At 39.4% G+C, this 115,343-nt stretch carries 80 protein-coding genes, 15 rRNA genes, 2 pseudogenes and 5 riboswitches (2 of these 102 cut by a window edge); of the genes and pseudogenes, 67 read left to right on the top strand and 30 right to left on the bottom strand.

What is annotated here, in order from left to right:
* A protein-coding gene (gene tsaD / locus MKX66_RS18375; protein WP_341086884.1) for a tRNA (adenosine(37)-N6)-threonylcarbamoyltransferase complex transferase subunit TsaD crosses the window boundary here: on the top strand, window positions 1-431 show its 3' end. The gene continues 586 nt to the left of window position 1, outside the view; 431 of the gene's 1,017 nt are visible here — the last part of the coding sequence; its start codon lies beyond the left edge, outside the window; its stop codon occupies window positions 429-431.
* A gap of 412 nt (window positions 432-843) precedes the next feature.
* On the opposite strand, the gene MKX66_RS18370 is transcribed toward tsaD, so the two are convergent.
* A complete protein-coding gene (locus MKX66_RS18370) occupies window positions 844-2,766 on the bottom strand; it encodes an ABC-F family ATP-binding cassette domain-containing protein (RefSeq protein WP_098169066.1) in 1,923 nt (640 codons plus the stop codon).
* A gap of 187 nt (window positions 2,767-2,953) precedes the next feature.
* On the opposite strand from MKX66_RS18370, the gene MKX66_RS18365 reads away from it, so the two are divergent.
* Window positions 2,954-3,583 carry a redox-sensing transcriptional repressor Rex gene (locus MKX66_RS18365; RefSeq protein ID WP_000372704.1) on the top strand — a complete coding sequence of 210 codons (630 nt, stop codon included), beginning with the start codon at window positions 2,954-2,956 and terminating at the stop codon, window positions 3,581-3,583.
* Window positions 3,584-3,612: 29 nt separating this feature from the next.
* Here MKX66_RS18365 and MKX66_RS18360 read toward each other — a convergent pair whose 3' ends face one another.
* Complete coding sequence (locus MKX66_RS18360; RefSeq protein WP_001246201.1) at window positions 3,613-3,804, bottom strand: YdiK family protein; 192 nt, start codon at window positions 3,802-3,804, stop codon at window positions 3,613-3,615.
* Window positions 3,801-4,550, bottom strand: coding sequence for a CPBP family intramembrane glutamic endopeptidase (locus MKX66_RS18355; protein WP_002063533.1), 750 nt, complete (start codon window positions 4,548-4,550; stop codon window positions 3,801-3,803). Before MKX66_RS18355 ends, MKX66_RS18360 begins: the two co-directional genes overlap by 4 nt.
* Window positions 4,551-4,952: 402 nt before the next feature.
* Between MKX66_RS18355 and groES the strand changes: the two genes are divergently transcribed.
* The 14 genes from groES to rrf (MKX66_RS18285) all read left to right on the top strand — a co-directional run bounded on the left by groES (window position 4,953) and on the right by rrf (MKX66_RS18285) (window position 25,241).
* Window positions 4,953-5,237: a co-chaperone GroES gene (gene groES / locus MKX66_RS18350; RefSeq protein WP_002009985.1), complete on the top strand. Its 285-nt coding sequence runs from the start codon at window positions 4,953-4,955 to the stop codon at window positions 5,235-5,237.
* Window positions 5,238-5,274: 37 nt separating this feature from the next.
* The gene (groL, locus tag MKX66_RS18345; protein WP_002029451.1) at window positions 5,275-6,909 is read left to right on the top strand and encodes a chaperonin GroEL; all 1,635 of its coding nucleotides are present in this window, start codon (window positions 5,275-5,277) and stop codon (window positions 6,907-6,909) included.
* 139 nt (window positions 6,910-7,048) lie between these two features.
* Window positions 7,049-7,150, top strand: a riboswitch (purine riboswitch).
* 165 nt (window positions 7,151-7,315) lie between these two features.
* Window positions 7,316-8,854, top strand: coding sequence for a glutamine-hydrolyzing GMP synthase (gene guaA, locus MKX66_RS18340; RefSeq protein ID WP_012260212.1), 1,539 nt, complete (start codon window positions 7,316-7,318; stop codon window positions 8,852-8,854).
* A 155-nt stretch (window positions 8,855-9,009) separates the two neighbouring features.
* Window positions 9,010-9,111: riboswitch (purine riboswitch) on the top strand.
* Window positions 9,112-9,239: 128 nt separating this feature from the next.
* Entirely contained in the window at window positions 9,240-10,565 is a 1,326-nt protein-coding gene (locus MKX66_RS18335; RefSeq protein WP_002029453.1) for an NCS2 family permease, read from the top strand.
* Between the two features lie 145 nt (window positions 10,566-10,710).
* A complete protein-coding gene (locus MKX66_RS18330; RefSeq protein WP_002029454.1) occupies window positions 10,711-11,412 on the top strand; it encodes a response regulator transcription factor in 702 nt (233 codons plus the stop codon).
* The gene (locus MKX66_RS18325) at window positions 11,396-12,901 is read left to right on the top strand and encodes a sensor histidine kinase (protein WP_002124847.1); all 1,506 of its coding nucleotides are present in this window, start codon (window positions 11,396-11,398) and stop codon (window positions 12,899-12,901) included. The genes MKX66_RS18330 and MKX66_RS18325 overlap by 17 nt, the downstream gene beginning before the upstream one ends.
* Before the next feature lie 294 nt (window positions 12,902-13,195).
* Window positions 13,196-14,747, top strand: a 16S ribosomal RNA gene (locus MKX66_RS18320).
* Between the two features lie 146 nt (window positions 14,748-14,893).
* Window positions 14,894-17,815 (top strand): 23S ribosomal RNA (locus tag MKX66_RS18315).
* A gap of 50 nt (window positions 17,816-17,865) precedes the next feature.
* A 5S ribosomal RNA gene (rrf, locus tag MKX66_RS18310) occupies window positions 17,866-17,981 on the top strand.
* The 16S, 23S and 5S rRNA genes sit together here, the layout of an rRNA operon.
* Before the next feature lie 241 nt (window positions 17,982-18,222).
* Window positions 18,223-19,182: an alpha/beta hydrolase gene (locus MKX66_RS18305; protein WP_033709745.1), complete on the top strand. Its 960-nt coding sequence runs from the start codon at window positions 18,223-18,225 to the stop codon at window positions 19,180-19,182.
* A gap of 191 nt (window positions 19,183-19,373) precedes the next feature.
* Window positions 19,374-20,105 carry a DsbA family oxidoreductase gene (locus MKX66_RS18300; RefSeq protein ID WP_002035454.1) on the top strand — a complete coding sequence of 244 codons (732 nt, stop codon included), beginning with the start codon at window positions 19,374-19,376 and terminating at the stop codon, window positions 20,103-20,105.
* A gap of 350 nt (window positions 20,106-20,455) precedes the next feature.
* Window positions 20,456-22,007, top strand: a 16S ribosomal RNA gene (locus MKX66_RS18295).
* Window positions 22,008-22,153: 146 nt separating this feature from the next.
* Window positions 22,154-25,075 (top strand): 23S ribosomal RNA (locus tag MKX66_RS18290).
* 50 nt (window positions 25,076-25,125) lie between these two features.
* Window positions 25,126-25,241: ribosomal RNA gene (rrf, locus tag MKX66_RS18285) — 5S ribosomal RNA — on the top strand.
* A gap of 115 nt (window positions 25,242-25,356) precedes the next feature.
* Here the strand turns inward: rrf (MKX66_RS18285) and MKX66_RS18280 are convergent.
* A complete protein-coding gene (locus tag MKX66_RS18280; RefSeq protein WP_326997717.1) occupies window positions 25,357-25,908 on the bottom strand; it encodes a recombinase family protein in 552 nt (183 codons plus the stop codon).
* Between the two features lie 2,249 nt (window positions 25,909-28,157).
* On the opposite strand from MKX66_RS18280, the gene MKX66_RS18275 reads away from it, so the two are divergent.
* The 3 genes from MKX66_RS18275 (at window position 28,158) to rrf (MKX66_RS18265) (ending at window position 32,943) form a co-directional block, all read left to right on the top strand.
* Window positions 28,158-29,709, top strand: a 16S ribosomal RNA gene (locus MKX66_RS18275).
* Window positions 29,710-29,855: 146 nt separating this feature from the next.
* A 23S ribosomal RNA gene (locus MKX66_RS18270) occupies window positions 29,856-32,777 on the top strand.
* A gap of 50 nt (window positions 32,778-32,827) precedes the next feature.
* Window positions 32,828-32,943, top strand: a 5S ribosomal RNA gene (rrf, locus tag MKX66_RS18265).
* A gap of 151 nt (window positions 32,944-33,094) precedes the next feature.
* Here the strand turns inward: rrf (MKX66_RS18265) and MKX66_RS18260 are convergent.
* The 7 genes and pseudogenes from MKX66_RS18260 to MKX66_RS18235 form a co-directional block, all read right to left on the bottom strand.
* Entirely contained in the window at window positions 33,095-33,553 is a 459-nt protein-coding gene (locus MKX66_RS18260) for an ASCH domain-containing protein (protein ID WP_326997911.1), read from the bottom strand.
* Window positions 33,554-33,580: 27 nt separating this feature from the next.
* Window positions 33,581-33,781: pseudogene (locus MKX66_RS30895) on the bottom strand (peptidase M20); the annotation flags it as partial.
* 424 nt (window positions 33,782-34,205) lie between these two features.
* Window positions 34,206-35,003 carry an undecaprenyl-diphosphate phosphatase gene (gene bacA, locus MKX66_RS18255; RefSeq protein WP_215590587.1) on the bottom strand — a complete coding sequence of 266 codons (798 nt, stop codon included), beginning with the start codon at window positions 35,001-35,003 and terminating at the stop codon, window positions 34,206-34,208.
* 17 nt (window positions 35,004-35,020) lie between these two features.
* Entirely contained in the window at window positions 35,021-35,758 is a 738-nt protein-coding gene (locus MKX66_RS18250) for an ABC transporter permease (protein ID WP_002091688.1), read from the bottom strand.
* Window positions 35,751-36,680, bottom strand: coding sequence for an ABC transporter ATP-binding protein (locus MKX66_RS18245; RefSeq protein ID WP_341086880.1), 930 nt, complete (start codon window positions 36,678-36,680; stop codon window positions 35,751-35,753). Before MKX66_RS18245 ends, MKX66_RS18250 begins: the two co-directional genes overlap by 8 nt.
* A gap of 68 nt (window positions 36,681-36,748) precedes the next feature.
* Window positions 36,749-37,762, bottom strand: a complete 1,014-nt coding sequence (locus MKX66_RS18240; RefSeq protein WP_341086878.1) for a sensor histidine kinase — start codon at window positions 37,760-37,762, stop codon at window positions 36,749-36,751.
* Window positions 37,752-38,465, bottom strand: a complete 714-nt coding sequence (locus MKX66_RS18235) for a response regulator transcription factor (RefSeq protein ID WP_060752069.1) — start codon at window positions 38,463-38,465, stop codon at window positions 37,752-37,754. The genes MKX66_RS18240 and MKX66_RS18235 overlap by 11 nt, the downstream gene beginning before the upstream one ends.
* A 557-nt stretch (window positions 38,466-39,022) precedes the next feature.
* On the opposite strand from MKX66_RS18235, the gene MKX66_RS18230 reads away from it, so the two are divergent.
* The 4 genes from MKX66_RS18230 (at window position 39,023) to MKX66_RS18215 (ending at window position 45,089) form a co-directional block, all read left to right on the top strand.
* Window positions 39,023-40,574: ribosomal RNA gene (locus MKX66_RS18230) — 16S ribosomal RNA — on the top strand.
* A 146-nt stretch (window positions 40,575-40,720) separates the two neighbouring features.
* Window positions 40,721-43,642, top strand: a 23S ribosomal RNA gene (locus tag MKX66_RS18225).
* Window positions 43,643-43,692: 50 nt separating this feature from the next.
* Window positions 43,693-43,808 (top strand): 5S ribosomal RNA (gene rrf / locus MKX66_RS18220).
* 360 nt (window positions 43,809-44,168) lie between these two features.
* Window positions 44,169-45,089, top strand: a complete 921-nt coding sequence (locus MKX66_RS18215; RefSeq protein ID WP_002140184.1) for a DMT family transporter — start codon at window positions 44,169-44,171, stop codon at window positions 45,087-45,089.
* A 93-nt stretch (window positions 45,090-45,182) separates the two neighbouring features.
* Here the strand turns inward: MKX66_RS18215 and MKX66_RS18210 are convergent, their stop codons facing one another.
* Window positions 45,183-45,974, bottom strand: coding sequence for a sulfotransferase family 2 domain-containing protein (locus MKX66_RS18210; protein ID WP_044438453.1), 792 nt, complete (start codon window positions 45,972-45,974; stop codon window positions 45,183-45,185).
* A gap of 315 nt (window positions 45,975-46,289) precedes the next feature.
* On the opposite strand from MKX66_RS18210, the gene MKX66_RS18205 reads away from it, so the two are divergent.
* The 3 genes from MKX66_RS18205 to rrf (MKX66_RS18195) all read left to right on the top strand — a co-directional run bounded on the left by MKX66_RS18205 (window position 46,290) and on the right by rrf (MKX66_RS18195) (window position 51,075).
* A 16S ribosomal RNA gene (locus MKX66_RS18205) occupies window positions 46,290-47,841 on the top strand.
* 146 nt (window positions 47,842-47,987) lie between these two features.
* Window positions 47,988-50,909 (top strand): 23S ribosomal RNA (locus MKX66_RS18200).
* A gap of 50 nt (window positions 50,910-50,959) precedes the next feature.
* Window positions 50,960-51,075, top strand: a 5S ribosomal RNA gene (gene rrf / locus MKX66_RS18195).
* Between the two features lie 43 nt (window positions 51,076-51,118).
* Here the strand turns inward: rrf (MKX66_RS18195) and MKX66_RS18190 are convergent.
* Window positions 51,119-51,372: pseudogene (locus MKX66_RS18190) on the bottom strand (hypothetical protein).
* Window positions 51,373-51,670: 298 nt separating this feature from the next.
* Window positions 51,671-51,772, top strand: a riboswitch (purine riboswitch).
* 110 nt (window positions 51,773-51,882) lie between these two features.
* On the opposite strand from MKX66_RS18190, the gene purE reads away from it, so the two are divergent.
* The 12 genes from purE (at window position 51,883) to purD (ending at window position 64,936) form a co-directional block, all read left to right on the top strand.
* Complete coding sequence (gene purE / locus MKX66_RS18185) at window positions 51,883-52,368, top strand: 5-(carboxyamino)imidazole ribonucleotide mutase (RefSeq protein WP_002167058.1); 486 nt, start codon at window positions 51,883-51,885, stop codon at window positions 52,366-52,368.
* Window positions 52,365-53,516 (top strand): 5-(carboxyamino)imidazole ribonucleotide synthase, encoded by a 1,152-nt coding sequence (purK, locus tag MKX66_RS18180; protein WP_002140188.1) that lies wholly within the window; start codon window positions 52,365-52,367, stop codon window positions 53,514-53,516. Before purE ends, purK begins: the two co-directional genes overlap by 4 nt.
* Window positions 53,513-54,820, top strand: a complete 1,308-nt coding sequence (gene purB / locus MKX66_RS18175) for an adenylosuccinate lyase (RefSeq protein WP_002139387.1) — start codon at window positions 53,513-53,515, stop codon at window positions 54,818-54,820. Before purK ends, purB begins: the two co-directional genes overlap by 4 nt.
* Window positions 54,821-54,908: 88 nt before the next feature.
* Window positions 54,909-55,628, top strand: coding sequence for a phosphoribosylaminoimidazolesuccinocarboxamide synthase (gene purC / locus MKX66_RS18170; RefSeq protein WP_002029482.1), 720 nt, complete (start codon window positions 54,909-54,911; stop codon window positions 55,626-55,628).
* Window positions 55,621-55,875 carry a phosphoribosylformylglycinamidine synthase subunit PurS gene (gene purS, locus MKX66_RS18165; RefSeq protein WP_000278823.1) on the top strand — a complete coding sequence of 85 codons (255 nt, stop codon included), beginning with the start codon at window positions 55,621-55,623 and terminating at the stop codon, window positions 55,873-55,875. Before purC ends, purS begins: the two co-directional genes overlap by 8 nt.
* Entirely contained in the window at window positions 55,872-56,555 is a 684-nt protein-coding gene (purQ, locus tag MKX66_RS18160) for a phosphoribosylformylglycinamidine synthase subunit PurQ (protein ID WP_002140189.1), read from the top strand. The genes purS and purQ overlap by 4 nt, the downstream gene beginning before the upstream one ends.
* Window positions 56,539-58,758, top strand: coding sequence for a phosphoribosylformylglycinamidine synthase II (gene purL / locus MKX66_RS18155; protein WP_326996989.1), 2,220 nt, complete (start codon window positions 56,539-56,541; stop codon window positions 58,756-58,758). The genes purQ and purL overlap by 17 nt, the downstream gene beginning before the upstream one ends.
* Window positions 58,743-60,158: an amidophosphoribosyltransferase gene (gene purF, locus MKX66_RS18150; protein WP_002124870.1), complete on the top strand. Its 1,416-nt coding sequence runs from the start codon at window positions 58,743-58,745 to the stop codon at window positions 60,156-60,158. Before purL ends, purF begins: the two co-directional genes overlap by 16 nt.
* Window positions 60,159-60,258: 100 nt before the next feature.
* Complete coding sequence (gene purM / locus MKX66_RS18145; protein ID WP_002010019.1) at window positions 60,259-61,299, top strand: phosphoribosylformylglycinamidine cyclo-ligase; 1,041 nt, start codon at window positions 60,259-60,261, stop codon at window positions 61,297-61,299.
* Complete coding sequence (gene purN / locus MKX66_RS18140; RefSeq protein ID WP_326996988.1) at window positions 61,296-61,883, top strand: phosphoribosylglycinamide formyltransferase; 588 nt, start codon at window positions 61,296-61,298, stop codon at window positions 61,881-61,883. The genes purM and purN overlap by 4 nt, the downstream gene beginning before the upstream one ends.
* A gap of 24 nt (window positions 61,884-61,907) precedes the next feature.
* Entirely contained in the window at window positions 61,908-63,443 is a 1,536-nt protein-coding gene (purH, locus tag MKX66_RS18135) for a bifunctional phosphoribosylaminoimidazolecarboxamide formyltransferase/IMP cyclohydrolase (protein ID WP_341086873.1), read from the top strand.
* Between the two features lie 221 nt (window positions 63,444-63,664).
* Window positions 63,665-64,936, top strand: coding sequence for a phosphoribosylamine--glycine ligase (purD, locus tag MKX66_RS18130; RefSeq protein ID WP_341086871.1), 1,272 nt, complete (start codon window positions 63,665-63,667; stop codon window positions 64,934-64,936).
* 37 nt (window positions 64,937-64,973) lie between these two features.
* Here purD and MKX66_RS18125 read toward each other — a convergent pair whose 3' ends face one another.
* From MKX66_RS18125 to MKX66_RS18115, 3 genes are all read right to left on the bottom strand, one after another.
* Window positions 64,974-65,138: a toxin-antitoxin system HicB family antitoxin gene (locus MKX66_RS18125; protein ID WP_001085171.1), complete on the bottom strand. Its 165-nt coding sequence runs from the start codon at window positions 65,136-65,138 to the stop codon at window positions 64,974-64,976.
* A gap of 15 nt (window positions 65,139-65,153) precedes the next feature.
* A complete protein-coding gene (locus MKX66_RS18120; RefSeq protein ID WP_002063557.1) occupies window positions 65,154-65,999 on the bottom strand; it encodes an SPFH domain-containing protein in 846 nt (281 codons plus the stop codon).
* 220 nt (window positions 66,000-66,219) lie between these two features.
* Window positions 66,220-66,603, bottom strand: a complete 384-nt coding sequence (locus MKX66_RS18115; RefSeq protein ID WP_002167052.1) for a YgaP family membrane protein — start codon at window positions 66,601-66,603, stop codon at window positions 66,220-66,222.
* Between the two features lie 325 nt (window positions 66,604-66,928).
* Here MKX66_RS18115 and MKX66_RS18110 point away from each other — a divergent pair, with 325 nt between their 5' ends.
* The 6 genes from MKX66_RS18110 to pruA all read left to right on the top strand — a co-directional run bounded on the left by MKX66_RS18110 (window position 66,929) and on the right by pruA (window position 75,666).
* The gene (locus MKX66_RS18110) at window positions 66,929-67,618 is read left to right on the top strand and encodes a heptaprenylglyceryl phosphate synthase (RefSeq protein ID WP_002029470.1); all 690 of its coding nucleotides are present in this window, start codon (window positions 66,929-66,931) and stop codon (window positions 67,616-67,618) included.
* Between the two features lie 12 nt (window positions 67,619-67,630).
* The gene (gene pcrA, locus MKX66_RS18105) at window positions 67,631-69,862 is read left to right on the top strand and encodes a DNA helicase PcrA (protein ID WP_060748969.1); all 2,232 of its coding nucleotides are present in this window, start codon (window positions 67,631-67,633) and stop codon (window positions 69,860-69,862) included.
* Between the two features lie 15 nt (window positions 69,863-69,877).
* Window positions 69,878-71,887 carry an NAD-dependent DNA ligase LigA gene (gene ligA / locus MKX66_RS18100; protein ID WP_002010032.1) on the top strand — a complete coding sequence of 670 codons (2,010 nt, stop codon included), beginning with the start codon at window positions 69,878-69,880 and terminating at the stop codon, window positions 71,885-71,887.
* A 16-nt stretch (window positions 71,888-71,903) separates the two neighbouring features.
* A complete protein-coding gene (locus MKX66_RS18095) occupies window positions 71,904-73,100 on the top strand; it encodes a CamS family sex pheromone protein (protein ID WP_341086868.1) in 1,197 nt (398 codons plus the stop codon).
* Window positions 73,101-73,194: 94 nt separating this feature from the next.
* Window positions 73,195-73,965, top strand: coding sequence for a TSUP family transporter (locus MKX66_RS18090; protein ID WP_002029466.1), 771 nt, complete (start codon window positions 73,195-73,197; stop codon window positions 73,963-73,965).
* Between the two features lie 153 nt (window positions 73,966-74,118).
* Window positions 74,119-75,666, top strand: a complete 1,548-nt coding sequence (gene pruA, locus MKX66_RS18085) for an L-glutamate gamma-semialdehyde dehydrogenase (RefSeq protein WP_002124887.1) — start codon at window positions 74,119-74,121, stop codon at window positions 75,664-75,666.
* Between the two features lie 331 nt (window positions 75,667-75,997).
* On the opposite strand, the gene MKX66_RS18080 is transcribed toward pruA, so the two are convergent.
* Complete coding sequence (locus MKX66_RS18080) at window positions 75,998-76,543, bottom strand: cysteine hydrolase family protein (RefSeq protein WP_088293299.1); 546 nt, start codon at window positions 76,541-76,543, stop codon at window positions 75,998-76,000.
* 241 nt (window positions 76,544-76,784) lie between these two features.
* A riboswitch (SAM riboswitch) is annotated at window positions 76,785-76,889 on the top strand.
* A 125-nt stretch (window positions 76,890-77,014) separates the two neighbouring features.
* On the opposite strand from MKX66_RS18080, the gene MKX66_RS18075 reads away from it, so the two are divergent.
* The 3 genes from MKX66_RS18075 to MKX66_RS18065 are packed head-to-tail and all read left to right on the top strand — an operon-like array spanning window position 77,015 to window position 79,565.
* Complete coding sequence (locus tag MKX66_RS18075; RefSeq protein ID WP_002010037.1) at window positions 77,015-78,034, top strand: methionine ABC transporter ATP-binding protein; 1,020 nt, start codon at window positions 77,015-77,017, stop codon at window positions 78,032-78,034.
* Window positions 78,024-78,689, top strand: a complete 666-nt coding sequence (locus MKX66_RS18070; RefSeq protein WP_002091343.1) for a methionine ABC transporter permease — start codon at window positions 78,024-78,026, stop codon at window positions 78,687-78,689. The genes MKX66_RS18075 and MKX66_RS18070 overlap by 11 nt, the downstream gene beginning before the upstream one ends.
* 21 nt (window positions 78,690-78,710) lie before the next feature.
* Window positions 78,711-79,565, top strand: a complete 855-nt coding sequence (locus tag MKX66_RS18065) for a MetQ/NlpA family ABC transporter substrate-binding protein (RefSeq protein WP_002029488.1) — start codon at window positions 78,711-78,713, stop codon at window positions 79,563-79,565.
* Between the two features lie 167 nt (window positions 79,566-79,732).
* On the opposite strand, the gene MKX66_RS18060 is transcribed toward MKX66_RS18065, so the two are convergent.
* The 4 genes from MKX66_RS18060 to MKX66_RS18045 all read right to left on the bottom strand — a co-directional run bounded on the left by MKX66_RS18060 (window position 79,733) and on the right by MKX66_RS18045 (window position 82,355).
* Window positions 79,733-80,215: an HXXEE domain-containing protein gene (locus tag MKX66_RS18060; protein WP_326996980.1), complete on the bottom strand. Its 483-nt coding sequence runs from the start codon at window positions 80,213-80,215 to the stop codon at window positions 79,733-79,735.
* A 63-nt stretch (window positions 80,216-80,278) separates the two neighbouring features.
* Entirely contained in the window at window positions 80,279-80,470 is a 192-nt protein-coding gene (locus MKX66_RS18055) for a DUF3926 domain-containing protein (RefSeq protein WP_002091335.1), read from the bottom strand.
* Window positions 80,463-81,644 carry an ArsA family ATPase gene (locus MKX66_RS18050; RefSeq protein WP_215590601.1) on the bottom strand — a complete coding sequence of 394 codons (1,182 nt, stop codon included), beginning with the start codon at window positions 81,642-81,644 and terminating at the stop codon, window positions 80,463-80,465. The genes MKX66_RS18055 and MKX66_RS18050 overlap by 8 nt, the downstream gene beginning before the upstream one ends.
* A 228-nt stretch (window positions 81,645-81,872) precedes the next feature.
* Window positions 81,873-82,355, bottom strand: a complete 483-nt coding sequence (locus MKX66_RS18045) for a MarR family winged helix-turn-helix transcriptional regulator (RefSeq protein ID WP_012260234.1) — start codon at window positions 82,353-82,355, stop codon at window positions 81,873-81,875.
* 230 nt (window positions 82,356-82,585) lie between these two features.
* On the opposite strand from MKX66_RS18045, the gene MKX66_RS18040 reads away from it, so the two are divergent.
* From MKX66_RS18040 to MKX66_RS17995, 10 genes are all read left to right on the top strand, one after another.
* Window positions 82,586-82,822 (top strand): YiaA/YiaB family inner membrane protein, encoded by a 237-nt coding sequence (locus tag MKX66_RS18040; protein WP_002029490.1) that lies wholly within the window; start codon window positions 82,586-82,588, stop codon window positions 82,820-82,822.
* Window positions 82,823-82,963: 141 nt separating this feature from the next.
* Window positions 82,964-83,254 (top strand): Asp-tRNA(Asn)/Glu-tRNA(Gln) amidotransferase subunit GatC, encoded by a 291-nt coding sequence (gene gatC / locus MKX66_RS18035; RefSeq protein ID WP_000086999.1) that lies wholly within the window; start codon window positions 82,964-82,966, stop codon window positions 83,252-83,254.
* Between the two features lie 14 nt (window positions 83,255-83,268).
* Window positions 83,269-84,726 (top strand): Asp-tRNA(Asn)/Glu-tRNA(Gln) amidotransferase subunit GatA, encoded by a 1,458-nt coding sequence (gatA, locus tag MKX66_RS18030; RefSeq protein ID WP_002010048.1) that lies wholly within the window; start codon window positions 83,269-83,271, stop codon window positions 84,724-84,726.
* Between the two features lie 14 nt (window positions 84,727-84,740).
* Window positions 84,741-86,168, top strand: a complete 1,428-nt coding sequence (gene gatB, locus MKX66_RS18025; RefSeq protein WP_002010050.1) for an Asp-tRNA(Asn)/Glu-tRNA(Gln) amidotransferase subunit GatB — start codon at window positions 84,741-84,743, stop codon at window positions 86,166-86,168.
* A gap of 559 nt (window positions 86,169-86,727) precedes the next feature.
* Window positions 86,728-87,633 carry a diacylglycerol kinase gene (locus tag MKX66_RS18020; RefSeq protein WP_002010051.1) on the top strand — a complete coding sequence of 302 codons (906 nt, stop codon included), beginning with the start codon at window positions 86,728-86,730 and terminating at the stop codon, window positions 87,631-87,633.
* A 194-nt stretch (window positions 87,634-87,827) separates the two neighbouring features.
* Window positions 87,828-88,574 (top strand): HAD family hydrolase, encoded by a 747-nt coding sequence (locus MKX66_RS18015; protein WP_215590603.1) that lies wholly within the window; start codon window positions 87,828-87,830, stop codon window positions 88,572-88,574.
* Window positions 88,575-88,728: 154 nt separating this feature from the next.
* Window positions 88,729-90,093 carry a 4-aminobutyrate--2-oxoglutarate transaminase gene (gene gabT, locus MKX66_RS18010; RefSeq protein ID WP_002140204.1) on the top strand — a complete coding sequence of 455 codons (1,365 nt, stop codon included), beginning with the start codon at window positions 88,729-88,731 and terminating at the stop codon, window positions 90,091-90,093.
* A gap of 306 nt (window positions 90,094-90,399) precedes the next feature.
* Window positions 90,400-91,767 (top strand): sigma-54 interaction domain-containing protein, encoded by a 1,368-nt coding sequence (locus MKX66_RS18005; RefSeq protein WP_002029493.1) that lies wholly within the window; start codon window positions 90,400-90,402, stop codon window positions 91,765-91,767.
* Window positions 91,760-93,211 carry an NADP-dependent succinate-semialdehyde dehydrogenase gene (gene gabD, locus MKX66_RS18000; protein ID WP_002191777.1) on the top strand — a complete coding sequence of 484 codons (1,452 nt, stop codon included), beginning with the start codon at window positions 91,760-91,762 and terminating at the stop codon, window positions 93,209-93,211. The genes MKX66_RS18005 and gabD overlap by 8 nt, the downstream gene beginning before the upstream one ends.
* Window positions 93,212-93,258: 47 nt before the next feature.
* The gene (locus tag MKX66_RS17995; RefSeq protein ID WP_002029495.1) at window positions 93,259-93,582 is read left to right on the top strand and encodes a DMT family transporter; all 324 of its coding nucleotides are present in this window, start codon (window positions 93,259-93,261) and stop codon (window positions 93,580-93,582) included.
* A 40-nt stretch (window positions 93,583-93,622) separates the two neighbouring features.
* Here the strand turns inward: MKX66_RS17995 and MKX66_RS17990 are convergent, their stop codons facing one another.
* The gene (locus MKX66_RS17990; RefSeq protein WP_193652534.1) at window positions 93,623-94,852 is read right to left on the bottom strand and encodes an aminopeptidase; all 1,230 of its coding nucleotides are present in this window, start codon (window positions 94,850-94,852) and stop codon (window positions 93,623-93,625) included.
* Window positions 94,853-94,968: 116 nt separating this feature from the next.
* On the bottom strand, window positions 94,969-96,045 hold the full coding sequence (locus MKX66_RS17985) for a polysaccharide deacetylase family protein (protein WP_215590604.1): 1,077 nt from the start codon (window positions 96,043-96,045) through the stop codon (window positions 94,969-94,971).
* 505 nt (window positions 96,046-96,550) lie between these two features.
* Between MKX66_RS17985 and MKX66_RS17980 the strand changes: the two genes are divergently transcribed.
* Window positions 96,551-97,258, top strand: a complete 708-nt coding sequence (locus MKX66_RS17980) for a hypothetical protein (RefSeq protein ID WP_215590606.1) — start codon at window positions 96,551-96,553, stop codon at window positions 97,256-97,258.
* 46 nt (window positions 97,259-97,304) lie between these two features.
* Here MKX66_RS17980 and MKX66_RS17975 read toward each other — a convergent pair whose 3' ends face one another.
* Window positions 97,305-98,501 carry a NupC/NupG family nucleoside CNT transporter gene (locus tag MKX66_RS17975; protein ID WP_002010061.1) on the bottom strand — a complete coding sequence of 399 codons (1,197 nt, stop codon included), beginning with the start codon at window positions 98,499-98,501 and terminating at the stop codon, window positions 97,305-97,307.
* Between the two features lie 197 nt (window positions 98,502-98,698).
* Window positions 98,699-98,800: riboswitch (purine riboswitch) on the bottom strand.
* Window positions 98,801-98,921: 121 nt separating this feature from the next.
* On the opposite strand from MKX66_RS17975, the gene rlmD reads away from it, so the two are divergent.
* The 3 genes from rlmD to MKX66_RS17960 all read left to right on the top strand — a co-directional run bounded on the left by rlmD (window position 98,922) and on the right by MKX66_RS17960 (window position 103,722).
* Entirely contained in the window at window positions 98,922-100,298 is a 1,377-nt protein-coding gene (rlmD, locus tag MKX66_RS17970) for a 23S rRNA (uracil(1939)-C(5))-methyltransferase RlmD (protein ID WP_215590608.1), read from the top strand.
* 201 nt (window positions 100,299-100,499) lie between these two features.
* Window positions 100,500-101,489 (top strand): tRNA dihydrouridine synthase, encoded by a 990-nt coding sequence (locus MKX66_RS17965; protein WP_002091313.1) that lies wholly within the window; start codon window positions 100,500-100,502, stop codon window positions 101,487-101,489.
* Between the two features lie 214 nt (window positions 101,490-101,703).
* Window positions 101,704-103,722, top strand: coding sequence for a GAF domain-containing sensor histidine kinase (locus MKX66_RS17960; RefSeq protein WP_012260239.1), 2,019 nt, complete (start codon window positions 101,704-101,706; stop codon window positions 103,720-103,722).
* A 165-nt stretch (window positions 103,723-103,887) separates the two neighbouring features.
* On the opposite strand, the gene MKX66_RS17955 is transcribed toward MKX66_RS17960, so the two are convergent.
* On the bottom strand, window positions 103,888-104,037 hold the full coding sequence (locus tag MKX66_RS17955) for a hypothetical protein (protein WP_002029505.1): 150 nt from the start codon (window positions 104,035-104,037) through the stop codon (window positions 103,888-103,890).
* 42 nt (window positions 104,038-104,079) lie between these two features.
* Here MKX66_RS17955 and MKX66_RS17950 point away from each other — a divergent pair, with 42 nt between their 5' ends.
* Window positions 104,080-104,598, top strand: coding sequence for a YehS family protein (locus MKX66_RS17950; protein ID WP_193652530.1), 519 nt, complete (start codon window positions 104,080-104,082; stop codon window positions 104,596-104,598).
* 94 nt (window positions 104,599-104,692) lie between these two features.
* A complete protein-coding gene (locus MKX66_RS17945) occupies window positions 104,693-105,400 on the top strand; it encodes a M48 family metallopeptidase (RefSeq protein ID WP_201065758.1) in 708 nt (235 codons plus the stop codon).
* A gap of 69 nt (window positions 105,401-105,469) precedes the next feature.
* On the opposite strand, the gene MKX66_RS17940 is transcribed toward MKX66_RS17945, so the two are convergent.
* Both MKX66_RS17940 and MKX66_RS17935 read right to left on the bottom strand, forming a co-directional pair.
* Window positions 105,470-106,165 carry a GNAT family N-acetyltransferase gene (locus MKX66_RS17940; protein WP_215590611.1) on the bottom strand — a complete coding sequence of 232 codons (696 nt, stop codon included), beginning with the start codon at window positions 106,163-106,165 and terminating at the stop codon, window positions 105,470-105,472.
* Window positions 106,166-106,179: 14 nt separating this feature from the next.
* Window positions 106,180-107,289, bottom strand: a complete 1,110-nt coding sequence (locus MKX66_RS17935; RefSeq protein WP_016103215.1) for a mandelate racemase/muconate lactonizing enzyme family protein — start codon at window positions 107,287-107,289, stop codon at window positions 106,180-106,182.
* A gap of 93 nt (window positions 107,290-107,382) precedes the next feature.
* Here MKX66_RS17935 and MKX66_RS17930 point away from each other — a divergent pair, with 93 nt between their 5' ends.
* Complete coding sequence (locus MKX66_RS17930; RefSeq protein ID WP_016126495.1) at window positions 107,383-108,660, top strand: hypothetical protein; 1,278 nt, start codon at window positions 107,383-107,385, stop codon at window positions 108,658-108,660.
* Here MKX66_RS17930 and nhaC read toward each other — a convergent pair.
* Entirely contained in the window at window positions 108,657-110,078 is a 1,422-nt protein-coding gene (gene nhaC, locus MKX66_RS17925) for a Na+/H+ antiporter NhaC (RefSeq protein ID WP_002010164.1), read from the bottom strand. The genes MKX66_RS17930 and nhaC overlap by 4 nt on opposite strands.
* Window positions 110,079-110,367: 289 nt before the next feature.
* On the opposite strand from nhaC, the gene MKX66_RS17920 reads away from it, so the two are divergent.
* Both MKX66_RS17920 and MKX66_RS17915 read left to right on the top strand, forming a co-directional pair.
* On the top strand, window positions 110,368-111,483 hold the full coding sequence (locus MKX66_RS17920; RefSeq protein WP_215590615.1) for a M20 peptidase aminoacylase family protein: 1,116 nt from the start codon (window positions 110,368-110,370) through the stop codon (window positions 111,481-111,483).
* Window positions 111,484-111,634: 151 nt separating this feature from the next.
* The gene (locus MKX66_RS17915) at window positions 111,635-112,243 is read left to right on the top strand and encodes an SAM-dependent methyltransferase (protein ID WP_016103219.1); all 609 of its coding nucleotides are present in this window, start codon (window positions 111,635-111,637) and stop codon (window positions 112,241-112,243) included.
* A gap of 50 nt (window positions 112,244-112,293) precedes the next feature.
* On the opposite strand, the gene ahpF is transcribed toward MKX66_RS17915, so the two are convergent.
* Window positions 112,294-113,820, bottom strand: a complete 1,527-nt coding sequence (ahpF, locus tag MKX66_RS17910; RefSeq protein ID WP_012260245.1) for an alkyl hydroperoxide reductase subunit F — start codon at window positions 113,818-113,820, stop codon at window positions 112,294-112,296.
* 14 nt (window positions 113,821-113,834) lie between these two features.
* Window positions 113,835-114,398 (bottom strand): alkyl hydroperoxide reductase subunit C, encoded by a 564-nt coding sequence (ahpC, locus tag MKX66_RS17905; protein WP_000924420.1) that lies wholly within the window; start codon window positions 114,396-114,398, stop codon window positions 113,835-113,837.
* 589 nt (window positions 114,399-114,987) lie between these two features.
* On the opposite strand from ahpC, the gene mtnK reads away from it, so the two are divergent.
* A protein-coding gene (gene mtnK, locus MKX66_RS17900) for an S-methyl-5-thioribose kinase (RefSeq protein WP_341086853.1) crosses the window boundary here: on the top strand, window positions 114,988-115,343 show its start. The gene runs 925 nt beyond the window's last position; the window shows 356 of its 1,281 coding nt (coding positions 1-356); it begins with the start codon at window positions 114,988-114,990; the stop codon falls past the right edge of the window.

Genomic DNA, 115,343 nt, shown 5'->3' with positions numbered 1-115,343 from the left:
CAATTGATTTGCCTCGTGCGTGGCTAGAACCTGATTCGTATGATTTCAGCTTTAGTGGATTGAAATCAGCAGTTATCAACACTGTGCATAACGCAAAACAGCGCGGTATAGAAATTGCACCAGAAGATTTAGCAGCAAGTTTCCAAGAAAGTGTAATAGATGTACTTGTAACGAAAGCGTCTCGTGCAGCAGATGCTTATAATGTAAAACAAGTGCTTCTTGCTGGTGGAGTAGCTGCTAATAAAGGGCTTCGTGCACGTTTAGCAGCAGAATTTGCACAAAAAGAAAATATAGAGCTAATTATTCCTCCTCTATCTTTATGCACAGATAATGCAGCGATGATTGCAGCTGCAGGTACAATTGCATACGAACAAGGAAAACGCGCTACATTAGCTTTGAATGCAAATCCAGGATTAGATATTGAAGCATAGTTATACACAAAATTAACCACAGCCTGTGGATAAAACCCGTATTATCTGTTGATAATATGGGTTTTTTTGTGTACATAAAATGTGTATAACTTTTTATCTAGTTGTGGATAATGTGGAAAAGTTATTTGGAAGTTTATATTATAAAGGTGGATATGTGCATAACCTTGTGGATAACATAGAGGAAGTCTGACCTTTGAAGAAATTCTTTTTTGGGAAATAAAAAACAAGGAGATGCCAAAAAAAATTTTGAAACATCCTCCACTTATTATATAAGGTGCTACTATTGTCAATCCTTGTCGAATCGGTTATATAATTTTATTTACTATGGTATTGATTCCAAAAAAGAAAATAAAAAGGAGGTCATCTCGTCAAAAAGCCCGACTTATGAGACATCCTCCTCTTTTAAATTCTCTTATATATGCAGTTCTTCCCATTCTGCCATACAAGCTTCAAGCTGTTCTTGCAGTGTTTGCTTTTTAGTTGTAATTTCACTAGCCTTTTCATAATCTGCATATATTTCTGGTAAGCAAAGCTGATCTTCTAACGTAGCAATTTCTTCTTCTAAGCCTACGATATTTTGTTCCAGTTCTTCAATTTTTCGAGTACGTTGACGCTCTAGCTGTTTACGTTCTTTTTCTTCGAGATAATTTAATTTTTCTTGTGCTACCACTTTTTGAACAGGTACTTCATCTTCTTGCTCTAGTTCCGCACGTTCAATCATTTCATTTTTCTTTTCAACGTAATAATCGTAATCACCTAAATATTCTTGTGCACCTTCTGTTGATAACTCAACAACGGTTGTCGTTACGCGATTAATAAAATAGCGGTCATGAGAGACGAATAGAAGAGTACCTGGGTAATCAATTAAAGCATTCTCCAAAATCTCTTTACTATTTAAATCAAGATGGTTTGTTGGCTCATCGAGAATTAATAAATTGGATTTTTGCATCATAAGTTTTGCAAGAGCTAGTCGAGCCTTTTGTCCACCACTAAGAGAAGATACTGGTTTGAGTACATCATCCCCTGTGAATAAAAAGTTGCCTAGTATAGTGCGAATTTCTTTTTCAGGTTGCAGGGGATATTCATCCCATAATTCATTTAAAACTCGCTTCGAAGATGTTAAGTTGGCTTGTTCTTGATCATAATAACCAACAGATACACTTGAGCCGAAAGCAACGTTTCCATGTAATAGCTGTAACTTATTCACAATGGATTTTAATAATGTAGATTTTCCAATTCCGTTTGGCCCAACTAAGGCAACACTGTCACCGCGAGTTAAGCGCATATTTACATGTTCAATAATCGGTTCCTGATAATAGCCAATAGTTGCATCTTTCACTTGTAAAACATCATTTCCACTTTGTTTTTCAATATCGAAGTGGAAGGAAGCTGATTTAGAATCGCCTAATGGTCTAGTTAATACTTCCATTCTGTCTAATTGTTTACGGCGACTTTGAGCGCGTTTTGTCGTAGATGCACGAGCTATATTTTTTTGTACAAAGTCTTCCAGTTTAGAAATTTCATCTTGTTGTTTTTCATAACGCTTCATTTCTTGCTCGTATAGAGCTGATTTTGAGTCTAAATATTTACTGTAGTTACCAACAAATCGTCGGCTTTCCTTATTAGAAATTTCGTATACTTGTGTAACAAGTTTATCTAAGAAATAACGGTCATGGGAAACGATTAAAATCGCGCCAGGATAGCCTTGTAAATATTGTTCAAGCCATGTTAGTGTCTCAATATCCAAATGGTTTGTAGGTTCGTCTAAAATAAGTAAGTCTGGTCTAGTTAATAATAATTTCCCGAGAGCTAATCGAGTCTTTTGTCCACCACTTAATGTGGAAATTTTCGTCTGATGCGTTTCAACTGGGAAGCCAAGACCGCTTAAAATTGAGCGTATATCCGCTTCGTACTGATAGCCGCCTTGATCTTTATAATCTAATTGTAATTGGTCATAATCAGCTAATAATTTCTCATATATAGCCGCATTTGAAAAGTTTTCTTCTTTTCCCATCTCTTGCTCTAGCCTTCGAAGTTTTGTCTCCATCTGCTGCAAGTGTGTAAAGACGGTTAACATTTCATCCCAAATTGTTAAAGACGTTTCTAATCCGGTATTTTGAGCTAAATACCCCATTGAGACATCTTTCGGTTTTATAATTTCACCACCATCATGAGATAACTCGCCAGCTATTATTTTTAATAATGTAGATTTTCCAGCTCCATTTCGTCCGACTAATGCGATACGATCTTTTGTTTGTACTTCCAATTTTATGTTTGCAAGAATCGTTTCTGCACCGTATAATTTCGAAAGCCCATTCACTTGTAATAATATCAATGTTTTCACCTCAAATAATTTCTTAACTTTGCCATGTTTATATTTCTCAATCATACTAAAAATAGTGTATAGTTTAAAATAAAGAGAGAATACTTCTTCTCTTTATTATACAAGGAAATTCATGAGTACTAAACTTCTGTATTTGATTCAAGTATAAGAATAAAGATAGGAAGAGAGGAGAGGTTATATGGATCAGCAAAAAATTCCACAGGCCACTGCCAAACGATTGCCTCTATACTATCGATTTATCCAAAACTTATCTCTTTCTGGTAAGCAACGTGTTTCATCAGCCGAATTGAGTGAAGCGGTAAAGGTTGATTCCGCAACTATTCGAAGAGATTTTTCATATTTTGGAGCGTTAGGGAAAAAAGGATATGGATATAACGTAAATTATTTATTATCATTTTTCCGTGAAACACTCGACCAAGATGATATAACACGCGTGGCACTTATTGGAGTAGGTAATTTAGGGACCGCTTTCTTACATTATAATTTCACGAAAAACAATAATACAAAAATTGAAATGGCGTTTGATGTTAGTGAAGAGAAAGTTGGGACAGAAATCGGAGGCATTCCTGTATATCATTTGGATGAACTAGAAGAACGTTTATCAACTGATATACAAGTGGCAATATTAACGGTACCCGCTACAGTAGCGCAATCTGTGGCAGATAGATTGGCAGAAACGAACGTGCATGGTATTTTAAATTTCACACCAGCACGCTTAAATGTGTCAGAGAATATAAGGATTCATCACATTGATTTAGCTGTAGAGTTACAAACTCTTGTTTATTTTTTGAAGAATTATCCACAATAAAACGCAGAGGAGATGACCTCTGCGTTTTATTATTGTTTTTTCTTTGTGAATTTAACTAAGATAAGGCGAAGTGCCAAATTAAAATCAATTGTTGCCATAACTGCAAATAGTATTGTCCACATATTCCAGATTGTATCTGTTACGTTCGTAATGGCGAAGCGTGTAAAGATACATCCAAGAAGAAAGTACAATGCAGCCATGAACAATGGTGAGTTTCTCATACTAAAAATCCTCCGATAAAGCCTTGCATTTTTTCAGCTTCTTTAATCATTTCTTGAATTTGCTCATTGCTCATAAAAATTTGTCCAATAGCGACTAATGTATTCATTGCCACATGGGCTGCTATAGGAACGATAATGCGTTTCGTTTGTACATATAAAAAGGCGAATACGAGCCCCATAGAAGTGTATACCAATAAGTGAGTAAAATCAAAATGAATCGCCGCGAATACAAGTGAACTAATGATAGCAGCAACAAAGAAATTAAATCTCTTATAAAGTGTGCCAAATAAAATTTTTCTAAATACGATTTCCTCTAAGATAGGTCCGATTATAGATACAACAATGAGGAACCAAGGTGTCGTTCTTGCAATTTCCATCAGCTTCATTGTATTTTCCGAACCTTGTTTAATTCCTAGTAGACGCATTTCGATCATACCGGCAATTATTTGGGAAGAGAAAGCTAAGAGAATACCGATTATAATCCAACCAACTGTAGCTGGGATCGTAACACGCATTTTATCTAAATGCCTGTCACGAATATCTATTCTAAGTAACCAAAGCACGATACATAATGCAACAAAGAAGCTAATGATTGCCCAATGTCCCGTTATGATTTGACCTTTTTCCTCCATGGTAAATCCTCTATTATCATAGAGCCCTGTTTTTAGGAGTAGTGGTAAGCCAACAATTCCAGATAACTGCATTAAAATGTATGTAACGATAATCCACCAATATTGTTTCTTCAAATGGTTTAACCATCCTTTCTAACTCTAGTGTATGAGATAAGGTAGGATAACATGTAAATATGCTACCTACGATATAAACTTTCATTTGAATTATATTTTTTTTGTAAATAAGTATTTGAAAATAAAATAGGAGACAGGAAAAAGTTGTACGTTTAGCGAAAACAACTTAGGGTGTCTTTCATATTGTAACATACAAGAAGTGGGAACAACGATTCATATAGTAAAGGCAGTAGAAGAAGTAATGATATATAGGAAAGTGCATAAAGTAATTTGCGAAAAAATTATGATTTTTTTACTTGCAAAAGAAATTGAGATTATTTATTATTAGAAGTGTGTTAGCACTCGTGTGACTTGAGTGCTAATAAATAAAAATTACATAACAAAATGAGGAGGTTATTGTTCATGCTAAAGCCATTAGGTGATCGCGTTGTAATTGAACTTGTTCAAGCAGAAGAAAAAACAGCAAGTGGTATTGTATTACCAGAAACTGCAAAAGAAAAACCACAAGAGGGTAAAGTTATTGCAGTAGGTACAGGCCGAGTGCTTGAAAACGGTGAGCGTGTTGCTTTAGAGGTAGCAGCAGGTGATCTTATCATCTTCTCAAAATATGCAGGTACTGAAGTGAAATACGAAGGTACAGACTACTTGATTTTACGTGAAAGTGACATTTTAGCAATTATCGGTTAATTATATACATTTTAAAAATCCAAGGGGGTCAATTATTATGGCAAAAGATATTAAATTTAGTGAAGAAGCACGTCGTTCGATGCTTCGCGGTGTCGACACTCTTGCAAACGCAGTAAAAGTAACGCTTGGACCAAAAGGTCGTAACGTTGTACTTGAGAAAAAATTCGGTTCACCACTTATTACAAATGACGGTGTAACAATCGCAAAAGAAATCGAATTAGAAGATGCATTCGAAAACATGGGTGCGAAATTAGTAGCAGAAGTTGCTAGCAAAACAAACGATGTAGCTGGTGACGGAACGACAACTGCAACTGTATTAGCGCAAGCTATGATTCGTGAAGGTCTTAAAAACGTAACAGCTGGTGCAAACCCAATGGGTCTTCGTAAAGGTATCGAAAAAGCTGTTACTGCTGCAATTGAAGAATTAAAAGCGATTTCTAAACCAATCGAAGGTAAATCTTCTATCGCACAAGTAGCTGCTATTTCTTCGGCTGACGAAGAAGTAGGTCAATTAATCGCTGAAGCAATGGAGCGCGTTGGTAACGACGGCGTTATTACTTTAGAAGAATCTAAAGGATTCACAACAGAATTAGACGTAGTAGAAGGTATGCAATTTGATCGTGGATATGCATCTCCTTACATGATTACTGATTCTGACAAAATGGAAGCAGTTCTTGATAACCCATACATTTTAATTACTGACAAAAAGATTTCTAACATCCAAGAAATCTTACCAGTATTAGAGCAAGTGGTACAACAAGGTAAACCACTTCTTATCATTGCTGAAGATGTAGAAGGCGAAGCGTTAGCTACATTAGTAGTGAACAAACTTCGTGGTACATTCAATGTAGTTGCTGTTAAAGCTCCTGGATTTGGTGACCGTCGTAAAGCAATGCTAGAAGATATCGCAATCTTAACTGGTGGCGAAGTAATCACTGAAGAATTAGGACGTGACTTAAAATCTGCTACAGTTGAATCTTTAGGACGTGCTGGTAAAATTGTTGTAACGAAAGAAAACACAACTGTAGTTGAAGGTATTGGAAATTCACAACAAATCGAAGCTCGCATCGGTCAAATCCGCGCGCAATTAGAAGAAACTACTTCTGAATTCGATCGTGAAAAATTACAAGAGCGTCTTGCTAAACTTGCGGGCGGTGTAGCAGTAATTAAAGTAGGTGCAGCAACTGAAACTGAGTTAAAAGAGCGCAAACTTCGCATTGAAGATGCACTTAACTCAACTCGTGCAGCAGTAGAAGAAGGTATCGTTGCAGGTGGTGGTACTTCACTTATGAACGTATACACAAAAGTAGCTTCTATCGTAGCTGAAGGCGACGAAGCAACAGGTATCAACATCGTACTTCGTGCACTAGAAGAGCCAGTTCGTCAAATCGCAATCAACGCTGGTCTAGAAGGATCTGTAGTTGTAGAGCGTCTAAAAGGCGAAAAAGTAGGCGTTGGTTTCAACGCAGCTACTGGCGAATGGGTTAACATGCTTGAGTCTGGTATCGTAGATCCAGCTAAAGTAACTCGTTCTGCACTTCAAAACGCAGCATCTGTTGCAGCTATGTTCTTAACAACTGAAGCTGTAGTTGCTGACAAGCCAGAACCAAATGCACCAGCAATGCCTGACATGGGCGGCATGGGCATGGGTGGTATGGGCGGAATGATGTAATTCCGTTCTCCCGAAAAACATCCACTTCTATATAGAAGTGGATGTTTTTTTATGTTTTTGAGCGCAGGAAAATAATTTCTGTAGAATTTTGTCGCTTTCTCTCTTGACCATATCGATACTTCATTGTTAGAATCTAGGAAGATAATATAAAACAATCCTTCATATATCCTCGATGATATGGTTTGAGAGTCTCTACCGGGTTACCGTAAACAACCTGACTATGAAGGCAGTGCGTCTTATATTTATAAAGAGCGGAAGACTATCTTTCTTTATAAAGCCAGACCCCTGCCTTTTCTTTGTCATGAGACTAGAGGCGGAGGACTGGCTTTTTTTATTATATTAGTAATGCTTTTCGCCAAATTGGTGAAAATATTTATATACGAGAACTAACGTTGGGGTGATTATTTTGAAGAAGCAGCATGATACAATTATCGTTTTAGATTTTGGGAGTCAGTACAATCAGTTAATAGCACGTCGAATTCGTGAGTTCGGTGTATACAGTGAACTTCATCCACATACAATTACTGCAGAAGAAATTAAAGCAATGAATCCAAAAGGGATTATCTTCTCTGGTGGACCAAATAGTGTATACGGTGAAGGCGCATTACATTGTGATGAGAAAATCTTTGAACTAGGATTACCGATCTTCGGTATTTGTTACGGTATGCAGCTTATGACACAACACTTCGGTGGTAAAGTAGAACGTGCAAACCACCGTGAGTATGGAAAAGCTGTTCTTAAAGTAGAGAACGAATCAAAATTATATGCGAACCTTCCAGAAGAGCAAGTTGTATGGATGAGCCATGGTGACTTAGTAACTGGTTTACCTGAAGGATTCGTAGTAGATGCAACAAGTGAGTCTTGTCCAATTGCTGGTATGAGCAATGAAGGGGAAAACTTATACGGTGTACAATTCCACCCAGAAGTACGTCACTCTGAGCACGGAAACGATTTAATTAAAAACTTCGTATTCGGCGTATGTGGTTGTTCTGAAGGATGGAACATGGAGAACTTTATCGAAGTAGAATTAGAGAAGATCCGTGAAACTGTTGGAGACAAAAAAGTATTATGCGCACTTAGTGGCGGTGTAGACTCTTCTGTTGTAGCAGTATTAATTCATAAAGCGATTGGTGACCAATTAACATGTATTTTCGTGGACCACGGTTTACTTCGTAAAGATGAAGCAGAAGGTGTTATGAAAACATTTAGCGAAGGCTTCCATATGAACGTTATTAAAGTGGATGCACAAGAGCGCTTCATGAACAAGTTAAAAGGTGTAGAAGATCCAGAGCAAAAACGTAAAATCATCGGTAATGAATTCATTTACGTATTTGATGATGAAGCTTCTAAATTACAAGGAATGGACTTCCTAGCGCAAGGTACACTTTACACGGACATCGTTGAAAGTGGTACAGCAACTGCACAAACAATTAAATCTCACCATAACGTTGGTGGACTTCCAGAAGACATGCAGTTCAAATTAATTGAGCCTTTAAATACTTTATTTAAAGACGAAGTACGTGTATTAGGATCAGAACTAGGAATTCCTGATGAAATCGTATGGCGTCAACCGTTCCCAGGTCCAGGACTTGGTATTCGTGTATTAGGTGAAATTACAGAAGAGAAATTAGAAATCGTTCGTGAATCTGATGCAATTTTACGTGAAGAAATTATAAAAGCAGGATTAGACCGCGAAGTTTGGCAATACTTCACTGCGCTTCCTGGTATGCGTAGCGTAGGTGTTATGGGTGACGAGCGTACTTACGATTACACAGTAGGTATCCGTGCAGTAACATCTATCGATGGTATGACAGCTGACTGGGCACGTATCCCTTGGGACGTATTAGAGAAAATCTCTGTACGTATCGTAAACGAAGTAAAACACGTTAACCGTATCGTGTATGATATAACGAGTAAGCCACCAGCAACTATTGAGTGGGAATAGTATTGTAATAAAAAAGATCCATCTATCGTTCATGTATAGATGGATCTTTTTGTTTTTACCCTTAATACGAACGAAAATATAAAAATTTATAAAAATGTTCGTTTTTAAATTGACAAAACCACCTCCTCGAGTTAATATGAGTATGTAATTCAAACGAAAAGTGAATATTATGCCGTCGTATAATATCGGGGATATGGCCCGAAAGTTTCTACCTAGCTACCGTAAATGGCTTGACTACGAGGCGTTTTGATAAAGATGAGGGGAAACTTGTCTTTATTCATAGAACGCTTCCATGTATATGCAATGGAAGCCTTTTTTATTTTTATAAATAAAAGAGGGCTAGGGTGAAATACGGCGAGTAATCATATAACGGGGGAAACGTAAGATGAAACGCTATTTTCAGTTTGATGAACTCGGCACAAATTATAAAACAGAGTTCATAGCAGGTTTAACGACATTTCTATCTATGGCTTACGTACTATTTGTCAATCCTGCTACGCTGTCACTTGGAAATGTTAAAGGATTACCGGCAGGTACAGGAATGGATCCAGGTGCAGTATTCGTTGCTACAGCATTAGCAGCGGCGATTGGTTCGTTAATCATGGGGATATTTGCGAAGTATCCGATTGCTTTAGCGCCAGGTATGGGAATAAACGCGTTCTTTGCTTATACAGCGGTGTTAACGATGGGAATTCCGTGGCAAACGGCAATTGCTGGAACATTAATGTCAGGTATTATCTTTATTATTCTTACTGCTTCAGGTATTCGGGAAAAAATCATTAATGCAATTCCAGTAGAGTTAAAGTTTGCAGTAGCGGCGGGTATCGGATTATTCATTGCCTTCCTTGGATTCCAAAATGCCGGAATTATCGTAAAGAATGATGCTGTCCTTGTTGGATTGGGGGATTTAACGAAGGGCACAACGTTATTAGCAATTTTCGGAGTTGTTATTACAATCATCTTCATGATTAAGAAAATAAATGGTGCTGTTTTCTACGGCATGATTCTTACGGCAATTTTAGGAGTAGCAACAGGATTAATTGATACTCCGAAAGCTGTGGTGGGAGCAATACCGAGTCTAGAACCGACGTTCGGTATGGCGTTAACTCACTTTGGAGACATTTTTACTGTTCAAATGGCGATTGTTATTATAACGTTCTTCTTTATCGATTTCTTTGATACAGCGGGTACGCTTGTAGCCGTTGCAAATCAAGCGGGATTAATGAAGAACAATAAATTACCACGTGCAGGAAAAGCATTATTTGCAGATGCGATTGCAACTGTAATTGGTGCAATTCTAGGTACATCAACAACAACGTCTTATATTGAATCTTCTGCAGGGGTAGCAGCGGGTGGACGTTCTGGATTTACAGCAGTTGTAACAGCAGGGTTCTTCTTGCTAGCGCTATTCTTCTCACCACTATTAAGTGTTGTGACACCAGCTGTAACAGCGCCAGCATTAATTATTGTAGGGATCTTGATGGTTTCATCTTTAGGCGAAATTGATTGGAAGAAATTCGAGATTGCAGTACCAGCATTCTTTACTATCATTTCAATGCCACTTACGTATAGTATCGCAACAGGAATTGCAATCGGGTTTATCTTCTATCCAATTACAATGGTTGTGAGTGGTCGTCGTAAAGAGATTCATCCAATTATGTATGTTATGGGAGTTTTATTCGTACTATATTTCATCTACGTTCGTAAATAAAAGGGGTTTTTTGAAAGGTCTAGACTTGAGGGGAGTCTAGACCTTTTTTGCGTCTTCAGAAAATCTTAAGGATTTCCGAGCGTTTTTCTTCAGAAGTTTTCTTATAATAGAAGTTAGGGATTAAAAAAGTGATGGGGGAGATAGTATGGCTGGGGAAACAATACTTGTCGTAGATGATGAAAAAGAAATTAGGAACCTTATTACAATTTATTTAAAGAACGAAGGATATAAAGTACTGCAAGCAGGGGATGGAGAAGAAGGGTTACGTATATTAGAAGAAAATGAAGTGCACTTAGTCGTATTAGATATTATGATGCCGAAAGTAGATGGTATTCATATGTGTATGAAAGTAAGGGAAGCGAAGGAAATGCCGATTATTATGCTTTCGGCAAAAACGCAAGATATGGATAAAATTTTAGGATTAACAACAGGTGCAGATGATTATGTAGCAAAACCGTTTAATCCGTTAGAGTTAATCGCAAGAATTAAATCGCAGCTACGTCGTTATATGAAAATGAATGGCTTTGCTATTCAAAATGAGGACGAGTTAGAAATTGGAGAGATGAAAATAAACATCTCCACTCATACAGTCATTGTGGATGGAGAAGAAGTGAAACTGACCCCGAGGGAATTTTCAATTTTAGAATTACTAGTCCGTAATCCGGGGATGGTCTTTAGTGCGGAACAAATTTATGAAAAGGTTTGGAACGAAAGATCTTTCCAGTCGGATAACACGGTAATGGTTCATATTCGGAAAGTGCGTGAAAAGATTGAGGAGAATCCAAGGAAGCCAATATATATAAAAACAGTATGGGGAGTGGGGTATAAGATTGAAAAAGATATTTAATCCATTTACTTATGTTAGGAAAATTCGAGAATTAATTGGAAAGATAGTGAAGAGTGTGAAACGGAGTATACGAATTCAACTTATTACTGCGTTTACTGCTTGTGCGTTGTTAGGGATTTTGTCAGCGAAGGCAGCAGCACCGTTTTTTGAGAATGCGAATCGAGAGGCGACGATCGATTATCGGGTTGGTATGGAACAAATTAATCAACAAGCTCAAAGCGTGGCAAATAGTTCAGTTCATGAAAATAAATTAGAAGCTATATCAACTATGATTGAAATAGAGAATCAAAATTTAGAACAAAACTCTAGAGCTTTAAAAGTGTTGGTCACTGACGAGAGCGGTAAAGTTTTATATAAAACGAAGCAGGCGCAAGAAGAGCAAATTGATTTGCATAATACAATTCGTAATGCATCGTCGTTTGCGATTAATTATATGAATGGTAGAAAAGAATTTGAAAGTACGAGAAAAGAATTTATAGCTTTTGCACCTATTACAATAGAAGATAAGAATTTATACATGTTTGTTAGTGGGATTCCAGAAGGTGAAGTAATATATGATACGCAAGAAGGACCGTTTCCGTTTTTCATAGGTGTACTTGTATTTATTTTCTCTTTCTTCTATATAACAAAGAGAAAGATGAAGCAAATTGAAGCGATGGCACAAGGTGTAAAGGAAATAGAAAAAGGAAACTTAGCGTACCGTATTGAGAAAAAAGGTGAAGATGAGATTGCGTCTTTAACTGAGAATATTAATAATATGGCGGAAGAGCTTATGAATAATATAGAAAAGGAACGTAAATTAGAGAAGCAAAAGAATGAGCTTATTACGAATGTATCACACGATTTACGTACACCACTGACTTCTATAATGGGTTACTTGCGATTACTTCGAGATTCTAAATATGAAAATAAAGAACAACATGATGAGTATACGAGAATTGCTTTTGCAAAGTCGGAGCAGTTAAAGAATTTAATAGAAGATTTATTTGAGTATACGAAGTTAACGAATGAACAAGTTGTATTAGAAAAACAGGAAGTGTGTGTAAATGAGTTACTTGATCAATTAATAGAAGAGTTAGTACCACAAGCGGAAGAGCATGGGCTTATGTTTGTTAAGAAGTTTCCTGAGGAACGTGCATATGCGATGATTGATTCGGAAAAGATGGTTCGTGTATTCGACAACTTACTAATGAATGCAATTAAGTATAGTAAAGATGACGGAGAGATAAAAGTTTCTCTTCAAAGGCAGCGCAGGAATATACAAATTGTTATTGCGAATCATAGTGAAGAGTTTACGAGAGAAGAGTTAGGGAACTTGTTTGAACGGTTTTATAAGAAAGATCAATCAAGAAGTAGAGTAACAGAAGGTTCGGGGCTCGGATTAGCTATTGCGAAAAGTATTGTTGAGTTGCAAGGTGGTAGTATTCGAGCTGAGTATGAGGACGGGATCGTTCAGTTCATCGTTTCATTACCAATTATAGAAAAATAATAAATGAATAGAATGTTATAGGATAAAAAGGCTTATTTTAAAAGGAATAAGCCTTTTTATATTTTTTTAGAAAAATATATTGACGATTAGAGTTTAGAGGTGTAATATAAAACAAGTCGCCGATAGCAACAACGCAGAAAGCGACAAACGAAATAAAAAACTTAGTTGACATTAACTAACGAAGATGTTAACATAAGGGAGTCGCAAATGAGCGACAAACAAGTTCTTTGAAAACTGAACGAAACAAACAACGTGAACGTCAATTTTTATTTTTAGATGCTAGACAAACTAACTTTATTGGAGAGTTTGATCCTGGCTCAGGATGAACGCTGGCGGCGTGCCTAATACATGCAAGTCGAGCGAATGGATTAAGAGCTTGCTCTTATGAAGTTAGCGGCGGACGGGTGAGTAACACGTGGGTAACCTACCCATAAGACTGGGATAACTCCGGGAAACCGGGGCTAATACCGGATAATATTTTGAACTGCATAGTTCGAAATTGAAAGGCGGCTTCGGCTGTCACTTATGGATGGACCCGCGTCGCATTAGCTAGTTGGTGAGGTAACGGCTCACCAAGGCGACGATGCGTAGCCGACCTGAGAGGGTGATCGGCCACACTGGGACTGAGACACGGCCCAGACTCCTACGGGAGGCAGCAGTAGGGAATCTTCCGCAATGGACGAAAGTCTGACGGAGCAACGCCGCGTGAGTGATGAAGGCTTTCGGGTCGTAAAACTCTGTTGTTAGGGAAGAACAAGTGCTAGTTGAATAAGCTGGCACCTTGACGGTACCTAACCAGAAAGCCACGGCTAACTACGTGCCAGCAGCCGCGGTAATACGTAGGTGGCAAGCGTTATCCGGAATTATTGGGCGTAAAGCGCGCGCAGGTGGTTTCTTAAGTCTGATGTGAAAGCCCACGGCTCAACCGTGGAGGGTCATTGGAAACTGGGAGACTTGAGTGCAGAAGAGGAAAGTGGAATTCCATGTGTAGCGGTGAAATGCGTAGAGATATGGAGGAACACCAGTGGCGAAGGCGACTTTCTGGTCTGTAACTGACACTGAGGCGCGAAAGCGTGGGGAGCAAACAGGATTAGATACCCTGGTAGTCCACGCCGTAAACGATGAGTGCTAAGTGTTAGAGGGTTTCCGCCCTTTAGTGCTGAAGTTAACGCATTAAGCACTCCGCCTGGGGAGTACGGCCGCAAGGCTGAAACTCAAAGGAATTGACGGGGGCCCGCACAAGCGGTGGAGCATGTGGTTTAATTCGAAGCAACGCGAAGAACCTTACCAGGTCTTGACATCCTCTGAAAACTCTAGAGATAGAGCTTCTCCTTCGGGAGCAGAGTGACAGGTGGTGCATGGTTGTCGTCAGCTCGTGTCGTGAGATGTTGGGTTAAGTCCCGCAACGAGCGCAACCCTTGATCTTAGTTGCCATCATTAAGTTGGGCACTCTAAGGTGACTGCCGGTGACAAACCGGAGGAAGGTGGGGATGACGTCAAATCATCATGCCCCTTATGACCTGGGCTACACACGTGCTACAATGGACGGTACAAAGAGCTGCAAGACCGCGAGGTGGAGCTAATCTCATAAAACCGTTCTCAGTTCGGATTGTAGGCTGCAACTCGCCTACATGAAGCTGGAATCGCTAGTAATCGCGGATCAGCATGCCGCGGTGAATACGTTCCCGGGCCTTGTACACACCGCCCGTCACACCACGAGAGTTTGTAACACCCGAAGTCGGTGGGGTAACCTTTATGGAGCCAGCCGCCTAAGGTGGGACAGATGATTGGGGTGAAGTCGTAACAAGGTAGCCGTATCGGAAGGTGCGGCTGGATCACCTCCTTTCTATGGAGAATTGATGAACGCAGTTCATCAATAAACGTTGACTTGTTTTGTTTCGTTCAGTTTTGAGAGAACTATCTCTCAAGTTTAAATGTATGTTCTTTGAAAACTAGATAACAGTGTAGCTCATATTTTTTTAATTTTAGTTTGGTTAAGTTAGAAAGGGCGCACGGTGGATGCCTTGACACTAGGAGTCGATGAAGGACGGGACTAACGCCGATATGCTTCGGGGAGCTGTAAGTAAGCTTTGATCCGAAGATTTCCGAATGGGGAAACCCACTATACGTAATGGTATGGTATCCTTACCTGAATACATAGGGTATGGAAGACAGACCCAGGGAACTGAAACATCTAAGTACCTGGAGGAAGAGAAAGCAAATGCGATTTCCTGAGTAGCGGCGAGCGAAACGGAATCTAGCCCAAACCAAGAGGCTTGCCTCTTGGGGTTGTAGGACATTCTATACGGAGTTACAAAGGAACGAGGTAGACGAAGCGACCTGGAAAGGTCCGTCACAGAGGGTAATAACCCCGTAGTCGAAACTTCGTTCTCTCTTGAATGTATCCTGAGTACGGCGGAACACGTGAAATTCCGTCGGAATCTGGGAGGACCATCTCCCAAGGCTAAATACTCCCTAGTGATCGATAGTGAACCAGTACCGTGAGGGAAAGGTGAAAAGCACCCCGGAAGGGGAGTGAAAGAGATCCTGAAACCGTGTGCCTACAAATAGTCAGAGCCCGTTAATGGGTGATGGCGTGCCTTTTGTAGAATGAACCGGCGAGTTACGATCCCGTGCGAGGTTAAGCTGAAGAGGCGGAGCCGCAGCGAAAGCGAGTCTGAATAGGGCGTTTAGTACGTGGTCGTAGACCCGAAACCAGGTGATCTACCCATGTCCAGGGTGAAGTTCAGGTAACACTGAATGGAGGCCCGAACCCACGCACGTTGAAAAGTGCGGGGATGAGGTGTGGGTAGCGGAGAAATTCCAATCGAACCTGGAGATAGCTGGTTCTCCCCGAAATAGCTTTAGGGCTAGCCTTAAGTGTAAGAGTCTTGGAGGTAGAGCACTGATTGAACTAGGGGTCCTCATCGGATTACCGAATTCAGTCAAACTCCGAATGCCAATGACTTATCCTTAGGAGTCAGACTGCGAGTGATAAGATCCGTAGTCAAGAGGGAAACAGCCCAGATCGCCAGCTAAGGTCCCAAAGTGTGTATTAAGTGGAAAAGGATGTGGAGTTGCTTAGACAACTAGGATGTTGGCTCAGAAGCAGCCACCATTTAAAGAGTGCGTAATAGCTCACTAGTCGAGTGACTCTGCGCCGAAAATGTACCGGGGCTAAATACACCACCGAAGCTGCGAATTGATACCAATGGTATCAGTGGTAGGGGAGCGTTCTAAGTGCAGTGAAGTCAGACCGGAAGGACTGGTGGAGCGCTTAGAAGTGAGAATGCCGGTATGAGTAGCGAAAGACGGGTGAGAATCCCGTCCACCGAATGCCTAAGGTTTCCTGAGGAAGGCTCGTCCGCTCAGGGTTAGTCAGGACCTAAGCCGAGGCCGACAGGCGTAGGCGATGGACAACAGGTTGATATTCCTGTACCACCTCTTTATCGTTTGAGCAATGGAGGGACGCAGAAGGATAGAAGAAGCGTGCGATTGGTTGTGCACGTCCAAGCAGTTAGGCTGATAAGTAGGCAAATCCGCTTATCGTGAAGGCTGAGCTGTGATGGGGAAGCTCCTTATGGAGCGAAGTCTTTGATTCCCCGCTGCCAAGAAAAGCTTCTAGCGAGATAAAAGGTGCCTGTACCGCAAACCGACACAGGTAGGCGAGGAGAGAATCCTAAGGTGTGCGAGAGAACTCTGGTTAAGGAACTCGGCAAAATGACCCCGTAACTTCGGGAGAAGGGGTGCTTTCTTAACGGAAAGCCGCAGTGAATAGGCCCAAGCGACTGTTTAGCAAAAACACAGGTCTCTGCGAAGCCGTAAGGCGAAGTATAGGGGCTGACACCTGCCCGGTGCTGGAAGGTTAAGGAGAGGGGTTAGCGTAAGCGAAGCTCTGAACTGAAGCCCCAGTAAACGGCGGCCGTAACTATAACGGTCCTAAGGTAGCGAAATTCCTTGTCGGGTAAGTTCCGACCCGCACGAAAGGTGTAACGATTTGGGCACTGTCTCAACCAGAGACTCGGTGAAATTATAGTACCTGTGAAGATGCAGGTTACCCGCGACAGGACGGAAAGACCCCGTGGAGCTTTACTGTAGCCTGATATTGAATTTTGGTACAGTTTGTACAGGATAGGCGGGAGCCATTGAAACCGGAGCGCTAGCTTCGGTGGAGGCGCTGGTGGGATACCGCCCTGACTGTATTGAAATTCTAACCTACGGGTCTCATCGACCCGGGAGACAGTGTCAGGTGGGCAGTTTGACTGGGGCGGTCGCCTCCTAAAGTGTAACGGAGGCGCCCAAAGGTTCCCTCAGAATGGTTGGAAATCATTCGTAGAGTGCAAAGGCATAAGGGAGCTTGACTGCGAGACCTACAAGTCGAGCAGGGACGAAAGTCGGGCTTAGTGATCCGGTGGTTCCGCATGGAAGGGCCATCGCTCAACGGATAAAAGCTACCCCGGGGATAACAGGCTTATCTCCCCCAAGAGTCCACATCGACGGGGAGGTTTGGCACCTCGATGTCGGCTCATCGCATCCTGGGGCTGTAGTCGGTCCCAAGGGTTGGGCTGTTCGCCCATTAAAGCGGTACGCGAGCTGGGTTCAGAACGTCGTGAGACAGTTCGGTCCCTATCCGTCGTGGGCGCAGGAAATTTGAGAGGAGCTGTCCTTAGTACGAGAGGACCGGGATGGACGCACCGCTGGTGTACCAGTTGTTCTGCCAAGGGCATAGCTGGGTAGCTATGTGCGGAAGGGATAAGTGCTGAAAGCATCTAAGCATGAAGCCCCCCTCAAGATGAGATTTCCCATAGCGTAAGCTAGTAAGATCCCTGAAAGATGATCAGGTTGATAGGTTCGAGGTGGAAGCATGGTGACATGTGGAGCTGACGAATACTAATAGATCGAGGACTTAACCATATAATATGAAGCTAATGTTATCTAGTTTTGAAGGAATATACCTTCATCAGTTTGGTGATGATGGCAGAGAGGTCACACCCGTTCCCATACCGAACACGGAAGTTAAGCTCTCTAGCGCCGATGGTAGTTGGGACCTTGTCCCTGTGAGAGTAGGACGTCGCCAAGCAACTTTAAGACGAGTCAGAATGACTCGTCTTTTTTGTGTTTTAAACTTCTTATCAGCCTCAAGTAAGTAATCCTTATTATTTTGATCCTCTCATATTTATTTTCTTTCATCATTTTTGATGTGTAGTTTAAGATTTTCTATTCTATTTTTTGTAGAAGCAATCTATCGGTGTGTTAAAATAGTACAGTTGTTTTTCGAGGTACTTTAATATAGGAAGATTTAAATTTTTTAAGGAGATAATATGAAGAAGATAGGTGTAATTACTATAGTGGTTTTAGTCCTTCTAGCAATTACTTATATGTTAGTCGGGAATTATTTTTATAATTATGCGTTGAATGCGAAACAAGAGAAAGAGTTTTTAGAGGATAATCCGCACTTAGTAGAAACTGTGAATGCATCGGGAGGTGTGTTTGCTACAAATGAAGAAAAGGATGCGAACTTTGTATCAAATCATAAACCTAATATACGAAACATAAATTCTTTCGATAAGTTGAAATTAACAGGTTATGAATATATGAATGAACAATCTAGCCATAAATGGGCAATTGTAGTTCATGGATATGATAGTAGGGCATCGAAAATGACGAAATATATCCGGAATTTTTATGAAGAAGGATATAACGTCATAGCGCCAGATCTTCGTGGGCATGGAAATAGTGAAGGTGATTATATAGGGATGGGCTGGCACGATCGTAAAGATATTTTGATTTGGATTCAACAAATTGTAAAGAAAGACCCTAATGCTGAAATAGCACTCTTTGGAGTTTCAATGGGGGGAGCAACTGTAATGATGACTTCAGGTGAAGAGTTACCCTCTAACGTTAAAGTTATTATTGAAGATTGTGGATACTCAACTGTTATTGATGAATTTACTTATCAATTAAACGATTTATTCCACTTGCCGAAGTTTCCTGTTATGAATGCGGCAAATACAGTTACAAAATTAAGAGCTGGATATGATTTAGAAGAAGCTTCAGCTGTAAAACAAGTAGCGAAAAGTAAAACACCGATGCTATTTATTCATGGGGACGCTGATACATTCGTTCCTTATGAAATGTTAGATGAAGTATATAATGCTGCAAAAGTAGAAAAAGAGAAATTAATTGTTCCAGGTGCTGGACATGGAGAAGCCGAGAAGGTAGATTCGAATAAATATTGGAATACCATATGGGAGTTCGTGGGGAGATACATTCCAGCGTAATTAGATTGTTTTAGATTTGTATTTTGTATATACGATAATCAGAAGGAAATGTTTTTATACTTTTGATTATCGTTTTTTCTATTTAAAAACTCATTTTAGTTTGTAGTATATAAGGTTTGAAGCATAAATTTTTGAATTCCTTATTGCCAGTGCTACAATAATTGAAAACTACATGTTAATGAGGTGTTTCTATGAAAATTGAAGTATGGTCAGATTTTGTATGCCCATTTTGTTATATTGGGAAACGTAGATTAGAAATGGCTTTAGAGCAATTTCCGCATAAGAAAGATGTTGAAGTTGAGTTTAAAAGTTTTGAATTAGACCAAAATGCTCCAATCTATTCTGGAACAAGTATTAATGAAGTACTTGCATCAAAGTATGGGATTAGTATTGAAGAAGCTAAGCGTAATAATATACAACTAGGCAATCATGCAGCTAGTATGGGGTTAAGTTTTAATTTTGAAGAGATGAAGCCGACGAACACTTTTGATGCGCATCGTCTTGCCAAATTTGCAAAGGATCAAGGGAAAGAAAAAGAGATTACGGAAAATCTACTTTGTGCATATTTCACTGAATCGAAAAATTTAAGTGATGTGGATACGCTTGCTACTATTGCTGAAGCTTCAGGTTTAGATAAGCAAGAAGCTCTACATGTTATTAATGATAAAAGCGCATATGCAAATGATGTTAGAATTGATGAAGCGATTGCTCAGCAATATCAAATTTCGGGAGTTCCTTATTTTATTATTAATCAAAAGTATGCTATTTCAGGTGCGCAACCACTTGAAACTTTTGTTGGTGCACTTCAGCAAGTTTGGGAAGAAGAGAATCCTGCACCTAAGTTACAAGAGCTTTCTTCAGAGGGTGGAAGCGATATGTCTTGTACGGATGAAAGTTGTTCTGTACCTTCAAAAGAACAATAGTTTTTATGATGGAATAGCAACCCATAGAGTGTTTCGTGGGTTGCTATTCTATTCTTATAGAAGAGGTATATAAATAGATAAATTAATAACGTAAATAGGATTTATAAAAAAATGAAGTTTTTTATAAAAACATATTGACGATTGTAGGTTAGAGGTGTAATATAGAACAAGTCGCCGATAGCAACAACGCAGAAAGCGACAAAAGAAATAAAAAAACTTGGTTGACATTGAAATATGAAAATGTTAACATAAGGGAGTCGCAAATGAGCGGCAAACAAGTTCTTTGAAAACTGAACGAAACAAACAACGTGAACGTCAATTTTTATTTTTAGATGCTAGACAAACTAACTTTATTGGAGAGTTTGATCCTGGCTCAGGATGAACGCTGGCGGCGTGCCTAATACATGCAAGTCGAGCGAATGGATTAAGAGCTTGCTCTTATGAAGTTAGCGGCGGACGGGTGAGTAACACGTGGGTAACCTACCCATAAGACTGGGATAACTCCGGGAAACCGGGGCTAATACCGGATAATATTTTGAACTGCATAGTTCGAAATTGAAAGGCGGCTTCGGCTGTCACTTATGGATGGACCCGCGTCGCATTAGCTAGTTGGTGAGGTAACGGCTCACCAAGGCGACGATGCGTAGCCGACCTGAGAGGGTGATCGGCCACACTGGGACTGAGACACGGCCCAGACTCCTACGGGAGGCAGCAGTAGGGAATCTTCCGCAATGGACGAAAGTCTGACGGAGCAACGCCGCGTGAGTGATGAAGGCTTTCGGGTCGTAAAACTCTGTTGTTAGGGAAGAACAAGTGCTAGTTGAATAAGCTGGCACCTTGACGGTACCTAACCAGAAAGCCACGGCTAACTACGTGCCAGCAGCCGCGGTAATACGTAGGTGGCAAGCGTTATCCGGAATTATTGGGCGTAAAGCGCGCGCAGGTGGTTTCTTAAGTCTGATGTGAAAGCCCACGGCTCAACCGTGGAGGGTCATTGGAAACTGGGAGACTTGAGTGCAGAAGAGGAAAGTGGAATTCCATGTGTAGCGGTGAAATGCGTAGAGATATGGAGGAACACCAGTGGCGAAGGCGACTTTCTGGTCTGTAACTGACACTGAGGCGCGAAAGCGTGGGGAGCAAACAGGATTAGATACCCTGGTAGTCCACGCCGTAAACGATGAGTGCTAAGTGTTAGAGGGTTTCCGCCCTTTAGTGCTGAAGTTAACGCATTAAGCACTCCGCCTGGGGAGTACGGCCGCAAGGCTGAAACTCAAAGGAATTGACGGGGGCCCGCACAAGCGGTGGAGCATGTGGTTTAATTCGAAGCAACGCGAAGAACCTTACCAGGTCTTGACATCCTCTGAAAACTCTAGAGATAGAGCTTCTCCTTCGGGAGCAGAGTGACAGGTGGTGCATGGTTGTCGTCAGCTCGTGTCGTGAGATGTTGGGTTAAGTCCCGCAACGAGCGCAACCCTTGATCTTAGTTGCCATCATTAAGTTGGGCACTCTAAGGTGACTGCCGGTGACAAACCGGAGGAAGGTGGGGATGACGTCAAATCATCATGCCCCTTATGACCTGGGCTACACACGTGCTACAATGGACGGTACAAAGAGCTGCAAGACCGCGAGGTGGAGCTAATCTCATAAAACCGTTCTCAGTTCGGATTGTAGGCTGCAACTCGCCTACATGAAGCTGGAATCGCTAGTAATCGCGGATCAGCATGCCGCGGTGAATACGTTCCCGGGCCTTGTACACACCGCCCGTCACACCACGAGAGTTTGTAACACCCGAAGTCGGTGGGGTAACCTTTATGGAGCCAGCCGCCTAAGGTGGGACAGATGATTGGGGTGAAGTCGTAACAAGGTAGCCGTATCGGAAGGTGCGGCTGGATCACCTCCTTTCTATGGAGAATTGATGAACGCAGTTCATCAATAAACGTTGACTTGTTTTGTTTCGTTCAGTTTTGAGAGAACTATCTCTCAAGTTTAAATGTATGTTCTTTGAAAACTAGATAACAGTGTAGCTCATATTTTTTTAATTTTAGTTTGGTTAAGTTAGAAAGGGCGCACGGTGGATGCCTTGACACTAGGAGTCGATGAAGGACGGGACTAACGCCGATATGCTTCGGGGAGCTGTAAGTAAGCTTTGATCCGAAGATTTCCGAATGGGGAAACCCACTATACGTAATGGTATGGTATCCTTACCTGAATACATAGGGTATGGAAGACAGACCCAGGGAACTGAAACATCTAAGTACCTGGAGGAAGAGAAAGCAAATGCGATTTCCTGAGTAGCGGCGAGCGAAACGGAATCTAGCCCAAACCAAGAGGCTTGCCTCTTGGGGTTGTAGGACATTCTATACGGAGTTACAAAGGAACGAGGTAGACGAAGCGACCTGGAAAGGTCCGTCACAGAGGGTAATAACCCCGTAGTCGAAACTTCGTTCTCTCTTGAATGTATCCTGAGTACGGCGGAACACGTGAAATTCCGTCGGAATCTGGGAGGACCATCTCCCAAGGCTAAATACTCCCTAGTGATCGATAGTGAACCAGTACCGTGAGGGAAAGGTGAAAAGCACCCCGGAAGGGGAGTGAAAGAGATCCTGAAACCGTGTGCCTACAAATAGTCAGAGCCCGTTAATGGGTGATGGCGTGCCTTTTGTAGAATGAACCGGCGAGTTACGATCCCGTGCGAGGTTAAGCTGAAGAGGCGGAGCCGCAGCGAAAGCGAGTCTGAATAGGGCGTTTAGTACGTGGTCGTAGACCCGAAACCAGGTGATCTACCCATGTCCAGGGTGAAGTTCAGGTAACACTGAATGGAGGCCCGAACCCACGCACGTTGAAAAGTGCGGGGATGAGGTGTGGGTAGCGGAGAAATTCCAATCGAACCTGGAGATAGCTGGTTCTCCCCGAAATAGCTTTAGGGCTAGCCTTAAGTGTAAGAGTCTTGGAGGTAGAGCACTGATTGAACTAGGGGTCCTCATCGGATTACCGAATTCAGTCAAACTCCGAATGCCAATGACTTATCCTTAGGAGTCAGACTGCGAGTGATAAGATCCGTAGTCAAGAGGGAAACAGCCCAGATCGCCAGCTAAGGTCCCAAAGTGTGTATTAAGTGGAAAAGGATGTGGAGTTGCTTAGACAACTAGGATGTTGGCTCAGAAGCAGCCACCATTTAAAGAGTGCGTAATAGCTCACTAGTCGAGTGACTCTGCGCCGAAAATGTACCGGGGCTAAATACACCACCGAAGCTGCGAATTGATACCAATGGTATCAGTGGTAGGGGAGCGTTCTAAGTGCAGTGAAGTCAGACCGGAAGGACTGGTGGAGCGCTTAGAAGTGAGAATGCCGGTATGAGTAGCGAAAGACGGGTGAGAATCCCGTCCACCGAATGCCTAAGGTTTCCTGAGGAAGGCTCGTCCGCTCAGGGTTAGTCAGGACCTAAGCCGAGGCCGACAGGCGTAGGCGATGGACAACAGGTTGATATTCCTGTACCACCTCTTTATCGTTTGAGCAATGGAGGGACGCAGAAGGATAGAAGAAGCGTGCGATTGGTTGTGCACGTCCAAGCAGTTAGGCTGATAAGTAGGCAAATCCGCTTATCGTGAAGGCTGAGCTGTGATGGGGAAGCTCCTTATGGAGCGAAGTCTTTGATTCCCCGCTGCCAAGAAAAGCTTCTAGCGAGATAAAAGGTGCCTGTACCGCAAACCGACACAGGTAGGCGAGGAGAGAATCCTAAGGTGTGCGAGAGAACTCTGGTTAAGGAACTCGGCAAAATGACCCCGTAACTTCGGGAGAAGGGGTGCTTTCTTAACGGAAAGCCGCAGTGAATAGGCCCAAGCGACTGTTTAGCAAAAACACAGGTCTCTGCGAAGCCGTAAGGCGAAGTATAGGGGCTGACACCTGCCCGGTGCTGGAAGGTTAAGGAGAGGGGTTAGCGTAAGCGAAGCTCTGAACTGAAGCCCCAGTAAACGGCGGCCGTAACTATAACGGTCCTAAGGTAGCGAAATTCCTTGTCGGGTAAGTTCCGACCCGCACGAAAGGTGTAACGATTTGGGCACTGTCTCAACCAGAGACTCGGTGAAATTATAGTACCTGTGAAGATGCAGGTTACCCGCGACAGGACGGAAAGACCCCGTGGAGCTTTACTGTAGCCTGATATTGAATTTTGGTACAGTTTGTACAGGATAGGCGGGAGCCATTGAAACCGGAGCGCTAGCTTCGGTGGAGGCGCTGGTGGGATACCGCCCTGACTGTATTGAAATTCTAACCTACGGGTCTCATCGACCCGGGAGACAGTGTCAGGTGGGCAGTTTGACTGGGGCGGTCGCCTCCTAAAGTGTAACGGAGGCGCCCAAAGGTTCCCTCAGAATGGTTGGAAATCATTCGTAGAGTGCAAAGGCATAAGGGAGCTTGACTGCGAGACCTACAAGTCGAGCAGGGACGAAAGTCGGGCTTAGTGATCCGGTGGTTCCGCATGGAAGGGCCATCGCTCAACGGATAAAAGCTACCCCGGGGATAACAGGCTTATCTCCCCCAAGAGTCCACATCGACGGGGAGGTTTGGCACCTCGATGTCGGCTCATCGCATCCTGGGGCTGTAGTCGGTCCCAAGGGTTGGGCTGTTCGCCCATTAAAGCGGTACGCGAGCTGGGTTCAGAACGTCGTGAGACAGTTCGGTCCCTATCCGTCGTGGGCGCAGGAAATTTGAGAGGAGCTGTCCTTAGTACGAGAGGACCGGGATGGACGCACCGCTGGTGTACCAGTTGTTCTGCCAAGGGCATAGCTGGGTAGCTATGTGCGGAAGGGATAAGTGCTGAAAGCATCTAAGCATGAAGCCCCCCTCAAGATGAGATTTCCCATAGCGTAAGCTAGTAAGATCCCTGAAAGATGATCAGGTTGATAGGTTCGAGGTGGAAGCATGGTGACATGTGGAGCTGACGAATACTAATAGATCGAGGACTTAACCATATAATATGAAGCTAATGTTATCTAGTTTTGAAGGAATATACCTTCATCAGTTTGGTGATGATGGCAGAGAGGTCACACCCGTTCCCATACCGAACACGGAAGTTAAGCTCTCTAGCGCCGATGGTAGTTGGGACCTTGTCCCTGTGAGAGTAGGACGTCGCCAAGCAACTTTAAGACGAGTCAGAATGACTCGTCTTTTTTGTGTTTAATGAAATAAGCTTGTTATTAATGGCTCAAGAAATCCATTGATAACAAGCTTATTTGTTTAAAGGTAAGCGTATTTATATAAATGAGGCCCTAGACACATTTGTAATTTCACAAATTTGATTTACAGTCATATCTCCCTCTTTATAAAGCTTTACTGCATAATTCATTCCTGCATGATTTTTATGGTACTTCTTTAACCGACCTTTAAACTTTCCTTCTTTCTTAGCCAGTTCAATTCCTTCACGCTGCCGCATACGGATAAGATCACGTTCTAATTGGTTTACACCCGCCATAACCGTAATTAAGAATTGGCTGTAGGGATTATCTTCTGATAAATCTAGCCATGTATCTTTTAAGGATTTTAAATTTGCCTTTTTACTCCGTATGTTATCGATTAATTCAAATAAATCTTGTGTACTACGAGTAATCCGAGTTAAGTCCGTAACATAAATGATGTCACCTTCTTGTATATCCTCTAACATTTTTTGAAGTTGCTCACGATCTTTTGTTGCTCCGGAAACTTTTTTTTCAAAAATAATATCCATTCCGATTTCGTTCAGTTGCTGAAATTGCCTTGAAGGATTCTGGCTAGTTGAACTGACGCGTATATAACCGATTTTCCGCAAAATATCACCTCATTTTTGAGACAAGTCTTATGAGATGCTCTTAACTATGATTTTATCAGTCTCCTACACTCTATTGATATATAATTGAACTAATTAACTGAATAATTACAGAAATGAGATGATACTGTATGATAATGGCTTTAATTCGTGAATAGCAAAGAAGCTACCACATGTTAAATTGAAGTGAACCTAAATAGTGGTACATGAAAAAAGTTTGAAGAAAAAAGTTCATTGTAACAGGCTATTTGTTTCATTTATCCCGCTATTTGCGGGCAATAAAACTCCCACCTCAAAATTCAGCTGGAGCAAAGAAGTTAGGTGGGAGTTTGGCTGCCTGTAAACGCCCGATTGGTGAAGGCTAATAATCAGTAGGGGATCAACAACCCCCACTGATTAAAGTTTCACTTTATTTGTTTTAAATAGTTATCTGGTGAAAGTGGTGGAGTTAAAAAGATAATAGCGCGTGTTCTTTTTTTCTGAATCTGGCTTTTGAAGAGCGGCGATAATTTCAAAATATAGTTCTTGAAAATCTTATGTATTACTTTCGCATATAACATTTTGGATAAAGATGTGTGGATTAATGTTTAGACTCTATAATCTTTTTTATAGTTTGGATAGTTTGTTACACGAAATTCCCAAGAAAATTTTCGGGCGGGAAGATCAGTTATGAGTAGTAATATTGGAACTGCTCTTGTACATAGTGTTCAGCTTCTTTATAAGTTCTACTTGTTTCCTCTAGTAGTTGGATAAGAATCTTTTTTTGTAGCCTTATAAATAAGATAACTAAAGTATAGTTGGCCACTGGTTGCTATTTGAACAGCATATTTGTCTTTATTATCACGTTGATATAAATAAGTTGGAGGAAGAATGGGTTCATCGGGAATAAATGTAGGTAGTTATATACTCTATTTGTAATTTGGTTGGAAATAATGAAACTATATGCTTTGTTAGCGATGCTATTTGCCCTTCTAACGGAAAAACTTATAGATATAGGGTACAACTCTTTAAATTTTATAATTTTGTAGCTTTTATATAGAAGATAAGTGTAAGTGAAAAATTATAGTGTGATTACTTAAATGCAAGGAAGTAGTGGTGTATAATAAGAGAATAGAACATTCGTTCTCGAATGGTGTAATGGACATGCTCAATCAATTGAGGCGCTTATTTTCTATTGGACATATGTGTTTAAAGAAGAGCTGCCATACTAGGTTCGGATTTCCAGTATAGCTTGTAACTTTACATGCTTTAGTGAAGTGGTTCTTCAGTAAAGTATATTTCAATTATTAATATTGGATTTATTGACACTCCCACTGCTAAAGGGGCAACCTGATTAACATCAGTGTGATTCTTGCTACCAAAGGCGAAGTCCATTTTTGGTATCGCTGACGTGCAAGATTGTAGTGTGCCATCACCACTCTCACTATAGACCGTATAGGTTCGCGAGCTACGCTGCTATGACCGTTTTGCATGTTCATATGTTTTAGCGTCTTTTTCTTGTCTATAGTTGGCGTGTATCAAAACAATAAGTGTTTTCTGTGAAAGTATCGTGAAATCTGTAAACGAACCAATTATTCTATCTCCAACTGGTTTTATGAAATAATCTACGAATGGTCCTTTACTCATCATAATTTTTAATATTAATTGAATCTAGTCTATAGTCGGTTCATTCTATTATGAATGGTTCAGGAGAGTGTGTGTACTGTTAGAAAGAGATATTGTAATTAAGATAAGGAGAGTAAATGAAGTTGCTAGAAAAGAATTTCTTGTGGAACCCAGTAATGTACGGGGAATAATCCTCTTGAAATAGAGAGGTTTGTTAGGGGAGATTAGTAGATAGAGGTAGATAATGATTGCTATTTAGTAAAATTTTTGTGGATTCTTATGTAACCTTTACTAATCGGGAATTTATGATCGTCAGGCTCACTACTAACTTCTTTGCTTCAGTCGAACTTTGAGGTGGGAGTCTTACTGTCCGCAAATAGCGGGATAAAATGGTGTGAACATATTAAATTAAATATCTTTATAAAAAGGTGTTGACGATTAGCTTATAGAGGTGTAATATAAAACAAGTCGCCGATAGCAACAACGCAGAAAGCGACAAAAGAAATAAAAAAACTTGGTTGACATTGAAATATGAAAATGTTAACATAAGGGAGTCGCAAATGAGCGGCAAACAAGTTCTTTGAAAACTGAACGAAACAAACAACGTGAACGTCAATTTTTATTTTTAGATGCTAGACAAACTAACTTTATTGGAGAGTTTGATCCTGGCTCAGGATGAACGCTGGCGGCGTGCCTAATACATGCAAGTCGAGCGAATGGATTAAGAGCTTGCTCTTATGAAGTTAGCGGCGGACGGGTGAGTAACACGTGGGTAACCTACCCATAAGACTGGGATAACTCCGGGAAACCGGGGCTAATACCGGATAATATTTTGAACTGCATAGTTCGAAATTGAAAGGCGGCTTCGGCTGTCACTTATGGATGGACCCGCGTCGCATTAGCTAGTTGGTGAGGTAACGGCTCACCAAGGCGACGATGCGTAGCCGACCTGAGAGGGTGATCGGCCACACTGGGACTGAGACACGGCCCAGACTCCTACGGGAGGCAGCAGTAGGGAATCTTCCGCAATGGACGAAAGTCTGACGGAGCAACGCCGCGTGAGTGATGAAGGCTTTCGGGTCGTAAAACTCTGTTGTTAGGGAAGAACAAGTGCTAGTTGAATAAGCTGGCACCTTGACGGTACCTAACCAGAAAGCCACGGCTAACTACGTGCCAGCAGCCGCGGTAATACGTAGGTGGCAAGCGTTATCCGGAATTATTGGGCGTAAAGCGCGCGCAGGTGGTTTCTTAAGTCTGATGTGAAAGCCCACGGCTCAACCGTGGAGGGTCATTGGAAACTGGGAGACTTGAGTGCAGAAGAGGAAAGTGGAATTCCATGTGTAGCGGTGAAATGCGTAGAGATATGGAGGAACACCAGTGGCGAAGGCGACTTTCTGGTCTGTAACTGACACTGAGGCGCGAAAGCGTGGGGAGCAAACAGGATTAGATACCCTGGTAGTCCACGCCGTAAACGATGAGTGCTAAGTGTTAGAGGGTTTCCGCCCTTTAGTGCTGAAGTTAACGCATTAAGCACTCCGCCTGGGGAGTACGGCCGCAAGGCTGAAACTCAAAGGAATTGACGGGGGCCCGCACAAGCGGTGGAGCATGTGGTTTAATTCGAAGCAACGCGAAGAACCTTACCAGGTCTTGACATCCTCTGAAAACTCTAGAGATAGAGCTTCTCCTTCGGGAGCAGAGTGACAGGTGGTGCATGGTTGTCGTCAGCTCGTGTCGTGAGATGTTGGGTTAAGTCCCGCAACGAGCGCAACCCTTGATCTTAGTTGCCATCATTAAGTTGGGCACTCTAAGGTGACTGCCGGTGACAAACCGGAGGAAGGTGGGGATGACGTCAAATCATCATGCCCCTTATGACCTGGGCTACACACGTGCTACAATGGACGGTACAAAGAGCTGCAAGACCGCGAGGTGGAGCTAATCTCATAAAACCGTTCTCAGTTCGGATTGTAGGCTGCAACTCGCCTACATGAAGCTGGAATCGCTAGTAATCGCGGATCAGCATGCCGCGGTGAATACGTTCCCGGGCCTTGTACACACCGCCCGTCACACCACGAGAGTTTGTAACACCCGAAGTCGGTGGGGTAACCTTTATGGAGCCAGCCGCCTAAGGTGGGACAGATGATTGGGGTGAAGTCGTAACAAGGTAGCCGTATCGGAAGGTGCGGCTGGATCACCTCCTTTCTATGGAGAATTGATGAACGCAGTTCATCAATAAACGTTGACTTGTTTTGTTTCGTTCAGTTTTGAGAGAACTATCTCTCAAGTTTAAATGTATGTTCTTTGAAAACTAGATAACAGTGTAGCTCATATTTTTTTAATTTTAGTTTGGTTAAGTTAGAAAGGGCGCACGGTGGATGCCTTGACACTAGGAGTCGATGAAGGACGGGACTAACGCCGATATGCTTCGGGGAGCTGTAAGTAAGCTTTGATCCGAAGATTTCCGAATGGGGAAACCCACTATACGTAATGGTATGGTATCCTTACCTGAATACATAGGGTATGGAAGACAGACCCAGGGAACTGAAACATCTAAGTACCTGGAGGAAGAGAAAGCAAATGCGATTTCCTGAGTAGCGGCGAGCGAAACGGAATCTAGCCCAAACCAAGAGGCTTGCCTCTTGGGGTTGTAGGACATTCTATACGGAGTTACAAAGGAACGAGGTAGACGAAGCGACCTGGAAAGGTCCGTCACAGAGGGTAATAACCCCGTAGTCGAAACTTCGTTCTCTCTTGAATGTATCCTGAGTACGGCGGAACACGTGAAATTCCGTCGGAATCTGGGAGGACCATCTCCCAAGGCTAAATACTCCCTAGTGATCGATAGTGAACCAGTACCGTGAGGGAAAGGTGAAAAGCACCCCGGAAGGGGAGTGAAAGAGATCCTGAAACCGTGTGCCTACAAATAGTCAGAGCCCGTTAATGGGTGATGGCGTGCCTTTTGTAGAATGAACCGGCGAGTTACGATCCCGTGCGAGGTTAAGCTGAAGAGGCGGAGCCGCAGCGAAAGCGAGTCTGAATAGGGCGTTTAGTACGTGGTCGTAGACCCGAAACCAGGTGATCTACCCATGTCCAGGGTGAAGTTCAGGTAACACTGAATGGAGGCCCGAACCCACGCACGTTGAAAAGTGCGGGGATGAGGTGTGGGTAGCGGAGAAATTCCAATCGAACCTGGAGATAGCTGGTTCTCCCCGAAATAGCTTTAGGGCTAGCCTTAAGTGTAAGAGTCTTGGAGGTAGAGCACTGATTGAACTAGGGGTCCTCATCGGATTACCGAATTCAGTCAAACTCCGAATGCCAATGACTTATCCTTAGGAGTCAGACTGCGAGTGATAAGATCCGTAGTCAAGAGGGAAACAGCCCAGATCGCCAGCTAAGGTCCCAAAGTGTGTATTAAGTGGAAAAGGATGTGGAGTTGCTTAGACAACTAGGATGTTGGCTCAGAAGCAGCCACCATTTAAAGAGTGCGTAATAGCTCACTAGTCGAGTGACTCTGCGCCGAAAATGTACCGGGGCTAAATACACCACCGAAGCTGCGAATTGATACCAATGGTATCAGTGGTAGGGGAGCGTTCTAAGTGCAGTGAAGTCAGACCGGAAGGACTGGTGGAGCGCTTAGAAGTGAGAATGCCGGTATGAGTAGCGAAAGACGGGTGAGAATCCCGTCCACCGAATGCCTAAGGTTTCCTGAGGAAGGCTCGTCCGCTCAGGGTTAGTCAGGACCTAAGCCGAGGCCGACAGGCGTAGGCGATGGACAACAGGTTGATATTCCTGTACCACCTCTTTATCGTTTGAGCAATGGAGGGACGCAGAAGGATAGAAGAAGCGTGCGATTGGTTGTGCACGTCCAAGCAGTTAGGCTGATAAGTAGGCAAATCCGCTTATCGTGAAGGCTGAGCTGTGATGGGGAAGCTCCTTATGGAGCGAAGTCTTTGATTCCCCGCTGCCAAGAAAAGCTTCTAGCGAGATAAAAGGTGCCTGTACCGCAAACCGACACAGGTAGGCGAGGAGAGAATCCTAAGGTGTGCGAGAGAACTCTGGTTAAGGAACTCGGCAAAATGACCCCGTAACTTCGGGAGAAGGGGTGCTTTCTTAACGGAAAGCCGCAGTGAATAGGCCCAAGCGACTGTTTAGCAAAAACACAGGTCTCTGCGAAGCCGTAAGGCGAAGTATAGGGGCTGACACCTGCCCGGTGCTGGAAGGTTAAGGAGAGGGGTTAGCGTAAGCGAAGCTCTGAACTGAAGCCCCAGTAAACGGCGGCCGTAACTATAACGGTCCTAAGGTAGCGAAATTCCTTGTCGGGTAAGTTCCGACCCGCACGAAAGGTGTAACGATTTGGGCACTGTCTCAACCAGAGACTCGGTGAAATTATAGTACCTGTGAAGATGCAGGTTACCCGCGACAGGACGGAAAGACCCCGTGGAGCTTTACTGTAGCCTGATATTGAATTTTGGTACAGTTTGTACAGGATAGGCGGGAGCCATTGAAACCGGAGCGCTAGCTTCGGTGGAGGCGCTGGTGGGATACCGCCCTGACTGTATTGAAATTCTAACCTACGGGTCTCATCGACCCGGGAGACAGTGTCAGGTGGGCAGTTTGACTGGGGCGGTCGCCTCCTAAAGTGTAACGGAGGCGCCCAAAGGTTCCCTCAGAATGGTTGGAAATCATTCGTAGAGTGCAAAGGCATAAGGGAGCTTGACTGCGAGACCTACAAGTCGAGCAGGGACGAAAGTCGGGCTTAGTGATCCGGTGGTTCCGCATGGAAGGGCCATCGCTCAACGGATAAAAGCTACCCCGGGGATAACAGGCTTATCTCCCCCAAGAGTCCACATCGACGGGGAGGTTTGGCACCTCGATGTCGGCTCATCGCATCCTGGGGCTGTAGTCGGTCCCAAGGGTTGGGCTGTTCGCCCATTAAAGCGGTACGCGAGCTGGGTTCAGAACGTCGTGAGACAGTTCGGTCCCTATCCGTCGTGGGCGCAGGAAATTTGAGAGGAGCTGTCCTTAGTACGAGAGGACCGGGATGGACGCACCGCTGGTGTACCAGTTGTTCTGCCAAGGGCATAGCTGGGTAGCTATGTGCGGAAGGGATAAGTGCTGAAAGCATCTAAGCATGAAGCCCCCCTCAAGATGAGATTTCCCATAGCGTAAGCTAGTAAGATCCCTGAAAGATGATCAGGTTGATAGGTTCGAGGTGGAAGCATGGTGACATGTGGAGCTGACGAATACTAATAGATCGAGGACTTAACCATATAATATGAAGCAAATGTTATCTAGTTTTGAAGGAATATACCTTCATCAGTTTGGTGATGATGGCAGAGAGGTCACACCCGTTCCCATACCGAACACGGAAGTTAAGCTCTCTAGCGCCGATGGTAGTTGGGACCTTGTCCCTGTGAGAGTAGGACGTCGCCAAGCAACTTTAAGACGAGTCAGAATGACTCGTCTTTTTTGTGTTTAATGAAATAAGCTTGTTATTAATGGCTCAAGAAATCCATTGATAACAAGCTTATTTGTTTAAAGATAAATGTATTTATCTAGTATGGGTTTCCGGTAAAATCGTTATTTATCATAGCTTCACTTTGTTTTTTACATCGATAAGCTTAAAACGTTCGCAAACGAGCAGCATATCTTCAGAAAAACTAAGACCAAGTTCGCTTAGTTCCTTTGTAAAAAACTGAATATGGGTATCTCTCCAGTAACTATAGGTACGATCGCCTTCGCCTTCAGCGATAGCGAATTCTTCAGTCACTTCATTCATTGGCATTATAGTTACTTCTATTGTCTTAATAATAGCTACAGGTTCATCCTGACTATTGAGTACAATACTATAATCGTTAGTTGTTGGTAGTGGTTCATTTTCTAATTCATAAAAAATATGGCCCGAGCATGTTGCGGTTTTCACACCATCAATGACTAATTGAGCGAGATAATCAGGAGAATCACCAAATTGCCAAGCTGTAACAGATTCTGGTTTTTTATTGTTTCTCCAATAAGTATCCCAATATGATTGTGCTAATGGATTCATTTGTATATTTACCTCACTTTAATTTTTTTATAAGCCTTGAGCAACTTGCTTATTTGTAATAGTTTTGTAGTCATATAAAATCTGGGTTGTTGTATTACGGATTAATACAAGTAATACGCTGAAGGAATATGGTTTATAAACTTGTTCTGTCCATTTATGACCATTTTCCCCGTAGACGCCCATATTAATAGACGGGATGTTTGATTTTCGAATTGTTTCGTATGGTAATGGATATAGTTGTTATGTAGTCTATTTGTGATTTGGGCTGCAATAAAGTTAGGGTCAATGCCCGATCACCTACACGTACTTCTCTTCCATAAATATAGAAACAAGGAAGAAGTGATGTATAGCAAAGGGGTGAGAACATTAGTTCTATCGTGGTGTAATGGGTAGACTCAATCAATTGAGGTGCTTATTTTTACTTCAGTATATGTGTATAAAGAAGAAATGCTATTACTAGGTTCGGATTTCAAATATAGCTTTTAACGTTACATATTTTAATGAAGTGTTGATTATAAATAAAGAATATTCTAATTATTAATATTGATCTATTATCCACTATGCCATATTGAAGTGAGTAATACTAGAGGTGAAATAGATAAAAACCGATATTCCTTGAATATCGGTTTAATAATATGTGACTTATATGAAGCTATAGCAATACGAAAAGTGTAAATACAATAGCTAACAAAATACGATAATATGCAAAAGGTTTTAAACCTATCTTTTCTAAAAGCTTCAGGAAGGTTACTACCGCTAGCATTGCTACTATAAAAGAGGTAATGAATCCTATAGCAAACATAGGAATATCAGCCGCACTTAAATACTTCCAACTTTTTAATAAGTCTAAGCCTGTAGCTCCAACCATTACAGGAAGAGCAATGAGAAAAGAGAACTCAGATGCAGCCTTATAATTTACTTTCGCTAATAGACCTCCAGAAATAGTAGAGCCAGCCCTTGAGAATCCAGGATATACTGCTAAGCATTGAAATAATCCAATTGTTAATGCTTGACGGTATGTTAAATCATCTAGTGAAAAAGCGGTTACCTCTGCTTTTTTTGCTTCTGCAAAAATCATAAGAAATGCTCCTGCTACAAGTCCGATTACGACAGTATACGGCTGGAATAAGTATGCTTTAATAACATCATGTAATAATAAGCCAACAACTACTGCTGGGAATACACCGAGAAAAACATGTAATGCATTGAATTTTTTCTCTTTCCGTAGAAGGGGTTTAATATTACATAAAGAAACAAGGCGTTTATGATATAAAATCGCGATAGCTAAAATTGCCCCTAACTGTATGACAATTTCAAACGTTTTTGCCCTTTCTCCTTCAAAACCTAATAAATGTCCGACTAATATAAGATGGCCAGTAGAAGAGATGGGTAAAAATTCAGCTAACCCTTCTACAATACCAAGTATGAAGGCAATGATAAGATCGCTCATAGTTTCACTCCTATAAATTAATGAATATCCACTCTTTTAAAATAGAATAGTGTTGTAATAAATCCGAAAATCGCTGTTACTGCAATGATGATATAAGAATACTCTGGTGGATAAGTTGGTTGTAATTCGTTATTTGCTATATCTAGAGTAGCGGTCCATGGGAATAGGTCTTTATGTTTTGAATTTACGATCATAAGGTTAGTCATTGTAATAATGATTGTTAATATAATAGGCGGTACATAGGTCTTCATTACAAGAGTTAGTAGTACAATAGGTGAAGACAAAAGAAAGAGAAGTCCACCACATATTAAAAATTTTACGAGAGAGCCTAAAAGTAAGGTGATACTAAACCCAGGGAAGCTACCTACTAGCCCTAATAATAAAGTTAGCGCCCAAGCAACTAAAGTTAGCATCATGATCCAAAGGAATAGAAGGATAAACTTACTTATAATAAAGTTAATACGTGATACTGGGATAGTTAGCAAGTTTTTTAATGTATCTTCCGTGTATTCACGGGTAAATAGATAAGCGATTACAACTCCATATAAGGGGAATCCTATAATTAAAGTAGTGTATAGGTTAACTTCAGTGAACAGTTGACCAAATAAAATAGTTGGAGTAGGCTGCTTTGTCTTCAGGTGTATATAAGAAGCTACAACCACTAAAAATGGCGCGACACCTGCTCCGATAATACTAATCAAAAACATATTGGATCGTTTCAATTTTAATAGTTCTGTATAAAGAAGATTAACCAATTGCGCCACCCCCAACTAGTTTGGTGAAATAATCTTCTAGTCTATCTTCGCTCATCACAATTTTTAATACTTCAACACCATTACGAACTAACGTTCTATTAATGTGTCCTTGCTGTCCAAAGTGAGAATAAACGCGAATATTTCCTTCATCATGTACCTCATAATCAAAAATTTGAAAATGCTTTTCTAATAGCATCGCAGCTTTATTATCATTATTTACCTGGAATTCTATGTACTTACGATTGGCTTTACGCAGTGTATCAAGAGAAACTTCTTCTAATAACCTTCCTTCATGAATAATTCCCATACGATCGACTAGTTGTTCCACCTCAGCTAATATATGACTAGAAATGAGTATCGTTATATTTCTGTCTTGAGCTAAAGATTTAATGAGTTTTCGCATTTCTTTAATACCGATTGGATCTAGTCCGTTAGTTGGTTCATCTAGTATGAGTAGTTCAGGATAATGGAGAAGAGCACGTGCAATTCCTAAGCGTTGCTTCATTCCTAAAGAGTATTTTCCTACTAATTTTTTTGTTTCGTGCTGCAAGCCTACAATTTCTAATGCTTCTTCAATTGCATTCCTTTTGTGAACTCCAATTATCTTTGCATTAATTAATAAGTTCTCTCTTGCAGTTAAGTTTTCATAAAATCCTGGGACTTCAACGATAGAACCAATTCTTCTTAAAATGTCTTTTGGATTCCGAAGTAAATCCTCACCGAATATTTCTATATTTCCACTTGTAGGTTTTATAAGACTAAGCAGCATACGGATTGTGGTTGTTTTACCAGCACCGTTACGCCCTATGAATCCATAAATCTCTCCTTGTTGTACATTTATATTTAGATTATCTACTGACTTTTGGTTCCCATAAACTTTAGTAAGGTTTGTCGTTTTTATAATTGTATTTATAGGGGGCACCTACTTTCTATAAGTTCTTAATTACATAATAAAAAGGAAGGTTTAACTGCATATTAATCATTTCTTAACTATTTCTTAAAAGTAGTGTGTTTTGGGACGGAAAAACCAAAAGTAGTTCGTTCCCAGGGAATACTGTCAACCCATATACGCCCACCATTTTTTTCAACGAGGGCTTTAGAAATAGAAAGTCCGAGGCCACTACCACCGTAAGAAGGATTTCTTGATTGTTCGCTGCGGTACATCCGCTTAAATACGTTTTGTAAATCATGTTTTGGAATACCGGGTCCCTTGTCCCAAATAAGAATCTCATATTCTGTATTGGTTTCTAGTAGTTCGACTCCTACTATTTTCCCAGCTTTTCCGTGATGGATAGCGTTTTTTATTAGATTACCTATAATTCGTATAAGGCTAAGGTGATCTGCAATAATAGGGGAAGTAGATTCTGGTATGAGAACTTGTAGTTCAATGTTATGTTTTGATAGCTCGGGTAAAAATTCAATTAATACTTCTCTAGTAACCTCAGAAAAATCGAGTTCTTCTTCTTTTAATGGAAACTCATCAGCATCTAGCTTGGCCATATTAAAGATTTCATCGACCAGATGTTTTAAGTCATTCGATTTCTTATAAAGTATTTCAAGATATTCTTGCTTTTCTACTTCAGAAGCAGCGACATCATCTTTTAAAGCATCAATATATCCAATAATAGAAGTAAGTGGTGTCCGGATATCATGTGAGATATTAGATAAAAGTTGTTTTCTAGCTTCTTGGGATTTCCTTGCTTCGATCTGACCCTTTTCTAATGCAGTTATTAAGTCGTTTATTGAAAACACGATACTATTTAGTGAACGGTCGTTATTTGTGAATAGCCTCGTTTGTAAATTCCCTTTAAGTGCACGGCTTAATTTAGTAACCATCGATTCGTTGCTTTGAATAAAGTGAACTCTTGAAAAGAAAAGATATATTGTGATTATGATAAGAGCAATAAATAAAGATATTTTTACAGGGTATCCCATATCTATATTTAAAAGTCCGCAAATGATAAGTTGTAATGAAATAAGAAAGAGGACCTTATCATTTTTCAACCTGTTCACCTACAAACTTATAACCGATTCCCCATACAGTCTGAATGAATTTTGGATTGGAAGAATCGATTTCTATTTTCTTTCTAAGCTTTCTAATATGCACCATAACTGTATTATCATCTTCTATATAATTATCGTCCCATACATTCCGAAAGAGTTGTGTTTTCGTAAATACTTGCTCTGGGTTTGAAGCGAAGAATTTTAATAGTTCAAGTTCTTTTCCAGTTAAGTTGATTTCTTTTCCGTTCGTATGGACTGTGTATTTTTTAAAATCGATAGTTAGTCCTTTAAATGTTAAAGCTGTTTTCTCTTGTACGTTAGTGTTACTTCCAAGAACTAAAAAACGTCGCATAAGAGCTTTTACTCTTGCAACCACTTCGTGAATACTGAAAGGTTTCGTAATATAATCATCAGCACCTATGCTTAAGCCCAAAATTTTATCAACTTCGTGATCTTTAGCAGTTAGCATTAATATAGGGATGTTGGTTGTATCTCTAAGTTTTCTACACACTTCGATACCATCTACTTTCGGCATCATAAGATCTAATATAACGAGGTTGTAGTTATTTTGGTTAAATAAGCACAAAGCTTCTTCTCCATTAATTGCAGTATCTACCATATATAATTCTCGTTCTAAATATCTTTTTAATAAGTCTCGAATTTCTTTATCGTCATCTGCTATAAGAATACGTATATCTTTCATATCGTCACCTGTTTCTAATAGAATGTTATTGATATTACAACTTGATAAACAAAGGGGGATAGGGAGCGGTAATAAAAAATAAAGCAACTTTCTAAGTATATACTATTAATTGTTAAAATAAGGTTGCTAGTTTAGCTGAAAAGAAACAATTGTATGAGTTCGGTAAGATGGGGGAAGCGAGTCCTTTGAAATAGAGAAGTGCCTAAATTGAATAGTATTTAGAAGAATAGATTGGTAAAGAAAAGTAGACGATGGTTTCTATTTTAATGAGATCTTTGTAGGTCCTTATCTAGAGTTAAAGAGTGCAAAGGTACTAAATTAAATTTCTTTGTAAAAAGGTATTGACGATTAGTATATAGGGGTGTAATATAGGACAAGTCGCCGATAGCAACAACGCAGAAAGCGACAAAAGAAATAAAAAAACTTAGTTGACATTGAAATATGAAAATGTTAACATAAGGGAGTCGCAAATGAGCGGCAAACAAGTTCTTTGAAAACTGAACGAAACAAACAACGTGAACGTCAATTTTTATTTTTAGATGCTAGACAAACTAACTTTATTGGAGAGTTTGATCCTGGCTCAGGATGAACGCTGGCGGCGTGCCTAATACATGCAAGTCGAGCGAATGGATTAAGAGCTTGCTCTTATGAAGTTAGCGGCGGACGGGTGAGTAACACGTGGGTAACCTACCCATAAGACTGGGATAACTCCGGGAAACCGGGGCTAATACCGGATAATATTTTGAACTGCATAGTTCGAAATTGAAAGGCGGCTTCGGCTGTCACTTATGGATGGACCCGCGTCGCATTAGCTAGTTGGTGAGGTAACGGCTCACCAAGGCGACGATGCGTAGCCGACCTGAGAGGGTGATCGGCCACACTGGGACTGAGACACGGCCCAGACTCCTACGGGAGGCAGCAGTAGGGAATCTTCCGCAATGGACGAAAGTCTGACGGAGCAACGCCGCGTGAGTGATGAAGGCTTTCGGGTCGTAAAACTCTGTTGTTAGGGAAGAACAAGTGCTAGTTGAATAAGCTGGCACCTTGACGGTACCTAACCAGAAAGCCACGGCTAACTACGTGCCAGCAGCCGCGGTAATACGTAGGTGGCAAGCGTTATCCGGAATTATTGGGCGTAAAGCGCGCGCAGGTGGTTTCTTAAGTCTGATGTGAAAGCCCACGGCTCAACCGTGGAGGGTCATTGGAAACTGGGAGACTTGAGTGCAGAAGAGGAAAGTGGAATTCCATGTGTAGCGGTGAAATGCGTAGAGATATGGAGGAACACCAGTGGCGAAGGCGACTTTCTGGTCTGTAACTGACACTGAGGCGCGAAAGCGTGGGGAGCAAACAGGATTAGATACCCTGGTAGTCCACGCCGTAAACGATGAGTGCTAAGTGTTAGAGGGTTTCCGCCCTTTAGTGCTGAAGTTAACGCATTAAGCACTCCGCCTGGGGAGTACGGCCGCAAGGCTGAAACTCAAAGGAATTGACGGGGGCCCGCACAAGCGGTGGAGCATGTGGTTTAATTCGAAGCAACGCGAAGAACCTTACCAGGTCTTGACATCCTCTGAAAACTCTAGAGATAGAGCTTCTCCTTCGGGAGCAGAGTGACAGGTGGTGCATGGTTGTCGTCAGCTCGTGTCGTGAGATGTTGGGTTAAGTCCCGCAACGAGCGCAACCCTTGATCTTAGTTGCCATCATTAAGTTGGGCACTCTAAGGTGACTGCCGGTGACAAACCGGAGGAAGGTGGGGATGACGTCAAATCATCATGCCCCTTATGACCTGGGCTACACACGTGCTACAATGGACGGTACAAAGAGCTGCAAGACCGCGAGGTGGAGCTAATCTCATAAAACCGTTCTCAGTTCGGATTGTAGGCTGCAACTCGCCTACATGAAGCTGGAATCGCTAGTAATCGCGGATCAGCATGCCGCGGTGAATACGTTCCCGGGCCTTGTACACACCGCCCGTCACACCACGAGAGTTTGTAACACCCGAAGTCGGTGGGGTAACCTTTATGGAGCCAGCCGCCTAAGGTGGGACAGATGATTGGGGTGAAGTCGTAACAAGGTAGCCGTATCGGAAGGTGCGGCTGGATCACCTCCTTTCTATGGAGAATTGATGAACGCAGTTCATCAATAAACGTTGACTTGTTTTGTTTCGTTCAGTTTTGAGAGAACTATCTCTCAAGTTTAAATGTATGTTCTTTGAAAACTAGATAACAGTGTAGCTCATATTTTTTTAATTTTAGTTTGGTTAAGTTAGAAAGGGCGCACGGTGGATGCCTTGACACTAGGAGTCGATGAAGGACGGGACTAACGCCGATATGCTTCGGGGAGCTGTAAGTAAGCTTTGATCCGAAGATTTCCGAATGGGGAAACCCACTATACGTAATGGTATGGTATCCTTACCTGAATACATAGGGTATGGAAGACAGACCCAGGGAACTGAAACATCTAAGTACCTGGAGGAAGAGAAAGCAAATGCGATTTCCTGAGTAGCGGCGAGCGAAACGGAATCTAGCCCAAACCAAGAGGCTTGCCTCTTGGGGTTGTAGGACATTCTATACGGAGTTACAAAGGAACGAGGTAGACGAAGCGACCTGGAAAGGTCCGTCACAGAGGGTAATAACCCCGTAGTCGAAACTTCGTTCTCTCTTGAATGTATCCTGAGTACGGCGGAACACGTGAAATTCCGTCGGAATCTGGGAGGACCATCTCCCAAGGCTAAATACTCCCTAGTGATCGATAGTGAACCAGTACCGTGAGGGAAAGGTGAAAAGCACCCCGGAAGGGGAGTGAAAGAGATCCTGAAACCGTGTGCCTACAAATAGTCAGAGCCCGTTAATGGGTGATGGCGTGCCTTTTGTAGAATGAACCGGCGAGTTACGATCCCGTGCGAGGTTAAGCTGAAGAGGCGGAGCCGCAGCGAAAGCGAGTCTGAATAGGGCGTTTAGTACGTGGTCGTAGACCCGAAACCAGGTGATCTACCCATGTCCAGGGTGAAGTTCAGGTAACACTGAATGGAGGCCCGAACCCACGCACGTTGAAAAGTGCGGGGATGAGGTGTGGGTAGCGGAGAAATTCCAATCGAACCTGGAGATAGCTGGTTCTCCCCGAAATAGCTTTAGGGCTAGCCTTAAGTGTAAGAGTCTTGGAGGTAGAGCACTGATTGAACTAGGGGTCCTCATCGGATTACCGAATTCAGTCAAACTCCGAATGCCAATGACTTATCCTTAGGAGTCAGACTGCGAGTGATAAGATCCGTAGTCAAGAGGGAAACAGCCCAGATCGCCAGCTAAGGTCCCAAAGTGTGTATTAAGTGGAAAAGGATGTGGAGTTGCTTAGACAACTAGGATGTTGGCTCAGAAGCAGCCACCATTTAAAGAGTGCGTAATAGCTCACTAGTCGAGTGACTCTGCGCCGAAAATGTACCGGGGCTAAATACACCACCGAAGCTGCGAATTGATACCAATGGTATCAGTGGTAGGGGAGCGTTCTAAGTGCAGTGAAGTCAGACCGGAAGGACTGGTGGAGCGCTTAGAAGTGAGAATGCCGGTATGAGTAGCGAAAGACGGGTGAGAATCCCGTCCACCGAATGCCTAAGGTTTCCTGAGGAAGGCTCGTCCGCTCAGGGTTAGTCAGGACCTAAGCCGAGGCCGACAGGCGTAGGCGATGGACAACAGGTTGATATTCCTGTACCACCTCTTTATCGTTTGAGCAATGGAGGGACGCAGAAGGATAGAAGAAGCGTGCGATTGGTTGTGCACGTCCAAGCAGTTAGGCTGATAAGTAGGCAAATCCGCTTATCGTGAAGGCTGAGCTGTGATGGGGAAGCTCCTTATGGAGCGAAGTCTTTGATTCCCCGCTGCCAAGAAAAGCTTCTAGCGAGATAAAAGGTGCCTGTACCGCAAACCGACACAGGTAGGCGAGGAGAGAATCCTAAGGTGTGCGAGAGAACTCTGGTTAAGGAACTCGGCAAAATGACCCCGTAACTTCGGGAGAAGGGGTGCTTTCTTAACGGAAAGCCGCAGTGAATAGGCCCAAGCGACTGTTTAGCAAAAACACAGGTCTCTGCGAAGCCGTAAGGCGAAGTATAGGGGCTGACACCTGCCCGGTGCTGGAAGGTTAAGGAGAGGGGTTAGCGTAAGCGAAGCTCTGAACTGAAGCCCCAGTAAACGGCGGCCGTAACTATAACGGTCCTAAGGTAGCGAAATTCCTTGTCGGGTAAGTTCCGACCCGCACGAAAGGTGTAACGATTTGGGCACTGTCTCAACCAGAGACTCGGTGAAATTATAGTACCTGTGAAGATGCAGGTTACCCGCGACAGGACGGAAAGACCCCGTGGAGCTTTACTGTAGCCTGATATTGAATTTTGGTACAGTTTGTACAGGATAGGCGGGAGCCATTGAAACCGGAGCGCTAGCTTCGGTGGAGGCGCTGGTGGGATACCGCCCTGACTGTATTGAAATTCTAACCTACGGGTCTCATCGACCCGGGAGACAGTGTCAGGTGGGCAGTTTGACTGGGGCGGTCGCCTCCTAAAGTGTAACGGAGGCGCCCAAAGGTTCCCTCAGAATGGTTGGAAATCATTCGTAGAGTGCAAAGGCATAAGGGAGCTTGACTGCGAGACCTACAAGTCGAGCAGGGACGAAAGTCGGGCTTAGTGATCCGGTGGTTCCGCATGGAAGGGCCATCGCTCAACGGATAAAAGCTACCCCGGGGATAACAGGCTTATCTCCCCCAAGAGTCCACATCGACGGGGAGGTTTGGCACCTCGATGTCGGCTCATCGCATCCTGGGGCTGTAGTCGGTCCCAAGGGTTGGGCTGTTCGCCCATTAAAGCGGTACGCGAGCTGGGTTCAGAACGTCGTGAGACAGTTCGGTCCCTATCCGTCGTGGGCGCAGGAAATTTGAGAGGAGCTGTCCTTAGTACGAGAGGACCGGGATGGACGCACCGCTGGTGTACCAGTTGTTCTGCCAAGGGCATAGCTGGGTAGCTATGTGCGGAAGGGATAAGTGCTGAAAGCATCTAAGCATGAAGCCCCCCTCAAGATGAGATTTCCCATAGCGTAAGCTAGTAAGATCCCTGAAAGATGATCAGGTTGATAGGTTCGAGGTGGAAGCATGGTGACATGTGGAGCTGACGAATACTAATAGATCGAGGACTTAACCATATAATATGAAGCAAATGTTATCTAGTTTTGAAGGAATATACCTTCATCAGTTTGGTGATGATGGCAGAGAGGTCACACCCGTTCCCATACCGAACACGGAAGTTAAGCTCTCTAGCGCCGATGGTAGTTGGGACCTTGTCCCTGTGAGAGTAGGACGTCGCCAAGCAAAAACCTAAGTCGTTTCGACTTAGGTTTTTTTGTGTTTATTTTTATTTACCGAAGGTTAAAATCCATAAATTTAATAACCCTAAAGATGAAAAAAAAATGAAATAGAAATGGTATAAAATAAAATTCGGATGATAAAGTAATACGTTTAAATATAAATAGAAGGTAAGAATTACCTTTTTTTGTTAATTTAGTTGTCGAATGAACAATAATGTTTTTGATTTTATATGAAAAGATTAAGTGAAAAATAGCTATCCAGTTCTTTTTCACTTAATCTTTTTGTATTTTTAAGGGATTTTACATAAGAAAAAATCTATAATTAAGGTAGTTAACATATATTTTTTGATGGGTGTGGGGGATTATGAAAGAAATATGCATGTTATTAGTGGCTGTTATATTATGGGGGACAGCCATTGCACCAACGAAATGGGCATTAGAATCCATTCAACCGTTTACTTTGTTATTTATTCGTCTTTTCTTTGCGGGTGGGATTTGTATGTTTTTCTCATTTAACGAACTACAAAAAGCAGTTATACATAAACATATTCCGTGGAAAAGAATGAGTTTACTGTCTTTTACTGGTGTAGCTGGGTACTTTATGTTCACATCCTATGGTATTTCTTTAACAAGTGGATTACATGTTAGTATTATTGATGCTGCATTGCCATTAGTTACAATTCTTTTTTCAGCGTTCTTTCTGAAAGAGAAAATTCAGATGGATTATTGGATCGGGATTATGTTGGGTGCTATAGGAGTGCTCTTTATTACAATTCCATCTAGCGATACTAATCAAGAGGTGTCTTTAATAGGAGATATACTTATTTTATTAAGTACCTTTTTATTTGCGTTCTACACAGTTTTGTTAAAACGGCCAAAACAAGAACGACGTTTATCTAATAAAGTTTTCACTACAGTAACACTAATGATAGGTGCAGCTATTGTGTTGCCATTTGCAATGATAGAAATTTTTTACTACGGTTTCCCAAAAATCGAAACATGGAAGATTGGATTTAGTGTAGTATACCTTGTTATTGGGGCAACAATTTTAGCATATTGGTTCTGGAATAAAGCGCTAGAGACGGTCTCAGCATCAATAAGTGGACTGTACTTAAATGGATTGCCGTTAATAAGTATCATTACTTCAATTATCCTATTAAATGAATCTCTGACATGGAAGATAATAATGGGAGGGAGTCTAGTTTTAATTGGAGTAGGATGGGCGGATAAGCAAAAGTTACGTAATCTATTAAAGGGTAATAAAATGGATAGTAGGGACTGTTAAATTGTATGTTTTATATAGTTTAAATGTTAAAAAGATACCTCATATATATGTATAAGGTATCTTTTTATATTTAGCGAAGATAATGGACTTAAATTAGTAGGGATATTCTTTGTTATATCTATATGTATCGAAATCTTTTTGAAATATTGTTTTGACGAGCTGTATACATTCATCATCATAAAAGCTTTCAAAAGTCGGGTGACGAGGGAATAAAGGATCAGTAATATCGGCATCGCTGAAATTCCCTTTATAAATCATGGCAGGGGTTTGATGATGCCATGATGTTGAAAACTCATTTATCGGTGCAGGTTTTAATTCGAAACGTTTTTCTAATTCTTTCATTTCCTGATCGAAATTTTCTAAGTATATATAATTGGTTACATACTCTTCTTCACCTGCTATATATTGTTGTGTAAAGTGAGCGTTAATATCATTTGCATGAGCACCTTTAGTAAATAGGTAGTATAAAAATTGTTTGAATGAGATTCCTTTAGGAGAATTTTCATTTTGATATAAAAACTTTCGAATGGGTTTCCATTCTTCATTTTCTACATAAGGAGGTGCAATTAAGGACACGAAAGAACTGACTGCTCTTCTAAACGGATTGCGAACCAGTTTGAAAGTTTCCTTTTGTTTATCTCGTAGTGCTACACTCAGCCGTATATTATAGGCTGGTGTACTTTTGTATATTTCATATTCGAAATTATGGATGAAGGGGTGATAGTTTAAAGCTGCTTGTAATAAATCAATCTGGTAAAAAAACCACTTAGCAAGGGAAGTACAACCACTTTTTTGACTCCAAAATAGAATGAGAGGAAAGTTTCTATGATAGTGTGGGCTTCTTGCATTAGTACTAATGATGTGTAATAAGGAAGGATCCAACAATTGATGCACTCCTTTCATGTATCTTGATTACATATATATGTAAAATAAAGATGAGGTATGAGTGTGTGGAATTTTTTTGTAGAAAATGAAAAAGAAATGTTGACTATTATTATATAGAGGTGTAATATAAAACAAGTCGCCGATAGCAACAACGCAGAAAGCGACAAAAGAAATAAAAAAACTTAGTTGACATTGAAATATGAAAATGTTAACATAAGGGAGTCGCAAATGAGCGGCAAACAAGTTCTTTGAAAACTGAACGAAACAAACAACGTGAACGTCAATTTTTATTTTTAGATGCTAGACAAACTAACTTTATTGGAGAGTTTGATCCTGGCTCAGGATGAACGCTGGCGGCGTGCCTAATACATGCAAGTCGAGCGAATGGATTAAGAGCTTGCTCTTATGAAGTTAGCGGCGGACGGGTGAGTAACACGTGGGTAACCTACCCATAAGACTGGGATAACTCCGGGAAACCGGGGCTAATACCGGATAATATTTTGAACTGCATAGTTCGAAATTGAAAGGCGGCTTCGGCTGTCACTTATGGATGGACCCGCGTCGCATTAGCTAGTTGGTGAGGTAACGGCTCACCAAGGCGACGATGCGTAGCCGACCTGAGAGGGTGATCGGCCACACTGGGACTGAGACACGGCCCAGACTCCTACGGGAGGCAGCAGTAGGGAATCTTCCGCAATGGACGAAAGTCTGACGGAGCAACGCCGCGTGAGTGATGAAGGCTTTCGGGTCGTAAAACTCTGTTGTTAGGGAAGAACAAGTGCTAGTTGAATAAGCTGGCACCTTGACGGTACCTAACCAGAAAGCCACGGCTAACTACGTGCCAGCAGCCGCGGTAATACGTAGGTGGCAAGCGTTATCCGGAATTATTGGGCGTAAAGCGCGCGCAGGTGGTTTCTTAAGTCTGATGTGAAAGCCCACGGCTCAACCGTGGAGGGTCATTGGAAACTGGGAGACTTGAGTGCAGAAGAGGAAAGTGGAATTCCATGTGTAGCGGTGAAATGCGTAGAGATATGGAGGAACACCAGTGGCGAAGGCGACTTTCTGGTCTGTAACTGACACTGAGGCGCGAAAGCGTGGGGAGCAAACAGGATTAGATACCCTGGTAGTCCACGCCGTAAACGATGAGTGCTAAGTGTTAGAGGGTTTCCGCCCTTTAGTGCTGAAGTTAACGCATTAAGCACTCCGCCTGGGGAGTACGGCCGCAAGGCTGAAACTCAAAGGAATTGACGGGGGCCCGCACAAGCGGTGGAGCATGTGGTTTAATTCGAAGCAACGCGAAGAACCTTACCAGGTCTTGACATCCTCTGAAAACTCTAGAGATAGAGCTTCTCCTTCGGGAGCAGAGTGACAGGTGGTGCATGGTTGTCGTCAGCTCGTGTCGTGAGATGTTGGGTTAAGTCCCGCAACGAGCGCAACCCTTGATCTTAGTTGCCATCATTAAGTTGGGCACTCTAAGGTGACTGCCGGTGACAAACCGGAGGAAGGTGGGGATGACGTCAAATCATCATGCCCCTTATGACCTGGGCTACACACGTGCTACAATGGACGGTACAAAGAGCTGCAAGACCGCGAGGTGGAGCTAATCTCATAAAACCGTTCTCAGTTCGGATTGTAGGCTGCAACTCGCCTACATGAAGCTGGAATCGCTAGTAATCGCGGATCAGCATGCCGCGGTGAATACGTTCCCGGGCCTTGTACACACCGCCCGTCACACCACGAGAGTTTGTAACACCCGAAGTCGGTGGGGTAACCTTTATGGAGCCAGCCGCCTAAGGTGGGACAGATGATTGGGGTGAAGTCGTAACAAGGTAGCCGTATCGGAAGGTGCGGCTGGATCACCTCCTTTCTATGGAGAATTGATGAACGCAGTTCATCAATAAACGTTGACTTGTTTTGTTTCGTTCAGTTTTGAGAGAACTATCTCTCAAGTTTAAATGTATGTTCTTTGAAAACTAGATAACAGTGTAGCTCATATTTTTTTAATTTTAGTTTGGTTAAGTTAGAAAGGGCGCACGGTGGATGCCTTGACACTAGGAGTCGATGAAGGACGGGACTAACGCCGATATGCTTCGGGGAGCTGTAAGTAAGCTTTGATCCGAAGATTTCCGAATGGGGAAACCCACTATACGTAATGGTATGGTATCCTTACCTGAATACATAGGGTATGGAAGACAGACCCAGGGAACTGAAACATCTAAGTACCTGGAGGAAGAGAAAGCAAATGCGATTTCCTGAGTAGCGGCGAGCGAAACGGAATCTAGCCCAAACCAAGAGGCTTGCCTCTTGGGGTTGTAGGACATTCTATACGGAGTTACAAAGGAACGAGGTAGACGAAGCGACCTGGAAAGGTCCGTCACAGAGGGTAATAACCCCGTAGTCGAAACTTCGTTCTCTCTTGAATGTATCCTGAGTACGGCGGAACACGTGAAATTCCGTCGGAATCTGGGAGGACCATCTCCCAAGGCTAAATACTCCCTAGTGATCGATAGTGAACCAGTACCGTGAGGGAAAGGTGAAAAGCACCCCGGAAGGGGAGTGAAAGAGATCCTGAAACCGTGTGCCTACAAATAGTCAGAGCCCGTTAATGGGTGATGGCGTGCCTTTTGTAGAATGAACCGGCGAGTTACGATCCCGTGCGAGGTTAAGCTGAAGAGGCGGAGCCGCAGCGAAAGCGAGTCTGAATAGGGCGTTTAGTACGTGGTCGTAGACCCGAAACCAGGTGATCTACCCATGTCCAGGGTGAAGTTCAGGTAACACTGAATGGAGGCCCGAACCCACGCACGTTGAAAAGTGCGGGGATGAGGTGTGGGTAGCGGAGAAATTCCAATCGAACCTGGAGATAGCTGGTTCTCCCCGAAATAGCTTTAGGGCTAGCCTTAAGTGTAAGAGTCTTGGAGGTAGAGCACTGATTGAACTAGGGGTCCTCATCGGATTACCGAATTCAGTCAAACTCCGAATGCCAATGACTTATCCTTAGGAGTCAGACTGCGAGTGATAAGATCCGTAGTCAAGAGGGAAACAGCCCAGATCGCCAGCTAAGGTCCCAAAGTGTGTATTAAGTGGAAAAGGATGTGGAGTTGCTTAGACAACTAGGATGTTGGCTCAGAAGCAGCCACCATTTAAAGAGTGCGTAATAGCTCACTAGTCGAGTGACTCTGCGCCGAAAATGTACCGGGGCTAAATACACCACCGAAGCTGCGAATTGATACCAATGGTATCAGTGGTAGGGGAGCGTTCTAAGTGCAGTGAAGTCAGACCGGAAGGACTGGTGGAGCGCTTAGAAGTGAGAATGCCGGTATGAGTAGCGAAAGACGGGTGAGAATCCCGTCCACCGAATGCCTAAGGTTTCCTGAGGAAGGCTCGTCCGCTCAGGGTTAGTCAGGACCTAAGCCGAGGCCGACAGGCGTAGGCGATGGACAACAGGTTGATATTCCTGTACCACCTCTTTATCGTTTGAGCAATGGAGGGACGCAGAAGGATAGAAGAAGCGTGCGATTGGTTGTGCACGTCCAAGCAGTTAGGCTGATAAGTAGGCAAATCCGCTTATCGTGAAGGCTGAGCTGTGATGGGGAAGCTCCTTATGGAGCGAAGTCTTTGATTCCCCGCTGCCAAGAAAAGCTTCTAGCGAGATAAAAGGTGCCTGTACCGCAAACCGACACAGGTAGGCGAGGAGAGAATCCTAAGGTGTGCGAGAGAACTCTGGTTAAGGAACTCGGCAAAATGACCCCGTAACTTCGGGAGAAGGGGTGCTTTCTTAACGGAAAGCCGCAGTGAATAGGCCCAAGCGACTGTTTAGCAAAAACACAGGTCTCTGCGAAGCCGTAAGGCGAAGTATAGGGGCTGACACCTGCCCGGTGCTGGAAGGTTAAGGAGAGGGGTTAGCGTAAGCGAAGCTCTGAACTGAAGCCCCAGTAAACGGCGGCCGTAACTATAACGGTCCTAAGGTAGCGAAATTCCTTGTCGGGTAAGTTCCGACCCGCACGAAAGGTGTAACGATTTGGGCACTGTCTCAACCAGAGACTCGGTGAAATTATAGTACCTGTGAAGATGCAGGTTACCCGCGACAGGACGGAAAGACCCCGTGGAGCTTTACTGTAGCCTGATATTGAATTTTGGTACAGTTTGTACAGGATAGGCGGGAGCCATTGAAACCGGAGCGCTAGCTTCGGTGGAGGCGCTGGTGGGATACCGCCCTGACTGTATTGAAATTCTAACCTACGGGTCTCATCGACCCGGGAGACAGTGTCAGGTGGGCAGTTTGACTGGGGCGGTCGCCTCCTAAAGTGTAACGGAGGCGCCCAAAGGTTCCCTCAGAATGGTTGGAAATCATTCGTAGAGTGCAAAGGCATAAGGGAGCTTGACTGCGAGACCTACAAGTCGAGCAGGGACGAAAGTCGGGCTTAGTGATCCGGTGGTTCCGCATGGAAGGGCCATCGCTCAACGGATAAAAGCTACCCCGGGGATAACAGGCTTATCTCCCCCAAGAGTCCACATCGACGGGGAGGTTTGGCACCTCGATGTCGGCTCATCGCATCCTGGGGCTGTAGTCGGTCCCAAGGGTTGGGCTGTTCGCCCATTAAAGCGGTACGCGAGCTGGGTTCAGAACGTCGTGAGACAGTTCGGTCCCTATCCGTCGTGGGCGCAGGAAATTTGAGAGGAGCTGTCCTTAGTACGAGAGGACCGGGATGGACGCACCGCTGGTGTACCAGTTGTTCTGCCAAGGGCATAGCTGGGTAGCTATGTGCGGAAGGGATAAGTGCTGAAAGCATCTAAGCATGAAGCCCCCCTCAAGATGAGATTTCCCATAGCGTAAGCTAGTAAGATCCCTGAAAGATGATCAGGTTGATAGGTTCGAGGTGGAAGCATGGTGACATGTGGAGCTGACGAATACTAATAGATCGAGGACTTAACCATATAATATGAAGCAAATGTTATCTAGTTTTGAAGGAATATACCTTCATCAGTTTGGTGATGATGGCAGAGAGGTCACACCCGTTCCCATACCGAACACGGAAGTTAAGCTCTCTAGCGCCGATGGTAGTTGGGACCTTGTCCCTGTGAGAGTAGGACGTCGCCAAGCAAAAACCTAAGTCGTTTCGACTTAGGTTTTTTTGTGTTTATTTTTATTTACCGAAGGTTAAAATCCATAAATTTAATAATCCTAAAGACGAAAAAAGAATGAAATAGAGGCAGTTTAAAATAATGGCAATGATTTTTTGTGCTCCGGATTTTTCGAATGCTCCTAAAATAATCCCTAAGAATAGGAAAGATTATTTCTATCATAATAATGAGAGTAGAAAAAATGGGATGATATAAATAAGCATTCAATAATTACAGCAATTACTTCGATAGAGAAAAATAAATAGGATAATAGCACAGTTATTTTTTTTCACGGTTATTCCTCCTTTGAAATTAAATCGTTATAATATAGGTTCTATCGATGTATAGAACACAAGAGAGTATGTATATAGAGTAAAACATACTGAAGTATTATATAAATAGTTATACGTAAAATAGATCTCTAGAAATATATATTCTAATTCCCTTTCCTTCTTGCATATAGTTGCAATTCTTCTTTTGAATATAACTAAAACACGAACGTTATCGATGACTAATAAAAAAACATTCGATTATTTATTGACATTGTTTATGAAATATTGTTAATATAGCCATAGAAACAATAATATATAAGACCTCATATAATCGCGGGGATATGGCCTGCAAGTCTCTACCTAACGACCGTTATTCGTTAGACTATGAGGGAAAGTCACTCGGTATTTTTCTATTCACAAGGGATACGTATGCCTGAGTAGAGCACTTTCTCTCATAGTAAAAGAGAAACTGTTCTATTTCAGGCTTTTTTTATTTGAATCGGGGGGATTCTAATATGAAATCACTAGTTGGAGTCATAATGGGAAGCACGTCAGACTGGGAAACAATGAAATATGCTTGTGACATTTTAGATGAATTAAATATACCGTATGAGAAAAAAGTTGTATCCGCTCATCGGACTCCGGATTATATGTTTGAATATGCAGAAACAGCTCGTGAACGTGGAGTAAAAGTTATTATTGCTGGAGCTGGTGGAGCAGCGCATTTACCAGGAATGGTTGCAGCGAAGACAAATCTTCCTGTAATTGGTGTTCCAGTTCAATCAAAGGCGTTAAACGGCCTAGATTCGTTATTATCCATTGTCCAAATGCCAGGAGGGGTTCCAGTTGCAACTGTTGCAATTGGTAAGGCTGGTTCAACAAATGCTGGATTGCTTGCTGCACAAATACTTGGATCATTTCATGATGACATACATGATGCATTAGAGTTGAGACGAGAAGCTATTGAGAAAACTGTGCGTGAAGGTAGTGAGCTAGTATGACGAGAATCATCTTACCTGGAAAAACAATCGGCATTATTGGAGGCGGCCAGCTTGGAAGAATGATGGCGTTGGCAGCTAAGGAAATGGGTTATAAAATTGCTGTTTTAGATCCTACAAAGCATTCACCATGTGCACAAGTTGCTGATGTTGAAGTCGTTGCACCATATGACGATTTAAAAGCAATTCAGCATTTAGCAGAGATAAGCGACGTTGTCACATATGAATTTGAGAATATTGATTATAGATGTTTACAATGGCTTGAAAAACATGCTTACTTACCACAAGGTAGTCAGTTGTTAAATAAAACGCAAAATCGTTTTACAGAAAAGAATGCAATTGAAAAAGCTGGGTTACCAGTAGCATCGTATAGATTGGTTCAAAATCAAGATCAACTTACAGAAGCAATTAAAGAGTTATCTTTCCCTTCTGTCTTAAAAACAACGACAGGTGGATACGATGGTAAAGGGCAAGTGGTTTTAAAGAGTGAAGCTGATGTTGTGAGAGCAAAAGAACTTACTAATAAAGCAGAGTGCATTCTAGAAAAATGGGTGCCCTTTGAAAAAGAAGTATCAGTTATTGTAATTCGTAGTGTAAGTGGTGAAACGAAAGTATTTCCGGTAGCGGAAAATATTCATGTAAATAACATTTTGCATGAATCTATCGTTCCAGCCCGCATTACAGAAGAACTTTCTCAAAAAGCAATTGCTTACGCAAAGGTACTTGCGGATGAACTAGAACTTGTGGGAACACTAGCGGTAGAGATGTTTGCTACAGCTGACGGTGAGATTTACATTAATGAATTAGCACCAAGACCTCACAATTCAGGACACTATACACAGGATGCATGTGAAACGAGTCAATTTGGTCAACATATTCGAGCAATCTGTAATTTACCTCTTGGAGAAACAAATTTGTTAAAACCAGTTGTCATGGTTAACATTTTAGGCGAACATATAGAAGGGGTCCTAGGACAAGTGAATAGACTAACCGGGTGCTATTTACACTTGTATGGAAAAGAAGAAGCAAAAGCACAGCGAAAAATGGGGCATGTTAATATTTTAAATGATAATATTGAAGTCGCTCTAGAAAAAGCGAAGAGTTTGCATATTTGGGACCATCAAGAACAACTGTTGGAGGGAAAAAGATGATTAATCGTTATACACGCCCTGAAATGGGTGCGATTTGGACGGAAGAGAACAAATTTAAAGCGTGGTTAGAAGTTGAGATTTTAGCGTGTGAAGCATGGGCTGAGCTTGGCGATATTCCAAAAGAAGATGTGAAAAAAATTCGTGAACATGCATCATTTGATATTGATCGTATTTATGAAATTGAAAAAGAAACACGTCATGACGTAGTTGCTTTCACTCGTGCTGTATCAGAAACACCAACATTAGGCGAGGAACGTAAATGGGTTCATTACGGTTTAACATCTACAGACGTAGTAGATACAGCGTTATCTTATATCTTAAAACAAGCAAATGAAATCTTGTTAAAAGACTTAGAAAACTTTGTTAGTATTTTAGCTAATAAAGCGAAAGAGCATAAATACACGATCATGATGGGAAGAACACACGGTGTACATGCAGAGCCAACAACATTTGGTTTAAAACTTGGTCTTTGGTATGAAGAAATGAAACGTAACGTAGAGCGTTTCAAACAAGCTGCTGATACAGTTCGCGTTGGTAAATTATCTGGTGCGGTTGGTACATATGCAAATATTGATCCATTCGTAGAAAAGTATGTTTGTGAAAACTTAGGATTAGAAGCAGCACCAATTTCAACACAAACATTGCAACGTGATCGTCATGCACATTACATGTCAACACTTGCACTAATCGCAACATCTGTTGAAAAGATGGCAGTTGAGATTCGTGGTTTACAAAAGAGTGAAACACGTGAAGTTGAAGAGGCTTTCGCAAAAGGTCAAAAAGGTTCTTCTGCAATGCCGCATAAACGTAATCCAATTGGATCTGAAAATATGACTGGTTTAGCTCGTGTTATCCGCGGTTATATGATGACAGCTTACGAGAATGTTCCGTTATGGCATGAGCGTGATATCTCTCACTCTTCTGCAGAACGCGTAATTTTACCAGATGCTACAATCGCGTTAAATTACATGTTAAATCGCTTTGGTAATATCGTTAAAAACTTAACTGTATTCCCAGAGAATATGAAACGCAATATGACAAGAACATACGGCTTAATTTACTCTCAGCGCGTAATGCTTACACTAATTGACAAAGGTCTGGTACGTGAAGAAGCTTATGATATCGTACAGCCTAAAGCAATGGAAGCTTGGGAAACACAAGTACAATTTAAAGAGCTTGTAGAATCTGACGAGCGTATTACAAGTAAGTTAACGCAAGAAGAAATTAACGAATGTTTCAATTATGAACATCATATGCAACACGTTGATACAATCTTTGAACGCCTTGGATTAAACGAAGCGTAAAATTTCATATGGCACAGAATAGAGTCATTCTGTGCCATTCTTTATAAAAATATTATTCACATTTTTCAAACTACAGGGGGCTTGCGAAATGCAAAAGCTAGAATTGCTGTATGAAGGTAAGGCAAAAAGAATTTATCGTACAGAAGCAGCAGATATGGTTTGGGTAGAGTACAAAGATAGTGCGACTGCTTTCAATGGGGAGAAAAAAGCGACAATTACAGGAAAAGGTCGTTTGAACAATGAGATTACAACTTTATTGTTCAGAAAGTTACAAGAAGTTGGAATTAAAACACACTTTGTGGAGAAGTTATCTGATACAGAACAACTTGTCAAAAAGGTGAGTATTATTCCATTAGAAGTTGTCACAAGAAACGTAATTGCAGGTAGTCTTTCAAAAAGACTAGGAATGGAAGAAGGAACTGCTCTTACAACACCAATCGTAGAATTTTACTACAAAGATGATGATTTAGGAGATCCACTTGTAACGGAAGATCATATTCGTTTGTTAAATGTTGCAACACCAGAGCAAGTAAGCGTATTACGAGATGCAGCTCTACAAATCAATCAAGTGATGATTGAGCATTTCGCAAGCTGTCGTGTAAGATTAGTAGATTTTAAATTAGAGTTTGGCGTAACAGAAGAAGGGGAAATCATATTAGCAGATGAAATTTCACCAGATACTTGCCGTTTATGGGATGAAACGAGCAATGAAAAATTTGATAAAGATGTATTCCGTCGTGATCTTGGGAATTTAACAGAAGCATATGAAGAAATTTTAAAACGTTTAGGGGGAGCTTCACATGTATAAAGTTAAGGTATATGTAACGTTAAGAGAAAGTGTATTAGATCCACAAGGAACTGCGGTAAAGGGAGCACTTCATAGTCTTTCATTTACAGAAGTACAAGACGTTCGAATCGGAAAATATATGGAATTAACAATTGATAAATCAGTATCTGATCTGGATAGCAAGGTAAAAGAAATGTGTGAAAAATTATTAGCAAACGTTGTAATGGAAGACTTCCGTTATGAAGTTGAGGAGGTTGTCGCACAGTGAAATTTGCAGTCATAGTATTCCCAGGTTCGAACTGTGATGTCGATATGTTCCATGCAATTAAAGATGAGCTTGGTGAAGAAGTAGATTACGTTTGGCACGATAGAGAGAATTTAGATGAATATGATGCAATTTTACTACCAGGTGGATTCTCTTACGGTGACTATTTACGTTGTGGTGCTATCTCTCGCTTTGCTAACGCAATGAAAGCAGTGCAAAAAGCTGCTGAGCAAGGAAAGCCAATTTTAGGAGTGTGTAATGGATTCCAGATTCTTGTTGAATCAGGATTACTACCAGGAGCATTAATGAGAAACGAAAACTTAAAGTTTATGTGCCGTACGGTTCAGTTACGTGTTGAAAATAATGAAACTATGTTTACATCACAATATGAAAAAAATGAAGTAATCAATATTCCAATTGCACATGGTGAGGGGAATTACTATTGTGATGAAGCAACTCTTAAACAATTAGAAGAGAATAATCAAATCGCATTCCGTTACGTAGAAAATCCGAATGGAAGCGTTTCAGATATTGCAGGTATTGTAAATGAAAAAGGAAATGTTCTTGGTATGATGCCACACCCAGAGCGTGCTGTAGATGAATTACTTGGCGGTGCTGAAGGGTTAAAAGTCTTTCAATCTATCTTAAAACAGTGGAGGGAAACATATGTCGTTAATGCTTGAGCCAAATCCAACACAAATTAAAGAAGAGCGTATATATGCGGAAATGGGGCTAACAGACGAAGAGTTTGCCATGGTTGAAAAGATTTTAGGCCGTTTGCCGAATTATACAGAAACGGGACTATTCTCTGTTATGTGGTCTGAACATTGTAGTTATAAAAATTCAAAGCCAGTTCTTCGTAAGTTTCCAACGACAGGTGAGCGTGTCTTACAAGGACCTGGAGAAGGCGCTGGAATTGTAGATATCGGTGATAATCAAGCGGTTGTATTTAAAATGGAAAGTCATAACCATCCTTCTGCAATTGAGCCATATCAAGGGGCAGCGACAGGTGTCGGTGGTATTATTCGCGATGTATTCTCTATGGGAGCACGTCCGGTAGCTCTATTAAACTCACTTCGCTTCGGTGAATTACAATCACCACGTGTGAAATATTTATTCGAAGAAGTAGTAGCAGGAATCGCAGGATACGGTAACTGCATTGGTATTCCTACTGTTGGCGGCGAAGTACAGTTTGATCCATGTTATGAAGGAAATCCACTTGTAAATGCAATGTGTGTAGGTCTAATTAATCATGAAGATATAAAAAAAGGGCAAGCACATGGTGCTGGTAATACAGTAATGTACGTAGGAGCATCAACTGGTCGTGATGGTATTCACGGTGCAACATTCGCATCTGAAGAGTTATCTGAAAGCTCAGAAGCGAAGCGTCCGGCAGTTCAAGTAGGGGATCCATTTATGGAGAAACTTCTTATTGAAGCATGTTTAGAACTTATTCAGTCTGATGCACTTGTTGGAATTCAAGATATGGGAGCTGCTGGTTTAACATCATCTTCTGCAGAAATGGCAAGTAAAGCAGGTATGGGTATTGAAATGTACTTAGATGATGTACCGCAGCGTGAAACTGGAATGACTCCATATGAAATGATGTTATCTGAATCACAAGAGCGTATGTTAATCGTTGTGAAAAAAGGTAGAGAGCAAGAAATAGTAGATTTATTTGAGAAGTATGGTCTTGCAGCAGTTACGATGGGGAAAGTAACTGAAGATAAAATGCTTCGATTATTCCATAAAGATGAAATGGTAGCTGAAGTACCAGCGGATGCTCTTGCAGAAGAAGCACCAATTTATCATAAACCGTCAAAAGAAGCAGCATACTTTGCTGAGTTTCAGCAGATGAAAATGGAAACACCAAAAGTAGAAGATTATAAAGAAACGTTATTAGCTCTATTACAACAACCAACGATTGCAAGTAAAGAGTGGGTATATGATCAATATGATTATCAAGTGCGCACTAGCACAATCGTTACACCAGGTTCAGATGCAGCGGTTATACGTGTACGCGGCACAGAAAAAGGATTAGCAATGACGACAGATTGTAACTCTCGCTACATTTATTTAGATCCAGAAGTGGGCGGTAAAATTGCAGTAGCAGAGGCAGCACGTAATATCGTATGTTCTGGCGGGGAGCCACTTGCAATTACAGATTGCTTAAACTTCGGTAATCCAGAAAAACCAGAGATCTTCTGGCAAATTGAGAAATCAGTAGACGGTATGAGTGAAGCTTGCCGCAAGTTACAAACGCCAGTTATCGGCGGGAATGTATCAATGTATAACGAGCGTAGTGGTGAAGCTGTATATCCAACACCAACTGTTGGGATGGTTGGACTTGTACACGATTTAAAACACGTAACAACACAAGAATTTAAACAAGCTGGCGATTTAGTTTATGTAATTGGAGAGACGAAAGCTGAGTTTGGTGGAAGTGAATTACAGAAAATGATCTACGGAAAAATTTTCGGTCAATCACCAAGCATCGATCTAGATGTAGAATCAAAACGCCAAAAACAAGTACTAGCAGCAATTCAAGCTGGCCTTGTTCAATCTGCACATGATGTTGCAGAAGGTGGTTTAGCAGTTGCAATTACTGAAAGTGCAATTGGTGCTAACGGTTTAGGTGCTACTGTGAAATTAGACGGAGAAGCAACAGCAGTATTATTTGCAGAATCACAATCGCGCTTCGTTATAACCGTAAAACGTGAAAATAAAGAAGCATTTGAGAAAGTGGTTGAAGCAATTCAAGTTGGAGAAGTGACAAATACAAATGAAGTAACAATTCATAATGAAGAAAATGAAGTATTACTTACAGCAAATGTAGATGAAATGAGAAAGGCTTGGAAAGGGGCAATCCCATGCTTGCTGAAATAAAGGGGTTAAATGAAGAATGTGGCGTTTTTGGAATTTGGGGGCATGAAAATGCAGCACAAGTTTCGTACTACGGATTGCACAGTTTGCAGCACCGTGGGCAAGAGGGCGCAGGCATTGTTGTAAATAATGGGGAAAAAATCATCGGTCACAAGGGGTTAGGTTTAATATCAGAAGTGTTTTCAAGAGGTGAGCTAGAGGGATTAAACGGGAAATCAGCAATTGGACACGTACGATATGCAACAGCTGGTGGAAGTGAAGTTGCTAACGTTCAACCATTATTATTCCGTTTTTCCGATCATAGCATGGCGTTAGCTCATAACGGAAATTTAATTAATGCAAAAATGCTTCGTCGTGAATTAGAGGCAGAGGGAAGTATTTTTCAAACAAGTTCAGATACAGAAGTACTTTTACACCTCATTAAGCGTAGTACAAAAGATTCTTTAATTGATAGTGTAAAAGAGGCTCTAAATAAAGTGAAAGGTGCGTTTGCATATCTTTTACTAACTGGAAATGAAATGATCGTTGCGCTAGATCCAAATGGATTCCGTCCTCTTTCAATTGGAAAGATGGGGGATGCTTACGTTGTAGCATCGGAAACATGTGCTTTCGATGTAGTTGGTGCAACATACATTCGTGATGTAGAACCTGGTGAATTGCTTATTATCAATGATGAAGGAATTCACGTAGATCGTTTTACAAATGAAGTAGACCACGCGATTTGCAGTATGGAATACATTTACTTTGCACGTCCAGATTCTAATATAGCTGGTATTAATGTTCATGCAGCACGTAAAAACATGGGGAAACGTTTAGCGGCGGAAGCTCCTATTGAAGCTGATGTTGTTACTGGTGTACCAGACTCTAGTATTTCAGCAGCAATTGGTTATGCGGAGGCGACAGGGATTCCGTATGAGTTAGGGTTAATTAAAAATCGTTACGTTGGACGTACGTTTATTCAACCTTCTCAAGAACTGCGTGAGCAAGGGGTTAAGATGAAGCTTTCAGCAGTAAGAGGCGTAGTTGAAGGAAAACGAGTTGTTATGATTGACGATTCTATCGTAAGAGGAACGACAAGTAAACGAATTGTTCGTATGCTTCGCGAGGCTGGAGCGACAGAAGTCCATGTAAGAATTGCTTCACCACCTCTTAAGTATCCATGCTTCTATGGCATTGATATTCAAACGAGAAAAGAATTAATCGCAGCAAATAATTCAATAGAAGAAATCCGTCAAATCATCGGAGCAGATTCACTAACATTTTTAAGTGAAGATGGATTAGTAGATGCAATTGGACGCCCATATGAAGGAAAATACGGTGGTCTATGTATGGCTTACTTCAATGGAGACTATCCAACAGCTCTTTATGATTATGAGCAAGAGCTTTTAGAAAGTATGAAATAAGAAGAAAAAAGCTTCTACTTCTTTTGATGTAGAAGCTAGCTTCTTTCTTAAAACGGCCGCCCTGGATGGGGAGAAATTAAAAGACGAGGTGTAAATAACGATGGCGAATGCATATAAGCAAGCAGGAGTAGATATTGAAGCTGGATATGAAGCGGTATCTCGCATGAAAAAACACGTACAAACAACAATGAGAAAAGAAGTGCTAGGCGGTTTAGGCGGTTTTGGAGGTATGTTTGATCTATCAAAATTTGCATTAGAAGAACCTGTATTAGTATCTGGAACAGATGGCGTGGGAACGAAATTGATGCTCGCTTTTATGGCAGATAAACATGACACAATTGGTATTGATGCAGTAGCAATGTGTGTAAATGATATTGTTGTCCAAGGAGCAGAGCCGCTTTTCTTCCTTGATTATATTGCTTGTGGTAAAGCTGAACCTAGTAAAATTGAAAACATCGTCAAAGGTATATCAGAGGGCTGTCGCCAAGCTGGTTGTGCATTAATTGGTGGAGAAACAGCTGAAATGCCAGGAATGTATTCTACGGAAGAATACGATTTAGCTGGTTTTACAGTTGGAATTGTTGATAAAAAGAAAATTGTAACAGGTGAAAAAATTGAAGCTGGTCACGTATTAATTGGCTTAGCATCTAGCGGTATTCATAGTAACGGTTATTCTTTAGTAAGAAAAGTGCTACTAGAAGATGGAGAACTATCTTTAGATCGTATTTACGGACGCTTAGAACTACCTCTTGGTGAAGAATTATTAAAACCAACGAAAATTTATGTCAAACCTATTTTAGAACTATTGAAGAAACATGAAGTATACGGTATGGCACATATTACAGGTGGTGGATTCATTGAAAATATTCCACGTATGTTGCCAGAAGGAATCGGTGCGGAAATTGAATTAGGATCTTGGCAAGTTCAACCGATTTTTAGTTTACTTCAAGAAGTTGGAAAACTAGAAGAGAAAGAAATGTTCAATATTTTTAACATGGGTATTGGTATGGTAGTAGCAGTAAAGGAAGAAGAGGCAAAAGATATTGTTCGTCTTCTTGAGGAACAAGGCGAGAAAGCTCATATTATTGGACACACTGTACAAGGGTCTGGTGTTACCTTTATTGAGGGAACAGAAGTATGAGTAGATTAGCAGTTTTTGCTTCTGGGAGCGGCTCTAACTTTCAATCTCTCATTAATGCGGTAGAAGACAAAATATTGGATGCAGATATTAGTTTATTAGTATGTGATAAACCAGAGGCACGCGCTATTGGACGGGCACACTATCACCATATTCCGTGTTTTTCCTTTTCAGCGAAAGCATATGAGTCAAAAGAAGCATTTGAAAAAGAGATATTAAAAAAGCTAGAAGAGTATGAAATTGATTATGTTATTTTAGCTGGATATATGCGTTTAATTGGAACGACTTTACTAGAAGCGTACGGCGGGAAAATTATTAATATTCATCCATCAATACTACCGAGTTTTCCAGGGAAAGATGCTGTCGGTCAAGCGTTAGAAGCAGGTGTGAAAGTAACTGGAGTAACAATTCATTATGTAGATGCAGGTATGGATACAGGTCCAATTATTGCGCAAGAAGCAGTAGTTGTTTCTGAAGGGGATACGAGAGAAAGCTTACAAAAGAAAATTCAACAAGTTGAACATAAATTATACGTAAATACAGTGAATCAAATTGTTCAGTCTGCGAAAGAAACAACTGTTAACTAACATACAACCAGGGGTGAAGGATAAATGAAAAAGCGTGCATTAGTAAGTGTTTCAGATAAAACAGGAGTAGTAGAATTTGTTAAAGGTTTACTAGAACAAGGGATTGAAGTTATTTCAACAGGTGGTACGAAAAAATTACTAGAAGAAAATGGTTTACAAGTAATTGGTATTTCTGAAGTAACTGGTTTCCCAGAAATTATGGATGGTCGTGTAAAAACATTACATCCAAATATTCATGGTGGTCTATTAGCAGTTCGTGATAATGAAATGCATATAGCGCAAATGAATGAATTAGGTATGGAGCCAATTGACTTTGTTGTTGTTAACTTATACCCATTTAAAGAAACAATCGCTAAGCCTGATGTAACATTTGCTGATGCAATTGAAAATATTGATATCGGTGGCCCAACAATGATTCGCTCTGCTGCGAAAAATCATAAATTTGTATCGGTAGTTGTAGATCCAGTAGATTATGATGTTGTATTAGCAGAACTGAAAGAGAACGGTGAAGTAACAGAGGAAACGAAACGTAAATTAGCAGCGAAAGTATTCCGTCATACAGCGGCATATGATGCGTTAATTTCTAACTACTTAACAAAGCAAATGGGCGAAGAAAGCCCAGAAACGTTAACGGTGACATTTGAGAAAAAACAAGATTTACGCTATGGAGAAAATCCGCATCAAAAAGCGACATTCTATAAAGCACCATTTGCTGCAACTTCTTCTGTTGCATATGCAGAACAATTACACGGTAAAGAATTATCTTATAACAATATTAACGATGCAGATGCAGCGCTTAGTATCGTAAAAGAATTTACAGAACCAGCAGTAGTAGCGGTAAAACATATGAATCCATGTGGTGTTGGAGTGGGTACGGATATTCATGAAGCATACACACGCGCTTATGAAGCAGATCCAGTATCAATCTTCGGAGGCATTATTGCAGCGAATCGTGAAATTGATAAAGCTACAGCAGAAAAGTTACACGAAATTTTCTTAGAAATTGTTATCGCACCTTCTTTCTCACAAGAAGCTTTAGAAGTATTGCAAAGTAAGAAAAATTTACGTTTACTAACTGTAAATATTGAAAAAGCAACAAGCGCAAGTAAAAAGCTAACTTCTGTACAAGGTGGACTTCTTGTTCAAGAGGAAGATACGTTATCATTAGATGAAAGTACAATTTCAATTCCAACGAAACGTGAACCATCAGAGCAAGAGTGGAAAGATTTAAAACTAGCTTGGAAAGTTGTAAAACATGTGAAATCAAATGCAATTGTTTTAGCGAATGATAACATGACAGTTGGTGTAGGTGCGGGACAGATGAACCGTGTAGGTTCTGCAAAAATCGCAATTACACAAGCTGGCGAAAAAGCACAAGGTAGCGCACTTGCATCTGATGCTTTCTTCCCAATGCCAGATACAGTAGAAGAAGCAGCAAAAGCTGGAATTACAGCAATCATCCAACCAGGCGGATCGATTCGTGATGAAGATTCTATTAAAATGGCAGATGCGTATGGGATTACTATGGTGTTCACTGGCGTACGTCATTTCAAACACTAATAGAGGATGTTAAAAAAGTCCGGTCAAGATAACTGTCCCATGTCGTCGTTGCAATGCCAGTGCGGTACTCATTTAGGAAAGCTACACTCCGTGTCCTCCTGGCAAATGCGCCTTGACCTGCTCGGTTCTCTTGATCCTCCTTTTTAAACTTTTATTGATATGAAAACAAACTAGGAGCATAGCTTCTAGTTTGTACTTATTTAATTATTGGGGGATGAAATATGAATGTTTTAGTAATCGGCCGTGGTGGACGTGAGCATGCTTTAGCTTGGAAATTTGCACAATCTGAAAAGGTAGAAAAAGTATATGTAGCGCCAGGTAATGAAGGTATGCGAGATGTTGCAACACCAGTTGATATTGATGAGAATGATTTTGATGCATTAGTCTTATTCGCAAAAGAAAACAATGTAGGCTTAACTTTCGTTGGACCAGAAATTCCACTTATGAATGGAATCGTTGATCGCTTTAAGGAAGAGGGACTTCGTGTATTTGGACCTAATAAAGCGGCTGCGGTTATTGAAGGTAGTAAAGCTTTTACAAAAGAATTGATGAAAAAGTATGATATTCCAACTGCGGCATATGAAACTTTTACAGACTATGAAGAGGCAGTAAAGTACATTCAGAAAGTTGGTGCACCGATCGTAATTAAGGCAGATGGGTTAGCTGCTGGTAAAGGTGTAACAGTAGCAATGACGCTTGAAGAGGCATTACAAGCTGTGAAAGAAATGCTACAAGATGTGAAATTCGGCGCAGCAAGCAAGAAGGTCGTTATTGAAGAGTTTTTAGATGGACAAGAATTTTCATTAATGGCATTTGTAAATGGAACAACTGTGCATCCAATGGTAATTGCTCAAGATCATAAACGAGCTTTTGATGCTGATAAAGGTCCTAATACAGGCGGAATGGGTGCATATTCCCCAGTACCACAAATTCCGGAATCAGCGGTTCAAGAAGCGATTCAAACAGTATTACATCCAACTGCTAAAGCGATGATTCAAGAAAATCGTTCGTTTACAGGAATTTTATATGCGGGGCTTATTTTAACGAATGATGGTCCAAAGGTAATTGAGTTCAATGCACGCTTTGGCGATCCTGAAACGGAAGTTGTATTACCACGCTTAGAAAATGATTTAGTTGATGTATGTAACGCTGTATTAGATGAAAGTGAATTAACGTTACAATGGTCAAAGGAAGCAGTTATTGGTGTTGTACTTGCTTCTAAAGGATATCCAGAAGCGTATAAAAAAGGTGGAATTATTAACGGATTAGATGCACTGCAAGATGTAATAGTTTTCCATGCGGGTACAGCGATGAAACATGGTGACTTTGTAACAAACGGTGGCCGTGTATTATTTGTTGCTTGCAAGGCGAATAGTTTACAAGAAGCGAAAGATAAAGTATATAAAGAAATCGGTAAAATTGAGAGTGATGGTTTATTTTACCGAAGTGATATAGGATATCGTGCAATTGGGCATGAGATGATGAAAAGCTAATGTATAAAAAATCCCGCTGATTTCTCAGCGGGATTTTTTATGCATCTTTATCTTTTTTTAATTTCCCTTTTTGCTTTGCCATTTCTCGAAGTAAATACTCGATGTGTGCATTGACGCTACGAAACTCATCATTCGCCCATTTTTCGATGACTGCGTGTAATTCAGGATCAATACGTAATGGAAAGCTTTTCTTTTTGGCCATAATCACTTACAACCTTTAGTATAGGCTTCCTGTATTAATAACTGGTTGCGCACCTTTATCTGAAACGATGGCAACTAATAAATTGTTCACCATATTTGCTTTACGCTCGTCATCGAGTTCCAGTACGCCTTCTTCATCTAACATATGGATTGAATCTTTCGCCATCTTCACAGCACCTTCAACAATCTCTTTTCTAGCAGCTAATACTGCTTTTGCTTGTTGACGCTGGAGCATTGCATGGGCAATTTCTGTTGCGTAAGCTAAATGTGTTAAACGAGTTTCTAATACTTCTACGCCAGCGATTTCAAGTCGTGCTTCTAACTCACGCTTTAATTCTTCAGAGATCTCTTCAGTATTTCCTCGTAACGTGATGCAAGTTTCATCTTGGAAATTATCATAAGGATATTTTGTAGCAACGTGGCGGATTGCTGTTTCACTTTGAATTTCTACGAATCGATCGTAATGCTCAACACCAAACATTGCTTTTGCGGAATCAACAACTTTATATACGATAACGGCTGCAATTTCAATTGGATTGCCCTCAACATCGTTTACTTTTAATTTCTTACTGTTAAAGTTTTCAACACGTAAAGATACAGTTTGACGAAAAGCGAATGGAATTGTTAAAAATAAACCATTTTGACGAATTGTTCCTAAATAACTACCGAAGAACGTAATAACTTTCGCTTGATTCGGTTGAACGATACCGATACCTGTAGCTAAAACAGATGCTAATATGAGAGCTAAAATAGCTATTACAAACATTTCTTGTACAAGGCAAAATACACCGATAGCGGCTAAAACTAAAATTCCAATAACGCCGAGAAATCCATTAACATAAAATACTTGTTTTTCTTTCATATGATCGCCTCCTTGATATAAAAATGATATCACTTTTATATCATTACATGCAAGAGGGTTACACCTAATTTTCTGAATTTTATTGTTTGATATCTTTTATGTACGTTTTAAGGGTAAAAACAAGAATGTACGTTCTGTTTCGTGGTAAAATAAAGAAGACTTAGCTGCCCACTGCAGCAGCTAAGTCCCTTTGAGAGCATCTTGCATCGTGACAAATGATTCAAAGCGGTTTTGCCAGGATTAATTCTTCAATCGCTGACTCAATCTCTTTGTCAGAAGTGTCATAACTTCCATCTGACTTTGCCTTTGGCTTGTCATGACTGGAAGCTGAATTAACTTCTTCTTTATTATGTCCTTTTTCAGTGAAATTCATGCTAGGCATTTTAAATGCGCTCATATTCATATATTTTCCAAACTTACAGGCTTCAACAATAGGGCAGAAACGAACGATCCCCTCCGCAATTTTCATGGCACCAATCCATAGCAAAACTTTAGACCAAGTGCACCAAGGTTTACGTACGAGTTTAGCTGTACTACAACCGAAGAGGATGAGTCCGAGTGTAATTCGAATTAGAGCACTAATTGTGCCGATGTTTTGCTTCATTAGAAAAACACTCCTTTTTAATTAACTTCGAAATAGAAAATACTATTTCATTTGTTAGTATTCCGTATAAGTTTTTTGATATGTAATCCAACATTTGACGTTGAAAAAGATGTTGGATTGGGCGTGTGTGTAGGTAGTTTTTTTTGTTATAATGAAAGAATGCGTAAAAGGAAGTTCAAAAAGTCCGGTAAAGATAGCTGTCGCATTTCATCGTTGCATACGCCAGTCTGGTAAAGATATAGCAAGGAATGTAAAAAATCTTGATAAAAATTAACTGTTATTTTGAACAGAAATTATATAACTAGAGAAAAGAAAGGGTGTTTTCATGTACGATATTTCCAAATGGAAACATGTATTTAAGCTTGATCCAAATAAGGAGTTAAGTGACGAACATTTAGAAATGATTTGTGAATCTGGAACGGATGCTGTTATTGTAGGCGGAAGTGACGGTATAACAATTGATAACGTATTACACATGCTAGTTAGCATTCGTAGATATGCAGTGCCTTGTGTGTTAGAGGTTTCTGATGTGGAGGCAATTACACCAGGATTTGATTTTTATTACATCCCAAGTGTTTTAAATAGCCGAAAAGTAGAATGGGTAACAGGTGTTCATCATGAGGCATTGAAAGAATTTGGGGATATTATGGACTGGGACGAAATTTACATGGAAGGGTATTGTGTTTTAAACCCAGAAGCGAAAGTAGCCCAGCTTACAGATGCAAAATGTGATTTAACAGAAGATGATGTTATTGCATATGCGCGTTTAGCAGACAAGCTATTACATTTACCTATATTCTATTTAGAATATAGCGGGACGTATGGAGACATTGAGCTTGTTAAAAATGTAAAAGCAGAATTGAAACAAGCTAAGCTATATTATGGCGGTGGTATTTCTAATGCAGAACAAGCGAAAGAAATGGCACAGTATGCTGATACAGTAGTTGTTGGAAATATTATTTATGATGATATAAAATCGGCATTAAAAACAGTTAAAGCAGTAAAAGGAGAGTAGGTGCAGGCACATATGAGTACGACAGATAAGTTATTAAATGGTTTAAATCCGCAGCAACAAAAAGCAGTACAAACAACAAATGGAGCACTTCTATTAATGGCAGGCGCAGGTAGTGGGAAAACACGTGTGTTAACACACCGTATTGCATATTTACTTGGTGAAAAAGGTGTGGCGCCATGGAATGTACTAGCAATTACCTTTACAAATAAAGCTGCTCGTGAAATGCGTGAGCGTATTGATAAACTTGTTGGACCAGAAGCAGAAGATATTTGGATTTCTACGTTCCACTCTATGTGCGTACGTATTTTACGACGTGATATTGACCGCATTGGTATTAATCGTAACTTTACAATCTTAGATTCAGGTGATCAGTTAACTGTAGTAAAAAAAATTATGAAGGAGCGCAATATTGACCCGAAGAAGTTTGAGCCGCGCTCTATTTTAGCGGGTATTAGCAATGCGAAAAATGAACTGTTATCTGCAGATAAATATGCAAAAAAAATTACAACCGCTGATCCATATGAAAAATTAACGAGCGATGTATATACAGAATATCAAAAACGTCTTTTGAAAAATAACTCATTAGACTTTGATGATTTAATTATGACGACGATTCAGCTATTTGAACGTGTTCCAGAAGTACTAGAGTTTTATCAGCGTAAATTCCAATATATTCACGTTGATGAGTATCAAGATACGAACAAAGCTCAGTACCTTCTTGTTAAACATTTGGCATCACGTTTTAAAAATCTTTGTGTTGTTGGTGATTCGGATCAGTCTATTTACCGCTGGCGCGGGGCTGACATTTCTAACATTTTGTCATTCGAAAAAGACTATGAGAATGCACAAGTTATTCTGTTAGAACAAAACTATCGTTCATCACAAAATATTTTAAATGCAGCTAATGCTGTAATTGAAAAAAATTCAAACCGTAAACCGAAGAAATTATGGACAGAAAATCAAATTGGAAGCAAAATCTCGTATTATCGTGCTGCAACCGAAAAGGACGAAGCGTATTTTGTTGCGAAAAAAATTCGTGACGATATTCAAATGGGGAACCGAAAATATACTGATTTTGCAGTGTTATATCGTACAAATGCCCAGTCTCGTATGATTGAGGAGATTTTCCTAAAATCTAATATCCCTTACAAAATTGTCGGCGGTACTAAGTTCTATGATCGTAAAGAGATTAAAGACATTTTGGCGTACTTACGTTTAATTGGGAATCCAGATGATGAGATTAGTTTTGCACGTATTATTAACATGCCAAAGCGCGGGATTGGTGCGACTTCTATCGATAAAATTATTAATTATGGTGTGCAAAACGGAATCTCATTAACTGCTGTATTTGATGAGATTGAGCATGTTGGTGTAAGTGCAAAAATAACAAAAGCAGTAAAAGAATTCGCAAGTTTATTACACAACTGGGTAAATATGCAAGAGTATTTATCTGTTACAGAATTAGTAGAAGAAGTTATTGAGAAGACAGGCTATCGCGATATGTTGAAAAATGAGCGTTCTTTAGAAGCAGAAGGTCGTTTAGAAAACTTAGACGAGTTTTTATCTGTTACACAAACATTTGAATCCCAAAGCGAAGATAAGAGCCTTGTTGCATTCTTAACAGACTTAGCTCTTGTTGCGGATATTGATCGTGTAGATGAAGATCCAACTGCTGGTGAAGAAGTTATTTTAATGACGATGCACTCTGCAAAAGGATTAGAGTTCCCAGTTGTCTTTATTGTTGGCTTAGAGGAAGGGATATTCCCGCATACTCGTTCTCTTATGGAAGAGGATGAAATGCAAGAAGAGCGTCGTCTTGCCTATGTAGGTATTACTCGTGCAGAAGAAGAGCTATACTTATCCAATGCTCAAATGCGTACTTTATTTGGTAGAACAAGTATGAATGCAGCATCTCGATTTATTACAGAAATTCCGGCAGAATTAGTAGAACCATTAAACGAAACAGCACCGAAGCGTGAAACTTCGTTTGGTGCAAAAGGAAGAACGACAAGCGCAACTACAACACGTTCTCGTTCAGCTTTCGCGCGTCCGGCTGTTAAGACGACAGGTGGCGAGCAAATTGGCTGGGGAATAGGCGATAAAGCTGCTCACCAGAAGTGGGGAGTCGGTACAGTTGTAAGTGTAAAGGGTGAAGGAGATTCAAAAGAATTAGATATTGCGTTCCCAAGCCCAATTGGTATTAAACGTTTATTAGCAAAATTTGCACCTGTGACGAAACAATAGGAAAGGACTGAGGATATGTCAAAAGAGATAGCCAAAAAACGTATAGAAGAATTGCGTGATTTGTTAAATACATTTAACTATCAATATCACGTATTAGACAATCCTTCTGTTTCTGATGCGGAATATGACCGTGATATGCAGGAGCTTATAAAATTAGAAGCAGAGAACCCAGAGTTTATGAGTGAAGACTCTCCCTCCATTCGCGTTGGGGGGACTGTTCTTGATATATTTGAAAAGGTAACGCATAAATCACCAATGTTAAGTTTAGGAAACGCGTTTAATGAAGGAGATTTGCGTGATTTTGATCGAAGAGTACATCAGGGAATTGATGATGCGAATGTAAGATATATATGCGAATTAAAAATTGACGGACTTGCTGTTTCACTTCATTATGAAAAAGGACGCTTCATTCAAGGAGCAACACGTGGTGATGGTATAACGGGTGAAGATATTACCCAAAACTTAAAAACGATTAAAGCTATCCCGCTGCGTTTAAATGAAGAAGTAACGTTAGAAGCACGAGGCGAGGCTTATATGCCGAAGCGTTCATTCGTTAAATTGAATGAAGAGAAAGAACAAAATGGTGAGGATGTATTTGCGAATCCACGTAATGCGGCAGCAGGATCGATACGCCAACTTGATCCGAAAATTGCAGCGAAGCGTAACTTATCTATGTTTGTGTATGGTCTTGCTAATGTAGAAGAAAAAACAATTCCATCCCACAGTGAATCACTGGATTTCTTAGGTGAGCTTGGATTTAAGACGAATCCAAATCGTCGTACATGTGAAACAATTGAAGACGTAATAGCCTATGTAGAAGAGTGGCAAGAAAAACGCCCGCATCTTGATTATGAGATTGACGGAATCGTTATAAAAGTAGACGATGTTGCTATTCAAGAAAGCTTAGGAACTACAGCAAAGAGTCCAAGATGGGCAATAGCTTATAAATTCCCAGCTGAAGAAGTTGTGACGAGATTAACAGGGATTGAATTAAGTGTCGGCCGCACAGGAGTTGTAACACCAACTGCAGAGCTCGAGCCAGTTAGAGTGGCTGGTACTATCGTTCGTCGTGCTTCTTTACATAACGAAGATTTAATTCGTGAAAAGGATATTCGAATTGGTGACTACGTTGTTGTGAAAAAGGCTGGAGATATCATTCCTGAAGTTGTGAACGTTATCTTTGATAAGCGTACTGGTGAGGAAGAAGAATATCATATGCCAACGCATTGTCCAGCATGTGAGAGTGAACTTGTTCGTTTAGAAGAAGAAGTAGCACTTCGATGTATAAATCCGACTTGCCCAGCTCAAATTCGTGAAGGATTAATCCATTTCGTTTCAAGAAATGCAATGAATATTGATGGACTTGGAGAACGTGTAATTACACAACTCTTTGATGCGGATTATATTCGTACGTTTGCTGATTTATATTCATTGACGAAAGAGCAATTATTAGAACTAGAACGTTTCGGTGAAAAATCAGCAACAAATTTAGTCCAAGCAATTGAGAATTCTAAGGAAAACTCATTAGAGCGATTATTATTCGGTCTTGGTATTCGTCATGTCGGTGCGAAAGCGGCACGTACATTTGCTGAGCATTTCGAAACGATGGATGAGCTTGTGAAAGCGACGGAAGAAGAATTAAAAACAATTAATGAGATTGGTGAAAAAATGGCTCAATCCGTTGTAACGTATTTCGATAATGAAGACGTATTAGAGCTATTACAACAATTTAAAGAGTATGGCGTGAACATGGCATACAAAGGTATAAAAATTGCTGATTTACAAAATGTTGAATCGTACTTCGCAGGAAAAACTGTCGTCTTAACAGGGAAATTAGAAGTTATGGGCCGCAGTGAAGCGAAGAAGAAAATTGAGGCATTAGGTGGAAAAGTAACAGGAAGTGTTAGTAAAAGTACGGATTTACTTGTTGCTGGTGAAGCTGCAGGCTCGAAATTAGCGCAAGCAGAGAAGCACAATGTTGAAGTTTGGAATGAAGAGAGGTTCTTACAAGAGCTGAATAAGTAAGAGGTGCAAACTTACGATGAAAAAAATAGCGTTAGCAGTATTAAGTCTTAGCCTACTTGTAAGTGGGTGTAGCATTGGTTCTAATAAAGATGAAAAAACAGTTGAGAAATCGGGGAAAGCGAAAGAGCAAGCTGTTATCCCGAAATACTCGATTTCGGATGAATATTATAAGACAACAGTTCCATTTAATGCAGGATCTGCACGTGGTTTAGTTGTGCAAGGTTTAAATAGTCGTCTAGATGTAGATGAATTTGAAACAGGATTAATGCGTATTGCCAAAGAATCATTTAGCACGAAAGATTATTTCTTTAAAGGCGGAGACGTTTTAGATACTCAAAGTGTTCAAATGCTTGTAAAAAGAAAGCGTACAGACACTGAACAAAAAGAGCTAGAGGACAAGTTGAAAAAAGATGCAGTTAAATTTCCGAATGTAGGGTTGAATCCAGCCTTAAGTGAAGGATCAGAATCGCTAGAAGTAAAGAATAAAAAAAGTCCAATGTATATCTCAAATATTTTAGAGCATGATTATTATGTAAGAAAAGGTGAGAACGATGTTGAACGTGGTGGCATTGTAGTTGGATTAGCGATGAATTCTGTTCAATATTATGAGGAAGAGCATGGTTATCCGCGTGAGGCTGCAATTCCAGATGTAAAAATGTTAGCTGAAGGGAAAAGGATGGCCCAAGAAATCTTGAAAGTAATGCAGCAAAAAAAACCTGAAATAAAAAATATTCCGGTTACATTTGCGATTTATCGTCAAGGTCCAAAGTCTTCGCTTGTACCAGGGAATTTTGTTTCTTATGCTAAGGTAGAAAAAGGTAGTGAAACGGTTGAGGATTGGAAACCAATCAATGAGAAATATTATTTGTTCCCGTCAGAACAGGCAAAAGCGGATAATAAACGTGAAGACCTTGCAAGGGTGTCAAACTTTAAAGCGAAGTTAAGTGAGTATTTCCAAGGCGATTATACAGCTGTTATCGGTACTGGAATGTATAGAGATGATGAATTAAGAGAAATGAAGCTCGATATTCCTGTCCAATTCAATGGGAAAGCTGAAGTAATTGGTTTTACACAATATGTAGCTGGACTTGTTATGGAATACTTCCCGAATTATATGAAAGTACAAGTAACAATTAAATCTGTAGAACGTCCAGAAGCAATTATTATACGTGAAGCGAAGCAAGATGAACCATTTGTGAAAATTTTAGATTAAAGATGAGAGCTGTTCCATAAAGGAACAGCTTTTTTTCTTGAAAAATTTTGTTATAATTTTAAATGTTACAAATAAAGGGGTAAGGGGCAAAGTCATGGAAGAACTAAGCTTTCAAGTCATTATTTTATTAATTGCATTCGGGTTTTTAGCTGCTTTTATTGATTCAGTTGTTGGAGGAGGAGGGTTAATTTCGCTTCCTGCACTTATGTTTGTTGGTTTATCACCAGCTTCGGCAATCGCAACGAATAAATTAGCTGCAACGATGGGGACGCTTACGAGCACAATTTATTTTATTCGATCAGGTAAGGTGAATTTTCGGATTGTAGGAAAGTTAATCCCGTTAACTATTATTGGAGCGGTCGCAGGGGCTTTAGTAGTAAAGTTTATTCCGCCTGATATTTTGCGTCCACTAGTGCTCGTAATGTTGGTTTTTATTGCCATTTATATTATTGCGAAAAAAGATTGGGGAAGTGCATCTACCTATAAAAAGATGACAAAAGGAAAAACATTAATGTTTTTCTTTGTTATTTTAATGATAGGATTTTATGATGGATTTTTTGGACCAGGGACAGGATCCTTTTTAATTTTTGCATTTTTATTAATTGGTTTGGATTTTATTCAAGCGGCAGCATCTGGAAAACTTTTGAACTTCGTTAGTAATATCGTATCTTTAATTACTTTTTTATTTTTAGATGTGATTCATTTTGAATACGGTATAATTATGGGCTTATCAATGATTTTAGGTGCTTATTTTGGATCGAAGTTTGCGGTTCAAAAAGGTGTTGGATATGTAAGGACTTTATTTTTATTAGTTACTATTTTATTAATCGGGAAAAATGTTTTGGAATATACTCATATTTTGTAGATTCATACGTATGTATGAATCTCTTTTTTTTATTATATTTTAAAAATTTATTAATTTTTAAAATATAAGTCTAGGAATATTTGAATAAATCTAAATTATCGTGTAGAATAATGTTGTAAAATGTAAACGTTTTTCTAAGGGGAGGCTAAAAAGATGGTAGTAGCATACAAACATGAGCCATTTACAGATTTTTCAGTAGAGGCTAACAAATTAGCGTTTGAAGAGGGTTTAAAGAAAGTAGAATCTTATCTTGGACAAGACTATCCATTAATTATCGGGGGAGAAAAAATCACTACAGAAGACAAAATTGTTTCTGTAAACCCTGCAAATAAAGAGGAACTTGTTGGTCGTGTTTCAAAAGCAAGCCGTGAATTAGCTGAAAAAGCAATGCAAGTAGCGGATGCAACATTCCAAACTTGGAGAAAGTCAAAACCAGAAATGCGTGCAGATATTTTATTCCGTGCTGCAGCAATCGTTCGTCGTAGAAAACATGAGTTCTCTGCTATTCTTGTAAAAGAAGCAGGTAAACCATGGAATGAGGCAGATGCTGATACAGCAGAAGCAATCGATTTTATGGAATATTATGCTCGTCAAATGTTGAAATTAAAAGACGGTATTCCAGTAGAAAGCCGTCCAATTGAATATAATCGTTTCTCTTACATTCCATTAGGAGTAGGTGTTATCATTTCTCCTTGGAATTTCCCATTCGCAATTATGGCAGGTATGACAACAGCTGCTGTAGTTTCTGGTAACACAGTATTACTAAAACCAGCTAGTACAACTCCTGTAGTAGCAGCGAAATTTATGGAAGTATTAGAAGAAGCTGGTTTACCAGCTGGCGTAGTAAACTTCGTTCCAGGTAATGGTTCTGAAGTTGGTGACTATTTAGTAGATCACCCTCGTACACGTTTCGTTAGCTTCACTGGATCTCGCGATGTAGGTATTCGTATTTACGAACGTGCAGCAAAAGTAAACCCAGGACAAATTTGGTTAAAACGTGTTATCGCTGAAATGGGCGGTAAAGATACAATCGTTGTTGATAAAGAGGCAGATCTTGAATTAGCAGCTAAATCTATCGTTGCATCAGCATTCGGATTCTCAGGACAAAAATGTTCTGCATGTTCTCGTGCAGTAATCCATGAAGATGTATACGATCATGTATTAAATCGTGCTGTTGAATTAACAAAAGAATTAACAGTAGGTAACCCAGATGCAAAAGATATCAACATGGGACCTGTTAATGACCAAGCTGCATTCGATAAAGTAATGAGCTATGTTGCAATTGGTAAAGAAGAAGGTAAAATCGTATCAGGTGGCGAAGGAGACGATTCTAAAGGCTGGTTCATCCAACCAACAATCGTTGCTGACGTTGCAGAAGATGCTCGCTTAATGAAAGAAGAAATCTTCGGACCAGTAGTAGCATTCTGTAAAGCAAAAGACTTTGATCATGCACTTGCAATTGCAAACAATACAGAATACGGTTTAACAGGAGCAGTTGTTACTAACAACCGTGACCATATTGAAAAAGCACGTGAAGACTTCCACGTTGGTAACTTATACTTCAACCGTGGATGTACTGGTGCAATCGTAGGTTACCAACCATTCGGTGGCTTTAACATGTCTGGTACAGACTCTAAAGCTGGTGGCCCTGACTACTTAGCACTTCACATGCAAGCAAAAACTACTTCTGAAACTTTATAAGAAATAGTAGAAAAGATCTTCACAGACTGTGAAGATCTTTTCTTTTTGAGAAACTCCCTATAGCAGAAGTAATCGATTTTATAGAAGCTATTTAATTTCAATCAAGAAAAGGTTGCCAAATATTACTATTTGTTCTTTTGAATTAGTTAAAACCTATTAATATCGGGATAAACATGAAAATAGAAACAAAACAGCGAGAAAAATTGACTTATTAGTCATATTTTTTAGTATTCATTTTGAGGATTTCCTGTATAATACAATTTGAAAGAAAATCTATGGTTAGACAAGAGAACACTCCTTTCGGCTTTGCTAACTGAAAGGAGTGTTTTTTTTAGGTCGCTAAAAACTCTTCTGTACTCATTATATTTGCGTATACTCCATTTAAACTCGCCAAAATTGTATTATGAATATAAACAGCTGGTATAGTAGCATTCTTAAATGAAAGATCTTTTGTAGCACAAGCATCGTGTATTACGGTACAGTGAAGGCCAAAATCAAAAGCAGCTCTTACTGTAGCATCAATACACATATGGGTCATCATCCCGCATATTACGACGTGCTCAATTCCTGAACGTTGTAATTGTTCTAGAAGATCAGTTTCTCGGAAGCTATTTGGATAATGTTTAAGGATAACGGCTTCCTCTCTAAGTGGACGGACATTTTCGTGAATATGGACACCTTCTGTATTGGGTAGAAAAAAAGTAGCGCTATCTTTTATAGCTACATGTTGGATATGAAAAATAGGTTCGTTTCTTATTCTAAAATGTTGTAGTAGCTGACTAGCATATTCACTTGCTTCTACTGGATTACGTAATTCCATCATTCCGCTTGGAAAATAATCATTTTGAATGTCGACGAGCAAAAGAGCTGTTTTCATATATCTATCTTCCTCCGATTTCATATTCAAATAATGTTATTCAATGAGTAGAGAAGATTCTCCTTTTTAAAAGTATGAGTGAGAAGGATTTTACATAACTTTAAAAATCACTATTGTATTGTTACTTCTTATTTTAAAATTAAAATAGAGAAATAATTAATATTTTTCCGAAAAATGTATTGACTCTCATTATTCTGAGTTCTATAATAAGGCTTAATTAAACGACAATTAAATCGATACACTCTTATCCAGAGAGGTGGAGGGACTGGCCCTACGATACCTCAGCAACGGGTTTTTTAATACCGTGCTAACTCCAGCAAGCCTATAAAGGCTTGGAAGATGAGAAGATGTGAATGAGTACATATAAAAGTGCTCTCCTTCTTATCTTTTATTACTGATAAGAAGGAGAGCACTTTTTATTTTACCTCGAAAGCTCTACTTCAAGTTTTACAGCATATAGGAGGGAAGAAAATGATTTCTTTTAACAATGTAAGTAAAGTATATGAATCAGGTGGGCAATCTGTTCATGCGGTTGAGGATGTAACGCTGTCAGTTGAAAAGGGCGAAATTTTTGGCATTATCGGATTTAGTGGTGCTGGAAAGAGTACGCTATTACGTTTAGTAAATATGTTAGAAAGACCAACTGCAGGAACAATTTCAATAGATGATAAAGATATTACATCATTATCGGCGAAAGAATTACGGACACTAAGACAAAGAATTGGGATGATTTTCCAAAGTTTCAATCTATTTAATTCAAGAACGGTGTTTGGGAACATTGCTTATCCATTAAGGTTAGCGAAATTGCCGAAGAATGAGATAAAAGAAAGAGTGAATGAACTACTAAAATTTGTTGGTTTAGAAGATAAAGCGAACTATTATCCAGAACAGTTATCAGGTGGGCAAAAGCAGCGTGTTGGGATTGCAAGAGCACTTGCGACATCACCCGATATTCTCATATGTGATGAGGCAACATCAGCTTTAGATCCGGAAACAACAACAGAAATCTTAAATTTATTAAAGAAAGTAAATAGAGAGTACAATTTAACGATTCTACTTATTACACATGAAATGCACGTTGTGAAAGAAATTTGTCACCGTGTAGCCGTTATGGAAAAAGGAAAAGTAATTGAAGAAGGAAAACTGTTTGACGTTTTCACACAACCAAAAACAAAGACAACTCAAAATTTTGTACGCTCTGTTATTAATGATCACTTACCAGAAAGTGTTCTAGCGAAAATTCAAAACGGAGGTCAGATTTATCGCCTGACTTTTACTGGGGAAGAGACAGGGCAGCCTGTACTATCATATATTGCGAAAAACTATAACGTCGATGTAAATGTTCTTTATGGAAATATTATTGAACTCCAAAATGTGCTATTTGGAAATCTTCTTGTAGAACTACAAGGTGAACAGAAAGAAATTCAAAAAGCATTACAACATCTAAGACTGCAAGTGCAGCTGAAGGAGGTAGAAGCTCATGCGAGTTGATTGGAGTATATTTTGGCCTCGCATATTAGATGCGACGGGGGATACCCTCTTAATGGTAATTGTAACCCTTATATTCGCTACAATTCTCGGTATACCTCTAGGTTTACTATTGTATGTGACGAGAAAAGGAAATTTTTTAGAAAATAAATGGGTCTTTTCTATTCTTAATATCATAATTAATACAATTCGTCCGGTTCCATTCATTATCTTTTTAGTAGCTTTAAGCCCACTAACAAGAAGTGTTATTGGAACGACGATTGGAACGGCTGCAGCAATCTTCCCAATGACGTTAGTTGCATCAATTGGTATTGCTAGAATGGTTGAAACCAATCTTGTTTCTGTTCCGAAAGGAGTAATTGAAGCAGCACAAGCAATGGGCGCTTCACCACTTAGAATTGTTTTTGAAATCCTCGTACCAGAAGCTTTAGCACCATTGATCCTAGGTGTCACGTTTATGACGGTCGGTTTAATTGAATTTTCTGCAGTCGCAGGACTTGTCGGTGGTGGGGGTCTTGGTGACTTAGCAATGACATATGGTTATCAACGCTTTGATACGTCAGTTATGTTTGTAACGGTCGTTTTACTTATTATTCTTGTACAGGTGGCTCAAAATTTAGGGAACTACTTTGCGAAAGTCTTTTTACGCAGATCATAAAAAGGAAGAGGGGAAAAGAAAATGAAGAAAATTTTAGCATTTGCATTATCAGCGATCGTAGGAATTACAGCATTAAGCGGCTGCTCAGGTGGAGACACAGGTGCAGGAGCGAAAGAGAAAGTAGTTCGCGTAGGTGTAACTGGAACAGATGGAGACGTTTGGGAAATTTTAAAGAAAAAAGCTGAAAAAGAAGGGATTAAAATTAAACTGGTTGAGTTCTCTGATTACACAACACCCAACAAAGCGTTAGCTGATGGAGATATTGAACTAAACTCATTCCAGCACATTGCTTTCTTAGAGCAATTTAAAAAGGAGCATAAGTTAGATATTACAGCTGTTGGTACAACGCAAATTGCACCGATGGGCTTATACTCTGAAAAATATAAGAAAGCAAATGAAATCCCAGATGGTTCGGAAATTGCTATTCCGAATGATCCAACGAACCAAGCACGTGCATTAAAACTTCTTGATGCAGCTGGATTATTAAAGCTTAAGAAAGATTTTGGTCTATTTGGGGATCCAAGCGGTATCGCTGAAAATCCGAAGAAGCTAAAAGTTACACCGGTTATCGCACAGCAAACACCTCGTGTGTTAAAAGATGTAGCGGCTTCAGTTATTAATAACGGTGTTGCTGGTCAAGCTGGATTAGACCCAGCGAAGGATCCAATTTTCTTAGAAGATCCAAATAATGAAAATGCAAAGGCCTATATTAATATTTTCGCAGCTCGTACGAAAGATAAAAATGATCCAACACTGAAAAAAGTAATTGAGTTATACCATTCAAAAGAAGTAACAGATGCAATTAAGAAAGAAACAAATGATGGTTCAATTTCAGTAGATCTTTCACTTGATGAGCTTGAAAAAATCGTAAAATAATTATTGAGTTTAACGACTAACAGTAGGAACCCCTCCGCTGTTAGCTCGTTCAACATATAATCTACTTAACAAACAAAACCCTAATTCTGTACCTTCTAATTTTGTATAACATAGAATCCAATGTTTGTTAAGTAGAGTGATGGACCAGGAGTTTTCCTGGTCTTTTTTTAATTAAAGTAGCTGGCTAATAATAAGGAAATCCAAATTATGATTGGGTAAGAGATTAAACTAAAAATGAGTGTACTTGCTAATTTTTTTTTAGGGATTAATAGTGTCTTTGATGAAAATAAGAAAAGAGAAAATAGGATAATGATAGATGCCGAGATTACTCCTGGATTATAAGAACGATAAATGAAATACAAGATAATATGCTGAACGGCGTTAAAGAAGATACAGCCCTGTATAAAAATGATCAAATAAATAGAAGATATGATGCTTAATTGATATAGAATGACTATGAGTAAGACGAAGGTTGTTAATATGGAAATTGCAATGAAAAATTGTTTGTTAGTTATAAAATGGATCGAAAATCGATTAGCGATATATTGTGGCATTTGGAAAGCTTCTTCAAGGTTATGAAAAAAGAATAGAAGGGGGATTAGCCAGATTGTATTAGTGGTGAAATGTCTTGTTGAAGATGTTTTTATCAACTTATATCAGCTCCAATAAAGGGATAGAAAGCCTATAAGAAAAGGCTTTCTACAAGGGTATAGTTATTCAATTATGATGCTTTTTAAATTACTCTCAGGTTGCGGTTGTTCTTCAGCATAGGAGGAGAGCTCCTCTTGCAAAATATTTAGTGCGTGCTTAGCTGATTGCTGAATCGGATTCGGTAGCTCTTCTAATATACGCATACCGATTTTTATTTTTGTACGAATTACCTTTCTTAGTAATTCATCATGCATGTACTACACCTCCAAACCGAATGTTTAGTACATCATCTTCAAACTTAGCTCCTTGAATAGAAAGGTGTGTTAATGTTTTTGGTAAGGTGATATTTCGCTTCATAGAGCCGGCTCGAATAATAAGTTCATCACCTTTTTGATTTAATGAAAGTTCACTTTTGTTTGAGAAGGGAATGGACAGAACGAAAATATACTCATCGCCATCTTTTTTTACATATTGTGTGCGGCCATTAAATTTCACTTCAGTAGGAGAAGGGTCTGATTTAAATAAAGCATTTCCTACACGCTCTAACATAGGTAAACCAACAACTTCTTGTTCAAACATGGGAGCTTCGTAAATAGGAAGTGGCTGAAAACTATCTTTAATTAACGCCTTATATTTCTTTTGTGTATCTTTCCATGCCTGAAAGTAAGGGTCGGTAACAGTGTTAGGGATGACGCGGTTAATCATAATGGCATCAACGTTATAATCGTATAAGTTTAAATACGTAAAGCTGCGCTGAGCTTCTTTAATGACCATTTTTTCAGGATTTACAACGATGCGGATACTTGTTACCTCTCGGTTTGATAAAATATCTCTCATTTCTCCGAGCTGTTCAAGCGTATTCGTTAATTCGTCCATAATATCATCAGTTGGAAGGGGGACACCAAGAAGTGGTTGAGCTACAGGACGAACAACTTTTAAAATCTTCCTTTTAATAGGAAAGAGTTTTTCCATCCACCAGCCGAGCATGTCTGGAAAGCTAAGCATTGCTAAAGTTTCTCCAGTCGGTGCGCAATCAATAATGATGACGTCGTAAGTGTTGTGTTTATAGTAATCGAGTACTCGAAGTAAGCTAATTAAATCTTCCATACCAGGGAACATCGTTAATTCTTCTGTTGTAATATCATCAGCTGCTTTTGAAGTGAAGAGTAGTGTAATGTATTTCTGCAATTTCCCCCAGCCTTTTTCCATTTCATAAATAGTGTTAATTTCTTGTGCCCACAAGTTTTCACGAATTTCTAGTGGCTCAGAAGATAGTTTTATGCCAAATGAATCCCCTAAACTATGAGCAGGATCTGTACTCATTACTAATGTTTTTAATCCTTGTTTTGCACTTTGGATTGCTGTTGCTGCTGAAATGCTAGTTTTTCCTACGCCGCCTTTACCTGTATACAGAATAATTCTCATCATTAATATCCCCTTTGTTTCGAATGTCGAATATTACGAGTGTCGAAATATTTAATTGAATAAAAACCCAACTAGGGTCTTATCCCGCATTAACGGGCAGTAAGACTCCCGCCCAAAAATTCGACTGGAGCAAACAAATTAGGTGGGAGGTCAACTGTCCGTAAATGCCCGATTGGTTCAACTAATAATCAGTGAGGGATGAGAAAAACCCCCACTGATTAAAGTTTCACTTTATTCAATCGGAATGTTTTTCATTTTAGGTGTAGAAATCTTTTCTTCTGTTTTTTGCTGTGACGTAGCAATGTGATTCATGATCTTTTGGAATATTTGTAGTAAGAATGCTTTTTCTTCTTCTGACAATGCATCTGTCACTAGGCTAAAGTAATGGGCCGCATTTTGTTTTACTTCTTGAACGAGCATTATGCCGTTTTCTGTTAAACGAATTAATACAATGCGTCGATCGCTTTCATTCCGGTAGCGTTCAATATATCCCTTTTTTACAAGGCGATTTACAACGCCCGTTGTTGTACTCATCGGTATATCAAGAAGATCAGCAATTTTTGTCATTGTAATATCCGTATTTCGCTCCATCCAAAGTAAACAAAATACTTCTGTCTTGGAAAGTGTTAAATCAAGGCTTACCCATTCTTCTGGATAGAAAAGTTTCTTGGCGTTATCTAGCAGTAAGTCTAAAAAATGTTCATATTGTAACAATTATTTCCACTCCCGTATATTTCGAGGTTCGTAATATTTGTTTTTATTTTATGTGGAATTGAAATAAATGTCAATGTTTTTAACTGTTTTTTCAGATTTGAAAGAAAATTATCTTCAAAATAGAAATTTTTTGTGATAGATTAATAAATAGAAAAATGATTTTACATAAAAACCCATTGTGATAAATATATTTATCTATAATAGGTGTACAGCTAACGAGGGGGAGAACGATGAGAAGACGAAATACGCAAGCGTTCACGTTTTTAGCATGGACTTCATTTGTTTGTGCGCTTTCAGGAATGCTAATTGGGATTTATACGCTAGATGAAACGCTTAGTGTAAAAGGATACTATTTAATTGGAACATTATTTTTAACGATGTCTTGTTTTGTATTACAAAAAACAATTCGTGATAATGAAGAAGATAACGAGAGATTTCCGAAAAATAAATCGTTAGATAAAGAGTAAATTGTAAAGAAAGGCATTTGCCTTTCTTTTTTTATGTAAAAATACCGTAAGTGCCGTGTGTTGACTTGCTTGAAGTACTGGAAATTTGGTATCATCAATAGTATTGTAGATTGAACGATATATTATGGAGGTGGCCTAGCCGTGTCAAGAATTTCCGTTGAGAATGTAAAGCACGTAGCACATTTAGCACGTCTTGCAATTACTGATCAAGAAGCAGAAAAATTTCAAAAACAACTAGATGCAATTGTTACATTTGCAGAACAGTTAAATGAATTAGATACAACTGATGTAAAACCAACAACTCATGTATTAACTATGAAAAATGTTATGCGTGAAGATGTGCCAGAAAAAGGTTTACCAGTAGAAGAAGTATTAAAAAATGCACCGGATCACAAAGATAATCAAATCCGTGTTCCAGCAGTATTAGAATAGAGGAGGGAATTTCGATGTCATTATTTGATCATTCTGTATCAGAGTTACATAAGAAGTTAAACAACAAAGAAATTTCCGTTACGGATTTAGTAGAAGAATCTTACAAACGTATTTCGGATGTTGAAGATAACGTAAAAGCTTTTCTTACATTAGATGAAGAAAATGCACGCGCGAAAGCGAAAGAATTAGATGCAAAGATTGGTGCTGAGGATAATGGTTTATTATTCGGTATGCCAATTGGTGTAAAAGATAACATTGTAACTAACGGTCTTCGTACAACTTGTGCGAGCAAAATATTAGCAAACTTCGATCCAATTTACGATGCGACAGTTGTACAAAAGCTAAAAGCTGCTGACACAGTTACAATCGGTAAATTAAATATGGACGAGTTCGCAATGGGTTCTTCAAATGAAAACTCAGGCTTCTACGCTACAAAAAATCCATGGAACTTAGATTACGTTCCAGGCGGATCTAGTGGTGGTTCTGCAGCAGCAGTAGCAGCAGGAGAAGTATTATTCTCTCTAGGTTCTGATACGGGTGGTTCTATCCGTCAGCCAGCTGCATATTGTGGCGTTGTAGGTTTAAAACCAACTTACGGACGCGTATCTCGTTACGGATTAGTAGCATTCGCATCTTCACTTGACCAAATCGGACCGATTACACGTACAGTAGAAGACAATGCATACTTATTACAAGCTATTTCAGGTATTGACCGTATGGATGCAACTTCTGCAAACGTTGAAGTAGGAAACTACTTAGCTGGTTTAACAGGTGATGTTAAAGGTTTACGTATTGCTGTACCGAAAGAATACTTAGGCGAAGGTGTTGGCGAAGAAGCTCGTGAGTCAGTACTAGCTGCTTTAAAAGTATTAGAAGGTATGGGCGCAACTTGGGAGGAAGTATCTCTTCCGCACTCTAAATACGCTCTAGCAACGTATTACTTATTATCTTCTTCTGAAGCATCTGCGAACCTTTCACGCTTTGATGGCGTACGTTACGGTGTTCGTTCTGATAATGTAAATAACTTATTAGATCTTTACAAAAACACACGTAGCGAAGGTTTCGGTGATGAAGTAAAACGTCGTATTATGCTTGGTACATTTGCTCTTAGCTCTGGTTACTATGATGCATATTACAAAAAAGCACAACAAGTACGTACATTAATTAAAAATGACTTTGAAAATGTATTTGCTAACTACGATGTTATTATTGGACCAACAACGCCAACTCCAGCATTTAAAGTGGGCGAAAAAGTGGACGATCCAATGACAATGTATGCAAATGACATTTTAACAATTCCAGTAAACTTAGCGGGTGTTCCAGCGATTTCTGTTCCATGTGGATTCGGTGCTAACAACATGCCACTTGGTCTACAAATCATTGGTAAACACTTCGATGAAACGACGATTTACCGCGTTGCACATGCGTTTGAGCAAGCAACAGACTATCATACAAAAAAAGCAAGTCTGTAAGGAGGCGAGCATAGATGAATTTAGAAACAATTATTGGTTTAGAGGTTCACGTTGAGTTAAAAACAAATTCGAAAATTTTCTCTGCGAGTCCAACAGAATTCGGAGCGGAGCCAAATACACAAACAAGTGTAATTGACTTAGGATACCCAGGGGTACTTCCTACTTTAAATAAGGAAGCAGTTAACTTTGCAATGAAAGCCGCAATGGCATTAAACTGTGAAATCGCAACGGAAACGAAGTTCGACCGTAAAAACTATTTCTACCCAGATAATCCGAAAGCTTACCAAATCTCTCAATTTGATAAGCCAATTGGTGAAAATGGTTGGATTGAAATCGAAGTAGACGGTAAAAAGAAACGTATCGGTATTACACGTCTTCATTTAGAAGAAGATGCTGGTAAATCAACGCATGCAGCTGACGGTTCATTAGTAGACTACAACCGTCAAGGTATGCCTTTAATCGAGATCGTATCTGAGCCAGATATGCGTACTCCAGAAGAAGCATATGCGTACTTAGAGAAGTTAAAATCAATCATTCAATATACAGGTGTATCTGATTGTAAGATGGAAGAAGGTTCTCTTCGTTGTGATGCGAATATTTCACTTCGTCCAGTTGGACAAGAGAAGTTCGGTACAAAAGCAGAACTGAAAAACTTAAACTCTTTCACTTACGTGCAAAAAGGTCTTGAGCATGAGCAAGTGCGCCAAGAAAAAGAATTATTATCTGGTGGTATCATCCAACAAGAAACACGTCGTTATGATGAAGCAACGAAGAAAACAATCTTAATGCGTATAAAAGAAGGATCTGACGATTACCGTTACTTCCCAGAGCCAGACTTAGTTGAACTTTACATCGACGATGAGTGGAAAGAAGAAATTCGTGCTTCTATTCCAGAACTTCCAGATGCACGTAAAGCTCGCTATGTTGAAGAAGTTGGCTTACCAGCTTATGATGCGCATGTATTGACATTAACGAAAGAGATGTCTGATTTCTTTGAAGCAACAGTTGCAGACGGTGCTGATGCGAAATTAACATCAAACTGGTTAATGGGTGAAGTACTTGCATACTTAAACAAACAACAAAAAGAATTAAAAGACGTTGCATTAACGCCAGCTGGCTTAGCTAAAATGGTTCAATTAATTGAAAAAGGTACAATTTCTTCTAAAATCGCGAAGAAAGTATTTAATGAATTAATTGAAAAAGGTGGAGACCCAGAAGAAATCGTTAAAGCGAAAGGTCTGGTTCAAATTTCTGACGAAGGAACACTTCGTAAGGTTGTAACAGAAATTCTTGATAATAATGAGCAATCTATTGAAGACTTTAAAAACGGTAAAGACCGTGCAATTGGCTTCTTAGTTGGTCAAATTATGAAAGCTACAAAAGGACAAGCAAATCCACCGCTTGTTAATAAAATCTTACTTGAAGAGATTAATAAGCGCTAAAAAAAGAGAAGAATTCTTATTTTTGAACGCTAAAATAGTATAGATTCTTAAAGATTAAACAGAAAAAACACCCGTATTTGGGTGTTTTTTCTGAGTTAATCAAACGTTTGTTTAAATGGTGAAAAATAATTTAAACAAACGTTTGATTAACTGTCAAAAGTGAAAAAATGTTTGTATAGCAACTATGGTATGATAGTTGCAAAAAGGTGGGAATAATGATAAATCTAGACATAGAGAGTTTTTTCATCTCATGAAATAATAGATAATTATTATTCATTATATGTAAATTGATGTGAGAGAATGGATAGACATAAAGTGAAACTTTAATCAGTGGGAGTTTTACTGCCTGCAAATAGCGGGATAAATTTCTTGGTTAAATAAAGCAAAACTATCAGGAGTGAATAGTTACTTTTGATGGGCTACACGAATCGGGTTCTTACTGCCTGTTTGAGCGGAATTAAAGAAGGATAGGAAGATGAGAGGAGGTAAGCATAGGGATACTGAATAAGGGTTCGGTGTATTCGTTTTTCAATGAATAAGGAATTTCCTGTGCTAATAAATGATGAAGCGAGCAAGAATTATTTATAATCCTACTTCTGGGCGCGAGCTATTTAAGAAGAGCTTACCAGAAGTATTACAAAAATTAGAACAAGCTGGATATGAAGCGTCTTGTCATGCGACAACTGGTCCTGGAGATGCGACTGTGGCAGCGAGGCAAGCTGCGGATCGTAAGTTTGATGTTGTTATCGCAGCTGGTGGTGATGGTACGTTAAATGAAGTAGTGAACGGTTTAGTAGGACATGAGCATCGTCCAAAGTTTGGAATTATTCCAGTTGGAACGACAAATGATTTTGCGCGTGCGATCGGTGTACCTCGTGTTATTGAAGAGGCTGCGGATATTATTTGTGAAGGAACAACGGTACCGTTAGATCTTGGTAGAGCAAATGATACATATTTCATTAATATCGCTGGTGGCGGCCGTATTACAGAATTAACATATGAAGTACCAAGCAAGCTAAAAACGGTATTAGGCCAACTTGCTTACTATTTAAAAGGAATCGAAATGTTACCATCATTACATCCAACATATGTTGAAATTGAGTATGATGGGAAGTTGCTACAAGAAGAAATTACGATGTTTTTAATTACGAATACTCGTTCAGTTGGTGGATTCGAAAAAGTAGCACCATATGCATCTATTAACGATGGATTATTTGATTTATTAGTACTGAAAAAAGGTTCTATCGCTGATTTAATTAAAGCAGCAACACAAGCGCAGCGTGGGGAACATATTAACAATCCGAAAGTACTATATACACAAGCGAATCGTATTAAAGTGCATTCACCTGATAAATTAATGATCAACTTAGATGGTGAATATGGCGGAGATGCACCAATGGAATTTGAAAATATATATCATTGTCTGGAACTATTTGTTCCTGAACATCAAGAGGATGCCCTGTAAAGGCATCTTTTTTTTGCTTTCACCTCACTATTTGCGAGCAATAAGATTCCCCCACTGATTAAAGTTTCTCTATGTGCAGATGAATTGTAAATTGTAAGTTAGTTTGATTTTTATGGTATTTTTACAATCCGTTTATTTTATATCCATATTTTATTGATACACTGGAAGAGATAAGAAATGAGAGGTAGGGTGCTATGGAGAAGGTAAAAGCAATACTATTTGATAAAGATGGGACATTAATGGATTTTCATTCAATTTGGATAAAAGTAGCTGAAGAGCTTGTTGCAGAATGTATAAATTTATATCAATTACCAGAATCAATGCAGCAGACTTTATTAAAAGAGATTGGCGTAGATGGAGCATTTGTTCATCCGCGTAGTGCGCTCGCTGCTGGAACGAGTCTTGATGTGGCCAAGGGGATTTGTAAGTATATTGCATCATCTAGAGAAGAAGAGATGCATCAATGGGTGAGTGAAAAGTTGTTTGCTCTTATGTACGAGCATCGTTCACATATGAGAATGACGGCAGATTTACCGAAAGTTTTACAAGCGTTAAAGGATAGAGGGTTTATTCTAGGTGTCGTTACAGCTGATGATTTCGCGCCGACAGAATTATTTTTAAAGCAATATCAATTGGAAGCTTTTTTTGATTGTGTTATAGCTTCAGATACATTTCCAGCACAGAAGCCAGATAAAAAAATTGTAGAATCGTTTTGTGAGAGATTTAATTTAGAGACATGTGAAGTAGCAGTCATCGGGGATACACCGACGGATTTACATTTAGCGAAAAATGGTGGCGACTGTTATGCGATTGGCGTACTATCTGGTACGGGTGATCGTCAAACGCTAGAACCACTTGCAGATTTAGTATTACAATCTGTTGAAGATTTAATTTCTCATTCAGGTGAGTTTATTTGGGAACAAGGAAAGTCTAATGTATAAATGAATAAGTCTATAAGGACTCTATATGAGTCTTTATAGACTTATTTTTTATGCCGAGATAGTAAGAGAATGGGATGAATACTAGAAAGAGGAAGTTGGCATACATCTTGCAATATAAAGAGAAAACATTGTATAGAAAAGGATGGGGTACACAGTGAACACAAAAAAATTTGCTAAAGTAAATGAACAAATTCCAGGACCGAAAGCAGCGTCTTTATTAGAACGCCGCCAAAATATAGTACCAAAAGGAGTAAGTAATGGTATTCCAACATTTGTACAGTCTGCAAATGGTGCACTCGTAACAGATGTGGATGGAAATCAGTACATTGATTTCGCAGGAGCAATTGGGACAATTAATGTGGGACACTGTCATCCAGCCGTTAAAGAAGCGCTTCATAAACAAGTAGATCAATATATTCATACTGGATTTAATGTGATGATGTATGAGCCATATATTGAATTAGCGGAAAAGCTTGCCGCAGTAGCACCAGGTAATTTCGATAAACAAGTGCTGTTTTTAAATAGTGGGGCAGAAGCGGTTGAAAATGCAGTGAAGATTGCTCGTAAATATACGAAGAGACCTGGAATTATCGCATTTTCTAAAGGATTTCATGGGCGTACATTAATGACAATGACGATGACAAGTAAAGTAAAACCATATAAATTTGGATTTGGCCCATTTGCTCCAGAAGTATATAAAGCGCCATTCCCATATGAATACCGTCGCCCAGAAGGTTTAACAGAAGAGCAGTATGATGACTTTATCATTGAAGAGTTTAAGAACTTCTTCATATCAGAAGTAGCACCAGAAACAATTGCAGCAGTTGTAATGGAACCTGTTCAAGGGGAAGGCGGATTTATCGTTCCAAGTAAGAAATTCGTTCAAGAAGTACGCAGCATTTGTTCAGAGCACGGTATTTTATTTGTAGCTGATGAAATTCAAACAGGCTTTAGTCGTACCGGAAAGTACTTTGCAATTGATCATTATGATGTCGTTCCAGACTTAATTACTGTATCTAAATCATTAGGTGCTGGTGTACCGATAAGTGGCGTGATTGGACGTAAAGAAATTATGAATGAGTCTGCACCGGGAGAACTGGGCGGAACATATGCAGGAAGCCCACTAGGATGTGCGGCTGCATTAGCTGTGCTTGATGTAATAGAAAAAGAGAAATTAAATGATAGAGCGATAGAAGTAGGGAAAGTCGTAATGAACCGATTCCAAGAGATGAAAAACAAATATAATTGCATCGGTGATGTGCGCGGCTTAGGGGCAATGTGTGCATTCGAGCTAGTTCAAGATCGCAAGACGAAAGTGCCTGATAAAACATTAGCGTCTAATTTATGTGCAGAAGCAAATAAGCATGGATTACTTCTACTATCAGCAGGAACATATGGAAATGTTATTCGTGTTTTAATGCCATTAGTGATTACAGATGAGCAACTTGAGGAAGGTTTAACAATAATTGAAGAATCATTGCAAGCTTGTTATGAGCAAGCAAATATCGCTCGTGTATAAAGAATTGGGATAACTTAAAAAAGGGCATAAAGCTTTTCTTTTTAGGCGAAAGAGAGCATCTGGCCATGCATAGAATCGGTCAGCCCCTTTTCCTGCCCCATGCCAAGCTAAAACAAAGTGAGGGTGTGGTTGCGATGGCATTCTGTATTTTTCAAGGCAGCGAATTATGTGTTGAAAAATATAAATAGATTTGTATAAATAACAAATTGAAAACAATCTAGCTTACTCTATATAAAATGCAGAAAATTCACTTTATAATAAAGATAGTGAAGTGAATCGATGGATTTAAAGTAAGGGGTGGCTAGGATGGTTGCAGAAAAGGAACGAGTGTTGATGGATTTACAAGATGTATTTGAATATGCATTTGACGAAATTTTTGTTACGGATGATAAAGGAATCGTTGTACGTGTAAATAGCATGTGTGAAAGACATTACCAGCTCTCTGCTAAGGAATTAGTAGGAAAGCATGTAAAAGAACTACAAAAAGAAGGGATTTTTTATCCGTCTGCAACGTTAGAAGTAATTGAAAAGAAAAGGCCAGTGGAACTTGTTCAAACAACGAAATCAGGAGAGTATTTGCATGTCCGTACAAGGCCTGTTTTTGATGATGAGGGAAATTTAAGAAGAGTGATTAGTTATTCTCGTGATCTTACAGAACTCTATCAATTACGTCAAAAGGTAGAGGAAATGGATAATCAGTTAAAAACATATAAAAAAGAATTAAGAGAAACATATGAACACGAAGGACTTATTTTTAAAAGTATCGCTATGCAAAAAATAATCGAAACAATAAAAAAAGTATCAGTAGTAGATAGTACTGTTCTCGTATTAGGTGAGACTGGAGTGGGGAAAAGCCGATTAGTACGCCATTTGCATGAAGTGAGTCACCGGAAGAATGAAAGTTTCTATGAAATTAATTGTGCGGCATTGCCGACGAATTTAATCGAATCTGAGCTTTTTGGATATTCAGGTGGGTCTTTTACAGGTGCAAATCGTGAAGGGAAAAAGGGGCTATTAGAATCAGCGCATAAAGGAACTCTTTTCTTAGATGAAATTGGTGAAATGCCGCTTGAAATTCAAGCGAAGCTTTTGCAAGTATTGCAAGAAAAAACGTTTCGTCCTATAGGCGGAAGAGAATTAAAAAAGGTGGACGTTAGAATTGTAGCGGCAACAAATAGAGATTTAAGTACGATGGTGAAACAAGGAACATTCCGGAAAGATTTATACTATCGTCTGAATGTCATTCCAATTTCAATTCCGCCACTTCGGGAGAGAACAGAAGACATTTTGCCGCTCATCTATCATTATTTACAGCATTTTAATAAAAAGTACGGACGTGATGTGAAGTTAGCACCTAGTACGTTACAAATGTTTGTAGGGTACCCTTGGGAAGGAAATAATAGAGAGATTGAAAATGTAATTGAACGAATTGTTATCACTGCTGATGATTTTGTAACGGTAGAAGATTTGCCACTATCTATGCAAGAGGCCACAGTTGAACAATCCGGACAAAGTCTTTATAGAATGCTGGAAGAGGTAGAGAGAAATATTATTCTTAAAGCGTATAAAACGTATGGATCAAGTTATAAAGTGGCTGAGTTTTTACAAATAAGTCAATCTGCTGCCACTAGGAAGATTAAGAAGTTCATAGAGGAGGAAGAAAACATTGGATAAAAAAGCGACGTTCGTAAACTTAGAGAAAAAAGCGATGTATATAAATGGTGAGTGGATTACACTGCAAGAACAAATCGAAGTGAATAATCCAGCGACAAAGGAAGTATTTGCAACTGTACCAAAGGGCGGGATTACAGAGGCAAAGCAAGCAGTTGATGCTGCACATGAGGCTTTTAAATTATGGTCAAAATTAACGGCAGCGGATCGCGCAGTAAAGTTAAAAAAATGGTTCACGCTCATTGATGAAAATAAAGAAGAAATTGCAGCAATCATGACGAGAGAGCAAGGGAAACCGTTTGCAGAAGCACTTGGTGAAGTGAATTATGCAAATAGTTTTGTTGAATGGTACGCAGAAGAAGGAAAGAGAATATACGGTGAAATGATTCCTGCTTCTCATCCGAATAAGCGTATTTTAGTTATGAAGCAACCAGTTGGGGTTATGGCAGCTATTACGCCTTGGAATTTCCCGGCTGCTATGATTACGAGAAAGGTAGCTCCAGCACTTGCAGCAGGCTGTACGGCAGTTGTGAAACCAGCGAGTCAAACGCCATTAACTGCATTGAAGTTAGTTGAATTAGCACATGAAGCAGATATTCCAAAAGGTGTAATAAATATTGTAACAGGTAGTGCAAAAGCAATTGCTGATACGTGGATGGAAGATGAGCGCGTTCGAAAAGTTTCCTTTACAGGATCAACTGAAATTGGAAAAGAATTAATGGCTAGCGCTGCGCAAACGATGAAAAAGGTTTCGCTTGAATTAGGTGGTCACGCTCCATTTATTGTTATGAATGATGCTGATTTAGATAAGGCGGTAGAAGCGGTAATTGGTTCGAAATTCCGTAACGCAGGACAAACGTGTATATGTACAAACCGCATCTTTGTTCAAGAAGAAGTGTATGAAGAATTTGCAGGGAAGTTCACAACAGCTGTAGAGCAGCTGAAAGTCGGAGATGGATTCGGCGAAGGAACAACTGTAGGTCCACTTATTGATGCGAATGCAGTTTCGAAAGTACAAGAACATATTGAAGATGCAATTCAAAAGGGCGGAGAAGTTTTATACGGTGGCCATAAATTTGCAGAGTTAGATGGTTATTTCATTCAGCCAACAGTAATTGGATTGGCAAATGACAAGATGCTTTGTATGAATGAAGAAACATTTGGACCGGTTGCACCAGTTGCGAAATTTAAAACAGTTGAAGAAGTAATCGAACGAGCAAATAATACACCATATGGCTTGGCTGCTTATATTTTCACAAAAGATATTAGCCAAGCATTCCAAATTAGTGAAGCGTTAGAGTACGGAATTATCGGCTTAAACGATGGCCTTCCATCAGTTGCACAAGCACCATTTGGAGGCTTTAAAGAAAGTGGTATCGGCCGTGAAGGAGGCCATTTCGGTATCGAGGAATATTTAGAAATTAAATATATTTCGTTAGGACTATAAGTAGTATACTAGAATCTCTATAAGGTAACAGAGAAGGAGATTCTAGTATGGTATATTGGCTATTATTACTCGTAACAATTATTTTTGAAGTAGCTGGAACGATTGCGATGAAGTTATCGAACGGTTTAACAAAGCTTGTTCCAAGTGTACTTATTTTCGTATTCTATGGAATTTGTTTCAGCGTGTTTGCTATCGTTGTTAAAAAGATTAATTTAAGCATTGCTTATGCAATTTGGTCTGGTGTGGGAACGCTACTTATTACAATCATTAGTGTGTACTTTTTTAAAGAGCATATTAATTTATTCCAAGCATTTTGTATTCTCTTTATTGTTTTAGGAGTAATTGGACTGAAAGTGTCATCGGCATCATAAAAGGCTATCTTCCGGCGTGGAAGATAGCCTTTTATTTTTATTAAAACGCCCAGTTACCTTTACGGAAGATCGGCTCATGTCTTCCATCAGCTGTAATGCCGTCGATATCAAGCTCAGCTGATCCAATCATGAAGTCTTCGTGTGTAATACTAGCGTTTGCGCCATTTTCAGCAAGTTCTTCTTTAGACATTGTTTTTCCGCCAACTAAGTTAAATGCATAAGCATTTCCGATTGCAAGGTGGCAAGATGCATTTTCATCAAATAGCGTATTGTAGAATAAAATATTTGTGTTTGAAATTGGTGAATCATGAGGTACTAAAGCTACTTCGCCTAAGAAGTGAGAACCTTCATCTGTTTCTACTAAATGTTTTAAAGCCTCTTCACCAGATTCAGCTTTATAGTCTACGATACGTCCGTTTTCGAATGTTAATGTAAAGTTATCGATAATATTACCTGCAAATGCTAACGGTTTTGTGCTAGATACTTGGCCGTTCACACCTGTTTTAAGAGGCATTGTAAATACCTCTTCAGTTGGAATGTTAGCCATAAATGGTACGTTCTTTTCATTTAAGCTACCAGCACCAGCCCATACATGCTTCTCTGGAAGTTCGATTGTTAAGTCTGTTCCAGGGCCTGTATAGTGAAGAGCTTTATAATGTTTTTCGTTTAAGTAATCTACTTTTGTATGTAGTGTTTCATCATGTTCTTTCCATGCTTCCACAGGATTTTCTAAATCAGCACGAGTAGCTTTGAAGATAGCATCCCATAGTTTTGTTTCCTGTTCTTCTGGCGCTACGTCAGGGAATACTTTTGCAGCCCATTCTTTCGTAGGAACAGAAATTACGCACCAGCTTACTTTATCTGCTTGTACATAATCACGGTATACTTTCATCGCTTCTCCAGCTACTTTATGAGCTGTTGCAATTTTCTTTGGTTCTACACCTTTTAATAGATCAGGATTCTCTGCATAGATGGACATAAATGCAGCGCCTTCTTTTGCTAATTCTTCACGAGCATTTGCTTTCCAAGAAGGGAATTCAGAGAAAGCTTCTTCAGGAGCTAGATCGAACTTTAAGCGTGTTAACGTCTCATCATTCCAATCAACATATACGTGTTTTGCACCAGATTTATATGCTTTTTCTGTAACTAGGCGTACAAACTGTACAGCCTCAAGAGGTGCACTGATTGATAAAGTTTGTCCGGGTTGAATATTAACACCAACATTGACTGCAAGGGCAGCATATTTCTCTAACGTTTGTTCAAATGACATATGTATAATCTCCTTTATTTTGAAAGATTTCTTACTATATATAATACAAGAAAATTCTAAAAATATATATAAATATAAAGTAAAAAGAGAGCTCAAAATGTATTGAGCTCTCATAGTTACTTAATTGAAGAGGCAAACTGTTCAACTGTAGTTGTATGGTGTATACGAACGCGTTTCATCTTTAACAATTCATCCGGTTCACCTTTCGTAATGAACTGTCCAGGCTTTGTTGTCGTTGCAAATTGATAGTGTTTCTTTGTTTCTGCGACAACTTTATCATCTACATGACCGAAAGGATAAGCAATTGCGATAACAGGCTTACCTGTTATTTTCTCTAGCTTTTCTTTTGATCCTTTTAACTCTTCATCATAGTTTGTAATTTTCGGCAAGTCTGCGTGTGTTGCTGTGTGAGATTGTACAGAAAAAATACCTGAATCAACCATTTCTTTTATTTCAGATGTAGAAAGAGCTCCTTCTACATCAACGTTATCAACAATCATATATTCTGTTGCCGCTGGTTTAAATGTATCGTCTTTTAGTTTTTGTAAAACATGAAATGCATTCATATTATTTTTCATACCGTCATCAAATGTAACGAAAATCGGCTTGTTTACTTTATTTATATCGCCCCAGCGTTCAAACGTTAACAAAGTATAACCATTTTCTTTTAAATACTTCATTTGTGCTTCAAAGTTAGCAGGCGATACGAATAAATCTTTAATACCTTGTCCATGATAATCATCAATTGCGTGGTACATAAGAACGGGAACTTTTTGCTCGAAAGTAATAGTAGATTTCGTAAGTGGAATAGCTTTTCCACCCTCTGTTGTTCCTGTTGCTTCAATTTGGTATTCACCGCGTTTTCCTTCAAATTCTTTTATATCAAAGGGAAGTGTAAATTGTTGATCTTTCTCTTTAGAAGAAAAAGATTTAGCACTTTCCTTTCCATCAGCAGTGCGCCAAATTTTATATTGTACTTCGGTTAAAGAATCTTTTATGTCTGTAATATGAATATTTGCGTTTGTAGATTCGTGCGTAATTGGATTATAAGAAATTTTACCTTGTTCCCGCACCATCTCTTCTTGTTTCTTAACCTCTTGAACCTTTTTTTCTTTTTTAGGCTCTACATTGCTAGTATTACATCCTGCTAGAATGGCAGATGTACATAAAGCAATCGCTGCGTATTTTCTCATAAAATCACCTTCTATTGTGTATTATGTTGCATGCTTACATTAAAATCCCCACCGCTATAAGAGAGGTGGGGATATACCCTTGTTCATCATATCATTTTTAGGTGAATGGTAGGTTAGTGACTTTGAATAGAGGTATTCTTGCGTTTCTTATTTGATTTGATAATGATATAACCTACTACAAAAATAAGAGGGATAATGAATACATAGATTGGCATTCCCCATACATAATAGCTTTTCATGCTTAAAACTAGTAAGTGTAAGAAGTCGAAAAGGGCGTGGGCTTTCATAATATCCTCCAATATATTTTTTGCAAATTATAACATTTTTCATTTGTAATTTGTATATTTTGGTAAATGATTTAAGTTAATTTTAAAGTAAGAGAAAGGTTTATTAATATGCAATTTTGCATATGTAGAGTAGTTTCTATTAAAATATCAGGATCTTGGACTATAATAAGAACCGCTATAAATGTAAGTAAGAATGATGTACGGAGTGGAGAACAGAAATGAAATATAAAAAACTAGTATATATCCTTTTCATATCGCTATTCATAGTCGGTTGTCAAAGTGAAGTGAGTAAAGCGAATAGTGTGGAGGAGTATATTCCACCGCACCTTATGAATGCGGAAGTAACGGCGGATATTATGACGATTGAAATGGATCGTGATACCTTAAAAAAAGTAGAGGTTATTGCTAAAAAAATGAGTGATCATGTGAAAAATGATAAAGAGTGGTATGTAAACTACATATCGGGGCATATAGATAAACAGGTGAAGCCATATCATCCTAATTTTGGTATTACAGAAGAAGAATATAACTTTTTTAGGAACGCCGTTGAGAATAGTAGTTTATCTAATACAAGTGATGGAAAACTGCAATTTAAACAAAAAAGTAACCATGAGATAGAAATTGTTTCAAGCAAAAACTTAGAGCTATTTCGAAATATAGTAATTGATACGGAGAAAAATATAGTAAAAACTTCGTTTGGAGAATGTCAGTATGTTGGAGAAGAAAAAACATCTTTGGAACAAAAGATAACGGGGCCCTGGCATGGCAAGCAATGGATGCTAAAAGAAGAAAATTTAATTTATATATTTTCTTTGGGTAAGCTTGAAGGAGAGGATAAAACCATTATTGATATTTCAGTAAAAGGTATACACGAAGGAAAACTTATTAGTAAAGAGGAAGTAATTGAATTCCGTTCTATTTCATAAGGAATCAAAAAAATCACCTTACTTAAAAGCGTAAGGTGATTTTTTATTAAATAAACAATCCAGCGATTGTTGCAGATAAAATAGAAGCAAGTGTTGATGCAAATAGCATTTTCCAACCGAATTTTGATACGATGCTTCCTTGTTTTTCAGAAAGGGCACGGATTGTACCAACAATCGCACCAATTTGGCTAATACTTGCGAAGCTAATTAAGAATACTGTAACGATTCCAACTGTACGTGGAGCTAATGTTGCAGTAGCGCCTTTTAAATCAAGGATTGCTACAAACTCGTTTAATACAATCTTCGTACCCATAATACCACCAGCTGGGATAATATCTTGAGTTGGAATACCCATTAAGAATGCGAATGGAGAAAGTATATAACCGAAGATTTGTTGTAAAGTAACAGCATATCCCATTGCACCTGAAGCAGCGCTAATTACGTAGTTTACAACTTCCATAACACCAATGAAGGCAATCATTAACGCAGCAACGATACCAGCTACTTTTAAACCATCAAGCGCACCGTTAATCATAGCGCCGATAAGGCTATCTCCGAATAGGTTTCTATCAAATTTTTGAACCACTTCGTCTTCTTTTTTCGTATCAACTGGTGTTAATAATGAACAAACGATTAAGCTTGAGAATAAGTTTAGCGGAAGAGCCGCTAATACATATTTCGCATCTAACATCATAACGTATGATGCTGTTACAGAGGCAGAAACTGAGCTCATTGCAGAACAACAAATGATAAACATACGGTTTTTATTAAAATGTTGTAAATCATTTTTAATAACGATTAATGCTTCACTTGAACCAAAGAATACAGAATTTACTGCGTGGAATGATTCAACGCGTGGTAAACCAGTAATTTTTGAAAGTGCACCGCCGACAATACGAACGATGAATGGTAAAACACCTAAATAACTAAAGATAGAAAGTAGTGCTGAGAAAAATACGATAATTAGTAATACGTTTAAGAAAAAAACAAAATCTCTTTGAATTCCATTAAAGAGAAAATCGACACCTGTCGTACCAAGTTTAATTAGTTTGTTGAAAACTTTACTAATGAAGATGATAATTTGCTGTCCGATCTTTGTGCCAAACATAAACCAACCGATTAAAATTTGGAAACTAATCATAATAGCAATTGCACGGAAGTTGATTTTACTTCTATTGTTTGACAAAGCAAAGCATAAACCTAAAACGACAAGAATACCGATAATGCTCATTACATATTGCATGTAGTTGCCCCTTTCAGAAGTTCGTATAAAGTTTTTACATAAAACGCTCGTTATATTACTAAAAATAAAGTAATGGAAGTTTCATGTCATACGTAAGATGTCTGACCTTTTTGAAAAATAAAAAAAAGACCCCTATGGATTCACTTTCATCTATGAGAGAAAGCTAATCAATAGGAGTCTTTTTTATACATAGGCTAATATTCATTAGTTTTCCCCATAGTCCAGCAATTTAAGGTTGCCGGGTAGAAACTCTCGATCCATATTATCGACTATATATGAGGTAACATCATCCGTATTAAATTAGTAGTAGCGTAACATTACTAGAGAACTATCGTCAATAGCTTTTTTTCTTCCAATAGAAATAGACCATATAAGTATGATAAAATGTAACGCAGTGTTATGAAAAAGAGAGGTCGGAAAATGAGTATAAAAATGACGCCACCAGTTGAAAAAAACGAGTTTATAGATGTAGTGTTTGAAGATTTAACACATGATGGTGCCGGTGTTGCGAAAGTGAAGGGATATCCTATTTTCGTAAAAAACGGATTACCAGGTGAGGAAGCGCAAATTAAAATTATTAAAGTGAAGAAAAACTTCGCGTTCGGTCGTTTAATGAAGCTTCATCAAGAAAGTCCATATCGTAAAGATGCAGAATGCCCCGTGTACAACGAGTGCGGAGGTTGTCAACTTCAGCACTTAACATATGAAGGACAATTAAAAGCGAAAGAAAAACAAGTGCGTGACGTTATGCAGCGCATCGGTGGATTAAGTGATGTTCCTGTTCATCCTGTACTTGGCATGAAAACCCCGTGGGTATACCGCAATAAAGCACAAGTGCCGATTGGAGAACGTGAAGGTGGACTTGTAGCTGGTTTCTATCGTCAAGGAACGCATGACATCATTAATATGGAATCATGCTTAATTCAGGCGGAAGAAAACGATACATTAATTCAAGAAGTAAAACGTATTTGTGAAAAGCACGGTATTTCGGCTTACAATGAAGAGCGTAACAAAGGAACACTTCGCCACGTAATGGCTCGCTACGGACAAGTAACAGGAGAAATTATGCTTGTCTTCATTACACGTACAGCTGAATTGCCAAATAAAGAAGCAATCATTGAAGAAATCGCAGCGAAATTCCCAGAAGTAAAATCAATCGTTCAAAACGTAAACACGAAACGTACAAACGTTATTTTCGGAGACAAAACGACAGTACTGTACGGATCAGAATATATTTATGACTTTATCGGTGACATTAAATTTGCGATTTCAGCACGTTCATTCTATCAAGTAAACCCAGAACAAACGAAAGTACTATACGATAAAACGTTAGAATACGCAAAATTAAATGGTAACGAAACAGTAATTGATGCCTATTGCGGAATTGGATCAATCTCCTTATTCCTAGCACAAAAAGCGAAAAAAGTGTACGGCGTTGAAATCGTCCCAGAAGCAATCGAAGACGCAAACCGAAACGCAGCACTAAACAACATGACAAACGCTGAATTTGGCGTAGGAGAAGCAGAAGTAGTCATTCCAAAATGGTACAAAGAAGGCGTAATCGCCGACACAATGGTCGTAGACCCACCGCGTAAAGGCTGTGACGAAGCACTACTAAACACAATCATCGACATGAAGCCAAAGCGCGTCGTATACGTATCATGTAACCCAGCAACATTAGCACGTGACTTAAAAGTACTAGAAGAAGGCGGATATAAAACACAGGAAGTACAGCCTGTTGATATGTTCCCGCATACGACTCATGTGGAGTGTGTGGCTTGGCTTAAGTTGGTATAATAAAAAAGCAGTTGATATAGAAAAATCTATACCATCTGCTTTTTGGTTTATAAAAATACCATTCAGCAACGATTTTAGTTAAAATGAGTATTGCTGATTTTCACAAAATATAAATGTCCAAATGTACTTTTGCTATTTGGCTTTATATTTTTAAATTGAGAGTTTGAAATTGTATTCATATTGAGAGGATTTGAATTTGAAATGATAGATAATTTTTGGAATGATTTACCACGACCGTTTTTTGTACTTGCACCAATGGAAGATGTGACAGATGTTGTTTTTCGTCACGTAGTAAGTGAAGCTGGTTGCCCAGATGTATTTTTCACAGAGTTTACAAACTCGGATAGCTATTGTCATCCAGAAGGTATGAAAAGTGTACGTGGCCGTTTAATTTTTACAGAAGATGAACAGCCGATAGTCGCGCATATTTGGGGAGATACTCCTGAATATTTCCGCCAAATGAGTATTGGTATGGCAGAGCTAGGATTTAAAGGTATTGATATTAATATGGGCTGCCCTGTACCGAATGTAGCATCAAGAGGAAAAGGTAGTGGCCTTATTCTACGTCCAGACGTTGCGGCAGAACTTATTCAAGCAGCAAAAGCGGGCGGACTACCTGTCAGCGTAAAAACACGACTGGGCTTTAAAGAATTAAGCGAATGGGAAGATTGGCTAACGCACATTTTCAAACAAGATATTGCGAACCTTTCTATTCACTTACGTACAAGAGAAGAAATGAGTCAAGTAGATGCGCACTGGGAACTAATTCCGGAAATTAAAAAATTACGTGACCGTATCGCACCAAATACGCTAATAACAATCAATGGAGACATTCCTGATCGTCAAACTGGAATGGAACTTGCTGAAAAATACGGTATTGATGGCGTTATGATTGGACGAGGTATCTTTAAAAATCCATTTGCTTTTGAAAAAGAGCCAAGAGAACATAGCAGTAAAGAACACCTTGATCTTCTAAGACTACAGCTTGATCTTCAAGATCAATATGCAGAAGTACTACCACGCTCAATCACAGGGCTTCATCGCTTTTTCAAAATTTATGTAAAAGGATTCCCTGGAGCTGCTGAACTAAGAAATCAATTGATGAACACGAAATCAACTGATGAAGTGCGTGCGTTGCTTGATAAGTTTGAGGCGAGTGTTGATAAGGATGGAGATAGTGAAACAGTGTAACTTTTGAAAGTTAGAGGGGATAGGGTGTAGCGATTTTATGAGTGTTTGTTTCATTTTAATTAAGGTGAACCGTATCATAAGTAAGTGAGGTATTCTATGTAAAACAAGGGTAAGAAAAGAATACAGGAGAAAATTGAAAATGGCAGGTTGGTCTTGATTTTCACTGATATTATCATGTTTATTTTATTATGCCTATAACTTGGAGGCTATGTGAATGTTAAGTGATCAGACGAGATATTCTAGGCTCGCGAATATAACAAAAATAATAAATACAAAATTAGAACTACGTGAAGTATTACAGCGTGTAACAATGGCGATATCAGAGGAGATTGTTAGGTGCAACGCTGTTGGAATTTATTTACCCCAGGAAGATGGAACATTTAGAGGGTTTGCAGGGAAACCAGAGACCATAAATGGCGTAACGCTCGATACTCAGGTAATTGATCCTGAAATAGACTTACTGGCAAAAGAAGTTATTGAAACAAAAAAAACCATCTATATCCCTGATACCTCAAAGGATCATCGGCCGGATCCAAGACCAGTTGATGCGTTCAAAATTAAGTCCTTATTAGCCCTGCCTATCTCATTTGGACAAGAGTTATTTGGTCTGGTTTTTTTATTTGATTATGGAGTTCCAATGAACTTAACAGATTCAGAGATTCAAAGTGTTGAAGCTTATGTAAATATGGCTGCGGTCGCAATTCAAAACGCAAATAATTTAACACAAAAGGAAAACCTTATTGCCGAGAAGCAGCTGTTACTAGATGTTACCCGTGATTTATCAATGTGTTCCTCGATACAGGAGAGTTTTGATAAATGTTTTTTTTACTTAGGACAGATTTTAGAGAGTAAAAACATGGCTGCCCACCTTTTAGACCCGCTAGACAAAACAACGATTAAAACAACGAAGTTAAGCAAGGACTGTGATTGGACAGAAGCGGATTGGATGGAGAAAAGCTATGAAGCCAAGATCCAAGAGGTTATTCAAACAAAAAATATAGATAGTAAGGGTCTACTGATGATTCCATTGGTTTCAATGGGAGAAGTATTAGGGGTAATCGTCGTTGGCAAAGAGGGAAAAGCTCACAATTACGATAATTCCCAAATTCAACTGGCAAAATCTATCGTTGATGCCACAGCTCCTACGTTTTCAAACTTGTTATATATGGATCAACTTGAAAGCATGGTGGAAGAGCGAACGAGAGAACTAGCTGCTGCTAATGAAAAAGTTACAAGTGTGATTGAAATTATTACGGATGGATTCTTTACTTTGAATAATAAATGGGAATTCACGTACGTAAATAAGCATCAATATTTTCCACAAAGAAAAACAGCAAAAGATGTATTAGGTAAGAATATATGGGAGGTCTTCCCGAGTAGCGTCGACGCAGTTATGTATAAGGAATTTCATCGTGCAATGTCAGAGCGAATTACAGTTCATTTCGAATTTTTTTCTATCTCTGATGAATATTGGCACGAAGTTATTGCATATCCGTATGATGATGGTATTTGTTGTATTTTTAAAAACATAACGGAAAAAAAGCAATATGAGCAGGAATTGAAAAGGTTATCCAACATAGATTTAATAGGGCAAATGGCAGCAGGTATCAGCCATGAGATTAGAAATCCAATGACAACAGTAAGAGGATTTTTGCAGTTATTAAAAGAAGAGCGCACCTATGAGAAACATAATAAGTACTTTAATTTAATGATTGAAGAACTTGATCGTGCCAATTCTATTATTACTGAATTTCTCTCAATCGGTAATACAAGGAAATCGGATTTGCAGATGTTAGATTTAAATTCAATTATCCACGATATTATTCCTTTAATAAAGATTGATACGTATAATCAAAATAAATATATTCAAGTCGATACAAATGACATTCCGGAATTATTTTTAAATCGTAATGAGATACGACAATTATTAATAAACCTATACCGTAATGGCTTAGAAGCGATGAGCACAGGGAAAGTTCTAACCATTAGCACCTACAAGGAATGTCAAAATTGTGTGGTGCTTGCAGTGCGGGATCAAGGAAAAGGTATCAGGCCTGAAGTGTTAGAGAAACTGGGTACTCCATTTTACACGACCAAAGATAATGGAACTGGATTGGGATTAGGCATATGTTATGCCATTGCTGCCCGGCATAATGCGAAAATAGAAATTCAAACAGGCTCGGAAGGCACTACCTTTTTTGTTAAATTTAATTATGAAAATAATGAACAATAACCTCATTTAGATTAGTTACGGTGAACCGTACCACAAATAAAAAGAAAAACCTAAGTAAACACAATCAATATATTTCACCTGAATTTTGCGTAACATTCATGTTTGAGTTGCATAAAAAGAAATGGACTAACCTATATTAGGTTAGTCCATTTTCAAGTGTGTTAATTAATAGTAAATCCCCATCCGTAATTTTGCACGATTATCCCATCCTTTTTGCTGTTTTAAAATCATCCCCAAAAGCATTAATCCACCTAAGACTACAAAACCTACCTCTAAAATGTTAAAGTAGTAACTTAACGATATTAATTTATACATGCTAAAAGCATTACTATAATCAACATTTCAGGAGGAAATACAATGGCAATGAGCAACAACGATATATTAAAAAGAGTAAGATACGCTTTAGATATAAGAGATATAGATATGGTAGAAATCTTTGAACTTGGCGGGATGGAAGTAACGAAAGAGGACGTACTTGATATGCTTACAAAAGTAAAGAGAAGTCCACAACATGAAGCGGAAGATGATGATGTAATCGAAGATGAGTACGTATTAACATGCAACATGATGATGCTAGAGGCATTTTTAAATGGATTTATTACTTTAAAAAGAGGGAAGCAAGATCCGAAACCAGGGCAACCGGCACCTGTACGGAGCAAGGAGAGTGCCAATAACCTTCTTTTAAAGAAAATGAAAATAGCACTATCTTTAACGAGTGAAGATGTGCTTGATATATTAGACAGCGTGGGCGTCATCGTAACAAAAGGAGAGTTAGGCGCTTTATTAAGAAAGAAAGGCCATAAGCATTACAAAGAGTGCGGCGATAGATACGCAAGGAATTTCATTAAGGGATTAGGTGTAAAGTACAGAGGATAATAAGTTCGGTGAAACAGTAAATGATATAATAGATAGAGTAGGGCGTTTGTGTCCTATTCTTTTTTATTTGTAAAATAATACACTAGGTGATGAAATGGTACATACATATTTAGGTGAGACAATTAATTTTCATATAACTTATAAGAAGAAAAAGTCGGTGCGTCTTTTTGTAGATTCGTACGGAAATGTGGAAGTGCAAGCTCCAAAAGGAACGCCTGTTGAATACTTAGTCAAATTGTTAGAGGAGAAATGGGATTGGATTCAGAAAACACGTAAGGAAATGCAGGAGCGAGCGCTTGGACCACAGGAAAAGGGTTATGATCAAGGAGAGGGTTTTCTCTATTTAGGGAATACGTATCCGATACAGATTTCTCAAGATGCAAGTATTGAACAAGATAATGCAGTATTTGAAGGGAATAAGCTACATATTTACGTGAATGAGCTTAAGGATGAGAAAATCCAGCAGGCTTTAAAACGATTTTACTATAAGCAGTGCAAGGCATTAGTAGAGAAGAGTATTAAAGCGCATCAAAGTAATTTTAAAACAAAACCACGTTCTATTCGTATTACAGATAGTAGTCGTACGTGGGGAACTTGTGATTCAAATCTACAGTTAACGTTTAATTGGAAGCTAGCAATGGCACCTCAGAGGGTAATTGATTATGTAGTTGTTCATGAAATGTGTCATATGGTTCATTTAAATCATGATCGTTCTTTTTGGCGTCTTGTTGGGAAGATAATGCCTGATTATAAGGAAATGGAAAACTGGTTAGCGTTATCTAGTTGGAAGATGACGGTTTAGTTATTACTTTAGATTGTGGAATGAAATAAAGTAGAACCCTAATGAATTAGGGTTCTCTTTGTACATAGATTATCGTCCAAACTTCACAGTGAAAGTATCGTCTATTCTCTCCATCGCATACCCACGATACCCCTCCGAAAGCAACGCCTGCTGTCCACCAGCATCACTCATCGGAACGCTCTTAACATCGGACCAATCTCTTTCCTTATCCCCACGCAACTCCTTCACAAAAACATACCGCATACTCCCGCCGTACTTCTCCTTCAGCGCAGCAATTTCCATACCTTGCGCGAACTTATCCTTTAAACTAGGAATGTTAAAAGGTGCAACGGTGCAGCAAACATAGTCGTACTGGCTGTCTTCTTTTTGTAATTCATCCATGATGACTGTGGCTAATATTTTTTGCATGCCATTTCCTCGACAGTTTGGATGAACGTTTGAGATTTCTTGATAGATGACGCGGTGTAGCTGACTTTCTGGTAGACCAATATCAAGCCCTAAATGTTCATCGTCGATAGGAGGGACTAGTAGGGCACGAAATGCGATGAGCTCGTTTTGTATAAACGCCCCGATCATCATGCCGTTTCCTTCTAGAATGTATTGAAATTCTTCTAGCGAGAGTGGTTGTAAACGACCTTTATCTTCTAGCGCTTCAACTACAACGTTTTGTAATGATAAAATTTGTTTCATATGTTCTAAAGATAGTAATGTAACGTGAAATGGATCGTTGTTTTGTTTTAATTTTCCTTCGTAAAGAGTCGTCATGTGTTAGTCCTCCTTTAGCGTACAACGTCTTGAAAGACGGTTAATTCTTGTAATGTATTTTCGTTTATTTCAATGCCGAGTCCCGGCTTTTCGTTTAAGCGAATAAATGGTACGTCGTAATGTAAGTTTCCGATGTCTTTCGTGAATTTTAATGGTCCCGTTAGCTCGACGCTAGTAATGATTTTTTTTGAGAAAGCGACATGGAATCCTGCGGAAGAGGCAACAGATGATTCGACCATGGATCCAACTTGGCATTCAATGCCTGCCATTTCAGCTTGATGAGCGAGTTTTACAGCTGGATATATGCCGCCGCATTTCATTAGTTTTATATTCACTTTATCAGCTGCGTCTAATTTAATAATTTGGCGCATTTCACGAGAGCCTTTTAGTCCTTCATCAATCATAAGCGGAAGATCTGTTTTCGAACGAATATGAGCCATTGCATCAATATCATCCGCTACAACAGGTTGTTCAATCCAGTCGATGTTTAAATGACCTAATGAACGAAGTGCTGTTAATGTGTTTGCGCTATTTTTCCATCCTTGGTTTACATCAACACGAATCGCGATATCATTTCCTACACGTTCACGTACAGCTTCAATTCGTTTTACATCTTCTTTTACATTTGTACCGACTTTCATTTTGAAAGATTGGTAACCTTTTAGAATCATAGAGGCAGCTTCTTCAGCCATGTCTTCTGGATCTGCAATACTTAAGACGTGAGTGACAGGAAACTCTTCATGATAGCGTCCGCCAATTAATTGATATACAGGTTGATTTAATTTTTTGCCCATTATATCAAAACAAGCGATATCAATCGCAGCTTTCGCTGTAGGAACACTGTAAATCGTATTGTCCATCATATCGTGTATTTTCTCGATATTCATTGGATTTTTCCCAATTAGAGCAGGAGCTAGTGTATGTTTTAAAACATGGAAAGTACTTTCCCATGATTCACCTGTAACGTGATCATCAGCAACGCCTTCACCGTAACCGATAATGCCTTCATCTGTTTCCATTTTGACGATAATAGAAGGCATATCAGAATAAGAACCATAACTAATAACAAACGGATCGCGAAGTGGTAAACGAATTGCGTAAAGATGAATAGCTGTAATTTTCATTGAATAAAGACCCCTTCCTGTTTACAATGGTTTTGTACATTTGATATAGTTGACGTTAAATAGTCGTTAATTAATGATAAGGAGTTAGAGAAAATGATGATAAAAATTGCAGTTGTCGGTTCAAAAGAGTTTATGGAGAATCTTTTACCTATTGCTCATAAACTAGAAGAAATAGAGATTGATCCATATATTTACCTTCATCCGGCAGAATCTTCTGAACTATTAAAGCGTTTAAAACCTTGTGATGCTATCTTTTTCTCAGGTGCCCTACCTTATTATATGGCAAAAGAAATAAGAGAACAATTACCAATTCCAAGTGTATATTTGCAGCAAGACGAGACAACTGTCGCATCTTCACTCCTTTCTATAATATACCATCAAAGTATTCAACCTCATAAAATTTCAATTGATTTAGTAGATCGTTCGTTTATTACAAATGTGTTCCATGACATCGGTCTGAAAGAAACGCCGCAAGTGATGGATTATGAAAATATGTTATGGAGTAATGATGAAATTAAGAGAATCATTGATTTTCATTTAGCTAAATATCAATCTGGAGAGGTTGATTTAGCTTTAACTAGTATTCACGCTGTCTACGATGAACTTCAAAAAATAGGGATTCCTTCAGAGCGTATGATAGATCCAACGCAATCAATTATACATGGGTTAAAAGATGCAAAAATAAAAGCTGAGTTAGCAAAAAGCCATTCAGCTACTGTTGGTGCTTGTATTATATCCTTTATAGAGTTACAAGAAAGCTCGCTTGAACAATTAAATGTAATTTCAAAAGAATTACGTGGTTCATTTAAACAAGTTGATGAAATGACTTTTATTTTGTATACAACTCGTGGTGATATTGAATTGAGTATAAAAACAAATACGATAGATCGTTTATTTATGAATATAGAAGGCGCAGTATCTATTGGATTTGGTTACGGAAAAACAGTAAATGAAGCGGAACAAAATGCAAAAATCGCTCGAGGTTTCGCAAAGAATAATCCGATAGAAAGCTGCTTTTATATACTAACAAGTGATAAAGAATTATTTGGTCCGTTCCCGAAAGAACAGAGAGTACAAAGTTTAAAAAACGATAATCCTGAATTAATGAAAATAGCGAAGGAAACGAAGCTTAGTCCTGCAAACTTGTCAAAAATTATTCAGTTTAGTCAATCGCATCCATCATTGAAATTTACAGCGGCGGATCTTTCTGAGTACTTACAAGTGACTCGGCGATCGACGGAAAGGCTGTTAAAGAAATTAGTTGATTACAGATATGCCAATATTTGCGGCGAGGAAATGCCCTATCAACAAGGGCGCCCTCGTGCAATATATGAGCTAAATTTACCGTTGTATTCGTTTCAAAAATTTTAAGCTTCTAGTTGTGCTTTTTGTTTTTTCAGTAGGTCTGCTTTTTCAATATCAGATAGCTTCGTAATTGTGAAGCCAGTTATACCATAAATGATTGAGATAATAGGTACGATGAAATTCAATATAGCATAAGGAGCATATTCGAATGCACCGACTCCAAGTGTTGCGAGTATAAATACACCACATGTATTCCAAGGTACGAAAACAGAAGTTAATGTTCCACCATCTTCTAATGCTCTGGATAAATTTTTAGAATGTAGTCCTTTTTCTGTGTACGCATTTGCATACATTCTTGAAGGAACAACAATCGAAATATATTGTTCAGAGCAAGTAAGATTCGTTGCAAAGCAAGATGCGATGGTAGAAGCGATAAGTCCTTTTGATGATGTCGCTAATTTTAAAATTTGATTTACAATTGAGCGAAGAATGCCAGTATGTTCTAGTACTCCGCCGAAAGTCATAGCGACAATTGTCATAGAAACTGTATTCATCATAGAGCTTAAGCCACCACGGTTAAATAGTTCATCTACTAGCTTGTTTCCAGTGTCTATGACAAATCCACTTTGGAGTGCACCGACAGCTGATGAGACAGAGCCACCTTGAATAAAGACTTGTGATAAGAATCCTAAAATAACACCTACGAGAATAGCTGGTATAGCAGGGACTTTTTTAGCGACCAATACCATAACGACTACGGGTATAATTAATAGGAAAGGCGAAATAACAAAGTTTTGTTGCAATACTTGTAACGTTTGATCGATGCTTTTTGCATCGATATTGTTATCGCCGAAGCTTCTTCCTAAGAAAGCATAGACGATAAGAGTAATAATTAAACCTGGAATTGTAGTAAATAACATATGACGAATATGTGTGAATAAATCTGTATTTGTTAATCCCGCTGCTAAGTTTGTCGTGTCTGAAAGCGGTGACATTTTATCGCCAAAATAAGAACCGGAAATTATAGCGCCAGCAACCATTGGAGCTGGGATTCCCATACTTAGGCCAATTCCCATTCCAGCAACACCGATTGTTCCCATTGTAGACCAAGAGCTACCGATTGCTAATGCAACGATAGAACAAATAATTGTAATTGAAACTAAAAATAGTGATGGAGTTAAAAGTTTTAAGCCGTAATAAATCATAGTAGCGACGATTCCGCCGCCAATCCAAGCACCGATCGTTAAACCTACAAGAATAATGATAACGATAGCGGGTAATGCAAGGCGAATTCCTTTATACATCGATTCTTCAATGTCATTCCATTTGTAACCGTATCGCCAAGCGACGATCGAAGCAACGGTTGTACCGATAATAAGTGGGACGTGAGGGCTTTGTTCTAATACAACAATTGTAACCATCATAACTGCAACTGTAATGATAATAGGGATTATTGCTATGCCAAAAGGTATTTCTCTTTTCATAAACTGCCTCCTCATTATGTATGTTTGTATTTTTAGAATTGTCGCAAAATAGACGTTATTAAGTTATAATAACTAAAAATAGATGTAAGCGTCAATATAAAAACAGAAAATATCGAATCTTCTATTTGTATGGATATCTTTATAAGATGAGTTGAAATCGGGTATTAACGGTATTTAAAAATAAACAATTGACTTTTTTCTTAAAATTCAATATGTTCATAAAAACATCTGTTTTTCATAAGTATAATTAATCTAAATGGTTTGTAATTAGGGGAAGGAGAATGAAGCTTTGAAAACATTAGAACTACAAGAGCGTTTAACTGAAATTTTTCAGCATTTACATGAAAACCCTGAAGTAAGCTGGAAGGAATATGAAACGACAGCTTATATTACTAACTTTCTAAAAGAAGAAGGAATTTCATATAAAATATTTGATGATTGCCCTGGCGTGATTGCTGAAATCGGAAGAGGGAATCCAGTTATCGCGATTCGTGCTGATATGGATGCACTATGGCAAGAAGTAGACGGAGAATTTAAAGCGAATCACTCGTGCGGCCACGATGCTCATATGACAATTGTGATGGGCCTTATTTTACAATTGAAAAATATGAGATGGGATAGCGGTACTGTTAGATTTATTTTTCAGCCGGCAGAGGAAAAAGGAAATGGTTCCTTAAAGATGGTAGAGAAGGGCGCCGTGGATGATGCTGATTTCTTATTTGGTGTTCATTTAAGGCCGATTGAAGAACTGCCTTTGAAACAAGCAGCCCCATCTATTCGTCACGGAGCTGCAGCATTTTTAGAAGGGATGATTCATGGAGATGATGCACACGGTGCACGCCCACATCAAGGCATAAATGCAATTGATATCATTTCGATGATCAATATTGGATTGAAAAATATATGGTTACCGCCGCAGACGTCTTATTCTGTTAAGATGACGAGATGCCAAGCTGGTGGTGATAATCTAAATATTATTCCAGGTAACGGGCACTTTAGTTTAGATGTAAGAGCAGAAAATAATATATTACTAGATGAATTGAAGCGAAAAATAGAGCAAGTAATTCAGTCAGCTGAATCGATGGGATCTAAACTTTCTTATGAGTGGATTGATCTCGCACCAGGAGCTGAAGTGTCAGAAGAAGCTGAGCGTTTCATGCGGAAAGGCATTCTTGAAGTGTACGGGGAAGATGGATGTACTGGACCACTGTATACGACAGGAAGCGACGATTTCCATTACTATACCGTGAAGAGACCGCATTTAAAAGCTGTCATGCTTGGACTAGGGGCGAACTTACAACCTGGATTACACCATCCGTATATGAAGTTTGATCATAGCTGTATAATGGATGGAGTAGAAATATTGAAACAAACTGTATTGAAAGTATTAGAAGACAGGGGCTAGAAAGCTCCTGTTTTTTTGGTAGGAATTTGTTGTTAAGTCGATATATTTGATTTCGCGATAATATAATTTCACGTACCAATTAATTTGATTAAAATGAGCATTCAGTACGTGGTGTATAATAATAGTAATATTTCTTAATAGGAGCAAACGAATGAACGAACAATATTACGATGCTGTATTAAATATAAAAACTGTCGGTGAGCAAAAAGGATTTAATAAGTCTATGCATTATCACCGTTATGAACCGACGCCATATAGCGGATTAGATGAGTTATTGAATCAATATGAAATAACAAGTAGCGATCGAATTGTAGACTTTGGGTGCGGAAAAGGGAGATTGAATTTTTACATGCACCATAAGTGTGGTGCTTCGGCCGTTGGGATTGAAATGAATGAAGAGTTTTATAAAGAAGCAATGGATAATCGTGATCGTTATGCGCGAAAAGTGAGAAACAGTAAAGATAAAATTCGGTTTGAATGTTGTTTAGCGCAGGAATATGAGATTGATCCGCGTGATAACCGGTTTTATTTCTTCAATCCATTTTCTGTACAAGTGTTTATGAACGTAGTAAATAACATTTTGCTTTCAGTAGAAGCGGTGGAGAGAGAAATTGATATTATTTTATACTACCCTTCTGAAGATTATATTTTCTTCTTGGAGAATCAGACTGCATTTGAATTGAAGAAGGAAATAAGATTACCGGGTGCTTATGAGAAGAATGGGAATGAGAGATTTTTAGTTTATACATTAGGATTATAAAAAAAGCAGGTGCCTTGGCACCTGCTTTTTTAAAACTCACGTTTATATAATTAGTTACGGATTAAGTAATCAAATGCACCTAAAGCTGCATTCGCACCTGAACCCATAGAGATGATGATTTGTTTGTACGGATTATTTGTACAGTCACCTGCACCAAACACTCCTGGTACGTTTGTAGCGCCGTGCTTGTCTGTTACGATTTCACCGCGAACGCGTTCAACTGTTTCGCCTAACCAGTCTGTGTTTGGCACAAGACCGATTTGAACGAATACACCTTGTAATTCAACATGGTGTACTTCTTCAGTTTCACGATCGATGTAAGAAATACCGTTTACTTTGTCAGTACCAGTAATTTCTTTCGTTTGAACGTTTTTCAGAACAGTTACGTTAGGTAAGCTGTTAAGACGTTCTTGTAATACAGCATCAGCTTTTAATTCTGGCATGAATTCAAGAACAGTTACGTGCTTAACAATACCTGCTAAGTCAATAGCTGCTTCAATACCAGAGTTACCACCGCCGATAACCGCTACATCTTTTCCGATGAATAATGGACCGTCACAGTGTGGGCAGTATGCTACACCTTTGTTTTTGAACTCAGCTTCACCCGGTACACCAACATTACGCCAGCGAGCACCTGTTGAAACGATTACGCTCTTACTTTTCAGAATAGCGCCGTTTTCAAGTTCCACTTCAATAAGTTCTTTTTTCTCTAAACGTTTCGCACGTTGTAGATTCATTACATCGATGTTGTATTCTTTTACGTGCTCTTCAAGACTTGCTACTAGCTTAGGACCTTCAGTGCGTTTTACGCTGATGAAGTTCTCAATACCCATAGTATCCATTACTTGACCACCGAAGCGCTCAGCAACGATACCAGTGCGGATGCCTTTACGTGCTGCATAAATTGCTGCACTTGCACCAGCTGGGCCGCCACCAACAACAAGAACATCGTATGGATCTTTATCAGAAAGCTCTGATGCATCTGGACCGTTACCCATTTTAGCTAAAATTTCTTCAAGTGTCATACGACCGCTTCCGAAAGATTCGCCATTTAGGTAAACAGTTGGTACTGCCATGATGTCTTTACTTTCTACTTCCTCTTTAAATGCAGCGCCATCAATCATAGTATGTGTAATACCAGAGTTTAGAACGCTCATTACGTTAAGAGCTTGTACAACATCAGGACAGTTATGACAACTTAGGCTGATATAAGATTCAAAATGATATTCGCCTTGAATGTTTTTGATTTGATCGATTAATTTTTGTTCAACTTTTGGAGCACGTCCACTAACTTGTAGTAAAGCTAACACTAATGAAGTAAATTCGTGTCCTAATGGAATACCAGCGAATACGACACCAGTTTCTTCACCAGGGCGATTTACGCTAAAGCTTGGTGTTCTCTCTAGTTCAACTTTTTCTACTGTAATCTTAGATGACATAGTAGCTAATTCATCTACTAGAGATAACATATCTTTAGATACGTTATCGTCTCCTGCGCTTACTTTAAGTAAAATATCGTTCTCCATTAACTGAAGGTATTGGGATAGTTGTGTTTTTATATCTGCATCTAGTATCATTTTGATCGAACTCCTTAGATTTTGCCTACAAGGTCAAGGCTTGGTTTAAGTGTTGCAGAACCCTCTTGCCATTTAGCTGGGCAAACTTCACCTGGGTTGTTACGTACGTATTGAGCTGCTTTAATTTTGTTAACAAGGATGCTTGCGTCACGGCCGATACCGTCAGCATTGATTTCCATAGATTGGATAACGCCGTCTGGATCGATGATGAATGTACCACGAGCAGCAAGACCTTCTTCTTCCATTAAAACGTTGAAGTTTGTAGTGATTGTGCGAGTTGGGTCACCAATCATAATGTATTCGATTTTGCCGATAGTTTCTGAGCTATCGTGCCATGCTTTGTGAGTGAAGTGAGTGTCTGTAGATACAGAGTATACTTCAACGCCTAAGTCTTTTAGAGTTGCGTATTGGTTTTGTAAGTCTTCAAGTTCAGTTGGACAAACGAATGTGAAGTCTGCTGGGTAGAAACAAACTACGCTCCATTTTCCTTTTAAACTTTCGTCAGTAACTTGGATAAATTCTCCATTATGGTAAGCATTAGCTTTAAACGGTTTTACTTCTGTGCCGATTAATAACATATTAAAATTCCTCCTAAAGGTTGGTTTTGAGCATCGGAAATTAGTTTGCTCATAAAATATATTTTTTAATTAACTATAATAATTCTAATTCGATATTAATTATCATATAGAAGTGGTTATTTTGTCAAGAGAATAAACCAACTTTATACCAATTTAATTAATATTTATTCTCAATTAAGGCTGCTAGGGAATTAAAAGGTAATTTTCAAGTCATAAATTTTCAATGAGTGTTTGAAAGAGTAGTGTGTATGTTAGGACATGGTGTAAGTATAAGTTCTTAGGAAGGAAATATTTCTTAGAAGTTGTGGATTTGAAAAGGAACTGCTTACTTCTATTTTACAAAGAATTGTGCAATAAATAAAACAAAATGTATCGGAATCTTTGTGAACAATTATTGTCATCTTAAATATATATAATAAGGAGTATATTGCAATGAGAAATAGAAACATTGACGCTCATTTCTAACAAGATATAATAAAAGCGAGATATGTATTGCAATAGAGAAGATATAGTATAGATTGAAAAAGTTTCAGTCTATTATTTTTTACGGCTTTTAGAAAACGTTTACATTTAGTGTGGAGGGGAAACCATGTCTAAGTTCACGAAGTATTTTTTAATGGAAGCTAAAGATGTGATTGCATATGTGCAAGAGAAATTACCTAAGTTCGAGCATGCAAAGGGGCTAAAGTGTAAAGAAATAGGTGATGGTAATTTAAATTATGTGTTCCGCGTTTGGGATGAACAGAAGAACATTTCTGTCATTGTAAAGCAAGCTGGGGATACAGCGCGTATTTCAGATGAGTTTAAGTTGTCGACGAATCGAATCCGTATAGAATCAGATGTTTTGCGATTAGAAGGAGAGTTAGCATCTGGACTCGTGCCAAATGTATATTTGTTTGATAGTGTGATGAATTGTTGCGTGATGGAAGATTTATCAGATCACAC

The sequence above is a fragment of the Bacillus sp. FSL R9-9530 genome (genome assembly GCF_038008145.1).
GTDB lineage: Bacteria > Bacillota > Bacilli > Bacillales > Bacillaceae_G > Bacillus_A > Bacillus_A mycoides.
This window is presented reverse-complemented; position numbering and strand designations above follow the sequence as displayed.

Coding starts and splice junctions, on each gene's coding strand:
- MKX66_RS18365 (WP_000372704.1), top strand. CDS start 2,954: ATGGATCAGCAAAAAATTCCACAGGCCACTGCCAAACGATTGCCTCTA.
- MKX66_RS18360 (WP_001246201.1), bottom strand. CDS start 3,804: ATGAGAAACTCACCATTGTTCATGGCTGCATTGTACTTTCTTCTTGGA.
- groES (WP_002009985.1), top strand. CDS start 4,953: ATGCTAAAGCCATTAGGTGATCGCGTTGTAATTGAACTTGTTCAAGCA.
- groL (WP_002029451.1), top strand. CDS start 5,275: ATGGCAAAAGATATTAAATTTAGTGAAGAAGCACGTCGTTCGATGCTT.
- MKX66_RS18335 (WP_002029453.1), top strand. CDS start 9,240: ATGAAACGCTATTTTCAGTTTGATGAACTCGGCACAAATTATAAAACA.
- MKX66_RS18330 (WP_002029454.1), top strand. CDS start 10,711: ATGGCTGGGGAAACAATACTTGTCGTAGATGATGAAAAAGAAATTAGG.
- MKX66_RS18305 (WP_033709745.1), top strand. CDS start 18,223: ATGAAGAAGATAGGTGTAATTACTATAGTGGTTTTAGTCCTTCTAGCA.
- MKX66_RS18300 (WP_002035454.1), top strand. CDS start 19,374: ATGAAAATTGAAGTATGGTCAGATTTTGTATGCCCATTTTGTTATATT.
- MKX66_RS18260 (WP_326997911.1), bottom strand. CDS start 33,553: ATGAATCCATTAGCACAATCATATTGGGATACTTATTGGAGAAACAAT.
- bacA (WP_215590587.1), bottom strand. CDS start 35,003: ATGAGCGATCTTATCATTGCCTTCATACTTGGTATTGTAGAAGGGTTA.
- MKX66_RS18235 (WP_060752069.1), bottom strand. CDS start 38,465: ATGAAAGATATACGTATTCTTATAGCAGATGACGATAAAGAAATTCGA.
- MKX66_RS18215 (WP_002140184.1), top strand. CDS start 44,169: ATGAAAGAAATATGCATGTTATTAGTGGCTGTTATATTATGGGGGACA.
- purE (WP_002167058.1), top strand. CDS start 51,883: ATGAAATCACTAGTTGGAGTCATAATGGGAAGCACGTCAGACTGGGAA.
- purK (WP_002140188.1), top strand. CDS start 52,365: ATGACGAGAATCATCTTACCTGGAAAAACAATCGGCATTATTGGAGGC.
- purB (WP_002139387.1), top strand. CDS start 53,513: ATGATTAATCGTTATACACGCCCTGAAATGGGTGCGATTTGGACGGAA.
- purC (WP_002029482.1), top strand. CDS start 54,909: ATGCAAAAGCTAGAATTGCTGTATGAAGGTAAGGCAAAAAGAATTTAT.
- purS (WP_000278823.1), top strand. CDS start 55,621: ATGTATAAAGTTAAGGTATATGTAACGTTAAGAGAAAGTGTATTAGAT.
- purL (WP_326996989.1), top strand. CDS start 56,539: ATGTCGTTAATGCTTGAGCCAAATCCAACACAAATTAAAGAAGAGCGT.
- purF (WP_002124870.1), top strand. CDS start 58,743: ATGCTTGCTGAAATAAAGGGGTTAAATGAAGAATGTGGCGTTTTTGGA.
- purM (WP_002010019.1), top strand. CDS start 60,259: ATGGCGAATGCATATAAGCAAGCAGGAGTAGATATTGAAGCTGGATAT.
- purN (WP_326996988.1), top strand. CDS start 61,296: ATGAGTAGATTAGCAGTTTTTGCTTCTGGGAGCGGCTCTAACTTTCAA.
- purH (WP_341086873.1), top strand. CDS start 61,908: ATGAAAAAGCGTGCATTAGTAAGTGTTTCAGATAAAACAGGAGTAGTA.
- purD (WP_341086871.1), top strand. CDS start 63,665: ATGAATGTTTTAGTAATCGGCCGTGGTGGACGTGAGCATGCTTTAGCT.
- MKX66_RS18125 (WP_001085171.1), bottom strand. CDS start 65,138: ATGGCCAAAAAGAAAAGCTTTCCATTACGTATTGATCCTGAATTACAC.
- MKX66_RS18120 (WP_002063557.1), bottom strand. CDS start 65,999: ATGAAAGAAAAACAAGTATTTTATGTTAATGGATTTCTCGGCGTTATT.
- MKX66_RS18115 (WP_002167052.1), bottom strand. CDS start 66,603: ATGAAGCAAAACATCGGCACAATTAGTGCTCTAATTCGAATTACACTC.
- MKX66_RS18110 (WP_002029470.1), top strand. CDS start 66,929: ATGTACGATATTTCCAAATGGAAACATGTATTTAAGCTTGATCCAAAT.
- pcrA (WP_060748969.1), top strand. CDS start 67,631: ATGAGTACGACAGATAAGTTATTAAATGGTTTAAATCCGCAGCAACAA.
- ligA (WP_002010032.1), top strand. CDS start 69,878: ATGTCAAAAGAGATAGCCAAAAAACGTATAGAAGAATTGCGTGATTTG.
- MKX66_RS18095 (WP_341086868.1), top strand. CDS start 71,904: ATGAAAAAAATAGCGTTAGCAGTATTAAGTCTTAGCCTACTTGTAAGT.
- MKX66_RS18090 (WP_002029466.1), top strand. CDS start 73,195: ATGGAAGAACTAAGCTTTCAAGTCATTATTTTATTAATTGCATTCGGG.
- pruA (WP_002124887.1), top strand. CDS start 74,119: ATGGTAGTAGCATACAAACATGAGCCATTTACAGATTTTTCAGTAGAG.
- MKX66_RS18080 (WP_088293299.1), bottom strand. CDS start 76,543: ATGAAAACAGCTCTTTTGCTCGTCGACATTCAAAATGATTATTTTCCA.
- MKX66_RS18075 (WP_002010037.1), top strand. CDS start 77,015: ATGATTTCTTTTAACAATGTAAGTAAAGTATATGAATCAGGTGGGCAA.
- MKX66_RS18070 (WP_002091343.1), top strand. CDS start 78,024: ATGCGAGTTGATTGGAGTATATTTTGGCCTCGCATATTAGATGCGACG.
- MKX66_RS18065 (WP_002029488.1), top strand. CDS start 78,711: ATGAAGAAAATTTTAGCATTTGCATTATCAGCGATCGTAGGAATTACA.
- MKX66_RS18055 (WP_002091335.1), bottom strand. CDS start 80,470: ATGCATGATGAATTACTAAGAAAGGTAATTCGTACAAAAATAAAAATC.
- MKX66_RS18050 (WP_215590601.1), bottom strand. CDS start 81,644: ATGATGAGAATTATTCTGTATACAGGTAAAGGCGGCGTAGGAAAAACT.
- MKX66_RS18040 (WP_002029490.1), top strand. CDS start 82,586: ATGAGAAGACGAAATACGCAAGCGTTCACGTTTTTAGCATGGACTTCA.
- gatA (WP_002010048.1), top strand. CDS start 83,269: ATGTCATTATTTGATCATTCTGTATCAGAGTTACATAAGAAGTTAAAC.
- gatB (WP_002010050.1), top strand. CDS start 84,741: ATGAATTTAGAAACAATTATTGGTTTAGAGGTTCACGTTGAGTTAAAA.
- MKX66_RS18020 (WP_002010051.1), top strand. CDS start 86,728: ATGATGAAGCGAGCAAGAATTATTTATAATCCTACTTCTGGGCGCGAG.
- MKX66_RS18015 (WP_215590603.1), top strand. CDS start 87,828: ATGGAGAAGGTAAAAGCAATACTATTTGATAAAGATGGGACATTAATG.
- MKX66_RS18005 (WP_002029493.1), top strand. CDS start 90,400: ATGGTTGCAGAAAAGGAACGAGTGTTGATGGATTTACAAGATGTATTT.
- MKX66_RS17995 (WP_002029495.1), top strand. CDS start 93,259: ATGGTATATTGGCTATTATTACTCGTAACAATTATTTTTGAAGTAGCT.
- MKX66_RS17990 (WP_193652534.1), bottom strand. CDS start 94,852: ATGTCATTTGAACAAACGTTAGAGAAATATGCTGCCCTTGCAGTCAAT.
- MKX66_RS17985 (WP_215590604.1), bottom strand. CDS start 96,045: ATGAGAAAATACGCAGCGATTGCTTTATGTACATCTGCCATTCTAGCA.
- MKX66_RS17980 (WP_215590606.1), top strand. CDS start 96,551: ATGAAATATAAAAAACTAGTATATATCCTTTTCATATCGCTATTCATA.
- MKX66_RS17975 (WP_002010061.1), bottom strand. CDS start 98,501: ATGCAATATGTAATGAGCATTATCGGTATTCTTGTCGTTTTAGGTTTA.
- rlmD (WP_215590608.1), top strand. CDS start 98,922: ATGAGTATAAAAATGACGCCACCAGTTGAAAAAAACGAGTTTATAGAT.
- MKX66_RS17965 (WP_002091313.1), top strand. CDS start 100,500: ATGATAGATAATTTTTGGAATGATTTACCACGACCGTTTTTTGTACTT.
- MKX66_RS17960 (WP_012260239.1), top strand. CDS start 101,704: ATGTTAAGTGATCAGACGAGATATTCTAGGCTCGCGAATATAACAAAA.
- MKX66_RS17955 (WP_002029505.1), bottom strand. CDS start 104,037: ATGTATAAATTAATATCGTTAAGTTACTACTTTAACATTTTAGAGGTA.
- MKX66_RS17950 (WP_193652530.1), top strand. CDS start 104,080: ATGGCAATGAGCAACAACGATATATTAAAAAGAGTAAGATACGCTTTA.
- MKX66_RS17945 (WP_201065758.1), top strand. CDS start 104,693: ATGGTACATACATATTTAGGTGAGACAATTAATTTTCATATAACTTAT.
- MKX66_RS17940 (WP_215590611.1), bottom strand. CDS start 106,165: ATGACGACTCTTTACGAAGGAAAATTAAAACAAAACAACGATCCATTT.
- MKX66_RS17935 (WP_016103215.1), bottom strand. CDS start 107,289: ATGAAAATTACAGCTATTCATCTTTACGCAATTCGTTTACCACTTCGC.
- MKX66_RS17930 (WP_016126495.1), top strand. CDS start 107,383: ATGATGATAAAAATTGCAGTTGTCGGTTCAAAAGAGTTTATGGAGAAT.
- nhaC (WP_002010164.1), bottom strand. CDS start 110,078: ATGAAAAGAGAAATACCTTTTGGCATAGCAATAATCCCTATTATCATT.
- MKX66_RS17915 (WP_016103219.1), top strand. CDS start 111,635: ATGAACGAACAATATTACGATGCTGTATTAAATATAAAAACTGTCGGT.
- ahpF (WP_012260245.1), bottom strand. CDS start 113,820: ATGATACTAGATGCAGATATAAAAACACAACTATCCCAATACCTTCAG.
- ahpC (WP_000924420.1), bottom strand. CDS start 114,398: ATGTTATTAATCGGCACAGAAGTAAAACCGTTTAAAGCTAATGCTTAC.